The 115343-nt window shown below is 44.0% G+C and carries 102 protein-coding genes, 1 tRNA gene and 1 riboswitch (2 of these 104 cut by a window edge); of the genes, 40 read left to right on the top strand and 63 right to left on the bottom strand.

Translation table 11 applies throughout. The features are described from left to right. Together trpA and AB6D58_RS03250 are read left to right on the top strand one after the other, a co-directional pair. Positions 1-30, top strand: the 3' portion of a protein-coding gene (gene trpA / locus AB6D58_RS03255) for a tryptophan synthase subunit alpha (protein WP_017070760.1). The gene continues 777 nt to the left of window position 1, outside the view; 30 of the gene's 807 nt are visible here — the last part of the coding sequence; its start codon lies beyond the left edge, outside the window; it ends in the stop codon at positions 28-30. A gap of 310 nt (positions 31-340) precedes the next feature. Then, on the top strand, positions 341-1660 hold the full coding sequence (locus tag AB6D58_RS03250) for a dicarboxylate/amino acid:cation symporter (protein ID WP_321163247.1): 1320 nt from the start codon (positions 341-343) through the stop codon (positions 1658-1660). 102 nt (positions 1661-1762) lie between these two features. Here AB6D58_RS03250 and AB6D58_RS03245 read toward each other — a convergent pair whose 3' ends face one another. The 5 genes from AB6D58_RS03245 to hisC all read right to left on the bottom strand — a co-directional run bounded on the left by AB6D58_RS03245 (position 1763) and on the right by hisC (position 7106). Beyond that, positions 1763-3070, bottom strand: a complete 1308-nt coding sequence (locus tag AB6D58_RS03245) for a TRAP transporter large permease (RefSeq protein WP_102393388.1) — start codon at positions 3068-3070, stop codon at positions 1763-1765. A gap of 21 nt (positions 3071-3091) precedes the next feature. Continuing rightward, positions 3092-3571: a TRAP transporter small permease gene (locus tag AB6D58_RS03240; protein WP_048613908.1), complete on the bottom strand. Its 480-nt coding sequence runs from the start codon at positions 3569-3571 to the stop codon at positions 3092-3094. Between the two features lie 67 nt (positions 3572-3638). Beyond that, the gene (locus tag AB6D58_RS03235; protein WP_102393387.1) at positions 3639-4598 is read right to left on the bottom strand and encodes a TRAP transporter substrate-binding protein; all 960 of its coding nucleotides are present in this window, start codon (positions 4596-4598) and stop codon (positions 3639-3641) included. Positions 4599-5179: 581 nt separating this feature from the next. Continuing rightward, positions 5180-5953 (bottom strand): ABC transporter substrate-binding protein, encoded by a 774-nt coding sequence (locus AB6D58_RS03230; protein WP_102393430.1) that lies wholly within the window; start codon positions 5951-5953, stop codon positions 5180-5182. Between the two features lie 10 nt (positions 5954-5963). Continuing rightward, a complete protein-coding gene (gene hisC / locus AB6D58_RS03225; RefSeq protein ID WP_017067399.1) occupies positions 5964-7106 on the bottom strand; it encodes a histidinol-phosphate transaminase in 1143 nt (380 codons plus the stop codon). A gap of 181 nt (positions 7107-7287) precedes the next feature. Here hisC and AB6D58_RS03220 point away from each other — a divergent pair, with 181 nt between their 5' ends. The 6 genes from AB6D58_RS03220 to AB6D58_RS03195 all read left to right on the top strand — a co-directional run bounded on the left by AB6D58_RS03220 (position 7288) and on the right by AB6D58_RS03195 (position 10885). After that, positions 7288-8175 carry a LysR substrate-binding domain-containing protein gene (locus tag AB6D58_RS03220; RefSeq protein ID WP_102393386.1) on the top strand — a complete coding sequence of 296 codons (888 nt, stop codon included), beginning with the start codon at positions 7288-7290 and terminating at the stop codon, positions 8173-8175. Between the two features lie 285 nt (positions 8176-8460). Continuing rightward, positions 8461-8709, top strand: coding sequence for a hypothetical protein (locus AB6D58_RS03215; protein ID WP_017069991.1), 249 nt, complete (start codon positions 8461-8463; stop codon positions 8707-8709). Between the two features lie 133 nt (positions 8710-8842). After that, positions 8843-9409 carry a septation protein A gene (locus AB6D58_RS03210; RefSeq protein WP_017061509.1) on the top strand — a complete coding sequence of 189 codons (567 nt, stop codon included), beginning with the start codon at positions 8843-8845 and terminating at the stop codon, positions 9407-9409. A gap of 188 nt (positions 9410-9597) precedes the next feature. Further along, positions 9598-9996, top strand: a complete 399-nt coding sequence (gene yciA / locus AB6D58_RS03205; RefSeq protein WP_010438001.1) for an acyl-CoA thioester hydrolase YciA — start codon at positions 9598-9600, stop codon at positions 9994-9996. Positions 9997-10191: 195 nt separating this feature from the next. Next, positions 10192-10488 (top strand): YciI family protein, encoded by a 297-nt coding sequence (locus AB6D58_RS03200; protein WP_004741234.1) that lies wholly within the window; start codon positions 10192-10194, stop codon positions 10486-10488. Between the two features lies 1 nt (position 10489). Next, a complete protein-coding gene (locus AB6D58_RS03195; RefSeq protein WP_017062026.1) occupies positions 10490-10885 on the top strand; it encodes a GspS/AspS pilotin family protein in 396 nt (131 codons plus the stop codon). Between the two features lie 92 nt (positions 10886-10977). Here the strand turns inward: AB6D58_RS03195 and metE are convergent, their stop codons facing one another. Continuing rightward, positions 10978-13341 carry a 5-methyltetrahydropteroyltriglutamate--homocysteine S-methyltransferase gene (gene metE / locus AB6D58_RS03190; RefSeq protein ID WP_372103165.1) on the bottom strand — a complete coding sequence of 788 codons (2364 nt, stop codon included), beginning with the start codon at positions 13339-13341 and terminating at the stop codon, positions 10978-10980. Between the two features lie 280 nt (positions 13342-13621). On the opposite strand from metE, the gene AB6D58_RS03185 reads away from it, so the two are divergent. Then, positions 13622-14533 carry a LysR substrate-binding domain-containing protein gene (locus tag AB6D58_RS03185; protein WP_102393596.1) on the top strand — a complete coding sequence of 304 codons (912 nt, stop codon included), beginning with the start codon at positions 13622-13624 and terminating at the stop codon, positions 14531-14533. 139 nt (positions 14534-14672) lie between these two features. Here the strand turns inward: AB6D58_RS03185 and AB6D58_RS03180 are convergent, their stop codons facing one another. Continuing rightward, a complete protein-coding gene (locus AB6D58_RS03180) occupies positions 14673-14873 on the bottom strand; it encodes a DUF4250 domain-containing protein (protein ID WP_004736508.1) in 201 nt (66 codons plus the stop codon). A gap of 132 nt (positions 14874-15005) precedes the next feature. After that, the gene (locus AB6D58_RS03175; RefSeq protein ID WP_017062029.1) at positions 15006-15686 is read right to left on the bottom strand and encodes a hypothetical protein; all 681 of its coding nucleotides are present in this window, start codon (positions 15684-15686) and stop codon (positions 15006-15008) included. A 330-nt stretch (positions 15687-16016) separates the two neighbouring features. Between AB6D58_RS03175 and AB6D58_RS03170 the strand changes: the two genes are divergently transcribed. Further along, entirely contained in the window at positions 16017-18314 is a 2298-nt protein-coding gene (locus AB6D58_RS03170; RefSeq protein ID WP_408063617.1) for a YgiQ family radical SAM protein, read from the top strand. A gap of 85 nt (positions 18315-18399) precedes the next feature. Here the strand turns inward: AB6D58_RS03170 and AB6D58_RS03165 are convergent, their stop codons facing one another. From AB6D58_RS03165 to AB6D58_RS03155, 3 genes are read right to left on the bottom strand one after another with little or no spacing between them, the layout of a single operon-like run. Next, the gene (locus AB6D58_RS03165; protein WP_372156496.1) at positions 18400-18864 is read right to left on the bottom strand and encodes a GtrA family protein; all 465 of its coding nucleotides are present in this window, start codon (positions 18862-18864) and stop codon (positions 18400-18402) included. Further along, the gene (locus tag AB6D58_RS03160) at positions 18851-20338 is read right to left on the bottom strand and encodes a glycosyltransferase family 39 protein (protein ID WP_017063527.1); all 1488 of its coding nucleotides are present in this window, start codon (positions 20336-20338) and stop codon (positions 18851-18853) included. The genes AB6D58_RS03165 and AB6D58_RS03160 overlap by 14 nt, the downstream gene beginning before the upstream one ends. Beyond that, complete coding sequence (locus tag AB6D58_RS03155; RefSeq protein WP_050634924.1) at positions 20335-21354, bottom strand: glycosyltransferase family 2 protein; 1020 nt, start codon at positions 21352-21354, stop codon at positions 20335-20337. Before AB6D58_RS03155 ends, AB6D58_RS03160 begins: the two co-directional genes overlap by 4 nt. Before the next feature lie 125 nt (positions 21355-21479). On the opposite strand from AB6D58_RS03155, the gene AB6D58_RS03150 reads away from it, so the two are divergent. The 4 genes from AB6D58_RS03150 (at position 21480) to AB6D58_RS03135 (ending at position 25478) form a co-directional block, all read left to right on the top strand. After that, positions 21480-22157, top strand: a complete 678-nt coding sequence (locus AB6D58_RS03150) for a response regulator transcription factor (RefSeq protein WP_372156495.1) — start codon at positions 21480-21482, stop codon at positions 22155-22157. After that, positions 22154-23452 carry a sensor histidine kinase gene (locus AB6D58_RS03145; RefSeq protein ID WP_372152798.1) on the top strand — a complete coding sequence of 433 codons (1299 nt, stop codon included), beginning with the start codon at positions 22154-22156 and terminating at the stop codon, positions 23450-23452. Before AB6D58_RS03150 ends, AB6D58_RS03145 begins: the two co-directional genes overlap by 4 nt. Before the next feature lie 127 nt (positions 23453-23579). After that, complete coding sequence (locus AB6D58_RS03140) at positions 23580-24515, top strand: pyridoxal-phosphate dependent enzyme (protein WP_372156494.1); 936 nt, start codon at positions 23580-23582, stop codon at positions 24513-24515. A 225-nt stretch (positions 24516-24740) separates the two neighbouring features. Further along, the gene (locus tag AB6D58_RS03135) at positions 24741-25478 is read left to right on the top strand and encodes a dienelactone hydrolase family protein (RefSeq protein ID WP_372057990.1); all 738 of its coding nucleotides are present in this window, start codon (positions 24741-24743) and stop codon (positions 25476-25478) included. Between the two features lie 75 nt (positions 25479-25553). Here AB6D58_RS03135 and AB6D58_RS03130 read toward each other — a convergent pair whose 3' ends face one another. The 13 genes from AB6D58_RS03130 to AB6D58_RS03070 all read right to left on the bottom strand — a co-directional run bounded on the left by AB6D58_RS03130 (position 25554) and on the right by AB6D58_RS03070 (position 38982). Continuing rightward, positions 25554-26807 carry a D-amino acid dehydrogenase gene (locus tag AB6D58_RS03130; RefSeq protein WP_372100496.1) on the bottom strand — a complete coding sequence of 418 codons (1254 nt, stop codon included), beginning with the start codon at positions 26805-26807 and terminating at the stop codon, positions 25554-25556. Between the two features lie 225 nt (positions 26808-27032). After that, positions 27033-27959: a LysR family transcriptional regulator gene (locus AB6D58_RS03125; protein ID WP_017063521.1), complete on the bottom strand. Its 927-nt coding sequence runs from the start codon at positions 27957-27959 to the stop codon at positions 27033-27035. Positions 27960-28203: 244 nt separating this feature from the next. Next, positions 28204-29181: a bifunctional oligoribonuclease/PAP phosphatase NrnA gene (locus AB6D58_RS03120; RefSeq protein ID WP_372147903.1), complete on the bottom strand. Its 978-nt coding sequence runs from the start codon at positions 29179-29181 to the stop codon at positions 28204-28206. Positions 29182-29239: 58 nt separating this feature from the next. Further along, positions 29240-30046, bottom strand: coding sequence for an ETEC_3214 domain-containing protein (locus AB6D58_RS03115; protein WP_017062041.1), 807 nt, complete (start codon positions 30044-30046; stop codon positions 29240-29242). Between the two features lie 2 nt (positions 30047-30048). Then, on the bottom strand, positions 30049-30219 hold the full coding sequence (locus AB6D58_RS03110; protein WP_017062042.1) for a hypothetical protein: 171 nt from the start codon (positions 30217-30219) through the stop codon (positions 30049-30051). 78 nt (positions 30220-30297) lie between these two features. Then, entirely contained in the window at positions 30298-31791 is a 1494-nt protein-coding gene (locus tag AB6D58_RS03105) for a transglycosylase SLT domain-containing protein (protein WP_017062043.1), read from the bottom strand. Positions 31792-31875: 84 nt separating this feature from the next. Then, complete coding sequence (locus tag AB6D58_RS03100; RefSeq protein ID WP_065675506.1) at positions 31876-32487, bottom strand: lipoprotein; 612 nt, start codon at positions 32485-32487, stop codon at positions 31876-31878. Positions 32488-32502: 15 nt separating this feature from the next. Further along, positions 32503-33486 (bottom strand): hypothetical protein, encoded by a 984-nt coding sequence (locus AB6D58_RS03095; protein ID WP_029236521.1) that lies wholly within the window; start codon positions 33484-33486, stop codon positions 32503-32505. A 50-nt stretch (positions 33487-33536) separates the two neighbouring features. Beyond that, the gene (locus AB6D58_RS03090) at positions 33537-34520 is read right to left on the bottom strand and encodes a hypothetical protein (RefSeq protein ID WP_372156493.1); all 984 of its coding nucleotides are present in this window, start codon (positions 34518-34520) and stop codon (positions 33537-33539) included. Positions 34521-35282: 762 nt separating this feature from the next. Continuing rightward, positions 35283-36068, bottom strand: coding sequence for an HAD-IIB family hydrolase (locus AB6D58_RS03085; RefSeq protein WP_017062047.1), 786 nt, complete (start codon positions 36066-36068; stop codon positions 35283-35285). Positions 36069-36103: 35 nt separating this feature from the next. Continuing rightward, positions 36104-37387, bottom strand: a complete 1284-nt coding sequence (locus AB6D58_RS03080; protein WP_372156492.1) for a TRAP transporter large permease — start codon at positions 37385-37387, stop codon at positions 36104-36106. 9 nt (positions 37388-37396) lie between these two features. After that, complete coding sequence (locus AB6D58_RS03075) at positions 37397-37861, bottom strand: TRAP transporter small permease (RefSeq protein ID WP_017062049.1); 465 nt, start codon at positions 37859-37861, stop codon at positions 37397-37399. A gap of 107 nt (positions 37862-37968) precedes the next feature. Further along, a complete protein-coding gene (locus tag AB6D58_RS03070) occupies positions 37969-38982 on the bottom strand; it encodes a C4-dicarboxylate TRAP transporter substrate-binding protein (protein ID WP_017062050.1) in 1014 nt (337 codons plus the stop codon). Positions 38983-39255: 273 nt separating this feature from the next. Here AB6D58_RS03070 and AB6D58_RS03065 point away from each other — a divergent pair, with 273 nt between their 5' ends. Further along, complete coding sequence (locus AB6D58_RS03065; protein WP_372156491.1) at positions 39256-39960, top strand: glycerophosphodiester phosphodiesterase family protein; 705 nt, start codon at positions 39256-39258, stop codon at positions 39958-39960. Between the two features lie 9 nt (positions 39961-39969). Then, a complete protein-coding gene (locus tag AB6D58_RS03060) occupies positions 39970-40722 on the top strand; it encodes a DeoR/GlpR family DNA-binding transcription regulator (RefSeq protein ID WP_052879051.1) in 753 nt (250 codons plus the stop codon). 64 nt (positions 40723-40786) lie between these two features. On the opposite strand, the gene gltS is transcribed toward AB6D58_RS03060, so the two are convergent. From gltS to AB6D58_RS03040, 4 genes are all read right to left on the bottom strand, one after another. Further along, positions 40787-42001, bottom strand: coding sequence for a sodium/glutamate symporter (gene gltS / locus AB6D58_RS03055; protein ID WP_017062061.1), 1215 nt, complete (start codon positions 41999-42001; stop codon positions 40787-40789). Positions 42002-42255: 254 nt separating this feature from the next. Continuing rightward, positions 42256-42346: transfer RNA gene (locus tag AB6D58_RS03050), tRNA-Ser, on the bottom strand. 180 nt (positions 42347-42526) lie between these two features. Next, entirely contained in the window at positions 42527-42976 is a 450-nt protein-coding gene (locus tag AB6D58_RS03045; protein WP_017062062.1) for an L-alanine exporter AlaE, read from the bottom strand. 248 nt (positions 42977-43224) lie between these two features. Beyond that, on the bottom strand, positions 43225-45678 hold the full coding sequence (locus tag AB6D58_RS03040) for an ATP-binding protein (protein WP_372156490.1): 2454 nt from the start codon (positions 45676-45678) through the stop codon (positions 43225-43227). Positions 45679-45849: 171 nt separating this feature from the next. Here AB6D58_RS03040 and AB6D58_RS03035 point away from each other — a divergent pair, with 171 nt between their 5' ends. Further along, complete coding sequence (locus AB6D58_RS03035; RefSeq protein ID WP_017062064.1) at positions 45850-46419, top strand: UPF0149 family protein; 570 nt, start codon at positions 45850-45852, stop codon at positions 46417-46419. 75 nt (positions 46420-46494) lie between these two features. Here AB6D58_RS03035 and AB6D58_RS03030 read toward each other — a convergent pair whose 3' ends face one another. The 17 genes from AB6D58_RS03030 to aspS all read right to left on the bottom strand — a co-directional run bounded on the left by AB6D58_RS03030 (position 46495) and on the right by aspS (position 62681). Next, entirely contained in the window at positions 46495-47526 is a 1032-nt protein-coding gene (locus AB6D58_RS03030) for a potassium channel family protein (protein WP_372156489.1), read from the bottom strand. A 175-nt stretch (positions 47527-47701) separates the two neighbouring features. Beyond that, positions 47702-48763 (bottom strand): quinolinate synthase NadA, encoded by a 1062-nt coding sequence (gene nadA, locus AB6D58_RS03025; protein ID WP_017062067.1) that lies wholly within the window; start codon positions 48761-48763, stop codon positions 47702-47704. A 209-nt stretch (positions 48764-48972) separates the two neighbouring features. After that, positions 48973-49755: a tol-pal system protein YbgF gene (ybgF, locus tag AB6D58_RS03020; RefSeq protein ID WP_017072257.1), complete on the bottom strand. Its 783-nt coding sequence runs from the start codon at positions 49753-49755 to the stop codon at positions 48973-48975. Positions 49756-49788: 33 nt separating this feature from the next. Next, on the bottom strand, positions 49789-50331 hold the full coding sequence (gene pal, locus AB6D58_RS03015; RefSeq protein WP_017062069.1) for a peptidoglycan-associated lipoprotein Pal: 543 nt from the start codon (positions 50329-50331) through the stop codon (positions 49789-49791). 113 nt (positions 50332-50444) lie between these two features. Beyond that, the gene (tolB, locus tag AB6D58_RS03010) at positions 50445-51797 is read right to left on the bottom strand and encodes a Tol-Pal system beta propeller repeat protein TolB (RefSeq protein WP_017062070.1); all 1353 of its coding nucleotides are present in this window, start codon (positions 51795-51797) and stop codon (positions 50445-50447) included. Between the two features lie 12 nt (positions 51798-51809). Then, the gene (gene tolA / locus AB6D58_RS03005; protein WP_017062071.1) at positions 51810-52877 is read right to left on the bottom strand and encodes a cell envelope integrity protein TolA; all 1068 of its coding nucleotides are present in this window, start codon (positions 52875-52877) and stop codon (positions 51810-51812) included. A gap of 13 nt (positions 52878-52890) precedes the next feature. Continuing rightward, complete coding sequence (gene tolR, locus AB6D58_RS03000) at positions 52891-53334, bottom strand: protein TolR (protein WP_017062072.1); 444 nt, start codon at positions 53332-53334, stop codon at positions 52891-52893. A gap of 3 nt (positions 53335-53337) precedes the next feature. Further along, complete coding sequence (gene tolQ / locus AB6D58_RS02995; RefSeq protein WP_017062073.1) at positions 53338-54021, bottom strand: protein TolQ; 684 nt, start codon at positions 54019-54021, stop codon at positions 53338-53340. Continuing rightward, positions 54011-54448 carry a tol-pal system-associated acyl-CoA thioesterase gene (ybgC, locus tag AB6D58_RS02990; RefSeq protein WP_017062074.1) on the bottom strand — a complete coding sequence of 146 codons (438 nt, stop codon included), beginning with the start codon at positions 54446-54448 and terminating at the stop codon, positions 54011-54013. The genes tolQ and ybgC overlap by 11 nt, the downstream gene beginning before the upstream one ends. Positions 54449-54620: 172 nt before the next feature. Next, positions 54621-54923 carry a cyd operon protein YbgE gene (gene ybgE, locus AB6D58_RS02985; RefSeq protein WP_372149198.1) on the bottom strand — a complete coding sequence of 101 codons (303 nt, stop codon included), beginning with the start codon at positions 54921-54923 and terminating at the stop codon, positions 54621-54623. Continuing rightward, positions 54916-55023 carry a cytochrome bd-I oxidase subunit CydX gene (gene cydX / locus AB6D58_RS02980; protein WP_000270284.1) on the bottom strand — a complete coding sequence of 36 codons (108 nt, stop codon included), beginning with the start codon at positions 55021-55023 and terminating at the stop codon, positions 54916-54918. The genes ybgE and cydX overlap by 8 nt, the downstream gene beginning before the upstream one ends. 31 nt (positions 55024-55054) lie before the next feature. Then, positions 55055-56191: a cytochrome d ubiquinol oxidase subunit II gene (cydB, locus tag AB6D58_RS02975; RefSeq protein WP_372156488.1), complete on the bottom strand. Its 1137-nt coding sequence runs from the start codon at positions 56189-56191 to the stop codon at positions 55055-55057. Positions 56192-56204: 13 nt separating this feature from the next. Continuing rightward, complete coding sequence (gene cydA / locus AB6D58_RS02970; RefSeq protein ID WP_017062077.1) at positions 56205-57791, bottom strand: cytochrome ubiquinol oxidase subunit I; 1587 nt, start codon at positions 57789-57791, stop codon at positions 56205-56207. Between the two features lie 552 nt (positions 57792-58343). Further along, a complete protein-coding gene (gene ruvB, locus AB6D58_RS02965) occupies positions 58344-59360 on the bottom strand; it encodes a Holliday junction branch migration DNA helicase RuvB (RefSeq protein ID WP_017062078.1) in 1017 nt (338 codons plus the stop codon). A 103-nt stretch (positions 59361-59463) separates the two neighbouring features. Further along, positions 59464-60075, bottom strand: a complete 612-nt coding sequence (ruvA, locus tag AB6D58_RS02960) for a Holliday junction branch migration protein RuvA (protein WP_017062079.1) — start codon at positions 60073-60075, stop codon at positions 59464-59466. A gap of 153 nt (positions 60076-60228) precedes the next feature. Further along, on the bottom strand, positions 60229-60750 hold the full coding sequence (ruvC, locus tag AB6D58_RS02955; RefSeq protein WP_372103130.1) for a crossover junction endodeoxyribonuclease RuvC: 522 nt from the start codon (positions 60748-60750) through the stop codon (positions 60229-60231). A gap of 158 nt (positions 60751-60908) precedes the next feature. After that, positions 60909-62681 (bottom strand): aspartate--tRNA ligase, encoded by a 1773-nt coding sequence (gene aspS, locus AB6D58_RS02950; protein WP_065585130.1) that lies wholly within the window; start codon positions 62679-62681, stop codon positions 60909-60911. A gap of 314 nt (positions 62682-62995) precedes the next feature. On the opposite strand from aspS, the gene AB6D58_RS02945 reads away from it, so the two are divergent. The 6 genes from AB6D58_RS02945 to AB6D58_RS02920 all read left to right on the top strand — a co-directional run bounded on the left by AB6D58_RS02945 (position 62996) and on the right by AB6D58_RS02920 (position 69487). Then, positions 62996-63901, top strand: coding sequence for a DUF72 domain-containing protein (locus AB6D58_RS02945; protein WP_029235140.1), 906 nt, complete (start codon positions 62996-62998; stop codon positions 63899-63901). 139 nt (positions 63902-64040) lie between these two features. Continuing rightward, entirely contained in the window at positions 64041-64769 is a 729-nt protein-coding gene (gene cmoA, locus AB6D58_RS02940) for a carboxy-S-adenosyl-L-methionine synthase CmoA (protein WP_017062083.1), read from the top strand. A 186-nt stretch (positions 64770-64955) separates the two neighbouring features. Next, positions 64956-65927: a tRNA 5-methoxyuridine(34)/uridine 5-oxyacetic acid(34) synthase CmoB gene (gene cmoB / locus AB6D58_RS02935; protein ID WP_017062084.1), complete on the top strand. Its 972-nt coding sequence runs from the start codon at positions 64956-64958 to the stop codon at positions 65925-65927. Positions 65928-66239: 312 nt separating this feature from the next. Next, positions 66240-66980, top strand: coding sequence for an ATP-dependent zinc protease (locus AB6D58_RS02930; RefSeq protein WP_017062085.1), 741 nt, complete (start codon positions 66240-66242; stop codon positions 66978-66980). Between the two features lie 17 nt (positions 66981-66997). Next, positions 66998-68503, top strand: a complete 1506-nt coding sequence (locus AB6D58_RS02925) for an inactive transglutaminase family protein (protein ID WP_372156487.1) — start codon at positions 66998-67000, stop codon at positions 68501-68503. 3 nt (positions 68504-68506) lie between these two features. Further along, positions 68507-69487: an alpha-L-glutamate ligase-like protein gene (locus AB6D58_RS02920; RefSeq protein WP_029235672.1), complete on the top strand. Its 981-nt coding sequence runs from the start codon at positions 68507-68509 to the stop codon at positions 69485-69487. A gap of 124 nt (positions 69488-69611) precedes the next feature. Here AB6D58_RS02920 and fdhF read toward each other — a convergent pair whose 3' ends face one another. The 5 genes from fdhF to cmoM form a co-directional block, all read right to left on the bottom strand. Then, on the bottom strand, positions 69612-73841 hold the full coding sequence (gene fdhF / locus AB6D58_RS02915) for a formate dehydrogenase subunit alpha (RefSeq protein ID WP_372156485.1): 4230 nt from the start codon (positions 73839-73841) through the stop codon (positions 69612-69614). Positions 73842-74236: 395 nt separating this feature from the next. Continuing rightward, positions 74237-78697: a chromosome partition protein MukB gene (gene mukB, locus AB6D58_RS02910; protein WP_372156484.1), complete on the bottom strand. Its 4461-nt coding sequence runs from the start codon at positions 78695-78697 to the stop codon at positions 74237-74239. After that, positions 78694-79494 carry a chromosome partition protein MukE gene (gene mukE / locus AB6D58_RS02905; protein ID WP_372156482.1) on the bottom strand — a complete coding sequence of 267 codons (801 nt, stop codon included), beginning with the start codon at positions 79492-79494 and terminating at the stop codon, positions 78694-78696. Before mukE ends, mukB begins: the two co-directional genes overlap by 4 nt. Then, positions 79475-80812 carry a chromosome partition protein MukF gene (gene mukF / locus AB6D58_RS02900; RefSeq protein ID WP_372156480.1) on the bottom strand — a complete coding sequence of 446 codons (1338 nt, stop codon included), beginning with the start codon at positions 80810-80812 and terminating at the stop codon, positions 79475-79477. The genes mukE and mukF overlap by 20 nt, the downstream gene beginning before the upstream one ends. Before the next feature lie 125 nt (positions 80813-80937). Beyond that, positions 80938-81723, bottom strand: a complete 786-nt coding sequence (cmoM, locus tag AB6D58_RS02895; RefSeq protein WP_017063509.1) for a tRNA uridine 5-oxyacetic acid(34) methyltransferase CmoM — start codon at positions 81721-81723, stop codon at positions 80938-80940. 115 nt (positions 81724-81838) lie between these two features. Between cmoM and elyC the strand changes: the two genes are divergently transcribed. Then, positions 81839-82690 carry an envelope biogenesis factor ElyC gene (gene elyC / locus AB6D58_RS02890; RefSeq protein WP_017062093.1) on the top strand — a complete coding sequence of 284 codons (852 nt, stop codon included), beginning with the start codon at positions 81839-81841 and terminating at the stop codon, positions 82688-82690. A 166-nt stretch (positions 82691-82856) separates the two neighbouring features. Here the strand turns inward: elyC and torR are convergent, their stop codons facing one another. Then, on the bottom strand, positions 82857-83570 hold the full coding sequence (torR, locus tag AB6D58_RS02885) for a two-component system response regulator TorR (RefSeq protein ID WP_017067841.1): 714 nt from the start codon (positions 83568-83570) through the stop codon (positions 82857-82859). A gap of 285 nt (positions 83571-83855) precedes the next feature. Here torR and torD point away from each other — a divergent pair, with 285 nt between their 5' ends. The 5 genes from torD (at position 83856) to AB6D58_RS02860 (ending at position 87995) form a co-directional block, all read left to right on the top strand. Further along, on the top strand, positions 83856-84503 hold the full coding sequence (gene torD / locus AB6D58_RS02880; protein ID WP_017062095.1) for a molecular chaperone TorD: 648 nt from the start codon (positions 83856-83858) through the stop codon (positions 84501-84503). 316 nt (positions 84504-84819) lie between these two features. After that, entirely contained in the window at positions 84820-85824 is a 1005-nt protein-coding gene (gene purR, locus AB6D58_RS02875) for an HTH-type transcriptional repressor PurR (protein WP_017062096.1), read from the top strand. Positions 85825-85994: 170 nt separating this feature from the next. Beyond that, a riboswitch (cyclic di-GMP riboswitch) is annotated at positions 85995-86080 on the top strand. 127 nt (positions 86081-86207) lie between these two features. Then, a complete protein-coding gene (locus AB6D58_RS02870; RefSeq protein WP_372156478.1) occupies positions 86208-86798 on the top strand; it encodes a TfoX/Sxy family DNA transformation protein in 591 nt (196 codons plus the stop codon). Positions 86799-86932: 134 nt separating this feature from the next. After that, positions 86933-87613, top strand: a complete 681-nt coding sequence (locus AB6D58_RS02865; RefSeq protein ID WP_017072239.1) for a TVP38/TMEM64 family protein — start codon at positions 86933-86935, stop codon at positions 87611-87613. Between the two features lie 64 nt (positions 87614-87677). Beyond that, positions 87678-87995, top strand: a complete 318-nt coding sequence (locus AB6D58_RS02860) for a DUF2007 domain-containing protein (protein ID WP_017062099.1) — start codon at positions 87678-87680, stop codon at positions 87993-87995. A gap of 131 nt (positions 87996-88126) precedes the next feature. Here the strand turns inward: AB6D58_RS02860 and AB6D58_RS02855 are convergent, their stop codons facing one another. The 4 genes from AB6D58_RS02855 to topA all read right to left on the bottom strand — a co-directional run bounded on the left by AB6D58_RS02855 (position 88127) and on the right by topA (position 95037). Further along, the gene (locus AB6D58_RS02855) at positions 88127-88924 is read right to left on the bottom strand and encodes an alpha/beta fold hydrolase (RefSeq protein ID WP_017062100.1); all 798 of its coding nucleotides are present in this window, start codon (positions 88922-88924) and stop codon (positions 88127-88129) included. A 285-nt stretch (positions 88925-89209) separates the two neighbouring features. Further along, complete coding sequence (glgA, locus tag AB6D58_RS02850) at positions 89210-90664, bottom strand: glycogen synthase GlgA (protein WP_372156477.1); 1455 nt, start codon at positions 90662-90664, stop codon at positions 89210-89212. Then, a complete protein-coding gene (glgC, locus tag AB6D58_RS02845; protein WP_080582251.1) occupies positions 90654-91883 on the bottom strand; it encodes a glucose-1-phosphate adenylyltransferase in 1230 nt (409 codons plus the stop codon). Before glgC ends, glgA begins: the two co-directional genes overlap by 11 nt. Before the next feature lie 523 nt (positions 91884-92406). Then, positions 92407-95037, bottom strand: a complete 2631-nt coding sequence (gene topA / locus AB6D58_RS02840; protein WP_372156476.1) for a type I DNA topoisomerase — start codon at positions 95035-95037, stop codon at positions 92407-92409. Between the two features lie 439 nt (positions 95038-95476). On the opposite strand from topA, the gene AB6D58_RS02835 reads away from it, so the two are divergent. Then, the gene (locus tag AB6D58_RS02835; RefSeq protein ID WP_017062104.1) at positions 95477-95722 is read left to right on the top strand and encodes a YciN family protein; all 246 of its coding nucleotides are present in this window, start codon (positions 95477-95479) and stop codon (positions 95720-95722) included. A 61-nt stretch (positions 95723-95783) separates the two neighbouring features. Here the strand turns inward: AB6D58_RS02835 and aroA are convergent, their stop codons facing one another. Continuing rightward, positions 95784-97064, bottom strand: coding sequence for a 3-phosphoshikimate 1-carboxyvinyltransferase (gene aroA / locus AB6D58_RS02830; protein WP_017062105.1), 1281 nt, complete (start codon positions 97062-97064; stop codon positions 95784-95786). 162 nt (positions 97065-97226) lie between these two features. Beyond that, entirely contained in the window at positions 97227-97682 is a 456-nt protein-coding gene (locus AB6D58_RS02825; RefSeq protein WP_004736438.1) for a glycine zipper 2TM domain-containing protein, read from the bottom strand. A 53-nt stretch (positions 97683-97735) separates the two neighbouring features. On the opposite strand from AB6D58_RS02825, the gene aat reads away from it, so the two are divergent. The 3 genes from aat to infA all read left to right on the top strand — a co-directional run bounded on the left by aat (position 97736) and on the right by infA (position 99444). Further along, entirely contained in the window at positions 97736-98446 is a 711-nt protein-coding gene (aat, locus tag AB6D58_RS02820) for a leucyl/phenylalanyl-tRNA--protein transferase (protein ID WP_017063504.1), read from the top strand. Continuing rightward, positions 98446-99144 (top strand): arginyltransferase, encoded by a 699-nt coding sequence (locus AB6D58_RS02815; RefSeq protein WP_065585123.1) that lies wholly within the window; start codon positions 98446-98448, stop codon positions 99142-99144. The genes aat and AB6D58_RS02815 overlap by 1 nt, the downstream gene beginning before the upstream one ends. A gap of 81 nt (positions 99145-99225) precedes the next feature. After that, entirely contained in the window at positions 99226-99444 is a 219-nt protein-coding gene (gene infA / locus AB6D58_RS02810; RefSeq protein WP_001040192.1) for a translation initiation factor IF-1, read from the top strand. A gap of 208 nt (positions 99445-99652) precedes the next feature. On the opposite strand, the gene clpA is transcribed toward infA, so the two are convergent. Further along, positions 99653-101926 carry an ATP-dependent Clp protease ATP-binding subunit ClpA gene (gene clpA / locus AB6D58_RS02805; protein ID WP_372156475.1) on the bottom strand — a complete coding sequence of 758 codons (2274 nt, stop codon included), beginning with the start codon at positions 101924-101926 and terminating at the stop codon, positions 99653-99655. Positions 101927-101965: 39 nt separating this feature from the next. After that, a complete protein-coding gene (gene clpS, locus AB6D58_RS02800; RefSeq protein ID WP_004737430.1) occupies positions 101966-102286 on the bottom strand; it encodes an ATP-dependent Clp protease adapter ClpS in 321 nt (106 codons plus the stop codon). 585 nt (positions 102287-102871) lie between these two features. On the opposite strand from clpS, the gene cspD reads away from it, so the two are divergent. Then, the gene (cspD, locus tag AB6D58_RS02795) at positions 102872-103093 is read left to right on the top strand and encodes a cold shock domain-containing protein CspD (protein WP_004736548.1); all 222 of its coding nucleotides are present in this window, start codon (positions 102872-102874) and stop codon (positions 103091-103093) included. A 327-nt stretch (positions 103094-103420) separates the two neighbouring features. On the opposite strand, the gene AB6D58_RS02790 is transcribed toward cspD, so the two are convergent. Beyond that, positions 103421-105646 (bottom strand): NADP-dependent isocitrate dehydrogenase, encoded by a 2226-nt coding sequence (locus AB6D58_RS02790; RefSeq protein WP_372156473.1) that lies wholly within the window; start codon positions 105644-105646, stop codon positions 103421-103423. 321 nt (positions 105647-105967) lie between these two features. On the opposite strand from AB6D58_RS02790, the gene AB6D58_RS02785 reads away from it, so the two are divergent. Next, positions 105968-106696: a pseudouridine synthase gene (locus AB6D58_RS02785; protein ID WP_372156471.1), complete on the top strand. Its 729-nt coding sequence runs from the start codon at positions 105968-105970 to the stop codon at positions 106694-106696. Positions 106697-106789: 93 nt separating this feature from the next. Here AB6D58_RS02785 and AB6D58_RS02780 read toward each other — a convergent pair whose 3' ends face one another. Then, positions 106790-107464: a DUF2057 family protein gene (locus AB6D58_RS02780; protein ID WP_136982379.1), complete on the bottom strand. Its 675-nt coding sequence runs from the start codon at positions 107462-107464 to the stop codon at positions 106790-106792. An 82-nt stretch (positions 107465-107546) separates the two neighbouring features. Further along, on the bottom strand, positions 107547-108611 hold the full coding sequence (locus AB6D58_RS02775; protein ID WP_372156469.1) for a porin: 1065 nt from the start codon (positions 108609-108611) through the stop codon (positions 107547-107549). 513 nt (positions 108612-109124) lie between these two features. Here AB6D58_RS02775 and dinG point away from each other — a divergent pair. The 5 genes from dinG to AB6D58_RS02750 all read left to right on the top strand — a co-directional run bounded on the left by dinG (position 109125) and on the right by AB6D58_RS02750 (position 114030). Beyond that, on the top strand, positions 109125-111200 hold the full coding sequence (gene dinG, locus AB6D58_RS02770; RefSeq protein WP_372156467.1) for an ATP-dependent DNA helicase DinG: 2076 nt from the start codon (positions 109125-109127) through the stop codon (positions 111198-111200). 128 nt (positions 111201-111328) lie between these two features. Beyond that, a complete protein-coding gene (locus AB6D58_RS02765) occupies positions 111329-112108 on the top strand; it encodes a TSUP family transporter (protein ID WP_017062114.1) in 780 nt (259 codons plus the stop codon). A 22-nt stretch (positions 112109-112130) separates the two neighbouring features. Further along, entirely contained in the window at positions 112131-112679 is a 549-nt protein-coding gene (locus tag AB6D58_RS02760) for a primosomal replication protein (protein ID WP_017070024.1), read from the top strand. Continuing rightward, the gene (gene rsmS, locus AB6D58_RS02755; protein ID WP_017055021.1) at positions 112669-112839 is read left to right on the top strand and encodes a pleiotropic regulatory protein RsmS; all 171 of its coding nucleotides are present in this window, start codon (positions 112669-112671) and stop codon (positions 112837-112839) included. Before AB6D58_RS02760 ends, rsmS begins: the two co-directional genes overlap by 11 nt. A gap of 57 nt (positions 112840-112896) precedes the next feature. Then, positions 112897-114030, top strand: coding sequence for a cupin domain-containing protein (locus tag AB6D58_RS02750; protein ID WP_017070025.1), 1134 nt, complete (start codon positions 112897-112899; stop codon positions 114028-114030). 112 nt (positions 114031-114142) lie between these two features. Here AB6D58_RS02750 and AB6D58_RS02745 read toward each other — a convergent pair whose 3' ends face one another. After that, positions 114143-115343, bottom strand: the 3' portion of a protein-coding gene (locus AB6D58_RS02745; RefSeq protein WP_017070026.1) for a methyl-accepting chemotaxis protein. Its footprint extends 917 nt past the window's final position; only the last 1201 of its 2118 coding nucleotides appear in the window; its start codon lies off the right edge, out of view — the gene reads right to left on this strand; the stop codon is at positions 114143-114145.

Below are 115343 nucleotides of genomic sequence, written 5' to 3'. Positions count from 1 at the left end.
ACGCCAATGAAAGCGGCAACGCAAAAATAATAAATAGGCTCCCACTAGTGCGATAATTTGCGCTGTGGGAGTTTTTCTCCGAGAACACGTCCAAACCCTCTCAATTGTTAAATTTCTGATAAAAACAACACCTCATACAAACCTGTAGCACATCTATAATACCCCACCAAAACATCACTATCATTTATAAAAATAATGACAAATCAAAAAGCAATCGTTTGCTTTAGTGTGAAAAATCATCAATTGACATTTGATTACTGCTTTTTGGTGTTCTTTCATCTCTGCTCATATTGATAAATGTAAAGGATACGTGTAAAACTTCTCGCGAAATATTATTCCAATGGTACATCGTACATTGGTGAGTAGTTCTGGGATTTTTATATTTAGTAGCACAGAGGTTATGGAAGTGTTAAAAGAAAAGAGTTTACTAAGCAACATCGGCGTTCAAGTCGTTATTGCAATGATCATCGGTACCCTAGTCGGTGCGATGATGGGTGACAGCGCAACTATGTTCGCTCCACTGGGTGCTATCTTCATCAATTTGATCAAGATGCTGGTTATCCCTCTAGTCGCGGTTGCCCTAATTTCAGGTGCTGCTGGTCTAGGCAACAGCTCATCAGCAGGTAAAGTGGGCGTGACCACTCTAGGTTACTTTGCACTAACGTCTGCACTTGCTGTAGCACTAGCGCTAGTAATGGGTGAAATATTCGAACCAGGTCGTGGTATCGATGTTTCTGGCGTTGAAGGCATGTTCTCTTCTGAATACGCTGCGAAAGGTGAACTTCCAACGTTCTGGGCAACCATCACAGGCATGATCCCGACCAACGTTTTCCAATCACTGAATGAAGCAAACATTCTGCAAATTCTAGTTTTCTGCTTATTCTTCGGTATTGCGATTTCTAAACAAGCGAAAGAGAAACGTGACCCTATCATCAATGGCGTAAACGCGATTGTTGACGCTATGGTTTGGATGATCAACAAGGTTATGATCATTGCACCACTTGGCGTATTCGGCCTAATGGCAGAAGCTGTGGGTACATTCGGCTTTGGCGCACTTATGGTTGTGTTCAAACTGTTCGTTGTCTACATCGCTGCGATTCTGATCTTCGGCTTTGTTGCTTACCCGCTAATGATTCAAATCTTCACTAAGACTTCTGCTAAGAAGTTCCTAGTGGCAATGAAGAAGCCTCAAGCGGTTGCACTATCAACAGCCTCTTCAATGGCGACACTGCCAGTAACAATGGAAACGGTAGAGAAGGAACTTGGCGTTCGTAACTCTACGGCTTCATTCGTTCTGCCTCTTGGTGCGACGATCAACATGTCTGGTAACGCAATTTACTACGGCCTAGTTGCTATCTTCTTCGCACAGCTGTTCAACATCGACCTGTCTATGGGTGCTTACGTTGCTATCATCGTAACGTCTACGCTAGGCGCAGTTGGCCAAGCAGGTGTTCCTGGTCCTTCTTTCCTAGTGGTTGCAGTTCTTCTAGCGGCTGGTATCCCTATCGAAGGTCTACCTCTGTTGTTCGCTCTAGACCGTATCTTCGACATGATCCGTACTGCTCTGAACATCACTGGTGATGCAGCATGTGCAGTTATCGTTGACTCTCTAATCGAAGACGAAGCGAAAGAAGCTGAGCTACAAAAACAGCAAGCATAATATTAAGCTTCAGTTTTGATTGATAAAAAAACCGCCTTCATACAGGCGGTTTTTTATTAGGTGATGATCAATGTTGAATCGGTAAACCTTACCCTTGTTAGGCTAATTGATTAATCCAAACGCACGAGGCAGAGCCAAACTAATTTCTGGAATAAAAGTAATAGCCAACAGTGTGACGATCAGTACGGCACAAAACGGCATGATACTTCTTATAACATTCTCAATCTTAGAGCCACTGACACTACAACCCACAAATAGCGCCGTGCCAACGGGTGGCGTTGCAATACCAATACATAAGTTGAAGATAATCATCATCGCAAAGTGAATTGGATGCATGCCTAAGTGCTCAGCAATCGGCATAAAGATAGGGGTAAAGATCAATACGGCTGGCGTAAGGTCCATAAACATACCCACAATCAGTAGAATCAGGTTCATCAGAATAAAGATGATAATTGGATTGTCTGAAATAGAGAGCATCCAATCGCTGATCATGGTTGGTAGACCGGTAAACGCCATAGCCCATGACATGATGGTAGAAGCACCAATCAAAAACAGCATAATGCCAGTGACCTGAACGGTTTCTCTACAAATTATCGGGAAGTGCGCCCATTTGAGGGTTCGGTAACAGAGTGACAGTATAAAAGAGTAAAGAACCGCTATACATGCCCCTTCTGTTGCAGTGAAAACACCACCAATAATACCACCAATAACAACTACAATAAGCCCTAAGCTTGGTGTTGCTTGCCAAACAATATTCAGCACATCTTTAGTTGTGAAGCCGTCATTCGCACTTGTTTTGTAGCCCTTCTTTTTAGCGATGAAATAGGCGACGACCATACAACTTAAGCCCATTAGAATACCTGGGACATACCCTGCGATAAACAACGCCGCAACGGATGTTCCACCCGATACCACTGAAAATACGATCAGTGAATTACTCGGCGGTATTAATAAGCCTGCCGGGCAAGATGCAACGTTTACTGCTGTTGCTAAGTTTTTATCATAACCATCTTTTTCTAATTCTGGGCCTAAGGTTTTACCAACCGCAGCTGCTGCTGCAACGGCTGATCCTGAAACGGCGCCAAACATCATATTGGCGAAGATGTTCACGTGAAAAAGTGAGCCCGGGATCCAACCAACCAAGAGCTTTGCAAGGTTGATGAGTCGACTCGCGATGCCACCTACATTCATTATATTCCCCGCGAGGATAAAGAAAGGGATGGCTAATAAACTGAAACTATCAATACCGGTAATGATTTTTTGACCCGCAGTAATACTGGCGACTTCAAACGGTAAGATGAAATACATGATGGTTAAAGATGACATGGCAATTGCAATCGCAATCGGCATGCTTATCGCGATCATGAATAAGAATAGGCCTAGCAGCCAAACACCAATGGACAAATCCATAATATAGAGTCCTTTTAAAACTTATTTTTTGTTGGGTTCACAAAAAAGATCAAACGTATTCATGACCAAATAAATGAGGATAATAACGGCTGAAATCGGCAATATTGAATACACCGTCGACATCGGTAATTGCAGTGCTGGAGAGAGTTGTTGTGTGGTTCTTCCCATTAAGGCGATGCCACCTTGAAGCATTGCAAGAAATACAAATGCGCCAGAAATCACATTGATGAGTAGATGTAATGCTATGTGCGCTTTACCCTTAAGATAACCATCCAATAACGTTATAGCTAAATGCCCTTTGATACCGAATAAGTAGCTTGCTCCTAATAATCCAAGCCATACCATCGCATAACGAGCAAGTTCATCAGTCCAATTACTTGGGTCATTCAAAACATAGCGACTAAAAACCTGCCAAGTGACAGTAACGACAAGTAACATTAATGCGAAAGAAGAGACAAAAAGAATCAACCTATCAAGTAGGTTTCTGAAAGTTGCTAACATGGTGTGATACCTCAAAAAATTTTGCCTTAGCAAAGCCAAGGCAAAATTATATTTTCACTAAGACTGATTACAGAACTTCAATTTTTTCAATGAATGAAGCTAATTTAGGGTCTTTTTTCGCCTCATCAATCATAGGTTTAACAGCTGCACGGAAAGGGGCTTTATCAACTTCAACAAACGTGACACCTTCTTTCATTCCTTTCTCTTTGTTCATGTCATCTGTTGCATCCCAGATTTTGATCTGCTCTTCAAGAGACTCAGCAGCAGCTTCTTTTAAGATTTTTTGCTCGTTAGCCGTTAAAGTACCCCATTTGTATTCAGAAATGATGATCACGTCAGGCGTCATCATGTGCTGGTCCATAGAGTAAAATTTGGCAACTTCGCTGTGTTTCATTTCAACTAAGCTAGAAATATTATTTTCAGCACCGTCAATTACACCTTGTTGCAGCGCCGTGTATACCTCATTGAAAGGTACAGGCGTTGCTTTACCACCTAATAGGTTAACCATTTCCATCATGGTTGGAGAACCCGGAACTCGAACTTTCATACCAGCGAGATCAGCCGGTGAGTTAATGGCTTTTTTAGCGTAGAAGCTACGTGTGCCTGAGTCATAGAATGTAAGACCGATGAAGCCTTTACCTTCACTTGAAAGCAACATCTCTTGTGCAGCTTCACTTCGCATGAAGGTTCTCATATGTGGAACGTCACGGAATAAGAAAGGCAGTGCATTAACCTTAAACGTTGGTTCAAAAGATTCGGCTAACCCACCATTGATTTTGGCCATATCAATCGCGCCAGTAACAACTTGCTCCGCTTGGTCACGTTCAGAGCCTAATTGACCGTTTGGAAAGATCTTAATCGTAAGTTCACCATTCGATTTTTCTTTAACTTTATCAGCCATGATCACCATGCCTTGGTGAGCTGCGCTTTCTAATGACATTGCATGCCCTAACGTCAAAGTTTTTGCTTGAGCGCCAAATGCCATAAGAATTGAAGCCGCTGCAATCGTCAGTAGGTGTTTTTTCATGTTCTTCTCCAGAATCCATTTTGTAAGAGGTACAGTTTTTATATGCAACGCTATAGCTAAGTTTGAAATCTAACGTTCAATTGCACATCGCTCATAGCAGTAACGTTTCATTACAATATTCTTACCCTATGAATTTTGTATTACAATACTATATGTATATTTTGTGAACTAAGGTTTATCTATTGGCCTGAGAACCTAATTGATTGTGATACCAATCATATTTGGGACTAATTAGACCATTAATCAGTTCTACTTTGGATTTTTTGGGAATTTCGATTACTTTCAACTGCTTCTAGAACAATCTCTTAGCAAAAAAGCACCGATATATTTATGTTATTTTAAGACATTAAATTCAGTTATAGAGCACGACAAAGAAGGTTTCCTCGCTCGAAAACGCGAGTCGTGAACAGTGCTTTGTGAGGTGATGAATGCAAGGTTTTCGGCTGGATTTAGGTAACAAGAATAGATAAAGGCAATAGATAGAAGCTTAATAGGATGAATTATTTGCAACAAAAATCCGAGAGCCTTACAGCCCTCGGATTTTTGTTTTTGGTGTTCTAGTTTTTTAGGCGTTAGACGAATTACAAATCAGCGCCATAGATATCAAACGTGAAGTACTTAGCGGCGATCTTGTCGTAAGTACCGTTCGCTCTGATCTCTTCAATCGCGGCATTGAATTGTTTCGCCAGTTTTGAATCCTGCTTTCTTAGTGCTAACGCCGTACCCTCGCCAATGTAGGCTTTGTCGGTTACTGCTTTACCTTTAAATTCAAAGCCCTCACCTTCTTTTTTATCTAAGAAAGCTAATGACAGTTGATCCGAGTTGCCAAAGGTTAGATCTAGACGACCATTTTGCAGATCCAGATACACTTCATCTTGCCCTGTGTAACGCTTAATGTTGGCCACACTGCCAAACTTGTCGGTTACGTAGCGATCGTGAATCGTACCTTGTTGAACACCTATAGTTTTGCCCGCCAAGCCCGCCTCATCAACGCTGAACTCCGCGCTTTTAGCAGCAACAAACACGGCTGGAGTTTGGTAGTACTTATCAGTAAATAAGATCTTACGCTTACGCTCTTCGGTGATACGCATTGACGCCATAATCACATCTGACTTTCTTGCCAACAAACTTGGAATTAGCGAATCCCAGCTTTGTGAAACCCAAGTACAATCGAGTTTAGCTTGCTCACACAAGGCATCAGCTATCTCAATATCAAACCCGACAGGCACACCGTCGCTGTTTTTATAGTTGAATGGCGGATACGTAAAGTCCGACGCCAAACGGATTTCTTTCGCCTGTACCGTTGTACCAAGTAAAGCGACCGCACAAGCGAGTCCTAGTATTATCTTTTTCATCATTGCCATCCTAGATATGATCTTTATCGAGTTGAGATTGAGTTTCTTTATGTTGAGCTTGTTGAATGTGTTTGCCTTGTTGACTCTGTTCTAATTCGGTTTGGTAACGTGTTAGTGACGTTATCACTTCTAGCATGCTCTCTTGGCTACCAATACTGATTCGAACACAGTTACGCAAAGCCGGTTCATGGTTTTGGTTCCTTGTCACAATGCCGTCCTTCGCCAAGACACTGAACACTTGATGCCCAGCTTTTTGACGCAGCAAAATGAAGTTTGTCGATGAAGGGTAAACAGACTCGATGAAATCAAACTGCGTTAACTCACAAGCAAACCAGTTACGCAGCTCAACCAGATTCTGCGTCGCATCTTGCATCACTGAGACTCGTTCATCAGACAACGCGTCTAATACAATTTGAGATGAGCAATCTGGCATCGGATAAGGTGGAATCAGCTTCGCGACATACTGCATCACATTTTGACTCGCTAAGATAAAACCACAACGAACTGCAGCCAGTCCAAATGCCTTAGACAAAGTGCGAATCACAACCAAGTGCGGATAACGCTCAATAAGGCTAACGGCTGACGTTTGTGGTTCAAATTCGATATACGCTTCATCGACGACCACTAGAGATTTTCCAGTCGTGCCTTCCAGTACCTGAATCAAATCCGATTTAGGAATCACATTGCCCGTTGGATTGTTTGGTGAGCAAAGAAACACGATATTCGCCAGTTTTGCCTTATTCACAATATCAGCGACGTTCAGGCTAAAGTCTTCCTGCAATGGAGAGTCCAAGGTATTAATCGCCAATGCATCAGCGCAAAACTCATACATCGCATACGTTGGAGAGCAGATAAGTATGTTGTCGCACGCCGGTTTACAGAATGTTCTGATCAGCAAATCAATCGCTTCATCTGCACCACGAACAGCCACAGTCGCGGCATCGGTACTACAGTAATCTTGATAAGCCTTAGCAATATCTTGTGGTAAGAAGTCTGGGTATCGGTTGTGACTTGCTTCTCCTTGAAACAGCGAGCTTTCCAATTCATTGGCGTTTAGCCAGACACGTCCATCACCACCAATTCTTCTTGCCGATTGATAAGGTATTAATTTTTTTACAGCCTGAGGCACTAAGCTATCAATAAAAGATGTCAAGAAGCTATCCCTTTCACAAAATCACAATGTCTTCATCATTGCCTTCATATTCAAAAAATGTGACTTATACACATATTGAATCACAAATGATGATTAAGTATTTACATTCAAACAGAACACTATTGATAAATGAATCGAAATAATCACATAATAGCCATGATAAAAAGTCATAGGTAAAGATATGAATCGCACACTTCCTTCAACCAAAACCTTGCTCGCGTTTTTGTCTACGGCAAGGCACCTCAACTTTACACGCGCGGCACATGAGCTCAATGTTACGCAAGGTGCAGTGAGTCGTCAGGTATTGTCGTTTGAAGAAAGCCTTGGCTGTGATCTCTTCTATCGCCATGCTCGCGGATTGTCTTTAACGCCGAAAGGAGAAGAACTGGTTCCCCTGATACAAGGAACGATTCATCAGCTGCAATCGGCTCTAAATCAAGTGGCTAGCTCTCCGTCTAAGATCAAACTCAACGCACCGAGCTGTATTACCTCTTGGCTACTACCTAAGTTGATGTCTTTTCAGCAAGCCTATCCTGAAATTGATGTCGAACTGACGTCGACCATCAAGCACGTCTTCGAACCAAGCTTTGATCCGTTTGACGCCGTAATTATCTATGGTAAGAAGCCAAACCAACAATCGATTATCAGCCAATTATTGTTTAACGAGCAGCTAGCGCCCGTTTGCCAAGCACAAAGCATTACACAGAGCCATCTTGTCGACGACGCATCGACCATCATCAAGCCACACAAGCTTGCCCAATACACTTGGCTACACGCCAACAATGAGCAAAGTGATTGGCGACTTTGGTTAGAGCACATAGGCAGCCACGACCTTTCAAGCAAGAACAACCAACAATTCGCGACACTCGATCAAGCTATGAACGCCGCCATTCAAGGGTTTGGCATTGCCATAGGCGACATCACACTGGCCAAGCAAGATATTGATTTAGGTAGATTGGTAAAAGTGAGTGAAGGCAGTGTTTTCTCTGGAAATGGTTACTTCTTGCTGCAACCCAAGAATCGACAAAATACATCCTTATCTACGCTTGTTGATTGGCTCGTCGATTAGCGGCAATCATTGTTGGTAGGCCTCTTTATAAGCGGCAGGAGAGCGTCATAATGAGAATTTTTCCGTTCTCAAAATGAAACTATTTGATGTCTGTTTCGTATTGATTGTCAGAGAATAGAACGTACCTTCCTTTAACTATTTGAAAAGAAGTTCAATTCTATTTAGCCGGGAATTTATTCTGTTCCGTTGGAGAAAATGGCATTCGAGTTGCTTTGTCATAGATAACCCAACCAATATACAGCAGGTTGCACCAGTTTCACTGCAGCTTGTCACGGAGGATAGGCTATGACCTTACAAAGACATACGTATTACGGCTTGATTCACCATGGAATTAAAACCCTATTAATGGACAGAATTGGCCACTTCACAGAGCGTGAATATCACGAGTATCTCGACTTAACGACCGGTAAATCGACATGTTTTGCCATGAGTGAGCAAGAGCTCGAAAACACCTTAGACAGCTTAAAGAGCGAAGGTTACCTTGAAGATATCAAAAAGCTGATACCTCGCTATCAAACCTCGTCAATGCGATAACCTGCTTCAACTCTTTAAACACGATGAGTGGTTAGATTGAATTAATTGGCACCCAATTGTCTCGAGCTATTTAGCATCGAGACAGTTTTCGTTAGACTGTCAGCAACTCAACTAACTGGATAGTCAGTGTCTCATGAAACAAATTCTTGATTTCATTCCTCTCATTATTTTCTTTGCGCTTTATAAGATGTACGACATCTATACCGCGACCGGCGCTTTGATCGTTGCCTCTGCAGTTCAAATTATTTTGACTTATTTCATCTACAAGAAAGTCGAAAAAATGCAGGTCATCACCTTTCTAATGGTTGCCGTATTTGGTGGCATGACCATCTTCTTGCACGACGACAACTTCATTAAATGGAAAGTCACCATCGTTTACGCACTGTTTGCGATTGGCCTGACGGTCAGTCACATCATGGGCAAATCAGCGATTAAAGGTATGTTAGGCAAAGAGATCACACTGCCTGATTCGGTATGGGGCAAGATCAACTGGGCATGGACGCTGTTCTTTACCCTATGTGCCGTTCTCAACGTTTACGTTGCTTTCAGCCTACCGTTGGATGTTTGGGTCAACTTCAAAGTGTTTGGTCTACTCATCGCGACCTTGCTCTTCACCTTGCTCACTGGTGTTTATATCTATAAGCATCTACCAAAAGACCAGCAGAAAGAGTTAACGGATAAAAATACCGACGAGAAATAGCCCTTAGGGATGAGTCCTCATACCCTATTTGATACAATTATTATCAATATGCGATTGGCCAATGATACTCGTGATCATTGGCCGCTGATTATTTGTGTTCGGTGAAGACGTTAAAAATTAGACCACCACGAGTCTCGTAAACACATCTATTTTTATATAAAACAATCAATACCATTAAGAGTACGACAATGACTATTCAATCAACTTTGAACCCGATTGGTTCTTTACTTCTTCGCACATTAGCGATGCCTTCTGATACAAATGCAGCAGGCCAGATTTTCGGTGGTTGGATAATGTCACAGCTTGACCTTGCTGGCGGCATACTGGCAAAAGAGATATCTAACGGCAAGATAGTCACGGTTTCAGTATCGAGTATCGAGTTCAAACAGCCGGTTTCAGTGGGTGATGTTGTGTGTGTTTATGGTGACTGCACTAAGATTGGTCGCAGCTCGATGAATATCGACCTAGAAGTCTGGGTTAAGCCTGTACTTGATCACGGTATCGGCGACCGATATAAGGTTTGTGGAGCAACGTTCAACTACGTTGCTGTCGATGAGGGTGGTAAGCCTCGCCCGATCAATAAATAGTACTTTTCACCAAGCTGCTAATGTAGACGGTCTTTAGTTTCAACGAATGAAATCGCTAAAGACCATACTTCTCTCTCGCACCATTTCACAATTTCTTATCATTAGCTCTTCCAATACCAATTAGTTCGCGTAAATTAGCAAGATAGCGAATTTAAACGCCCCCAATTCAGTGAAGTAAAATAAGGATATACCAATATGTGGTACGTGATTTTTTCTCAAGACGTCGAAAATTCATTAGAAAAACGCCTAAGTGTTCGCCCACAACATCTAGAACGCCTACAAACACTTCACGATGAAGGCCGACTGTTAACAGCAGGTCCAATGCCAGCGATTGATTCAGATAACCCTGGCGAAGCAGGCTTTACAGGTTCAACTGTGATTGCTGAATTTAACTCTTTGGAAGATGCACAAGCATGGGCAGACGCTGACCCGTACATTGATGCTGGCGTTTACCAAAATGTGATTGTAAAACCATTCAAGAAAGTATTTTAACGTGAAAAAATGGATTATTGGCTCACTGGCTTTAGCTCTGCTTGCAGGCTGTGCTTCAAGTGAGCAAGACGAACAAAGACAGCTAGAGATGATGGCGCAGCACCGAGCTGGCGTTTTATCTGCAGGCCTGCCGATTGAGTATGGTCCACTGTCGGTCATGCGCGTGCTAGCAAAAAACACGGTTATCGAAATCATGATGATCTACAACCAAGATGCAAAAGGTGCTAAGCCTTTAAACCAAGTTGTAGACATGAGTGTGAATAGCTACTGCACCAACTCTGAAGTGAGAGCAAACCTTGATATGGGCTTGGCTTACAACATCAAGATTCGCAACACTCGCGGACAACTGATGGTTGAGAAGTTGATCAGCAAAGAGACGTGTCAGAGCAGCAGCTAGATTCTAGCTCGAGATTCGAACAAGTATAAAACCAGAAGGCCTCGCAAATGCGAGGCCTTTGTTTTATGAAGCAATCAAAATCCTAAGCTGAATTATGCCTCGGTTGATTCCCACTCTTTACGCAGTGCTTTAGTTGCCGAAACTAAGTTAGTCAGCGCCGCTTCCGTCTCTGCCCAGTTCCGTGTCTTCAGCCCACAATCAGGGTTTGCCCACAAACGTTCCGCTGGAATTTTCTCTGCCGCTTTCTTAAGTAAATCAACAATCCACTCTTCTGACGGGATGTTTGGTGAGTGAATGTCATAAACGCCAGGTCCAATCGCATTCGGGTAGTTGAACCCTTCAAATGCTTTCAGCAGTTCCATGTTCGAGCGAGAAGTCTCAATGGTAATCACATCGGCATCTAGCGCGGCTACTGAATCAATGATCTCGTTGAACTCGCTGTAACACATGTGGGTATGAATCTGAGTTTCTGGTTTAGCACTTGCCGCTGAGATCTTAAAGGCATCGACCGCCCACTCTAGGTATTCTGCGTGGTCGCGCTTTTTCAATGGCAGACCTTCACGAATCGCTGGTTCATCGATTTGGATAATGTTGATGCCCGCGTCTTGCAAATCAGACACTTCATCTCGCAGCGCAAATGCCAATTGATTAGTGATCTCTTTGCGTGAAATGTCTTCACGTGGGAATGTCCAACATAAGATAGTGACTGGGCCTGTCAGCATCCCTTTCATCTGCTTCGAGGTCAGAGATTGGGCATAGGTCGACCATTCTACGGTCATCGGCTTCTCACGCTCTATATCCGCGACCACAATCGCCGGCTTCACGCAGCGTGAGCCATAGCTTTGTACCCAACCAAACTTAGTGGTTTGAAAGCCTGCTAGATTTTCAGCAAAGTACTCCACCATATCATTACGTTCAGCTTCACCATGAACCAGTACATCCAAATCAAGTGCTTCTTGTCGTTTCACCGCATCCGCAATATGACCTTTCAACGCGGTGTTGTATTCCGCTTCACTCAGTTTGCCAGTGCGGTAAGCACTACGCTGAACACGGATCTCTCCGGTTTGTGGAAATGAACCAATTGTTGTGGTTGGCAATAATGGTAAACCTAACACCTCAGACTGATGTGAAGCGCGTTCGGCATAAGGAGCACTTCGCTCGGTTAGGGTTTTGGTAATGGTGTTAATACGAGCTTGAACCTGCGGCTTATTCACATTAGTCGCGCTCTTGCGTGCAACAATCGGCTGGCTGTAGGTTTCACACGCCAAGATAGCATTGTGGTTACCGTCTAGTGCCGCACCCAATATACTCACCTCGGTCACTTTCTGTTTCGCGAAAGCAAACCAACTCTTCACTTCATCGCTGAGTGAATCTTCTAACTCAAGGTCGACTGGACTATGCAAAAGTGAACATGAACTTGCTACCCAAAGTTTGTCTCCTAGCTTCTCTTTCACTGGTTGTAGTAACTCTAGTTGAGCGGCTAAGTCTGCTCGCCAAACATTGCGTCCGTTGATTGCTCCTGCAGAAAGCACCCAATCTTCAGGTAGCTTGTTCACCACTTGATCGAGTTGCTGGGGTGCGGCAGCCAAATCGATGTGTAAGCCGTTGACGGGCAGTTCCATGATTTTATCTAACGTGTCAGTCACAGAATCAAAGTACGTGGTAAGGAGTAGCTTCACATCACCTTGAATCACTTGATACGCCAACTTGAATGAATCTGCCCATTGACTCTCAAGCTCAAGAGAAAGAATTGGTTCATCGATTTGAACCCACTCAACCCCCAACTTAGCGAGTTTTGCCAAAATTGCTTGGTAAGCGGTAAGAAGGCGCGGAAGAAGAGATAAACGATCAAAACCCTCCTCCACTTCTTTACCAAGATATAAATAAGATAACGGGCCTAACAAAACTGGCTTCACCTTATGCCCGGATTTTATCGCTTCACTCACTTCGTCAAACAGTTGTGGCCAACTCACTTCAAAGGTGTCGTCTTTACTGAACTCAGGAACAATGTAGTGATAGTTAGTGTTGAACCACTTCGTCATATCTGATGCTGCTGCACCATCTTTAGCGCTTTCAGAGCCGTGCTTAGCGCCACAACAAGTTGGCTGCCTTTGAGATTGTATTTGAGTTTGAGATTGACCGCGACCAACGCGGAACAAGGTATCTAAATCTGGGAAGGCTTTTTCACCTTCTGATCCACCAGCGTGACGCTCAGGTACATGACCTAGAAGTAACGTCGTTGTTAGAACATGGTCGTACCATGCGAAGTCACCCGCAGTTGCAAAGCTTAGATTCGCCTTAGCTTGTACATTCCAGTTACGATTTCTTAGTTCGCTACCGAGTTGCTTTAAATCTGATTGGTTAATCTCACCGCGCCAGTATTTTTCTAAAGTGAATTTGAGTTCGCGTTTTTCGCCGATACGTGGGTAGCCTAAAATATGCGTTGTCGTAGTCATGAACCTGTTCCTTATTCAATAATTTTTAGTGTTCGATCAAACTGCCTAGCTTATGGTTTAAGTTCTTTACAAGGCGTCTAGATGGCTAAACTATCTCCCTAATCTGAACGATGAACAACGTCCAAATATTCATCTTGTTTATTAAAAATATTCATCTTGAATAATCTAAAGCTGAAAAATTAAATCCATCTGGACATCTAGACGTTTACAAATGAAAGAAAACCCCGTAGGGTGATTATTAAGAAATATTAAATTGGCTTAGGGAATATGAGGAAAACTCATGATAGAGCTTAAACACCTTCGAACATTGACTACCTTAAGAGACAGCGGCTCGCTAACAGCGACGGCAACTTCTCTTCACTTGACTCAGTCGGCGCTTTCTCACCAACTGAAAGACCTTGAGGCGCGTATCGGTGGTCAGCTTTTCCTACGTAAAACTAGACCAGTTAAGTTCACCTCTGAAGGTGAGATTTTGCTTAGGCTTGCCGATGAGATACAGCCAAGAATAGCTAAAGCGGAGAACGAACTCGCGAGCCTGAAAGAGGATGTGAATGGTCGTTTGCACATGGCGATTGAATGTCACTCATGCTTCCAATGGTTAATGCCTGCTTTGAAGGAATATCAAGTGGCTTGGCCAAGCGTAACGCTAGATTTCTCGTCAGGCTTTGGGTTTGAGCCGCTACCCGCGCTAATGGCAGGCGAGCTAGATTTGGTGATCACCTCTGATATACAGCCTCGCTCTGAGGTTCATTACGAGCCGCTTTTCGATTTTGAGATGCGTCTTATCACCGCGATCAACTCGCCTTTGGCCGATAAAGCGAGCATTGATCCGCAAGATCTTAGCGATCTCACCATGCTCTCCTATCCTGTTCAAAAACAACGTTTAGACGTCGTGAAACACTTTTTGCAACCAGCAGGTGTAGAACCTAAGAAGTGGAAACAAGCAGACAACACCTTAATGTTGGTGCAAATGGTATCGGCAGGATTAGGTGTCGCGGCATTACCAAATTGGGCGATCAGTGAGTTCTCAAGACAAGGTTTGATAGCCAGCAAACCGTTAGGTAAAGGGCTTTCAAGAAGACTGTTTGCCGCAGTAAGAAACTCAGAAAAAGACAAACGTTACCTACAGGCTTTCTTTAGCACAGCAAGACAGCAGAGTAAGAGTCACTTAGATGGTATTGAGGTCGTTTAAGAGGTTCATTATTGAGCTAGCTTAAGCCTGTATTAAATCGGAAAGGCAAACGCCAGAAACAAAAAAAGTCACAGATAATCTGTGACTTTTTAGTTTCAGTATCGATGATTTTCGATATCTGTTGATTCGCGAAAATAGACTATCTTGGATAAGACTTAAACTGGTTAGTCAATGGGTCGTATTGATAGCCAAGCATATCGAGCTTGCCCACGACACTTTCTATATCCATTTCATACATACTGATCAGCTCTTCAAAGCTATCGCACTCTAGGCGAAGTTTCTCATTCACGATTCCCAGCAAGATAATGCTATCGAAACCTTTGACGTTGCTTAAATCCATCTCGTACTCCTTACGAACACACCGACTAAAATTAAGTTTAGAACGCTTACCAAGGCCATGCTAAAAAACTGATCACACTTCTTAAAGAGAATGCGTGATTAATGAGCGCACGTAATTAATGAAAGTCCGCGATTAAAGTGCCCACACTGGCGTTAAACCCACAGCCGCAGCCAATAACATCAGTAACGAAACCGTCAGTTGAAGTTTTTCCGGGGTTTTAACGAACAGTAGATGCCAACACCACACCACGATAGCTGAGATTAGCAAAGCAAAGCTGAACAGTAGCGTTGAAATCACTGGTTCTAGTTGAGCTTCAGACAAAGAATAGACACTCACGACTGTTGCCAAAACCACCAACATGCCCGTCAAAACACCAACAACAGGCAGAACACGGTGAAATGCCTGTAAGCGTGTTCTTGCAATCGTCAGCAGTAAATGGCCAAACGCTGAGCCTAACAGTGCCACTAGCAATACAGTAGTGATGATACCAACGGTAGTTGCTTGTTCCGTCGCTTGGATAGCAACGTAAGACAATGCCAAACCACAAGCTAAGTACATCACCCAAATAGGGCCAGAATCGCGTGTCTTCTTAGTTTGAACTTGAGAATAGAAATAAAAGATCGCAAACACGACCAGAAAGGCTTCAATTTTTACTGAGGCAACGGCAAGCCACAGCACGCCAATCGCAGGTAACATCTTGTGGATACGACCACGCTGCCCCGGACAAATATCCCCTTTCACCAAGATGAGGGTTAAGATCAGTTGGGCTCCTAAAAGCATCGGAGCAAATTGTACTAATAACGTTTCGACCATTGTGGATCTACTTCTTCAGACTTATTTTCGCGAATAATATCAAAAACTGCTGCGAACACTAATCAAAATCACAAATTAGCGACGTTATTCAAGGCTTCAACTATGCTGTTGTATGGTTCTTTTGTCGCCATTTACCGTAAAAAGACGAAAGACACCAGAACTAACAGGGGCATGTTCTACTGGCTAGTCTAGGCTCATGCCGCTATAATTCCCGCCTCAAAAATCAGAGGTTGAAATATGTACAGCGATATCACTCCTATTCACGAACACAAAAAATACTGGGCCGAGTGCTACGGAACTGCACCCTTTTTGCCTACCAGTAGAAAGGAGATGGATGCTCTTGGATGGGATAGCTGTGACATTATTATTGTAACTGGTGACGCTTATGTCGATCACCCGAGCTTTGGTATGGCTATCATCGGCCGTCTGCTTGAAGCTCAAGGTTTCCGCGTGGGCATTATTGCTCAACCAAAGTGGGACAATAAAGATGCCTTCATGAAGCTAGGTAAACCTAACCTATTCTTCGGCATCACAGCGGGTAACATGGACTCCATGATCAACCGCTACACCTCTGATCGCAAATTACGTCACGATGATGCTTATACTCCGAACAATGAAGGTGGCAAGCGTCCTGATCGTGCAACTCTGGTTTATTCTCAACGTTGTCGTGAAGCTTACAAAAGCACGCCAATCGTGCTTGGTGGTATTGAAGCGAGCTTACGTCGTGTAGCTCACTACGACTACTGGTCAGATAAAGTTCGCCGCTCTGTATTGTTTGATGCAAAAGCTGACATTCTTCTTTTTGGTAACGCTGAGCGTGCACTGGTTGAAGTAGCACACCGCATTGCCGATGGTGAAGACATGTCTACGCTGACCAATATCCGCGGTACTGCTATCAATCTTCCTGCGGCCCCTGAAGGCTTCAAGATCATTGACTCTTCTCGTATCGAAAAGCCGAACAAAGCGTATGTTCCGGTTAACCCGTACGAAGTTGAAACTCAGTGTGATACCAAGAAAGACGAAAAAGAAGAAGTAAAAGCGCAACCTATTACTATTCGCCCTTCTCGTCACGATGCAAAAACTACAGCGGTTCGTATCCCAGGTTACGAAAAGCTAAACAATGACCGTATTCTTTACGCTCACGCTAGTCGTATTCTGCACCTTGAGACAAACCCGTACTCAGGTCGTGCTCTGATTCAACGTCACGGTGATCGCGAGCTTTGGATTAACCAAGCGCCTATTCCATTGACCACAGAAGAGATGGACTACGTGTTTGGCCTTGCGTACAAGCGTGTTCCGCACCCGATGTACGGCAAAGCGAAAATCCCAGCATACGACATGATCAAAACCTCAGTTAACATCATGCGTGGTTGTTTTGGTGGTTGTTCTTTCTGTTCAATCACAGAGCACGAAGGTCGCATCATTCAGAACCGTTCGAAAGAATCTATCTTGGATGAGATCGAAGACATTAAAGATAAAGTACCGGGCTTCACAGGTACTATTTCTGACTTGGGCGGCCCAACGGCGAACATGTACCGTTTAGGTTGTTCAGATCCAAAAGCTGAAATTAACTGTCGTCGTCCATCATGTGTGTTCCCGAAAATCTGTGAAAAGCTAAACACAGACCATCAACACACTATCGACCTGTACCGCTCTGCGAGAAAAGTACCGGGTGTTAAGAAGATCATGATCGCTTCTGGTGTACGTTACGACTTAGCGATTGAATCTCCAGAATACGTTCGTGAGCTTGTGACTCACCACGTTGGTGGTTACTTGAAGATTGCTCCAGAGCATACTGAAAAAGGCCCACTGGATCTGATGATGAAGCCGGGCATGGGCACTTACGATCGTTTCAAAGAGATGTTCGAGAAGTACAGCGCTGAAGCCGGTAAGAAACAGTACTTAATTCCTTACTTTATCTCTGCTCACCCGGGCACAGAAGATGAAGACATGCTTAACCTAGCAATGTGGCTGAAAAAGCACAACTACGAGTGTGACCAAGTACAGAACTTCTACCCATCGCCAATGTGTAATGCAACGTCGATGTACTACTCAGAGACTAACCCTCTGAAACGCGTGAAATATAAGAAGCGTGAAGATGTTCCTGTGCCGAAAGGTGATCGTCAACGTCGTCTGCATAAAGCACTGCTTCGTTACCACGATCCTGAAAACTGGAAAATCATCCGTGAAGCACTGATCAGCATGGGTAAACAGCACCTAATTGGTGACAAAGCAAACTGCCTAGTACCAGCAGAAGACTTTGATGCACAAACACCGGCACAACGTCGTAAGTCTGGTCGTCACGGTTCACAACGCTTTGCGACTAAGCACAGTAAATCTCAGCCAGGTCTTGGTGGCGAAAGCCCACGTAACCACTCTGGTAAGAAACCGGGTGGCAAGAAGCCGAATGGTAACGGCAACGGTAGCCAAGGTAATGCTAACCAAGGTGGCGGTAATGGCAATGCTCGTAAACCAGCGACTGGCTTCATTAAGAAAGGTCCTGGTGGTCAGCAATCACAAGGTAATGGCGGCGGAAATGGCAAACCAAACCGTAACAAAGCGGGCAATGGTCAAGGTGGCAAACCTGCAAGTAACGGCAAGAACCGCCAGCGCGCAGCACAACGCTAATATCGCGAACCGATTGACTTCGCTATCGTAAAAACACAAAGCGCAGCTATTTAGCTGCGCTTTTTTGTGTCTGTTACAAGATAGCCTAACGAGCAAACACCCAATACTGACTAAGCAAATAGTTACTGACCATGCCCACCAAGATGCCAACCGCCATTGCGATAAACACTGCCCCAGTAAATGCAGGCAGCAATTCAGTCATCAACTTAAAGCACAGCAAATTAGGTATCGCCGATATTGATGCAGAGAACATGAACTTTTGCCATTGAATCAGCTTTTCGGACCAATTCCCCTGCCCTTTGAATTCAAAGGTCAACACTCGATTTCCAAACCAAGTTGTCGTTGCTGCAACGATGAAAGAGCCAATTCGAGCACTCATTAACGGCAGCCCAATAACGTAATGCAGCAACGCAAACACGGCACAATCGACAACAAAGCCACCCGACCCCACCATAGCGAATTTAATCATCTTAAGATGAGGTTGTAGTTTTTGGTTTAGCACGTCGAACTTGTGGCTAAACAGTCTCGATGACGAGTTAAAATTGAACATCGCCATCACTTCGAATATGGCTCAACGATAGATTTGGTTTGATGTTTTGGCTATGACAACTAAATAGAGCGCGCTTGATCTTCACCGTCGGCTCTAAAATACAGGTCAACGCATTGTCTTTAATCTTGGTTTCCACTTCCGCTCTTTTACCAATCAGATAGAACTTGTCGATACCATCTAACTGCTTAACATCAAGTAGCTTTTTCGCTTGTCCATGACTGTAAAATTGCCCAGAGAACGGTCGTTTACCGATGTAAAAGCTCGGCGCTTCATCCGTGATCTGCTCGAAGATAATACGGTCACTTTTCTCGTTCGCTTTGCCTAGGTTGAGGTAGACCATCGCAATCATTAACAGCACAGGTAGCACCAAAGCCACACTCGAGAACCACTTCTTATCTTTTTCTACCACAAGCGTTGCCACCAGCAAGCCAAGGGCTGGAATACCCGGTAGGACGTAAGCTGGAAGAATATTACCCGCCATAGTGAAAAGAATTAGAGGAGAGACCAACCAACACACAAGGAATGAAAACAACCCACTATGTTCAGCGTTAACTTCTGCGATTTTCTTACGACGGGCGAAAGTCAAAATAGGCAACACAATCGACCACGGCGCAGCCGCTTGAATCCAGAAAATCCAAATCATGCCTCTTGCTTGGTCATGGGCAGAACCGTATAAATCGCCCTCCCAACCACTCACAACAAAACGCTTAAAGTGCTCGCCAACAATAAAGTAATCAATAAAACCCGGTGTTGCCATTTCAGCCATGATGTACCACGGCAAAGCAATCGCTAGCATCACGCCTAAGCCTGACAACAGTGGAAAGCGTTGCCATAACACTTTAAAAGCGCCAAAAAATCCATGTTGCAATACTAACCAAGGGAAAACGGCGATACCCATAATCACAATCGCTACCGGCCCTTTTGCCAGCAAGCCTAGTGCTAAGCCAATGAAACCGACATAGCCCCAAGACCGATTAGTCTTCGCGCTCCCTTCTCCCTTCGAACCCTCTCCTCCTAACCAACATAGGTAGAAACCTAACATGGCTATGGTCATCGCTAACGTTAATGCCATGTCAGTCATAACAGCACCCGCCGCGATAGAGAAAATCCCACATGTCGCCAATACCACGGCCGCCACCAAGGCACTTTGTCCGGTGCGCTTAGCCATGTACGCAACCAACAAAATCGTCGCAAAACCTGCTAACCAGTGTGGCGCACGCACAGCAAACTCACTCAAACCAAACAGCTCAATGCCAATCGCGCTCATCCAGGTAAACATCGGAGGCTTACCCCAGAAAGGGATGCCGTAATCAAATTGAGGGGTTAACCAATTGCCGGTTTCTACCATCAAGCGAGCCATCTCACCGTAGCGCGCTTCCGTAGTGTCCATTAAAGGGTATGTCGCCAGAGATAAGAGCCTTAGAACCAATGCAAAAGCCAACAAATACCATAGGTGCGTTCGGTTCAGGCTCATGCTGACTCCTCTAATTTAAAATGCGTTTTTAATGCAGGGGTATCGACCACCGATTGGATCAGATACAAAGGACGGTTCTTGGTTTCGATGAAAATACGACCTATGTATTCCCCCATTAAACCAATACTCAGAAGTTGAATACCGCCTAGGGCAAGTTGGACCACCATCATTGATGGGTAACCCGTAATAGGCTCACCAAACATCATGGTTTTGAACACGATGAAGACGCCATACACAAAAGCGGTAAGCGCCACTAATCCACCAACGGCCGTCGCAATACGCAGTGGGCGGATAGAAAATGATGTGATGCCATCCATCGCCAATCCGATGAGTTTCAGGTAGTTCCATTTCGTCTCGCCACAGAAGCGAGCATCGCGCTTAAACTGAATCGTTGCTTGTCTAAAACCTGGCCATGAAAAGATGCCTTTCATGTAACGGTTACGTTCAGGAAGTTGATTGATATGATCGACAACCTCTCGGCTTAACAGTCGGAAATCACCCACATTTTCTGGAACATCGATCTTCGCCGCCACGTTCATGACTTTGTAAAAGCTTGCGGCTGAAAACTTCTTAAACCACGTTTCACCATCACGTTGGCTACGCTGCATATTGACGACGTCATAACCTTCGCGCCATTTGGCAATCATTTGAGGAATCAGCTCGGGTGGATCTTGCAGATCGGCATCGAGCAAGATCACCGCTTGTCCCCGGCAGTGCTCGAGGCCAGCACTCATCGCTGATTCTTTACCAAAGTTACGGCTTAAACCGATCACAGAAATTGAGCTATTGATTGAAGTGAATGAACTCACCAAATCCAAGCTGTTGTCTTTGCTGCCATCATCGACATAAACAATTTCACTGGTGATGGGTAAGCTATCCAGTACCTTGGTTAAGCGAGAATGAAACTCTTCTAACACCTCTTGTTCATCGTAAAACGGCACAATGATCGATAGTGAAACGGCGGGATTGATCCGTGATGTGGAGACTTTAGGTCGGCTAATATGAAGTTCAGACATAATACGTTCTTTTATTTTTTAATCTGAATCCAATCTACCCCCTCATAAGTGAAAGTTATGTTATTGACATATTTTTCACGCTCACTCAGGATAATGTTACCGTCTATTTCTGTATGAGAATCAAAATGAAACGAGTTCTATTAGTCGAAGATAACCGTGAAATCGCAGGCGTATTATTTGATTATTTTGAGTGCATTGGGATGGAGCTCGATTACGCGGACAACGGTGAGCTTGGCTTGCAACTCGCGATGGATAACTCTTTTGATATCATCATATTAGATCTGATGCTGCCAAGAATGGACGGCCTAACGGTTTGTAACAAGCTAAGAGACCAAGGCAACACAACCCCGATCCTGATGCTTACCGCGCTTGATAGCCGCGATGATATGTTAAAAGGGTTTGAGCATGGTGCCGATGACTATCTAACCAAACCTTTTGATTTGGATATTTTGGAAGCCAGAATGAAAGCGCTTGTTCGTCGTTACCGAGGAAAAGTGGCTTCTTCTAAATTGCAGTTTGATGAACTCACCATCGACCAAAAAACGCGTAAAGCGTACCGTCAAGATAAGTTACTCGCACTCAACCCAACCACTTACACCATCCTTGAGATGTTGTGCCAAAAAGCACCAGAAGTGGTTACTCGCGAAGATATTTCCTACAAACTCTGGGAAGAAGACGAACCCAACAATGACGTGTTGCGCAGTCACATCTATCAATTACGTAACCAACTCGACAAGCCGTTTGATACTCAGATGTTGATTACCGTCCCTAAAGTTGGATTCCGTCTGGAGTCATCGAATTGATTTTAAATGTTCTCACGAGCACCAAAACCCTAACCGGCCGCTTAGCGGTTTTCTTTGGGTTAATGGCCGTGATTGTATCGGCCTTTGTCTATTTAGTCTTTGTTGCCGCACTCTACATGTCAGAAGATCGCGTCGGTGAAAGACGCATCCTGATCGACCGTAACTATGCGGTTGGTTTATTCCAAGCAGGGGAAAGCGGTACGTTAAGAATTGATGACCTGACAATCGCCTACAATGATCTTTCATTGATACCTGCCGAATACCTCAAATACATTAAAGGCAAAGAAAGCTTTGTTGGCGAGGTAGGTGAAGAACCTAACTCTCGCATGGTGTATGTTGGTGAGTATTCTGATAAAGGTCAAACCCACCCAATCGTTCTGCTTTCCGAGATCGACCGCGTCGAGTTTGAGATTTACGAACTGGTTTATGCGACCACCTTTGTACTAACATTACTCTCTATTCTGATTTTTAGCTTTGGTGCTCTGCTCTATCGATTATCTAAACGACTGATTGAACCCTTCAATTCTATTTCCGAACAATTGGAATCCAATAAGCTCAACCTCAATGAAGAATTTAGTGTCAATGACGACGCCGCAGTTGAGTTTCGTCAGCTCACAGATCAACTCAATCAGTACCGAAGAGAAATCAATTCCTTACTCAAACGTGAACAAGCCTTTGCTCGCTACTCAAGTCATGAACTAAGAACACCGTTAACGGTCGCTCGTGGCGCAAATAAATTACTGCTAAGAAGCGAAACCACCGAGTTTCAATCTCGCCAGATTGAGCGCATTGATGAAGCCATTGTTCAGATGTCAGAGATGGTCGATGCCCTACTCGGCCTCGTGCGTTACGAAAGGAACAGTGACGATGCGCCACTGCGATTGTTTAGCCAACAAGAGTTAGAGACTATCGTCTCAAAAAACTCAGCACAGGCGGATGAGAAAGACGTCGACATCTCCATGTACGTTCAATCAGAACCCACAATTCAGGCCACCAGCGCGATAATGAATATGTTGGTCGGAAACTTGTTGAGAAATGCCATTGCAGCGACCAATAGTGGCACCGTAACGGTCACTCTGTCCCAAGAGAGTGTTGTGATTGAAGATCAAGGCGAAGGCCTACAAGAACAGTACAATCCGAATGGGCATGGGTTAGGTTTATTGATTGTCGAGGACTTATGTCAACGCTTCCAATGGGGCTTTGAATTGGTCAATCGCAGTTGTGGTGGATGTACCGCTAAAATCACCTTTCAAACCGATCTATCCTCATCAATCCCAGAGCAAATGAATTCGTAGTTCACGGCTCAATATCGAACGAAAACTTGATTTAGTTGGTTTACAGCGGTCCCTAGCTACTAGATACTCGCTAGTCCTATTTGAACTATAAATGCTGGCTCTTGAGTCAGCATTTTGTCTAAGTGCGATGAAACTAAATAATAGCCCTGTAACTCAACATCAATACAACGACCAAACCTTTTTCTTAAAGCGTGACGATCAGCTTCATTCCCACTTTTGCGGCAACAAAGCCAGAAAGTTCATGAAGCTACTGGAAGACGAGCACCCAAGCACTACCACCCTAATAAGCTATGGTTCCGCTCAAGCCAACTCATTGTTCTCGCTAGCCGCACTTGCGAAAATCAAAGGCTGGACGCTTGAGTTTTACGTCGACCACCTGCCTCAATGGCTACAAGAACGCCCACTCGGCAACTACCGTGGCGCTATCGATCTCGGGGCTAAGGTTATTTCAGTCAAAGAAACAGGCTCTGAGCTTCATCCACAAGAGTATATTGAGCAAGTAAGACAACCTGACTCACAATGCATTGTGTTACCAGAAGGTGGACGCTCTCAGCTTTCTGAATACGGCGTGAAGCAACTGGCGATTGAAATACTCAGCTGGACGCGTTTCGAAAACAAACACGATTTCGTGGTAGCACTTCCAGCAGGCACAGGCAGCACAGCTCTGTATCTGCATAAGCATTTAAAAATGCACAACATCCCAGTGTTAACTTGCGCTTGTGTTGGCGGCAGTGATTACCTAACACAGCAGTTCAATGAACTCGGCGAAACCGATCACCCGCAGATATTACCACTTAAAGCCAAACACCACTTTGGTAAGCTTTACCAGCAGGACTATCAAACTTGGTTGGATCTGCAAGAACAGACGGATATTGAATTCGACCTGCTCTACGACCCATTGATGTGGCAATGCCTAGAGCAATGGCAAGAAGAGAACCCAACAAAAACCGTCATCTATATCCACCAAGGCGGCATCTTAGGTAATGAGTCGATGTTGCCGCGCTATCAACGTAAGTACCCAGAACTTCGAAGTAGTCACACCGCTGATAACGCTACTTGGTAGTAATCCGTTCTTTTCTACTCTAATACCCCCCGCGTTTCTGCGGACCTGAGAATTTCTCAGCACATCATGAACAGCCATCGCACTCCCTTTCGATGGCTGTTTATCAGTAATCGCCACCTGCTATCCCTGCCATACATTTCAAGTTAGAGACATAAATCTGGCGAGAATCATCGCGTTATCTATACTTTCGATTGGAACGTCAATTGTCATCGAAAGGAATTACGCATGCGAAAACTCACTACGCTCGGCCTGTTTTCAGTTTTACTGCCCTTCTCTGCGATTTCAGGAGAAAACGTCACTTATCAAGTCGATGGGATGGATTACGAAGGTTATTGGAGTGAAGCCAGTGACCAAGCGCCTTTGGTACTGCTAATACACGATTGGGATGGCTTAACCGATTACGAAAAGAAACGTTCTGAGATGCTCAACGAACTCGGTTACAACGTGTTCGCCATCGATCTATTTGGTAAAGGCATTCGCCCGACCGAAGTGAAAGATAAAAAGCAACACACAGGCGAGCTGTATAAAGACAGAGAAAAAATGCGTGCGCTACTTAGCGCGGGAGCAATGGAAGCGAAAAGGCTTGGTGGTAACTTAGATAACAACGTGATGATGGGTTACTGTTTTGGTGGCGCAGCCGTTTTAGAAGCCGCTCGTGCGGGTATCCCATCGAAAGCTTATGTTACCTTCCATGGCGGTTTATCGACACCAAAAGGGCAAGACTACTCGCAGACTAAAGCTCCCGTAGTCGTGTTCCACGGCACGGCTGATGCCATGATTTCAATGCACGACTTTGGAAGCCTCGCCGCTCAACTTGAATCAACCAAGGTTCCGCATGAAATGATCACCTACAGTGGTGCGCCACATGCCTTTACTGTATTCGGCTCAAACAACTATCAACAAGAAGCTGACCAAAAATCGTGGGATAGATTTACCCATGTGCTAGAAACCACCACCAGATAATCTTCTCCCTCAGAACCCATAACCCCATTCTAAGGCTTAAGAATGGGGTTGTTTAATTATCACTGCATCATCTCACTACAAATAGCGGTGGATACTTAAGTCATCAGTTTTAATATCACTAGCTGAGCCACTGACCACGCTTGCCAAGATCTTTCCTGAGCCACATGCCATTGTCCAACCTAATGTCCCATGTCCAGTATTTGTAAATAGGTTCTTGATAGGCGTCTTTCCTATGATAGGCGTGCCGTCTGGCGTCATTGGTCTTAACCCAGTCCAGTATTCGGCTTTAGAAAAGTCCCCCGCTTGTGGGAAAAGATCTTTAATCACCATATCAATCGTGGCTTTGCGTTTTTCTGGAATCAGGTAATTAAAACCCGCAAGCTCGGCCGTACCCGCGATACGAATACGGTCATCAAATCGCGTCATCGCTACCTTGTAGGTTTCATCCATCACAGTCGAGGTTGGTGACTTATCTGCATTCACGATCGGTAGTGTTAACGAATACCCTTTCACTGGATAAACCGGGATAGACAAGTCGACTTGTTTCAACAGTTCTCGAGAATAGCTTCCTGAAGCAACCACATAAGCATCCGCTTTGAACTCGCCTTGAGTCGTTGTAATACTCTCAATGGTTTGATTCTGATGATTCAAACTTACCACTTCGGTATCAAACACGAACTGAACGCCGAGTTGCTTGGCTTTCTCAGTCAGGATTAAACAGAACTGATGACAATCACCGGTTTCATCGTGTGGTAAATACAGACCGCCCACCAGCTTGTCTTTAACGTCTGCTAAGCCCGACTCCACTGACAGACACTGTTCAACATCAAACAACGAGTGTTCGATTCCACTCTCTGTTAACAGCTTCATATCCTGCTGAATAGCATCGAGTTGCTTCTCGCTTCGAAACACTTGTAGTGTCCCTTTTTGCCTACCTTCGTAAGCCAGTTGTTCACTGGTTCTTAGATGAGTGAGACACTCTCGGCTGTAGTTAGCGACTCGCAACATGCGCGATTTATTCTGTGCGTACTTGGCTTCATTACAGTTGGCGAGCATCTTAGTCGCCCAAGACATTAACTCTGGAGAAAGAGAAGGCTTCACTTTAAGTGGCGCATGTTCTTGGGTAAGCCATTTCATCGCTTTCAAAGGGATGCCCGGTGCCGCCCATGGTGATGAATAACCGTAAGAAATTTGCCCGGCATTCGCAAAGCTGGTTTCTTTACCACTGCTATCTTGACGATCAATAACCGTGACCGAGTGACCTTCTTTTGCCAAATACCATGCGCTGGTCAATCCAATAACACCACTGCCAATTACAATAACTTCCATTCTCTTCCCCTAATGCCTGACAAAGCCAAATCTGTCGAACACAGCTGTCAGTCTAAAACTCGTTTCGTTAATAATTTGTAACTTATTCCGCATGTGTTGACTTAACAATAGAGGTGGCATTGACAAAACATCAATTCGACTCGAAAACAAATCCAGCAGTTTGGAAGTGTGATATTGGCGGTATTTGAAAGCTTAGGTAGGAGTCGCTAAGTAAACTGATTAAGCCTAGATATTGTAAGCGTCATGACTCAAGAAAGTGGCGTTCTCGAGTAAGAAATCCAACAAGGTTTCGGCTTGTAGCGTAAGTGCACGGCCTTTCAAAGATTGAACCTTAACCGTCGCCTTCGATAGCATCTCCAACTCGGTCGCAACCACTTCAATCTGCCCTGACTTTATTTCATCGATCACAGTGAGCTTAGGCATAAAGGTGACGCCCAACCCTGCTGAAACGAAGTTAGTCAGTGCCGTGACTGAGTTAGTTTGAAGTTTTGGCTGCAAGGTAAGATGGGAAATTTGTTCAGCCTGCTTTACCAGCCTCCCCATGCCGGTCGAGTTATCGATCAAGGCGAGAGAAGCGTCTTGAATATCTTGCATTACCACTGGTGCTTCTTTCATCGTAAGGAAGTGCCCCTTCGGAGCAATCAATTCGAGCGGATGGCTGCGTTCAACGTGAGAGTGCAGTTTAGGATGTGGTGCAGACGCATAGGTTATCGCAAAGTCTATCTGTTGATCTTCCAACATCTTGACTGCATCCAATGCCCCTGCGATCTCAATAGAAAGATTGATATCAGGATAACGAGTCATGAAGGTTTGCATCGGTTTAGAGACCAAGTTAGTAATAAATCCTTCTCCAATCGCGATGCTAACATTACCGCCCTTGAGGTTTTTAAGCTTGGTTAGTCGAGCAAGCACTGCCGCCTCTCCACGAACAATGGAGCGATAGTAGTTCAACAGTTCGTTCCCCGCCTCAGTCAGCAGAGATTGGCGGTTGTTGCGCTCCCATACTTTCATTTCCGCTTGCGCTTCTAACTGTGTCAGCATTCGACTCATCGCGGCAGGGTCAACGTTCATCATCTTAGATGCCTTACGTAACGACCTGTATTTTGATAACGCGTTTAAGTACTCGAGAGCACGGATATTAAAGTGGTGCATTCAACTTCCTTGTAATTCAACTGACACTTAATCAAGCGTCTCACAAATTTGCTGCGAACATATATCCCAATTTATCAAGATCGTAATTGCTCTTACTAACTTGTGCACCGAGTCACTTCAAGGCATTACATCAAAGGTTGATATACGTGTATTTTTTGCTGTAGATAACACAAAGGCGACAACTTTCGTCATCGCCTTTGAGTTGTTACTTCTTGTAGAGCAACAATCATTTTCAAGGATGGACTTAGGCATCAAGTAAAAGGTTCGGTCGAATCAAGTCATAAACACAAGCAAGTTCACTGCTGAATTCAAACTGTTTGTTGATAATGCCGCCAGCCATATGAGGGTGCCCGCCGCCAAAACCAATCCCTTTTTCATCAAGGGCCCTTCTAACTATCTTCGCGACATTGTTTTTTGAACACTCTGAACGGAGAGAGATAAAGGTCTTCTCTCTATTTCTAGCAGTGAGAACAACAATATCGAGCTCATCAACACTCAGCAAGAAATCACCTAACACGCCAAGCATATTTTTAGGGCAACCTTCAGGAAGCACAGCAAATGCTGCGTTTTTTTCACGACGTAAGCTATCGAGCATGGAATAGAAAAGTTTTAATTCATGGAACTCTACTTGATTACGACAAATTTTGTTAACCATATCATTATTGGCCTTCGCTTGAAGATACAACAATGCTTTTAGATCTGCAGTCCCTACCCCTCGGGTAAAGTTTGCGGTATCAAAACTCAGACCAACCAATAGTGCTGTCGCAATATTTTGGGGCATCTGCAGAGAAAAATAACGATAATACTCAACCATTATGGTTGCTGTTGAACCATAGTTTGAACGTATATCGGAATACCATACAAAATCAGGTGCTTTCACTTGATGGTGGTCGATCACTCCGACCTCAAGCCCCGGAAAATCGATGACATTTTTCTCACCAATACAGCCATCAACAACAATAACCTTGTCATCCGGTTGTAGTTTCAAATCTTTTGGCTGATAGATTGGAATATCTAACCAATCTATTAAGTTCCTGAGTGACACTCGATCTATATAACCATGAAACGTAATATATGGGCGCAACCCTTTGCTTTTTAATAAGTATGCTAAAGCGTATGCGGAAGAAATCGCATCATGGTCAGGGAAGTCATGAGCTTGAATAATGATTCTGTCATCACCCTTAAGCCGTTCTAGAAAGCTTTCGAACTTTAAATTTGCCATAATCCCACTGCTAATAAAGTTCTAGCTTGATCATAAGCTAGAACTGATGTGTTAATGGTTAACTCTTATGAATTAAACGATATTCGGTGTTAGACAAAATAGCTTCTTCTAAAGCCCCCACACCTAACGTACTGTAACCATAGAAATTAGGTTTCGCATTCAAACGTAAAGACTGTACGCTTTCTACAACGTTCTCGTCCATTGTTAAAGCGTCTACCACTTCCGAAAGCAACTTCCTGTTCTCTTGTGACATCGGCGAAATAAACTCACTCGCACCACTGATTGATGAGTACAAGTAGCCAAATTCGCCACCATTATTCTCTTCAATGTAGTAGTTACCTGTTCTTGCAAACGATGCACGGATCTCATTGACACTTTCAATAGAACTAAACGTCTGTGCAAAAAACTCAGAACCACCTGCATGCTCGAATGTTTCTGGAGCAAAGTCTTCATTTGGGAAGACCAGATAAGCGACGATCGCATTATCTCGAGTAATCGCAGAAAGGATGAAGTTGTCGTCCTGGTAGTACTTAATCACATCATCCGTTGTAGCGCGCTTAATATAAACAGGCGCACCAAATGTTTGGTCTAAGGTTTCGGCAGATGAACGAATATAGATTTTGTCCAACTTTCTATGCGATGGAATGTCTGTCATTTGAGAAAGACCAAAATCGAACATCTTTTCTAGCGCGTCAAAGCTGTCATTAAAGCCGCCCAAAGCAATGGAAATAACCGACACTAAGCCGATAGTGCGTGCCATACCGCCCTTCTTCTGCTCTTCCAACAGAGACTCTTGAGTGTCTTGAAGTTCTTGTAACTCTTCCTGTATATCTTTTTGAATATCCTTGTTTTGCTCTTCAGACATTTTTAACCTTTGATCTCGTCGATTTTATCCATTAGCGCATCTGTACCATCTTCAGCCTTCTCTTGAACTCGCTCAAAAGCATCCGTGTCCATGGTGCTTTCAATTTCATCGCTGTAATTAAGACCAAGATAAATGCCGATACCGATAAATACTAAAGCGAAAATTTTAAACATTGCTACTCTCAATTCATTAACTGGTAATCCAAGTACATGCCAATGACATGTACTTGTTTGTTTTGCTTAACTAATTTATTACTTATACAAAGCGATACGACTGTTTACTTTCTTCAAGTAATTTTTGGTTTCGTCGTACGGCAGATTAACCACTAGCTGATCATAGACTTGTTGAGGCGTCAGCTGGTTGATAATCTTCGATGCTTTGCCAATACTGGTGGAGCGATCTTTATTGAACGCTCTAGCCACATTACCCGCACCAGTGTTATATGCGGCAATGACACAGTACAAACGGCTTTCGTCATTCTTTATCTTGCGAAGATACTTACTGTTTAGGATGTCTAAATAGGCCGTACCTGTTTCTACGTTGATAACTGGTTGATACAGATCCGCCACTTTCATTGGCGCGTCGATATTACGGACTTGTTTGTTAACGTCATGACCCGCACTGGTTGGTACCACTTGCATCAAACCAAACGCAGGCACGTGTGATTTCGCATCCGGACGGAACGCCGATTCCGAGTGCATGATTGCCATAATCAGTGCAGCATCAACTTCCCAGTTTTTACTCTCGTTTTCAGCCAACGCACTGTACTTGCTCGCGCGCGCTTTTAAGCTGTTCTCAGGAAGCTTAACTTTGTAACTGATCACTTTTTTCGGCTTAGCCGGGGCCGCCGCAACGTCAACGGCTGGCTTAGGCTTTACCACTTGTGGCTGTGGCGCTTTTTCGACGACTTTTTCCACAACTTTTGGCGGCTGCTTTTTTGTTGGCGCGGGCTCTAGCTTGGCAACCTCTTTTGATACTTCAACCTTTTCAGCTGGCTTTACGATCTCAACTTCTGGCTCTGGTCGTTTAACCTCAATACCATGTTTGGCACGCATTTCGTCATACAGCTTGGTTTGCGCCGCAATACGTTCCTGAGCTTTTGCCAGTAGTGCCATTTTCTTGTTATGAGCACGCTGGTAAATGAAAGAGTCTGGAATACCAGTATCAGATAAAATCAATCGCTCGGCTTGCACATCCAACTCATTCATCTGGCTTTGCGTCTGCTGGATAACGAAGTTTTTCTCTTCTTGCTCTTTCTCCAAAGAGTAAAGCACCGCGTGGTCTTCTGCTTTTAGCTCCGCTAGCTCAACGTTTTGACCAGCAACCTCAACCGGAATGTTTTTAACAAGCGCTTTGATCTCTTCTGGGCTGCTATCTTCATCCACCAATACAGATACTGTTGCAGTATTGGTTTCGTAATCGACTGAAGTTTTCACCTGATCGTCTTGAGAGTAATCCACCTGCTTGGTTTGAGATGAAACCTCACCCTCGCCCCATGTCTTGATTAGATCGGTTCTGCGCTCATCGAGGTTGTTAGTATATTCATCACGCCAAGCTTCGTACTCATCCAAATAAGCATTAACGTAAGCATGAAACTCTTTGACTTTGTCTTCTTGAGACTGGCTTGCTTTGGCAACAGCATTGTTTAGCTGCTGCTTTTGTTCTTCTGACACAGCAAATGCCTGAGAACTAATAGCTGCCGAAATAACTACAGCTAACACGGTCTTATTGATCATTTTGTACATAGTTCACTCCCAGAGTGTATAGAGACAAAAGGCCACTCAAATGGCGGCCTTTTTCACTAATACTAATCGCGGTTCCGTTCGCGGTTATTTTTTCAATGCATCGAACGCCGCCGCAAGGTCTGCTGCCGCTTTCTCATTGTTGAATTGATCCCACAAAGCAGAATCTTCACCACCAACTTCATCAATTACTTTGTTCATATTCGCATCGTATGCAGCTTGGTCCATACCGACTAGAACGTACAAGCCGCCCGTTGGGCTTGCTTGGCTTACGATAATGCGGCTGCTAGTAAGCGTTTTATTCACGACTGTCTTAGTGATGTTCTCGAATGTCTCTTGAACATCTTCAGTCACTAGCGTTACACCCTCTGCTGCCGATGTAGAAGTCACACCTTCAGTAGCCGCTTGGAATAGGTTGCTCACGTCAGTTTCAAACTCAGCTGCAAGGTTTACACGAGCATCATTGACTGCAACTTTTCGCATAACGCTCATACCAGCTGCACTCTTCTTGGAGTAGCCTTTTGCCGCTGCAGCGATATCGCTTGGTATCACATCACAAATCCAACCCGGCGCAGATACGGTAGGTGCATCTGGGAAAGTACATGGAGCGAAGTTTTGCGCTTCCTTAACCGTCGCGTTGTTGCTCTGACAGCCAGCTAGAACTGCTACTAGTGAAGTTGCAATAAGTAGTTTTTTCATTTTTTAATTACCTGACTATTTAAGCGTGCATTCTATATCTGCCCAGTGACAGCCTTCTGGCACCATTTTGCCTAAAGAGCCTTTTTGAACTTTAAGAGCTGTTTCTTCGTCAATCGACACCCAAGAATAATTTGGTGTCACTGCGTTGTGTTCATTGTTTACAACATGGCCGGTACCAATAGGGAATATTTCCGTATCGCCTTCCATTGACTTCATTGCTTTTGAAAACAATACCTCAGCCCCTGGTGTGACCTTTTTATTCTTACCCATATTTAACTTCACCATGCTGCCGTGTTGGCACTGACGAAGCTCGGATACATGAGCACTTGCTGCCAACATTTGCTTTAAGTCATAGGTATGTTCAACCGCTTCCATAGCCGCTTTGCTAGCTAGGCTTTGATATTGTCCAATTGTGATTGGACAATCAGAACTGCGCTCTTCTACTGTAATTTGCTCATCACCTTCCATTTCAAAGCGTTTAAGCAATGTCATACTTGGGACTGAAACCACTTTCGTGACTGCTTTAACATCAACCTCGAATCTACATTCAGCTGGGTAATATTTCACTTCACCATCATCCTTAGTTTTCTTACGAGCTTCTTTGTACTTGTAAGTAAGGTCTGATGCCGTTATTTCAGTAATGATTGCAATATCTGCTACCGACGCTCCTTTGGTGTTGTATCGGCCACTTTGCTCGGCGAACATTAGCTCTTTCTTAAGCTTATTAGCTAAAGTACGATCGACCAATTCTGCACCGGAGCTGGAAATCTGACTTTCAAGCTCATTTCGCATTGAAGAAATCAGCTTTGTTCGCGCTTCATCTTGAAAAGAAATATCTGGCGAAAGTACGATAACTTTAACGTCTTCTGTTGATGGGATAGTTACGTCAGCTTGCTCAATTTCGACGCGAGTATCAGGTGTGCAAACCTCTACAGGCGTACTCGAACAACCAGTCAAGATAGTAAGTACCGCACTAGCCATTAACGTTTTCTTTAACATATATTCTCTCCCGAATATGTTTATTTTATTTTTCTAGGACTAGAGGTTCGCTATTTAATTAAGCCCAGCGCAGTCCAAATCCCTTTCTCTTTTATTTGCTCATCAAAGTGGCGAGCAGCCCCTTCGTCGGCATATTTGTAGCTAGTTACAGAGTTTCCTGTAGAGATGATTTCACTACGAGACACTGTTTTAGATTTGTTATTTACAATTTTAACATTAGAGACCAAGGTTGAAATATACGCGTCTCCGACTTTGTTTCTTCGACGCTCAGAATCCACTTTCAACACATGAGTTTGGTTTTTGTTCTTTGAAGTTGAGGTCGCGATATTGAACTCTGATAACTGGTTCCCCAGCAGTTCAATTGCTTTTCTTGACTCTCTATCTGAAGAGAGACGGATGTTAATTTGGCTGCTTAGTTTTTGGTGTGTAATAGTCAGCAGTTCGATTGCGCTGATGTCAGCTTTATAACTAGGCTTCAGAGATGAAAGCATTGCGATACGCACAGAAGCATCGTGTTCAGTTTGATAAACACTGCGATTGTCTAACCACCAAAGTAATTTATCTTCGTGAGAAAGCGCATCAAGTTCGATTTGAGATTTACGGTTTAGATCTTTTATTTCGCGAATCAACTGTTGAGTCACGAGTGACTTTTTCACTCTTACTTCGACAAACGCACCAAGATCATTCTCTTCCATTTGTACATATTCGATACCATTTAAGGTCAAGGATTCAGTCTTAGTATTAACTTTGTTATCAACTAGACTATTTGAAAAACCCTTACCATTGGTTTCTCGAACGGTGTCTCTCATGTAAAAAGACGACTCGACTTGAGTCCATAACTTTTCGTTGATGTTGTTTACAGCAATTTTTTTAGCATGAGACAGAGTTAGCGCTTGAGAAACTGCATAAATGTACTCGTCACTGTCTACTTTAGGCTTTAGATACCATTCAGGTTTTGTAGATTGACAGCCAGAAAGAACAAGCAACGCGAATAGCGCTATGAAAAAGCGAACTATTTTTTTATTTGAAGACATTTGGAACCAACATCGAAAAAGTTTGTCGCAATCTTATATCCTCAAAATTAAACATTCAAACGACCAAATTTATAGTTTGATTCATTTTTGAGCCAAATATATTTATTTTCTATTGATCTCACACATCAAATTCATACAAAACCTCCGTTAATTAACAAAAAAGACAATACAAATCCTTGATTTTTAGGCAATTGATGTAAATTATAAATTACACAATAACTCTTTATTTTCCATTGATAAAAACGTGAACAAAGTCTTAAAAAAACCGAATTTCGGTTCAAAAAATACACATAACTTTGATTAAAAAAGTGATATTCATTCAATAAAAGTGAGATACTGATCTCAATGACAAATTTGATATTAACAGCAGATTTTAGTCTCTACCCTAAATAAAGATACCAGACAGACACTCGAAAAAATTAAATTCCGTTAATCACAACAATGTTAATAAATCACTATCGCGCGGGATTTACAGAAATGAGCTGTCTATTTCTCATGCCAATACTGATAAAAATGAAAATAAGGTCTAATTAAATGGATATCAGAAATATAGGCCATTAGCGGATAAATAAAGATGGGAAGTAGATCTTGTGGGAAGATAAATTATTTTTAGTTTCTATTTAAATCGAACCAAGAAACCAAATAAAACACCAACAGACAATGAATCCTTATTAAAAATAACCTTCATAGACAGAAAGTACAGATACCACCTTAAGGGTAGTTTCACTTTTATCTATGAAGGGTTTGAGCATGTCTTTCTGACTATTTTAGCGCGAGTAACTTGTCCGTAAACTCGGCAAAACCATATCCGCCAGGTTGAGTCATCACAACGACTGGATGGTGTTCAAGGCGTTGCCAATAGTGCTGAATGTTAGATACCCCAACGCTATTTGATAAGGCTTCAAACATATATTGGTCGTTCATCGAGTCACCGACATAGCAACTACGCTCAAGTATCTCTTGGTCAGATAACCCCTTCTCTTTAAGAAAAGCGGTCGATGTCGCTTTCTTAGAGTGCTCACCATACCAAGCATTGATGTGAATAGAGCTTGCTGTCGCATGTGCACCTAACGCGTGAATCTTAGAGACTATCTCTTCGATAATGGCATCGTCGACTTTAGGACGGTTTTGACCGATATCGATTGCCACCTCACACAGGCGGTAAGACTGATCCAGCGTTAAACTGAGCTCTGGGTAATCGCCCAAAATAGCCAATACTTGTTCTTTCAGCTTACTCTGATTGGCACTGACTTCTGGCAAAGGGATATCAGAGCGCAATGTCAGATAACCGTTTTTCTTTTCCATAATGAACGCGCCGTTCTCGCCGAGAACCGCATCAACAGGCCACAACTGAGCAATGTGATCACACCAACCTGCACAAGCGCCCGTTACCGCAACCACTTTTTTCCCTGAATCACGCAGTTTGCTTAACGCGATCAAGGTTTCAGGTGGCAATTGACCTTGCCACGTTAAGGTGTCATCCACATCGGTTAACACCCAATCTATCTTTTTCCAATTTTGGTTCAATTCATTCGATACCGAATTCATTTCTACACCTCTAAATAATCAATCACTAAACAGTGTTAAAGCAAATTCGGCAAAAACATCACCAAGCTTTCAGAGAAAGTCAGCAACATCAGAACCGTGAGTAGTGCTAGCAACAAAGGAGCCACTTCTTTCACGAAGTCGACCATACGAACTTTTAAAATCGAGCAAACCGTAAACATCATCGAGCCAAATGGCGGAGTCACACCACCAATCATGATATTCACTATCACGATGATGCCGAAGTGAACCGGGTTAACGCCTAGGTTAAGCACAGCAGACAGCAGCAATGGCGTGAGTATGATCATTGCAGCGCCGCCTTCGATGAACATACCTACCACTAACAGCAGTACGTTAATCAACAACAGCAAGACTAACTTGTTGTCGGTAAGTTCAATCAAAGCAGACGCAACATTGTGTGGGATCTGTTCTAGCGTCATGTAGTAACCAAAGACCATGGCACCGATAATGATGAACATGACACTACTGGTGCCTTGCACTGTTTCACGCATGATGAGCGGGATATGACGTAAGCCCAGTTGACGATAAACGAAAATGCCAATAATCGCACAAAGCAATACGGCGATAGCCCCAGCTTCTGTCGGAGTAAACAAACCAAAGCGCATGCCCAGAATAATACCGAACGGGATCAGCAGTGCCGGAATCGCTTTTAGGAAGTAATGAAAACGCTCTTTGGCAGACGCAGGCTCCGAACGAGAAGGTTTGTAACGACGTTTACGCGCGATAAACGCAATAGTGACCATCAGCGACAACGCCATCAAAAATGCAGGGACGTAGCCCGCAATAAACATTTGATGAACCGACACGTTCGCTAACAACGCAAAAATGATTAAGTTAATACCCGGTGGAATCACTGGACTGATACTTGATGACGCAGCGGTCACAGCGGCCGTGAATGGCAAGTCATAACCACGCTTGGTCATCTCAGGAGCAAGAATCTTCGACTGCATCGCCGCATCCGCATTTGCAGAACCAGAGATACCGCCCATCAGTGTACTCAGTGCGACATTCACTTGAGCAAGACCACCAGTTTTATGGCCAATCATAGAATCAGCAAAGGCGAGTAAGCTCTTACTGATCCCCGCATAGTTCATCACCGAACCCACCATGATAAAGAACGGAATAGCCAACAACGGAAAAGACTCAGCAGAGCTAATAAAGCGCTGCATCACCAAGCTCACCGGAATAGAGTCATTGATAAAAAGAAAGTAAACCATCGCCGATGCAATCAGAGAAAACGCGATGGGGATGTTCAAAAGAAATAGAACAAACAGAATAAGGATTGGAAGATAGCTTTCCATGAATCGTACCTACTTAGAAGAGCGCTTTAGAGAAGCGACATCGTTCGCAATAAATCGAACGGTGTGGATCGCCATCAATGAGAAACAAAGCAACAACACGCCATTGATAACAAAATATGATACGCCCATGACTGGCGTTACCTTGTTAGATAACATGAGATATTGATAACTCAGAACTGCCATTAAGAGGTTCAGAGCCAGTAGGAAAACGGAAACACATAGCCTAAATGGGATTTTTGCTTTTTCTGGCAACATGGCAACCACCACGTCCACACCCATGTGAAGCTTGTGTTTGTAACAGGAGCTAATCCCTAAGTAGACAGCCCAAATGAAGCAAATAACCGACAACTCTTCGCTCCACGGGACAACAAAGCCAAATCCATAACGCAGGACGACGTTAACGATAACAACCAAAACGGTGATCGATATAGCGATAGAAGCGAGGATTTCTTCAATATTTTTCAATAAAAACAAAAGACTTCTCCAGCGAAATACCGAATACAACGTGGGTATTTCAGGAATAAAACGGCCTAAGAATAGTTAGGCCGTAATCATTAACTAATTAATTGACGTATGCAGGATTACTGTGCAGCTCGGATCGTTTCTAGCTCTTTCATGATCGTCGCGTGTATACCTTCACTCCAGCTTGGGAACTGGTTGTACACATCTGCCGTCAACTGGTTGAACTCTTCAGAATTCACTTCATTGAAGGTAACGCCTAGCTCTTCAAGTTTCTGAGTGTATTCAACATCCAATTTAACTAGCTCAGCAGTGTTAGATTCAGCGCCAGCCTCTAGCTCTTCGTTGATGATCTGTTGTTGCTCTGGCGTAAATTTGTCCCAAAGCGTTGGTGAAATGTAGATACCCACTGTGCCAAGGAAGTGCTTAGTCAAAGACATGTTCTTAGCCACTTCGTAGATCTTGGTTGAGTACATTGTCAGGATAGAACCTTCAAGACCGTCAACAACGCCTTGTTGAACACCTGCATAGGTCTCAGGGAATGGAAGAGAAGCTGGAGCTGCGCCCATTGCTGAAAGTGTGCTAATGAACAGCTGACTTTGTGGAACACGAATACGCATGCCTTTCATGTCATCAGAGTTAACGATCTCTTTATTGGTGATCATGTGGCGGAATCCAAACATGTAGTCTGCATTCAGTACTTTGATGCCTTTCTCTTCCGCTTTAGTCTTAAGGCCAGCGACGAAATCAGTGTCCATCATCGCTAAGTATTCATTGTAGGTGTTGTACAGCATTGGACCTGCAAGTGCAGCAAAGTCAGGCACGTAATCACCTAGATAAGTCAAATCCTCTACGGCAATCCAGTTGGCACCGTTAACCACTTGTTCCAAGTTATCTTTGTAAACAGGCAATTGGCCACCAGGGAAAACTTTAATGTTTACCGAGCCATCGGTTCTTTCTCGAATTTTGTCGGTCGCTTTGATTAGCTCTTGTGTAAGCAGCTCATTTTGAGTGAACACAAGGCTCATGTTGATATTGATCGGCTCGTCTTTAGCTTCAGAACCAGCCTTGTCAGCTTCACCACAACCAACAAGCAGCGTTGCCGCCATAATTACTGTACCTAATAGCTTTTTCATTTTTTATCACCTTTATGTGGCTATCGTTTTCTAAATATAGAGGGGGTTATTAAGTTTTCGTAGAGTATGTGAGTGAATTATTACATTCATATGAACATTAATCTTACCGACTTGAACATTGTGAGTATAAGGTCTCACTATTGTATAAACTCTGTACAACACCTTTTAGCTAGCTCTCATTTAAAATAAGTAGATATAGCGGATAGATAATAAATCTGTAATAAAGTAGAGCTACTGTTTCCTGAGTTTTCAAATGAACATCGAGATTGAATTATGATCACAGGCCACCGCGGTGCCGCGTCTTTAGCACCTGAAAATACGTTAGTGAGTATTGAACAAGCAGCGAAAGCTGGTGCTAAATGGATTGAAATTGATACCCAGTTGAGCGCTGATGGCATCCCTATGCTTTTTCATGACAAGACAGTCAATCGTTGTACTAACGGAACGGGCAATATCGCCGATTTAGACTTAACCACACTCAAGACCTTAGATGCTGGTAGTTGGTTTGGTAGCGAATTCGCGGGGACAACGATTCCTACTTTGAGTGAAGCGTTCGACAAATGCCTAGAACTTGATGTAACTCTGAACCTTGAGATCAAAATTTACGACGATAAGGCTATTCAGCCTCTAGTTGAAACAGTGATCGCACTGATTGAGCAAAAGCAGTTCCCTATTGAAAAACTGCTCATCTCAAGCTTCAAAAAAGAGGCGCTAAGTCTTTGCCAACAGATGATGCCAGAGGTTAAACGTGGTTTTATCTGCGAAGTGTGGAACGATTTCAGCCTAGAATCCCTTCAATCACTTGATCTTTACAGCATTCATATCGATCACCGCATTCTTGACGAGAAAAAGGCCAAAGCGATCAAAGCTTCAGGCGCAGTTCTTAAAATATGGACTCTGAACGATCCACAATTGGCGGCTAAATATTTTAACCTTGGCGTCGATAACATCATCACTGACGTACCAAACCAATTTTAGTGGGCTTCTATGGAACTGAACCATCGCCAGAAAGAAATACTCGCAACGCTTAAAGCAAACCAAGATATTCAGATTGACCACTTAGCCGAGTTGTTTTCTGTCACTACTCAAACCATTCGCCGTGACGTAAACCACCTGTGTGAGCAAGGTCTAGCGCGTAGAGTGCACGGAGGCGTGAGCCTACCTACTACGCTCACGAACACGAGTTATCGATTCCGCGCTGGCGTTGAGTCAGAAACAAAAGACAGTATTGCGATGGCGGTTGCCGATGCGATACCTGAAGGCTCAACGGTTATGATGGGCATTGGTACCACCGTCACTCGAATTGCGCAGTATTTGTTGGCAAAGCCCGCGTTACGAGTGATCACCAATAACCTACAAGTGGCCCGTATCTTAGAAGCAAACGAGCAAATTGAAGTGTATTTGGCCGGTGGTTTGTTCAGACGAGAACACCAAGACATGGTGGGCAGTAGCGTGGTCCACTTCTTTTCCGATTTTGAAGCTGACATTGGCATCTGTGGGTGTGGCTCAGTAACAGACAGTCATTTCGCTATGGAACATGAGCAAGTTGAGGCTGACCTATCCAAATCAATCATAAAGAACAGCCGTGAAAGCTGGCTTGTCGCGGATGCCAGTAAATGGGGACGCTTTGCCGCTCTAAAGGTAGCGTCACTGAATGACTTTGACCGCATATACACCAATAGCAGCCAATTACCTTCGGAGCTAAACATACACTTAGTAGAAGAGAATGCTCATACTTGAATACAACAAAGCCTAGCATCACAGCTAGGCTTTTTTTGCTTAAGACAATTGCTCTTAATTAGCGCTACAGACCAACAAAGAAACTGATCACCAATGCGTTGATCAAATCAACAAAGAAACCACATACTAATGGCACCACAATGAATGCTTGTGGGCTTGCGCCATATCGATGAGTTACTGCGGTCATGTTCACAATTGCTGTTGCGGTCGAGCCTAGAGTGATACCACCGAAGCCTGAACATATCACCACAGAATCGTAGTTTCTTCCCATCAAGTAATAAACGACAAACACAGTAAACAACAGGGAAAGCAAGATCTGGATACTCATGACAACAGAGATATAGCCAAACAGTCCATCGAGATCCCAGATACGCAACCCCATCAATGCCATGGTCAAGAACATGCCTAAACAAATATCAGAGATCATCGCTAAGCCTTTGCGGCCTTGAGCGATTTTCTCTTGTGTACGACGTTTCTTAAACAGTGCGCGACCAACGTTTCCGATTAGGATACCTGCGATCAAACAGCTAACGAATAACGGCAGTTTTAGGCCCATCGAGTCGATAACTTCACTCAAGCTGTAACCCAGCATTAGTGTTAAGTTAAGAATCAACCACGCCCACAGAACGCCGTAGTGGCTAAGCTCTGTTTTTGTTTCACTCTCTTGGAATGCACCAACCGTAACCTCTTCTTCATTAGAAGGGCTTACTTTGTGTTTATTGAGCAGGTAGTTCGCAATCGGACCACCAATCACACACGCTGCAATTAAACCAACCGTGTTTGAAGCGACACCAAGTTCGAGCGCGTTAGCAATACCAAACTCTTCCACAAACATTGGCGCCCAAGCTAACGTTGTGCCTACGCCGCCTATCAAGCTAACAGACCCAGATAGCAAGCCTGCTTTCGCATCCATTCCAAAGCCAGAAGCGACTGCCATTCCGACTACGTTTTGCAACACGATAAAAATGGCAGCAAGACACAGTAGGATGAACAACGGTCGCCCGCCTTTAATCAGTGTTTTAATATCCGCTTGGAGCCCGATGCCAGCAAAAAAGTAGAGAAGCAAAAAGTCTCTGACATCTAGGCTAAAAGTGATTTGGATTTCAAAAATATAGTAAAGCGCCGCTACGGTCGCTGCGCAGACAAAGCCACCAATCACAGGCTCTGGCAGTGAATACTTTCTTAATACTTCAGATCGCTCGATCAAACCTTTACCGATAAACAGTAATGAAATCGCGATCGTAAAAGAGAGCATTGGAGAAACTAGGGTTTCTGTCATGAGGTTATGGATTCCTAATAGTTAGATTATTCATAATATTGCGTACTATTAATAATCTAGGTTCACGCCAAAAAATCAAGCGATTATCTATGATAAAAACACCTAATATGGTTAATTCTGCGACGGTATTAATAGAGATTATAACTATAAAGCAATGATTAAAGGAACGGATATTAGGGAGGTATACAGATGAGGTGGGATATAGAGGCTCTAAAACGAGAAAACCCCAGCATTTCTGCTAGGGTTTTGAATAGTGGTGGAAGGATGGGGATTTGAACCCCAGATACGCTATAAACGTATACTCGCTTTCCAGGCGAGCGCCTTAAGCCACTCAGCCATCCTTCCACAAATTGTGTGTTGAGCATGTCACTCAACGAGGCGCTACTTTATTGATTCTGCTTGCTTTGGTCAAGGGGCATTCTCAAAAAAAGTGCCTTTTTCGGTTTGTTCGATTACAAATTAACTCATTAGATCAAAAACAAACCAAATTTCATTCTTTCGCTGCACTTACGCTTGTTGCTTTTCTTAAGCTTGTTGATAGTAGCCAGGAACTCGAAACCATTTACGACACATATCGAGGAAGTAGCCGTAAAGTACGCCCATACCGCACGAGATAACTGCATTACTGGTGACAGCCGTAACGATCTGGTCGCCTGAAGCACCCACTGCCAACAAAATACCCGCATACACTGGAGACTGGAATAACACGTATGCCATCAAATCAGACAAGTTTTTCATCAATGAGCTTTCTGAAAGTTTTGCACCATTGCGTAAGAACCAATCACGAAAAACGCCATAAGGCCAAGCGATAGCAATGTTTACAGGAATAGATAACGTTCGAGAAGCAAGAGATTGCTCAAACGTCATACCAGAAATAAACACTTCTACGATCATGCCAGAAATAAAACAGAAAACGACCATAGCAAATGTATCCGCAGCTGCGTTTCGAATACAAAATGGACCACGAGACTTCATTGACGACAAACCTAAAATATATCACTGCTTAATTAGTGATTTAGTAACATATAAACAAGGCACATTTGCACCTCACCAGATAATGTCGCTATTAAATCACAAGATTAGTAGTCATACACTCCAAATTAAAAATCAAGTTGTAAATTAACAACCAAAAACCACTTTAAAAGCAGTCACTTTCACCAAAAAATCCAACCAAGGTCAAATATTGGACAGTTCGTCATTTACTTACCGTAATTAAACAACATTTAAGCCATAGGTAGATTTACAGTAATGATATTAATGACATCTTGTGTAGGTGGTGATCCTAAAGCAACCTGCTCTAACGCTTTATCGACTTGTTCAGTAAGTTCCGCGTTGTTCATAGCTTCAACGTGGACACGTAGGCTCTCTAGTGCAAATTGAATCAGTTCTAGGTTGTTGTCTTCTAGCGCCACATACAACGTCACTAACAGCTCTTCAGTGTTATCTTTGTTGCGAAGATCAGGTTTAGGCAGTGACTCGCTTTTACTTTTCGAATCGTGTGGTTTTACGTCTTGGCTTTCGAGCTCATCCGCTTTTACTTCATGGTATTGATAAAGCTTATTTGAATAGCGGAACAAGGCATCATCCAGTTCACGCTCGTCAATCGGCTTAGCAATAATATAATCCACACCTGCCCCCAACATACGCTCACGAGTCTCTTTAAAGACATCAGCCGTACAACCAAACACCAATACCGATGACACATCGCCTATCAAAGCACGAATAGCAGTGGTTGATTCAACGCCATCCATCACAGGCATATGGTTATCCATGAGCACCAAATCAAAGCGCTCAGCAACCACGGCTTGTATCGCAAGTTCACCGTTTTCGACGCTCTTACAGGTAAAGCCTTTACTGCTCATGAAGGCTTCAATGATCACCGTGTTAGTTCGGTTGTCCTCGACGATCAGTACCTTTAAGCCAGAGTAGTCCAACTTCTTATGTGGCAAACTCTCGATTTCTCCTGGCTGACATGGCTGAATCTTCAAGCGAACATCAAAACTCGTGCCTATCCCTTCTTCACTGGTGACGGTAATACTGCCATCCATCAACTGGGCAATTTTCTTCACAATCGCGAGGCCAAGGCCAGTACCGCCAAAACGCCTTGTGGTCGAAGACTCCGCTTGTTCAAACGGTTTAAAAATACGCTTCTGAGCTTCTTTAGAAATACCAATTCCGGTATCACGAACTCGAATGCTCAGATAGGTGTCACTCCCCTCTACAACTTCTTTCAGGTACACCTCAACAAAGCCTCTGGAGGTGAACTTCACCGCGTTGTTCAATAGATTAAACAAAATTTGGCGAAGGCGAGCTTTATCTGAGAAGTACCAACGACCCGAAGTCACCTCAGAGTACACTTTGAATTGAAGCCCTTTCTCGGAAGACAATGTGTAGTAAACACTGTTAATACTGCCGATGATCGAATCAAGCGGGAAACGCGTTTCATCAAGATCCAACCTGCCCTGCTCGATCTTCGAGAAGTCTAAGATCTCGTTGAGTAGAGTCATCATATGATCGCCGGACTCATACAAGCTCTTAAGATGCTTCTCTTGTTCAGAATTTAGAGGCGTTTTTAATAGGATTTGAGCGGTACCCAATACCCCATTCATCGGAGTGCGAATTTCATGTGACAAGGTCGCAAGGAAAGCGGTTTTTGCATTGGTGGATGCCTGAGCTTTAACCTTTTCCGCTTCGAGATAAATGGTCTTTTCGTTGAAGGTTTTAATCAAATGGCCGATTTCGTCATCACTCGAGTAATCCACATCAATGATTTCGCCGGCTTTCGAACTATCAACCTGTGCTGCAATCCTTGTGATTGGACTAATCAAATAACGGTTCAATAAGTAATCCCCCGCCATGACACAAAGTAGCAATAGCGGAACAATACCGCCTTCAATGCTCATCACCTGACGAAACACTTCGTCTTCTACTCGTGATTTGGAGTTCACCACATCCACTTGCCAGCCGAAATCACCAAATTGATTGCTACTGATGTAAATGCCTTCAACGAGATTAAAGTTATGCGAAACCAACACTTGGTTAAGCTTATCTCTGAGAGTAATGCCAAGGTTGTATTCTTCGGCGTGGTTCTTGATAAAACCAAGCAGCTCTTCGAGCGAGAGATCCACCGTGGCAACACCGGCAAAAGTACCGTCGTAATAATAAGGGGAAGACGCCGTAATCATTCGAACGTGTGTGTATGGGTCGATATACACATCGCTCCAAGAGATCGTTCCTTGTTTTTTGTTGACGACAGAGGTGTACCAATACTCTTCTTGATAAGGGGCATTTTTGGGGTTGTTGTAAGAATATATCTGATCGATTCTTCCATCGTCGGCTTTATTAAAAAAGTAACTGTTGAGAAGCTTTTTAGAATCGAGCGCATAAGGTTCAGGCCAAATACCGGCACTGACAATTGTATCGTCGCTCGCCGCCAACATGGACTTAAATAGCGGAATAACATCATCACCATTGCGATGTGCTTGAGCAAACCCAACGAGACTGTCTACAAAGCCTTGAGAGCTGCTGAGTGGCTCTGTAATCAATGCGGATAACAATTGCGTACGCAAGTCGAGATTTTGTTGTAATTTGACGCGCACAGGGGATTCTACGACGTAATACGTCACACTACCGACAATGGCAATAAACATCGCAAGGTATAATCCAAGCGCTACCATGCTTTTTTTCTTTAAAGACGACCGTATCTGCATAATTCTTTTATTGTTTTCTTTTCTGTTAAACCTAGTGTTTATCATCCATGACATCAAGCCTTTTTAGATTGAAGCTTGATTGGCACAAGTTCATTGGTACTATAAGCGCAAATATGTTCCCTTTTACGGTACCTCACTTTGACTTTACAAGATATTCTTGCGCTTCCAGAGTTGGAAGGAAAGCTAATCACAGAACACAAAACAATGGGCTTTGTCACTGCAATGGCAGCGGCACCGAATGTGTTAACCCCGCATGAGTGGCTACCGTTCTTATGGGGTGGCGAAGAAGTCGCACCTTTTACGGATGGTGAACAGCTAGAAAGCTACATTGAAGTTATCATCGAGCTTTGGAATAAAACCCGCCCAGAACTGATTGAAGGGACTTGGGTTTGGCCTGAAGCTTGTCAATTAGACGACGAAGAAGTGGTGAACACTGCCGCTCGTGATTTTTGTGAAGGCTTGCTTCAAGGCTGGCAGATTGCTCGCGACGATTGGGAAACACTAATGCCTGAAGAGAGCGAAGATAACGCACTCGTTGGCGGTGTCCTGCTGTCACTGAGCATGCTTTACGATCCAGAAACGTCAATTGCTACGCTTGCAGAGCAAGGCATCGAAGGCCTAGAGCAGTTCGAAGAGATCTTTAACGCTGTTCCTGTGATGCTTTGCGGACTAACGCAGCGTGGCATTGCACTGGCTGAAGCTCAATAACAGTTAGCTTTATACAAGCCAAAAGGCCTCATTATGAGGCCTTTTTTAGTTTTCAGACGAAATAAAATAGTCGCTTTAGAAGCCTTTCCAATCGAAGTCATCAATTCGCTCATCAGCAATATAAAACAGCTTAGTGCCACTGCTGACCACTTGATCTAACTCTGGGTTGAGTTCAATACCGCTCCCCGTATCAATGGCGATCAGAGTTGCTTGATACTTCTCTTTAAACACTGAGAAAATAGGCGCGACGGTGACAGACTCAGCGTCTTCAGGGAAATACGTTGAATACTGTGTCATGCCTCTTGTTGAGCTCAATAATTCTTGGTGAAGCGCACTGGAACCTGGGTCTACCGCAGCCTTTGCTAGCATCTCAGCACCCACCGCTGGAATACATTCTGAGTTAGGGCAATGCTTGTGTAACAAATCGCTCAGCGCTTCATCTTTAAAGTAAACAAGAAGGTGCGCTTTAGGGTTTCGGTTGGCACAGTAAAGCGCCGCAGATAACGTAATGTCGTCTTCTGGGTTATCAATCAGGATGCAACTTGCAGACTCAATGCCCGTTTTCTCCATCTCTTTGCCATCGGTGTAGCTGTTTACTTTGACGAAATTGATTTCACCGGGTAACGGGTTCTCGATATCTGAACGCGTACATAGCACGATTGGTCGTTTACCCGTTTCTTCGTGTTGTAGCATGCGGATGAGATGAATGGTTCTTTGCTCATTCCACCCCAACATCAAAATGTGGTTGTCCACTCTAACTCTCCTTTTTCCTAGCAAGCCCGCTCGCCAATATTCAACACCTTCTGTCGCCACTTTACCGAGCAACGCGGCAAAAAGGCTCAACCCGCCTGGAATCACAAATAGAATAACGATCCACTGCCCCGCTACCGTGGTCGGTGATAAATCACCATAACCAACCGTAGAAGCCGTCACCACCAAGTAGTAAGCGAATACGGTAATCGAACTGGTTAAATCTGTTTCACCCGCCAAATACAGCATCGACCACGATAAAGCGATGTAGCCAAGAAAAGTGAACAGTAAGTTTTTGCCATTCAAAACAAAGATGTTTGCTTTGATCCAGCGTTTGAGTTGTAACCAGATTATCATTCGAGCCTCTAATCTTTTCCTCTTACTTACATGCTAGAAAAAATACGCGATATCAACAAGATGTATCATCAGAAAAAGATACATGACCACAAGATTGATATTGGCGGCCTATACGCAGATACAAAAAAACCAGCACTATTGGCTGGTTTTTTTATTGGTTAGATAAAAGAACGACTTACGCGTTACCTTTTACCTGCACATTTAACTGCTCTGCAAAATCTAGCATGCGGTTCAATGGAATAAGAGACTTCACGCGTAATTCGTCAGAAACGAAGATTTCGTGTTGCTCACCACCATTCTCAAGCGCGTTTTCAATCGCTTCAAGGCCGTTCATTGCCATCCAAGGACAGTGTGCGCAGCTACGACACGTTGCACCAGCACCCGCTGTCGGCGCTTCAATCAGCTCTTTTTCAGGAACCAATTGCTGCATCTTGAAGAAGATGCCTTTGTCTGTCGCAACAATCATCTGTGGATGAGGCAGCTCTTTTGCTTTCTTGATCAGTTGGCTTGTTGAGCCTACAGCATCAGCCAGTTCAACCACGCTTGCTGGTGATTCTGGGTGAACCAAGATAGCCGCTTCTGGGTATACCGATTTCATTTTCTTCAAAGCATCAGCTGAGAACTCATCATGAACGATACACTCACCTTGCCAAAGCAACATGTCAGCGCCAGTTTGATTTGCGATGTAAGAACCTAGGTGACGGTCTGGCCCCCAAATAATGGGTTTGCCTTCAGCGTCTAGGCTTTCAACGATTTCTAAAGCGATGCTCGACGTAACTACCCAGTCTGCACGAGCTTTAACAGCTGCAGAGGTGTTCGCGTATACAACCACAGTGTGGTCAGGGTGAGCATCACAAAATTCTGTAAATTTGTCAGCTGGGCAGCCAAGATCAAGCGAACATTCAGCTTCAAGTGTTGGCATTAAAATGCGTTTTTCAGGAGTAAGAATCTTTGCAGACTCACCCATGAAACGAACACCAGCGATGATCAAAGTGCTTGCTGAGTGACGGTTACCGAACTTAGCCATCTCTAATGAATCGCCAACGAAACCACCAGTTTCTTCTGCCAGAGCCTGAATTTCAGGATCGGTGTAGTAGTGTGCAATTAGAACTGCATCTTTTTCTTGAAGTAGTTTTTTGATGTTTGCGATGTGGGCCTGTTTCTGAGCGTCGCTCAATGGAACTGGCTTAGGCGGAAACGGGTAAACTGTATCGATTTTATCTAGTATATGACTCATTGCTCTTGCTCTACGCAACTTCTTCCGAGAATCCGAGTATTCTACACAGGACAGCGATTGGGATCAAAAAGGATTGGTTGCAAGCGGTGACTAGCTAATGCTTAAAACGCATAAACAAGGCGATGTGTTGTCATCACTAGCAAGAGAAGTAAACACTAAACGGAAGTGAACAGGTATAAAAAAGAGGCGCCTAAGCACCCCTATTTTGGTTATAAGTGGGTTTTGGCCACTTTAGCCGAAGCACTGTTTGGGTGCTCGGTTACGACTTGTTGGTAATATTTCTTAGCTTGCGTCGCGTTGTTGTTGCGCGCTGCTATGTCACCAAGCTTAACCAGTGCATCTGCTCGCTTGTTTGAGTCTTTGTACGACACAACAGCAGCGAAGCTCTTCACGGCTTCTTTATCTTGCTTCTTAGCGAAATAAAGCTGACCTAACCAGTAATGTGAGTTAGGTGTGAAGGTAGAATCTGGGAAGTCTTTTTGAAACTTTTGGAATGCAGCGATAGCACCCGTGTAGTCTCGTTGCTTTAGAATCATATCTACAGCATTTTGATAAGCAGTTTGCTCATCCACATCAGTACTGAACGTACCAGAAGCGTCTTTAGAGCCTTCGCTCGCCGCCACTGCTACCGTTGCTGTTCCTGCTGCTTTCACCTCGCCTCTTACGCGATCCAGTTCAATGAACAGTTCACGCTGACGCTCTAGCATTTGCTTCATATCGTAGCTGTTTCGTTCCAGCTCACCACGAAGTTCACTGATCTCCAGTGCCATGTCGTCGATTTGCTGTTGCATTTGAAGCTGAACGAGATTGCGATTTTGAAGCAGGCGCTCTAAACGCTCAATATCTGATTCGTTAGATGCTGATCGAGAGGAAGATGATGAATTGGTTGCGGTGCTATTGAGATCGGATACTGGAGCTGGTGCAGCGAACGCGGTGTTCGCTGCACTTGCCAGTAACGAAAGCAAAATGACTCGCTTTGTGTTACTGAACATGAGGCAATTCCTCAATTATATAGTCTACTAAAATTAGTAAACTAGTACTGCGCGACGGTTTTTAGCGTACACATCTTCAGATTGACCTAGAAGAAGTGGCTTCTCTTCACCGTAGCTTACGATAGAGATTTGGTCAGCTTGAACACCTAGAGCTTGTAGGTATTTCGCTACAGCTTGTGCACGACGCTCGCCAAGTGCGATGTTGTACTCAGGAGTACCGCGCTCATCAGCGTGACCTTCGATAGTAACGTTCATGTCAACGTTCTTAACTAGGTATGCTGCGTGAGCTGCTAGCATTTCTTCGTAATCGCCAGCGATAGTAGAGTTATCGAATGCGAAGTAGATTGTTTGAGTTTCACGTAGCGCTTGCTCTTTAAGCTCTTGCTCAGACAGTTGACCGTTAGCGTCAATTGGCGTTACAACAGTTGTGTCTACATTGCCTTCTGAACCTGAAGTTGTTTGGTTGCTTTCAGTACCAGATGTTGCAGATGTTGCTTCATCAGTTGAGCTACATGCCGTTACTGCCATCACTGGTAGTGCAATCATCAAGCCTTTAAGAACTTTGTTAAGTTGCATCTTTTTTTCCTTACGTTATCAAACTTAGTTTCTACAGCGACTAAGAGTGCTATAGATAGTTAAATGCCACAATAGTTAACACTATCAATAGCTAAAAGAATATGTAATTTTCCCTAGAGGAACGGTGACCATGCAGGCGCTCTTACGCGTCCGTTAGTTGCCGGTAATCTAGCTTTAAAACGTCCATCGATAGAAACCATCGATAGTACATTTGTTTTGTTGTAAATAGAGCTATAGATAACCATACCTCCATTCGGTGCAATACTTGGAGACTCATCTAACAATGTTTTTGTTAGTACCTGAACCGCACCGGTTTCCAAATCTTGCTTAGCCAAGTTAAAACCTGAGTTGCTGCGATTCACCATGATCATGAATCGACCATCAGGAGTGATCTGGCCACCTAAGTTTTGGCTACCTTGCCAAGTAATACGAGAAGTCGAATTATTGGACAAATTTACATTATAAATCTGTGGTTTACCACCACGATCCGATGTGAAAATAAGAGACTTGCCATCTGGGTGCCAGAATGGTTCAGTATTATTCGAACGGCCGCGGGTAATTTGAGTCAGCTTACGGCTAGCAAGGTCAAGTGTGTACACCTGAAGGCTGCCCGTTTTCGACAATACCAATGCCAATGTTTTACCATCTGGCGAGAATCTTGGCGCACCATTGTGACGAGGGTATGACGTCACTTTCTCACGTTCACCCGTGTAAATATTCATGATGAATATTTCAGCTTGGCCATTCTGGAAGCTCACATAAGCTAGCTTTTTGCCGTCTGGTGACCATGCTGGAGACATGAGAGGCTGCTTAGAACGAAGTACTAAACGCTCGTTAAAGCCATCGTAGTCAGCAACACGAAGTTGATACGGGTACTTGTCTTTATCGTTCACTACCACGTAAGAGATACGAGTTAAGAACGCGCCTTTCTCACCAGTTAGCTCTTCATACACTAGGTCTGAGATACGGTGTGCGTACTCTCTCAAGCGATTACCAGGAACCGTAGCCTTCTTATTGAATAGAACGTGATCTTTAGAAAGCACTAATTGGCCTTCATCACTCAGCGCACGACTTTGTCCTTTGGTCAGTTGACCACGAACAATGTCGATCAATTGGTAATTCACCACATACTGCCCTTCGGCATTTTTAGTGATACTGCCGGTAAGCAATGAGTCAACACCTAGGTTAGTCCAAGCATCAAAGTTAACCTCAGTTTCGCTGTAAGGCGTTTGAGGCATTTTGCTTGTCGCAACTGGGCTGAATTTACCACTGCGCTGTAAGTCAGAAGCGATAACCGCTGATACATCGTGTGGCAATGGCTCTGAGCCTTCCCAACGGAAAGGTACAATAGCTATAGGTCTTGCAGAGTTAATACCGTCTGTAATAACCAGCTCCAGCGCTGCATGTGCAAACTGGCTGCTTGTAGCTATTAAGAAAACAAAACTCAGTAATAGTTTCTTTAACACAAGTTCGTCCTTTTACTCTGGTGATACAGTTAAGTTAATGTCTTTCAGTGAGTTCACAATGTCTGGGTCTTTAGGCAACGGGTAAGATTGTACTTGTGCCACCGCACGCTTGGTTGCTGCACATAAACGGCTATCGCCATCTAAGATACTCAAACTACCCAATATCGCGTTAGAGCCCGTTGGAATCAGCTTAAGGTTCACTCGACATGAGCGTCCTCGATAGCTGTCTTCTAACAACAGGTTCTGTTGAATCAGTTGGGTATAGATAGCCCCGTAACGTTGCGCTTCATCAGTGATAAATTGTTGTCTTGCTGAAGAGTTTTGAGTCGCTTCCGTTTCAAGCCCAGCAAAGATATCGTTCAATGCGGCTTCTTGTTGTTTACGCTCTTTTTCTGCTTTTGCTGCAGCTTCTTTTGCCTTACGGGCTTTCTCTGCTGCGGCTGCCGCTTCTTTCTCTTTCGCTATGCGTTGCTTTTCCGCGAGTTCAGCGGCTTCTTTCTCTTTACGAGCTTTGTCTGCTGCCTCTTTCGCTGCTTTTTCTTTTGCCACGCGTTCTTGTTCAGCTTTTGCGATTGCCGCTTCTTTGGCTTTACGCTCGTTCTCGGCTTTCACTAACGCAGCTTCTTTTAGCTTACGGTCAGCTTCGGCTTTAGCGGCTTTCTTTTGCTCTTGCTGTAAACGCGCTTCTTCAGCTTTGCGTTGTTTCTCTTTCTCAACTCGACGCTTTTCAGCTTCACGAGTTGCTTTAGCTTCTTTCGCTTGCTGTTCTTTTAGCTTGCGAATATTTTCTTCTTCAGCTTTACGATTCTTTTCAAGTCGTTCGCTTTCACGTCTTAGTTTGTCAAGACGCTCTTGCTCTTTCTTGCTTGCCGCTTCTCTTTGTTGACGAATCTGTTGAGCTTGCTGGCGAACCAACTGAGGATCAATCACCACTGCTTGAACCATCTGCCCTGTAGGCTTTGGCTCTGACATCGTGAAATCCGCCCCCCAAATGAGCGCAACGAATAAAATGACGTGCAGCCCAAGAGAAATAAGAAGCGGTGATCTGAAATTATTGGATTTTTTATTATTCGCTTTCATGAATGCTACGGAGCTATTCCCTTATATCCGTTAAAAGGCCAACCTTTGGCACACCTGCACGGCTTAATTCATCAAGTAATAAAACCACTTCAGCGTATGGCGTTGCGGCATCACCACCAACCGCCACTGGAGAGTTTGGCTTCAGAGACAACTCGGCTTTCACACGGACGATAATATCTTCCATTGATAAGCCACGCTGTACTTCTTCGTCATTAACGCTCAAGCCAAGTTCACCGTCTTTGTTCACTTCAACGATGATGAAACTTGCATTGTCGTCACCCAGTAGGTCTTGTGCCGATTTAGCCGTTGAAGCCTGAGGCAATTCAACGTCAACGCCTTGAGTAACAAACGGCGAAGTCACCATAAAAATGATCAGCAAAACAAGCATAACGTCGATGTAAGGTACAACGTTAATCTCTGCTGTCATTTTGCGTTTTTTAGGTTGGTATCCAGCCATCTATTATTCCCTGCCAGCCATCGCTTGACGGTGAAGAATACTGTGAAACTCTTCAGAGAAAGTCGCGTAGTTGTGTTCTAGCTTGCCTACTCGGCTGCTGAAGCGGTTGTACGCCATTACCGCTGGAATCGCAGCGAATAGACCCATTGCTGTTGCGATCAGTGCTTCTGCAATACCAGGAGCAACCATTGCGAGCGTCGCTTGCTTCACTTCACCTAATGCGATGAATGAGTGCATGATGCCCCAAACCGTACCAAATAGGCCGATGTATGGGCTGATAGAGCCAACGGTCGCCAAGAAAGGTAAGTTAGTTTCTAGTTCATCAACCTCACGAGCAACGGCAACGCGCATCGCACGGCCAGTGCCTTCCATAATGAAGTCAGGTGATGTTGCATTCGATTTACGAAGGCGAGCGAACTCAGTAAAGCCTGCGTAGAAAATTTCTTCAGTACCAGAAAGCTCGTCTTTGCGTTTGTTGCTCTCTTGGTACAGTTTTGCAAGATCAACGCCTGACCAAAATTTGTCTTCAAACACTTCTGTTTGTTTAGAAGCTTGAGATAACACTTTACTTCTTTTTATGATCATCGCCCAAGAAACAACAGACATGCCCATAAGAGTCAGCATGACCATCTTAACTAGTAAACTAGCTTCTAAAATTAGGCCTAAGATTGAGATTTCAGCAGTCACTATTCGTTAGCTCCGTGAGAATAAATGTTGGCATTGCTTTGGGTTTCATTTTTTGATTATCGATACATGCTACCTTAACCATTGCTTTACACAATGCCTTGCCATCAGGATTTACGATCTCTTGACAGAAGACCAAGGTAGCTCGCTTCAACTCGTAAATATTTGTAATGACTTGTAAAGAATCATCAAGACGCGCGCCTTGAATAAAATCAATGTCCATATGTCGGACTACAAAACCGATGTTTTGTTCTAACAATACTTGCTGAGAAACGCCAATTGAGCGCAACATCTCAGTTCGAGCGCGTTCGAAAAACTTAAGATAGTTTGAATGGTATACAACGCCACCCGCATCGGTGTCTTCGTAATACACAGTCACTGGCCACGTAAATAGCTTAGATAATCCCTGCAATTTGCTACCACAATCCAAAACGATAAAGATCTCACTATAACCTAACTCCTTATCATTAATAGTATATCGCTGTGAATTTTTTGATTTGAGAGACGAAAAAAAAGGCCATCTGTATAAGATGACCTCTTTTTGGCTAAAAACCCAACAAGTATAAAGGCTCACGTTGTTATGAACCTAAATCCTTTGCCTTTTATAGAAGGCGCAGCACCGTTAGGTAGAGCAAAATTGTGAGTGAAACATATGGGCTAAACAGTAGCTGCCACATCCAAGCTCTTGGCTTAAATCCGATACCGTAAACCATGCTTGAGCATACTGCCCAAATAAACATTGGTCCGATGATCGCGTTAAAGCCACCGATGCTTGTCGCATACGCTTCAGGATCCCACATCACTAAACCCACATGCATGAAACCCAATGCTAGGGCTAAGGCTCTAAGCAGAGTCTTATCCATTGGTTGATGCAGCTTAGCGATTTGCTCTGCGAGATTACTCACTGTCTTTGTCCATCATTTCTGAATGCTCTAGCCATAGAGCATTAATGATGCCGAATGCACATGCTAGAAGTACACCCAAAATCCATGCGAAATACCACATAAAATTTCTCCTAAGTTATTTCACTTCTAGCTTAGTAAGCTGAAACGTCGTTATCTTCGATGTGTTTCTTATCTAGACGACCGAACATTTTGTAGTATGTCCAAGTTGTGTAGCCAAGAATCACAGGAACCATTACCGCCGCAACTGCGGTCATAAGACCAAGCGTTAGCTCACTAGCTGTTGAATCCCACATAGTCAAACTATGGCTAGGGTTCAGGCTAGATGGCATTACAAATGGGAACATTGCAAAACCAGCCGTTAAAATAACACCAGCGTTAGATAGACTTGAGAACAAGAATGCGAAACCACCACGCTCAAAGCGAGATGCAATCACAGCAAGCAGTGGCATTGCTACACCAAGGATCGGCGCCGCCCACATTGCTGGATAAGTTTCGAAGTTTGTCATCCAAGCACCCACTTGAAGTGATACTTCTTTGTTTAGTGGGTTTGAGTCTGCAAACGTATCGATAGTGCTCGTGATTACATAGCCTTCGATAGATTGAACCCAGAAGCCACCAATAACGAACAGAACAATTGCAATTAGACCAGTGATCTGAGCAACGTTACGAGCACGAGCGTGCAGCGCTTCTGTTGTCTTCATTTGAAGCCATGTTGCACCTTGCATCACGAACAACATCAGAGCCAACACACCACAAAGCAATGCAAATGGGTTAAGCAGAGCGAAGAACGTACCATGGTACTTAGACATCATAAATTCGTTCAGTTCAAATGGAACACCTTGTAGTAGGTTACCAAATGCCACACCGAAAATGATTGGTGGTACTGCGCCACTAAAGCAAAGTGCGTAGTCCCAAGTTTTGCGCCATTTTGGATCTTCGATCTTTGAACGGTAGTCAAGAGCAAGTGGACGTAACCAAAGTGCAGCTAGCGTTACGTACATTGCGAAGTAAAAACCAGAGAAAGACGTCGCGTAAACCAGTGGCCATGCAGCAAACAATGCACCACCCGCAGTGATAAGCCAAACTTGGTTACCATCCCAGTGAGGGGCAATCGTGTTTAGCATAATACGACGTTCAGTGTCGCTCTTACCGATAACAGGTGACAGAGCGGCAACACCCATATCAAAGCCATCAGTTACGGCGAAACCAACCAGTAGAACACCGATCAATACCCACCAAATAAGTCGTAAGCTTTCGTAATCAAACATAATATTCCCTCACTTATACTTCAACTGAACGGCTAACTTTGTCTTCAACAGAGTTATCGTTTTGTTCGAAGTGGTAACGGCCTGTCTTCAAGCTACTTGGACCTTTACGTGCGAATTTCAGCATTAGGTAAACTTCAGCAATCAAGAACACTGTGTAAAGTGCCAGGATAGCGAATAGAGAAGTCCAAAGCTGTTCAATAGTCAGTGCTGATGCAGCAACGTTAACCGGTAGGATTTCACCAACCGCCCATGGTTGACGACCAAACTCAGCAACGAACCAACCTGCTTCAATCGCAATCCAAGGAAGTGGGATTGAGAATAGCGCAGCTTTAAGTACCCATGGTTTCTGTTCGATTTTCTGACGACACGTTTGAACAAACGCAGCACCGAATACAAACAGCATGATGAAGCCACAAGCAACCATCAGACGGAATGACCAGAATAGAGGCCAAACTGTTGGGATAGAATCATCCGCAGCCATTTGGATTTGGTCTTCAGTTGCATCAACAACGTCGTCTGTGTAGCGCTTAAGAAGCAAGCCGTAACCTAGGTCACCTTTCACTTCGTCGAACGCAGCCATGTTTTCTTCAGACTTATCGCCTGCACGTAGCTTTTCAAGCAGCTCGTACGCGTACATACCAGTACGGATACGATCAACGTGGTCATCACGTAGGTCACGTAGGCCCGTTACTTCAGTATCAAGCGAACGCGTTGCGATGATACCCATTACGTAAGGAATTTTAATTGCGTAGTCAGTATTCATTGTCTCTTGGTTCGGAATACCAAAAACAGTAAATGCTGCTGGTGCTTCTTCAGTGTGCCATTCCGCTTCTACAGCAGCGAGCTTCACTTTTTGAACTTCACCAAGCTCGTAACCAGATTCATCACCTAGTACGATTACTGACAAGATCGCCGCCATACCGAAAGACGCTGCAATCGCGAAAGAACGACGAGCAAAGGCAAGGTCACGACCTTTAAGAATGTAGTATGAGCTGATACCAAGGATGAACATTGCACCCGTTGTGTAACCAGACGCTACTGTGTGTACGAATTTAACTTGTGCTACTGGGTTTAGTACAACTTCAGCGAAGCTCACCATTTCCATACGCATAGTTTCAAAGTTAAATTCCGCACCCACTGGGTTTTGCATCCAGCCGTTTGCTACCAAGATCCAAAGCGCAGAGAAGTTAGAGCCAAGTGCTACTAACCAAGTTACCGCTAAGTGCTGACGCTTTGACAGTCTGTCCCAACCGAAGAAGAATAGGCCAACAAAAGTAGACTCTAGGAAGAATGCAACAAGCGCTTCGATAGCTAGCGGAGCACCAAAAATGTCGCCAACATAGTGAGAATAGTAAGACCAGTTAGTACCAAACTGGAACTCCATGGTTAAGCCTGTCGCTACACCAAGAGCAAAGTTAATACCAAACAATTTACCCCAGAACTTAGTCATGTCCTTGTAAATTTGCTTGCCAGTCATTACATAAACTGACTCCATAATGGCAAGTAGAAATGCCATACCTAAAGTCAGTGGAACAAATAGGAAGTGATACATCGCTGTAAATGCAAATTGCAATCGCGACAGATCAACAACATCAATCATGGTAACTCCTTTGTGTCGGCTGAATGACACTTGTGTGATTATTCACCGCAAAAATCCATGCTAAAACAATTTATGTAATTGTTATTACAAGTTGAAATTTGTAGCAAAAACGTACCGTTATAGTTAGATTATTGTTAAGCATGAGCTAATATAGCTGGCGCTAATATTACTGGTAAAATCAGTATGTTTCAAAAGGTTTATGGGAGAACCCTGCGTTGATTTGTATCAAATTTATTCGAGCAAATTAGAGTTATTTTTGTACAATTATGATTAAAATCACACCAATTATGCTTGTCTTAATAACAGCGCATAATATCTGTGACAAATGCTCAGCACCGCCTCAACATCCGAATTACAACTACCCACAAAGTATTAACAAAAAATATGGCAACTTATTTCATTTCCTGTTATCTAAATCAAACCTGAAATCAAAGTTTCCATTTTTGAAGCTCCCTTTTCGATCTTTTTATCGACTCGCTCAAAGAGTTGTTATTCAGTAAAAAGCAAAAAAAACCAGCGCTTATGCAACTGGGATCTTTAAAAATGAATAATTTAACGATTGGAGGGTTTATCTATTCCAAAGTGTAAATACGCTCTGTCGGTCGCGATTCGACCTCTTGGCGTCCTTTGTAGGTAACCTTGTTGAATCAAGTAAGGTTCTAACACATCTTCAATAGTGTCTCTCTCTTCACCAATCGCGGCAGCCATGTTGTCGATACCTACCGGACCACCACCAAACTTCTCCATAATCGCCAGCAGAAGCTTTCTATCCATGTAGTCGAAACCTTTAGCATCGACATCCAACATGTTTAGCGCTTTGTCAGCAACCTCCGGACAAATATGCCCGTCGCCTTTTACTTCCGCATAATCACGAACACGGCGCAGTAGACGGTTAGCAATACGTGGCGTACCACGAGCTCGGCGAGCAACTTCTAGCGCCCCTTCGGACTCCATAGAAAGACCAAGGCAATCTGCACTGCGCTGAACGATGTTTTGTAGATCTTCAACCTTGTAGTACTCAAGACGCTGAGTAATACCAAAACGGTCACGTAACGGCGATGTCAGTGAGCCAGCACGAGTGGTTGCGCCAATCAAAGTAAAAGGAGGAAGGTCAATCTTGATAGAGCGTGCCGCTGGGCCTTCACCAATCATGATATCTAATTGGTAGTCTTCCATTGCAGGGTACAACACCTCTTCAACCACAGGGCTTAAACGGTGAATCTCATCAATGAACAGGACATCATTTTCTTCGAGATTGGTCAGTAACGCCGCTAGGTCGCCTGCTTTTTCTAGAACAGGGCCTGAAGTCGTACGAATGTTGACATCCATCTCATTGGCAACAATGTTCGCCAACGTGGTTTTACCCAAGCCTGGAGGGCCAAATATCAACAGATGGTCGAGCGCCTCGTTACGCAGTTGTGCCGCTTTGATGAAAATCTCCATCTGGCCACGAACGTGATCCTGACCTTGATAGTCAGCCAGTGCTTTAGGGCGTATTGCACGATCAATGACATCTTCATCTTTGAATACTGGGTTATCCGGTGCAATAAGGCGATCGGCTTCAATCATAAATTCTGCTATTCCTAACTATGCTCTTGTTGACTCTGCGCTTCTTGACTCTGTGTAAAGGCAAAGTGAATGAGTCTATTTTGTCGAACAAGTATATTGGGTATTAAACCATCGATTTCAGAGCTTCGCGAATCAACTGTTCGCTGGTCATGCCATCTTTAGCCACTTGAGAAACCACCTTGGAAGCTTGAGTCGGCTTGTAGCCTAATGCAAGTAGCGCACTTACCGCTTCTTCTTCCGCGTCGTGAACGGTTGGCATAGAATCAATCGGAGCTGCATCTGTCGCTGGAGTAAACAAGTCACCCGCGCCCCACCCTTTCAGGCGGTCTTTCATTTCAACAACCAGACGTTCAGCGGTTTTCTTACCCACACCCGGAAGTTTAACCAGCGTCGAGATGTCTTCACGTTCAACACTTTGAACAAACTGGCTAGCCGTCATGCCTGAAAGAATGCCAAGGCCTAGCTTAGGGCCCACACCGTTCGCTTTGATCACTTCACGGAACAGCGCACGCTCTTTAACCGTGTTAAAACCATAAAGTAGCTGCGCATCTTCACGTACAACAAAGTGCGTGTAGATGATTGCCTCTTCGCCCACGTTTGGTAATTCGTAAAAACAGCTCATTGGCATTTGAACTTCATAGCCAACGCCACTCACTTCGATTAGTAATTCTGGTGGCTGTTTTTCTATTAATGTACCGCGTAGACGTCCGATCACAATTCACTCTCTTGATGGAATATAATTTGAGGGACAGAATATAAAAGAACTGGATGCTTATCCAGTTCTTTGTGTTTATTAAGATGATTTATTTAAGCTTGCTTAGCTTAAGAAACCGAATGATTCTGTCTTCAGAAACGCCATAGCCTATGGTTATCGGTAACGCCCTTTTCTTGCTCCTGTTGCTTTACCCGCAAGCGCTATCAAAGTTTTATTGGTGTTGGCGTGAGTGATCGCTACGCCTAGAGCATCGGCAGCATCGGCCTGTGGTTTAGCGGGTAACTTAAGCATGCTCATCACCATGTTCTGAACCATAGACTTGTCCGCACCACCATTACCCGTCACCGCTTGCTTAATTAAACGAGCCGCGTATTCATGAACAGGCAAATCCGCATTTACAGCCGCTACGATCGCGCTGCCCCTAGCTTGCCCAAGCTTAAGCGCTGAGTCTGCATTCTTAGCCATGAAGACCTGCTCTATCGCAAACACATCCGGTTGGAACTGAGTAATAATTTCGCTCACACCGGCGTAGATTTGTTTGAGTCGGCCCGGCAGGTCTTTTTCAGAGGTGCGAATACAACCGCTACCTAAGTAATATAGATGGCGACCATTTTGACGAATCACGCCATAGCCGGTAATACGCGAGCCAGGGTCAATTCCTAAGATAATAGACATAACTTCAATACTGATTATTTATACATGCTTTATGAGCTTAGTATATCGAACGCAAAAAAAAATGCCCGTCAAATTAACGGGCATTTTATTGTTCTACTACAAAATTTAGCTCTATCGAAAACTCAAAGCTTCAGTAGAAAGTTAGGCTAATCGCTTGATTAGTCTTCTTTCTTCGCTAGTTTAACTGCGATTGCTAGCTCTTCCAGTGATGCTGGGTTCGCTAGGCTTGGCGCGTCTGTTAGTAGACATGCTGCAGCTGTTGTTTTCGGAAATGCGATAACGTCACGGATGTTCTCAGTACCACAAAGCAGCATTGCTAGACGGTCAAGACCGAATGCTAGACCAGCGTGCGGTGGCGTGCCGTACTTAAGCGCTTCAAGTAGGAAGCCGAACTTCTCTTGTTGCTCTTGTGCTTCGATACCTAGGATACCAAATACCGCTGTTTGCATTTCTGCGTTGTGGATACGTACAGAACCGCCGCCTACTTCGTAGCCGTTGATTACCATGTCGTATGCATCAGAATTTGCTGCTGCTGGGTTCGCTTTTAGCTCTTCTGCGTTCACACCTAGTGGTGATGTGAATGGGTGGTGCATTGCGTGTAGGTTACCTTCGCCGTCTTCTTCGAACATTGGGAAGTCAACAACCCACAGTGGAGCCCATGCAGATGTGTCTGTTAGCTCTAGATCCGTACCTAGTTTAAGACGAAGTGCGCCCATTGCTTCAGCAACGATGCCCGCTTTGTCTGCGCCGAACAGAATGATATCGCCAGATTCAGCTTGAGTACGATCTAGAATACCGTTGATTACGTCTTCGCTTAGGAATTTAGCAACTGGAGATTGAATACCTTCCATGCCTGCAGCACGGTCGTTAACCTTCATCCAAGCTAGGCCTTTCGCGCCGTAGATGTTTACGTGTTCAGCGTAGCCGTCGATTTGCTTACGAGTTAGCTTAGCACCACCTGGAACACGGATAACTGCTACGCGACCTTTTTCGTCGTTAGCTGGGCCAGAGAATACCTTGAATTCAACATCTTTAACCAAGTCAGCAACGTCCACTAGCTCTAGTGGGTTACGTAGATCTGGCTTATCAGAACCGAAACGACGAATCGCTTCAGAGAAAGGCATTACTGGGAATTGACCTAGTTCAACATCTAGAAGTTCTTTCCACATATCGTGAACAAGCTTCTCAGTCACGTTACGTACTTCTTGAGAAGTCATGAAAGATGTTTCGATATCGATTTGAGTAAATTCAGGCTGACGGTCAGCACGTAAATCTTCATCACGGAAACATTTAACGATTTGGTAGTAACGGTCAAAACCAGACATCATCAGCAGTTGCTTGAAAAGCTGAGGAGATTGAGGAAGTGCGTAGAAGCTACCTTTGTGAACACGGCTTGGTACTAGGTAGTCACGAGCACCTTCTGGTGTCGCTTTCGTTAGTACTGGCGTTTCGATGTCTAGGAATAAGTTCTCATCTAGGAAACGACGAACGAAGCTAGAAGCACGTGCACGAAGCTTAATACGGTCGCTCATTTCTGGACGACGAAGATCGATGTAACGGTACTTAAGACGCTGCTCTTCAGAGTTCGTTTGGTTGAAGTCTAGTGGAAGCGCTTCTGAACGGTTAATGATCTCTAGACCCGTCGCGTAAAGTTCTACTTCACCAGTAGCCATGTCTTTATTTACTTGGCTGTCCGGACGAACTCGTACTTCACCAGTAAACTTGATACAGAATTCATTACGCAGTTGGTTAGCGATCGGGAAGATATCTTTCATATCTGGATCGACAACAACCTGAACGATGCCTTCACGATCACGCATATCAATAAAGATAAGACCGCCTAAATCACGGCGACGGTTTACCCAGCCGCACAATTCTACAGTTTGTCCCGCCAGGGACTTGTTCAGGTTACCACAGTAATGGGTACGCATAATGAATTTCCCAATCTCTTAATTATTTACTAATTTCCAAGCTGTCAGTGGTCATTCCACACAACAGAGCAAAGGAACATTTATACGCGGAAACTCGCTTAAAATCGACCTTCCACATTCGAATTTATTGTGTTTTATCTGGCTTTGCTGCTTTTTAGCCCATCAAGTGCGCAAAGATTCATCAAAACCGAAAAAATTGCGATAATTATATCTCGAAAGTACCTTAATCAGCAAAACTCTCGTAAAGTAGATTTTCGTTTCAACCCAAAAACTTTTTGTAATGACTGATGGCGTGATGGATAACGGTGTAATAGATGGATAATCGTGTAATAACAACAGAAACTTTACCTCTAAGACTTGGATTAACTATGTGGTCTCATTCTGAGTGGCAAAGTCAGTTCTACGGTAAAGGCACCAAGCCTGCCGAACGCTTGGAAAAATACACCCAAGTTTTCCATACCGTTGAGGGCAACACCACCTTTTACGCTACGCCAAGTATGTCTACCGTTCACAATTGGAAAGCCGCCAGTCACGATGATTTCAAGTTCACCTTCAAATTGCCCAAATTCATCACCCACCAGCAACAACTGAGACACTGCCAAGCCGAACTCAAAGAGTTCTTGATGACGATGTCGCCACTGCATGACCGTATTGGTCAATGGACGATTCAGCTGCCGCACAGTTTTGAGCCCAGCATGCTGCCTGCCCTACAAAAGTTTTGCACCTTATTCCCAAAAGATATGCAGCTTGGCGTCGAAGTTCGACACTTAGGTTTCTTTGATAAGGGCGATGCGGAAAAACGCTTCAACCAATGGCTGGTTGAGGAAGGCATCAATCGCATCATTATGGACAGCCGCCCCGTTTTCTCTGCGCCACCCACCACAGAAGCGGTGATCGATGCGCATCAGAAAAAACCGCGTGTTCCTGTTCATGCAATTGCTACCGCCAATAACCCGATGATTCGATTTATTGGTCACCCAGACCAAGAACCTAATATTGAGTTTTTTAAGCCTTGGTTTGCCAAAATCCCAAACTGGCTTAATGAAGGCAAGCAGCCCTATTTAATGATCCACACCCCAGACAATAACCACGCACCTGAACTTGCGATTGCTATTTATAAGAGGCTACAAAAGCAAGTCTCTGAAAATACATCATTATTACTGCCCGAACTGGCTCAGTTTCCAGCTCAAAAAGGCAATCACCAAATCTCGATGTTTTAACCTCTCACTTGTAAGTAGCTTCGAACCTTGAGCTAAATCTCAGTTTTCGTGACAGTGGCGTTTTTTTTACGTAAAATACGCCCCCTTTTATTTGGTACGAATTTTGTGCCAATTACGCTGACTGTCGAGAGAAAATGCTATGAGCAACACAGACAATATCTTTTCCGCTCCTATTGATAAAATTGGAGACTTCACCTTTGATGCAAGGGTTGCTGAAGTATTTCCGGATATGATTCAACGTTCGGTGCCTGGCTATAGCAATATCATCTCTGCAATCGGCATGCTGGCTGAGCGCTTTGTAAAGCCACACTCAAATATTTACGACCTTGGCTGCTCGCTTGGTGCTGCGACACTTTCTATGCGTCGTCACATTCAGCAAGAAGGCTGCACGATTTTCGCGATCGATAATTCCGAAGCCATGGTTGAGCGCTGCAAATTGCACGTTAATGCTTACCGCAGTGACACACCGGTAGAAGTGATTGAAGCCGACATCCGTGAAGTGGAAATCAAAGACGCTTCTGTTGTGGTGCTTAACTTTACGCTGCAATTTCTTTCTCCAGACGATCGATACGCTCTGCTTGAGAAAATTCATGCTGGCTTGCGCCCAGGCGGGATCTTAATCCTGTCAGAAAAATACGTATTCGAAGATGAAAGCTCAAATGAACTGCTTATCGACCTGCACCATGATTTCAAACGTGCTAACGGGTACAGCGAGCTAGAAGTAAGTCAGAAACGTAGCGCAATTGAAAACGTGATGCGCCCGGATTCGATCCCTGTTCACAGAGAGCGATTTGATAAGATTGGCTTCTCAAGCAGCGAAGTCTGGTTCCAATGTTTCAACTTTGGTTCAATGTTCGCGATAAAGTAAACATTTTAGATTACGTAACCGTCGCGACACCGTTAGCACGTACTAAAATGTCATCCTCAAGAGCGAGGAACAAACGAATTGGGGATCTCTTATCAAACACGATAAACGAGATTCCCTAGCATGTTTGTCCACACTCTTAATGGAGTGACAAATTTAATTTCTACACCACCAACTCAGTGAAAACCTATGTTTAATTTTGCCAATTTTTATCAACTTATTGCCCAAGATACTCGCCTTCAGCCGTGGCTAAATGTCCTGCCACAGCAACTGACCGATTGGCAAAATGCAGAGCACGGTGACTTTGACCGCTGGCTACGTGCACTAAACAAGATTCCACAAGACGTGCCAGATCAAGTTGACCTGAAAAATTCAGTGACGATTGGTAGTTCTACGCCATACCACACAGGCGAACTGAAAAAGCTAGAAAGCTTATTGAAGACTTTCCACCCGTGGAGAAAAGGTCCTTATACGGTTCACGACATCCATATCGATACAGAGTGGCGCAGTGACTGGAAATGGGATCGTGTGCTTCCACATATATCTCCATTAAAAAACCGTTCGGTTCTCGATGTAGGTTGTGGCAATGGTTACCACATGTGGCGCATGCTGGGTGAAGGTGCTCGCTTAACGGTTGGTATCGATCCTTCCCACCTATTCTTGGTTCAGTTTGAAGCAATTCGTAAGTTGATGGGCGATGACCAACGAGCTCACCTATTACCTCTAGGTATTGAGCAGCTCCCAAAGCTAGAAGCCTACGACACGGTATTCAGCATGGGCGTGCTTTACCATCGTCGTTCACCACTGGACCACTTGATTCAACTGAAAGACCAATTGGTGTCTGGCGGTGAACTGGTTCTTGAAACCTTGGTGATTGAAGGCGATGAGAACGCAGTATTAGTTCCGGTTGACCGTTACGCGCAAATGAGAAACGTCTACTTCTTCCCTTCAGCTCGCGCACTGAAACGCTGGCTAGAACAAGTTGGTTTTGAAGACGTACGAATCGTTGACGAAAATGTCACGACAATTGGTGAACAACGCACCACAGAATGGATGACACACAACTCTCTTCCAGATTACCTCGATCCGAACGATCCAAGTAAAACGGTTGAAGGTCACCCTGCACCGAGACGTGCGATTCTGGTAGCAACAAAGCCATAGATTTACTGCCCACAAAGCAGTGGCATATTGAGTAAATAAAGCACAAGCCTATTAAGGCAGCAAAACAATTGCTTGCATGGTCAAAAAGCCACTGTTAATTTCGCGGTGAACCTTGCTTCCTTAGCTTAAGAATTGAACAAAAATTGACTTATGTTTAATAAGTGAGCTATTCCAAATAGCAATAATTGGCGTAGCGCTCACATTGCGATTCAATATGACCAGACTCTTACAATAGGATGCTTCACGCATCCTTTTTTGTGGGCTAAACTTCTAAATAGTCTGAACTATTCTCTAATTCTCAAAGGTTTTTTTATGTTTAAGCGATTATCGCCTATTGTGGCGGTTGGTTTGCTCTCTGGTTGTACTCTTACAAATGGTGCTACCTACCACCAAGAAACTCTCGACGCTATTTCCCGCTCAGAGACAAACATCGCAAATAAGGTTCAAAATCTTGAACTGCAACTAAGCAATCAAAGTGACTATATTGAAAGCTTAGAAGACGAAATTACTACCCTTTCTAGTCAATTAGATACCCATCTAACGAGCATGGAACACAAGGTTATTGAAGAGCTAGAGGAAGAGGAACCGGTCGCTATTGCCGTTGCTCCTATCGCTCCTATATCACAACCGACTATCCTTGGCGGCATCGAAAAAGTGTTTATCGACTCTATCAAGCAAAGCTTTGATGCTCGTGTTGATACAGGTGCAACCACCTCTTCTTTAAACGCTGTCGATATCAAAGAATTCGAACGTAACGGCAAGAACTGGGTTAAATTTCACCTAGACGACAAAGCCCAAGCTAAAGAAGACCAGAAATGGATTGAAGCGCCTGTTGTACGTTATGTAAAAATCCGTCAATCAACCAATGATCAAGCAGAACGTCGAGCTGTGATCGAATTATGGGTGAAAGTTGGAAAAATCCATGAAAAAGCGCAATTTACATTGGCGGATCGCTCTCAAATGAGTCACCCTGTGTTACTAGGGCGCGAATTTATCAAAGACATAGCGCTAGTAGATGTAAGTAAAAAGTACGTACAAACGGAAGTTAAATAACAATAGTAGGGTAAGCTATGACGTCAAGAATTCCATTTTATATCTCTATATTCCTGCTTATTGTGGCAGGGATAACACTGAGTATGTTCAGACATACGACCTACGGTGTACCTTGGACTCCAGGGGAAACCAGACAGGTTTGGGACGTTGAAGCTCGCATCGAGTTCAACGCAGTAGGCAAAGAAGCAAAAGTTTCACTAGCAGCTCCTCACACTCAGTCTAATTACACACTTATTGGTGAATCAGCTTCGTCACCAGGTTACGGTATCTCTTACTTGAACACAGAATCAGGTCGCCGTGCAGAGTGGTCTATTCGCCATGCTGATGGCCCTCAAACTATCTACTATAAGACTCAATTCCTAGTCGATAACCAAGCGAAAGTTGATGGTATACCACCAGAAGGCGAAATCACACAACCAAGCTTTGATGGTCCTGAAGAAGCTGCTGCGTTGGCATTGATTGACAGAGCAACTAAACGCTCAGCAGACAACATCACTTTCACTCGCGAACTTATCAAAACGCTTAATGACCCAGACAGCCAAAACTCAGCGCTGATTCTGAATAACATGAGCAAAGTTGAAGCGACACATAAGCTACTTTCAGCAGCAAACATCCACAATAAAGTCGTTGGCGTTATCGAGCTAGAAGATGGACGTCGTCGTCAATCTATTCAGCAAATGAACCAGATCTGGGATCACGACCAATGGGTTCTATTCTCTCCAGAATCAAGTGAACAACAAGTTCAGCCAAATCTGCTTATTTGGGATGAATCAAACGTTTCTCTACTGGATGTGGTTGGCGGTCAGAACAGTAAAGTTCACTTCTCTATGATTGCGCAGGAGGTTACTCCTACTGAAGCAACTAATAGCAAAGTCTCTGCTGATCAACTGTTAAACCTTTCCATTCATAGTCTGCCGCTAGAAGAGCAAGCGATGTTTAAAACCATCATGCTGATTCCTATCGGTGCTCTGATTGTTGTGTTCCTTCGTGTCATCATAGGTCTGAAAACGTCCGGTACCTTCATGCCAGTACTGATTGCGGTAGCCTTTGTGCAAACACAATTGGTAACGGGTATTGTCGGTTTCCTACTTATCGTAGGTACGGGTCTGATTATTCGAAGTTACTTGTCCAAACTCAACTTACTACTGGTCGCCAGGATATCCGCCGTAATCATTACGGTAATCATGATTATCTCCGTGTTTACCGTGGTCGCGTTTAAAGTCGGTCTGACTGAAGGTCTATCGATTACGTTCTTCCCAATGATCATCCTATCTTGGACTATCGAACGTATGTCTATCCTATGGGAAGAAGAAGGCGCGAAAGAAGTAATGCTGCAAGGTGGTGGTTCTCTATTCACTGCGGTTCTTGTTTACTTAGGCATGACTAACCCGTTCATTCAGCACTTAACGTTTAACTTTATTGGTTTACAACTTGTTATTCTAGCGACCATCTTGCTACTAGGTAACTACACAGGATACCGTCTAACCGAGCTTCGTCGCTTTAAACCGCTAGCGGAGGACTAAGTTATGTTTGATCAGTTTACTTCACCGTTTAGGTTGAAAGACAAAGGCATAATGGGAATGAACAAGCGTAACCATAGTTATATTGGTCGCTACAATGATCGTTCCAAGTATCCACTCGTTGATGACAAGCTTAAGACGAAGATCATTGCTGAACAGGCTGGTGCTACTGTACCAAAACTGATTGGCGTGATTGGTCATCAAGCTGAAGTAAAAACAATCCACAAGATGGTAAAAGAGTGGCCGGGTTTCGTAATCAAGCCAGCTCAAGGCAGTGGTGGTAAAGGTATCCTTGTTGTGACTTCTCACAAGGACGGCGTTTACACTAAGCCATCGGGTTCTACTATCAATGAAGAAGACGTAGAGCGCCACATCAGTAACGCTCTCGCCGGTCTTTTCTCACTCGGTGGTAAGAACGATGTTGCTGTAGTTGAAAACCTCATCAAGTTTGACGAGTGTTTTGACGGCTTCAGTTACGAGGGTGTACCAGATGTACGAATCATTGTATTCAAGGGCTACCCTGTAATGGCGATGATGCGTCTATCGACTTCGGCTTCTGATGGTAAAGCTAACTTGCACCAAGGTGCTGTGGGCGTAGGTATTTGTATCGCTACGGGTAAAGCCGTTCGTGCGGTTCAATTTGACCACCCAGTGACTCACCACCCAGATACGGGTAAAGAGTTGGCGCTACTACAAGTACCCCATTGGGAAAAGCTGCTGACACTTGCATCAAGTGCTTGGGAAATGACAGGCCTTGGTTACATGGGTACGGACATGGTTTTAGACCAAGAAGAAGGCCCGATGGTACTGGAGCTAAACGCTCGCCCTGGATTAGCAATACAGATTGCAAACGGCGCAGGTTTATTACCTCGCTTGCATCATATTGAAAACCTGGGCACACCGGCTGAATACCCAAAACCAGCAGAGCGCGTTGCCTACGCTGCTAAGCAATTTGGTGTTCACGGTAGCGAAATTGTTCAAAACTAAGCTCATCTAAATTAAAGCGAAACGACTCAGTTATTGATACTGAATCTAGCTCGATAAAAAGGCCGCATAACTCTGAGAGTTACGCGGCTTTTTAATGCCAGCCGTCTTCACCGAGCTAATATGATTAAGCCTCTGTTACTTCACACTCAGGCTCACGAATAGGATCAATACGCACAGCCGCCACCTTAAATTCAGGGATCTTCGCGTGTGGATCAGTCGCTGTGGTAGTCAAACGGTTAACTGGTGATTCAACAAAATGGAATGGAATAAATACCACACCCTTTTGCATTCGTTTAGTCACAAAGGCCGCGATTTCGATTTCACCACGACGTGTTGAGACCTTAAGCATCTGACCATTCGAGATACCTAGCGCTTCAGCATCATGAACACTCACCATGGCACGCGGCCCTGCTAAGTTATCCAACCCTTTTGTTTTACGTGTCATGGTTCCGGTGTGGAACTGTTCTAGAATACGGCCTGTCGTTAATACTAACGGGTATTCCGCATCCGGTAGCTCAGCAGCGTATCTAAACGGAATCGCCTCCATTTGACCACGCCCACGCGTAAATTGGGTCTGGTGCATGATACGTGTGCCATCAGGGTTGTTCTTATTACTTGGCCATTGCACGCCGTTCACCGTAATGTTCTCCCAACGTAAACCACCATACTGTGGCGTGACACGCGCTATCTCATTGGTGATATCAGCAACCGAGTCATATTCCCAATTGCCGCCCATCGCATTAGCCAACATTTGGATAATCACCCAATCTTCTTTCGCTTCACCTGGAGGCAATACCGCCGGGTTAATACGCTGAACACGACGCTCGGTATTAGTAAAATGACCAGACTTCTCAGCAAACGAGCAAGACGGTAGCACCACATCGGCATATTGAGCGGTTTCGGTTAAGAAAATATCTTGAACCACGAGGAAATCTAACGCTTCAAGACCTTCAATCACATGCGCTTGGTTCGGGTCACTCAGCACTGGGTTCTCGCCCATTACGTACAGACCACGAACATCTCGATGACACGCTCCATCAATAATTTCGGTCAACGTTAAGCCTGTTTCAGCCGGTAGGTCAGAAACACCCCACTCCATCGCGAATTTTTGACGAACCATTGGGTTGTACACTTTCTGATAACCCGGAAGGTTATTTGGCAATGCGCCCATGTCACACGCACCCTGAACATTGGATTGACCACGTAATGGGTTGATACCGCCGCCTTCAATTCCGATATTGCCACACAAGAGCTGTAGGTTAGCGATTGATCGAACGTTATCGTGACCAGTGGTATGTTGCGTAATGCCCATCGAGTAGTACACCGCTGTACGCTCTGCAGTACCAATCAATCGCGCCATTGCGAAGATGTCTTCCGCTTTAACGCCAGTTACCAGCTCCACTTTGTCTAGTGAATAACTTGGTGACATTACCTCTTGAAGCAAGGTATCAAAGCCATCCACACGGTCTTCGATATACTCTTGGTCGTACCAACCGTGTTTGATGATTTGCTGCATCACACCATTGATCAACATTACATCAGTACCCGGTCGGTGCGCTAAATAAAGTTCAGCATGGTCAGCAATATCGATTCGTTTTGGATCGGCAACGATCAATCTCGCTCCACCATGTCTCACAGCTTGCTTGATATGCGAGCCAATAATTGGGTGTGCTGACGTGGTGTCGGAGCCAATAATAAAGATCACATCTGAGTGCTTGATGCTTGGAATATCATTGGTCATCGCCCCGCTACCTAGCGAAGCCTCTAAACCAGTAACAGTAGATGCGTGACAAAGGCGCGCACAGTGATCGACGTTATTGGTACCGAGTTCACGACGTATGAATTTTTGGAAGGCATAGTTATCTTCATTGGTGGTTTTCGCCGACGAGAACCCCGCTAAAGCGTTACTGCCAAAGCCTTGCTTAATCGCAGTAAACTTCTCGGCAATAAGCTTAACTGCCTCATCCCAACTTGCAGGTTGCAACCAGCCATCTTTACGAATTAATGGTGTGGTTAAACGCGCATCGCTGCCCACAAAATCGAAGCCAAATCGTCCCTTAACACACAACATGCCTTCATTAACCGGAGAGTCTCCGCCTTCGATATAGCGAATTTTGTTTTTCTGCTCATCGATATGCATGGTTAACTTACAACCCACACCGCAATAAGTGCAGATGGTATCGACTTTCTTGAGTACGTCTGTGTCTCCCTGCTTTCTGTCGCGAGCATCGACCATTGCACCGGTTGGACACGCCTGAATACACGATCCGCATTGAACGCAGTTTGAGTCGCCCATTAAGGTCTTGTCCGCCCCAAAGTTAGGACGACATTCTGGTCTTGATGCAGGTTTGCCATCCGATTGGTTCATGAAGCTTAGAACGCCATGAACATTCTGTTCTCGACACGCTTGGATACACTGGCCACAACTAATACAGCGGTTAGCGTCAAAGATAATGAACTCAGAACTGTCATCGACCGAAAATTTTTGTCTTGTTAACCCGACCTTCGCTTCTTCAGCACGAATCGCCTGCCAACTCTCATTCGAAGCCACATCGATTTTGTATTCAGGATGGGTTTGCGTTGCTTTGTATTCAGTCGAGTAGTCTCGTAGGTCGCAATCTGTATTAGCTTGGCAGCCACACTCTAGACATCTTGCAGCTTCAGCGATTGCATCGGCATTATCAAACCCTGTTTCTACTTCATCGAAGCTTTGTTCACGCTGTTCGGGCGTTAGCTCAGGCATGATCTTGCGCGCCATGCGTTGTATAGATTTGTATTGCTCAGGATCCACCGCTTTGAGCTGTTTGTGCTTTCTTGAGTTAAACGGTTTAGCCGGAATATTTTCCATATCACCATGGAAGAAGCGATCGATCGCTTGTGCAGCAATACGCCCATCCCCAACCGCTTCGACTGCAGTTGCAGGGCCGCGTCGGAAATCACCAATACTGAAAATATTTCCGGTTCCGGTATGCATGGTTTGTGGATCAGCATCTGCGGTATTCCAACGAGTAAGAGGAATATCAATTGCTTCATTGTCCATAAAACTCAGATCAGGCTTTTGTGACACAGCAGCAATAACCGTATCAAACGCTTCAACAAAGAACTCGCCCGTTGGTTTAGGGCTGCGACGACCTGAAGCATCAGCCGGACCCAAAGCCATACGCTCTAATCGTATTTCTGATACATGACCATTTTCATCGGCTATGTTTGCTGCCGGGTTGGTTAAGAAATGGAACTTCACACCTTCATGCTCAGCTTCTTCGATTTCGTAATCTTCTGCAGGCATCTCATCTCGAGTACGACGATAAATCAGCGTAGTATCCGCGCCATCACGAACTGCGGTTCGAGCGCAGTCAATCGCGGTATTACCGCCACCAATTACTGCGACCTTTTTACCTGTGACATACTGCTGATCGGTCACGTAATCTTTCAGATAATCGACACCCAAATAACAACCGCCGAGTTCACTACCCGGGTAATTCATTTCAACCGCTTGTGATGCGCCAACGGCTAAACAAACCGCATCAAAATCGTTACTTAAATCAGACAGTGTAAAATCAACACCGAGTTTTTTACCGCACTCAACCACCATTCCGTTGCGACACATCAACTCGATTTCTTTATCTAGAATCGACTTAGGTAAGCGATATTCAGGGATACCGTAACGCAGCCAACCACCCGCTTGCGGCATCGACTCATAGACACTGACATCATAGCCTTCGTTAGATAGGTAATAACCCGCCGTAAGCCCACCGGGGCCACTACCGACAATTGCAATACTCTTGCCTTTATTCGGTTTCTTAGCTGGCATGTAGCTCTCTTGAGCCGCTAAATCCGCGTCGGCAGCGTGTCGTTTGAGTTGGCGAATCGCGATGGATTCATCAACCAAGTTACGACGACATTCGGTTTCACAGAAAGCAGGACACACACGACCAATTGAAAGCGGCATTGGTAATGTCTTTTTGATGACCTCAATCGCTTTGATGTGATCATTTTGAGCAATATGGTGCAGGTAAGATTGGATGTCGACCCCAGCAGGACAGGCTGTTTGGCATGGCGCCTCACAGTCAGCGTAGTGATCGGTCATAATGCGATTCAACGCTTCTTGTCGATGATTCGTTAACTGTTTTGACTGAGTGGTAATATTCAACCCATTAGACACTTCAAGCTCACAAGAGCGAGTAACACCAACGCCATCAACTTCAACGACACACAAATCACACGGCACTTTATCCGCTGTTTTGTTCAAACCACATAAAGATGGGATTTCCAAACCACATGTTTTTGCCGCTTCAAGAACGGTTTGTCCTTGCTCGACGATTCGATATTTCCCATCAATCACGATTTGAATCATACCTAAGTCCTACCTTTACCTTTCGCACACGCGAGTTATCAATAATTAAAATTTAAGTAATACAATATTATTAATATTATTAAATCTATGTCATTACCATACATTATTTGTGGTTTTGTGCGTGTGACCTCAAACAAGTTCCATTGATAATAACCATAATGTATAAGTGGTCTTATCAGTGTCGACGAAAGGATTAAGCGGGAGGGGTTCTGCTGTAGAAGTAAGAAGTAAGAAGTAAGAAGTAAGAAGTAAGAAGTAAGAAATTAGATTCAAGGTACAAAAAAGCCCCTAATGATTAGGGGCTTTGAACAAATATCATTGAGTCGCTTTCGAGCTTATAGCTAAGCTATCAAGGTTATTGCTCGGCTATCAAGATTATAATTCGGCTATCAAAGTTATTGCTCAGTTTCTTCGATAAGCTCTTGCACCGGAGATGCTGGTTTGTTTTGAGCAAAACCGCGCAGGCCAACAACATGTACGTGTTCGTGGTCTTTGAAGACCTTACGAACCAGTTTGTAGGTTGTACCTTTCTCTGGGCTAATGTTCTCTGGTGCTGCAATCAGAAGCTGCATACCTAGACGGTCACACAGTTCAAACAGTGTAGAGATAGATTTCGCATCCAGACGTGCTGCTTCATCAAGGAACAACAAGCGACATGGAACGATGTCTTTGCTACGAAGTCGACGAGACTCTTCTTCCCAGCTCTGAACAACCATCAATAGGATAGATTGACCAGTACCGATCGCTTCACCGGTAGAAAGTGCGCCCGATTCAGCTTGTAACCAACCATCAGAACCACGGTTAACTTCAACACTTAGCTCTAGGTAGTTACGGTAATCCAGTAGCTCTTCACCTAGAACTTGTGGAGAACGTTGACCCATATCGATATGTGGGTTAACACGTTGGAACAACTTCGCCATCGCTTCTGAGAAGGTAAAGCGCGTTGATTCAAACAAGTCTTTGTGTTGCTCTTGCTGAGTCGCTAGACCTGATAGCAAGATCTCGTGACTTTCACGAATCTTAACATTCAGACGTACGCCCTTAACCTGACCAAAGTAGATGTTCGACAAACCTTGGTTCAGCATACGAATACGGTTCTGCTCGCGCTGAATCGTTTTCTTGATGATGCTTGCTACCGACTCAGAGCTGATCGCCAAGCGGTTTTCACGCTGCGTCAGTTCTTCTGTTAGTCGGGCTAGCTCAACTTCCATCTCTTCGATTGCTTCTACCGGATCATCCGTATGAATGATGTCTTGGCGAATACGCTCGCGAAGATGTTGGTAAACTGCAATATAGAACAGAACCTTACGCTCTGGATGTGCGTTGTCTTCAGATAGACGCAGCGAATCACGTAGATCTTCATTGTCAGCTACAGCTAGACGTAGCGCACCCAGTGATTTATCCGACATAGAGCGAAGCTCGCCCGCCGTTAGGTAAGCCAGTTCACGCTTGTGCAAACGACGTTCAACATCATTTTCACGAGCTAAGCGAAGTACTGAACACCAGCCTGCTTTTGCTGCAACAACGAAAGTACGAAGTTCTGTGTACTCTTTCTGAACTTTCTTAAGACGCTTAGCTAGGGCTTTCATCTCAAGTTCTGTTGACGTAATCGTACGCTCGTATTCGCTCTTACGGCTGCGAGATGTGTGCAGACGCTCTTGAAGCTCGTCACGACGACGTACAGCACGCTCTTCAGCGCCTTCATCAGCGTTTACGCCAAACTCTTGTAGCTCTTGTTTGAACTCTTGAACCGTTTCTTGCTTCGCTTGATGTGAGCTCTTCAGTGCCGTCAATACTTGGTTGTATTGGTTCATCTGTTCGCGAGCTTGCTTCAAACCATCGCGGCCTTTGGTTCTTGCTTGTTCAGCTTGAACCAGTTTCGCTTTTAATTGCTCGCTCAGTTCACTGCTCTTGTTAAGCAAATCAACAGAATCTGCGTAAGCAAAGTAGTGACGACGCTCAATCAGATCAGACAGTGCGAACACTTTGCCTTTTAGCGTTTGTAGCGCGTTATCAGCTTGACGATATTCGGCTTCCAAAGCTTCGAACTGCTCTGGGTCAGCGTCTAGTGCAGATACGATCTGTTCTAGAGAAGCAAGCGCCTTGCCGTGCGTATTCAAGTAAGACTTAGCTTCACTCAGACGTTCTAGTTGTGCTTCTAATTCAGCTAAGCGCTCAGCCAATGTTTCGTCTTCTAAAATACGAACCATTGGAGCTAATTTATCTAGCGCACCGAGTGCCTGCTTGCTTTGTAGAAGCTGGCTACGTTGCTGCTGCTCTTTAGAGTTAAGCTCAGCCAGAGAACGAACAATTTGATTACGCTTATCACGAATCGCAGCAAGTGCTTGTTCTGGGTCTGCGTTAAACGCAACGTGCAGGTGCTTCGCAACAAAGCTGTTGAATGCTTGATATAGACGATTCAGCTTTTGAGAGTCAAACGCGGCTTTCGCGTGGTTCTCAACAACAACGTCACGCTCTTCGCGCAATTTCTCTAGACGTTGTTCACGAGCCGCACGGCCAAACAGTGGGATCTCAGGGAAACGTGAGTAACGCATTTGGCGATCGTTCAGCTGAACACATACTGCGCCTTCAAGCTCATCGGCATTAAATGAACTGTCATCAAACGCGTCGACATCGCCTTCTAGGATGTAAAGGTCTTCTGGACAATCATCAAGATCCACCAGCTTCTCTTTAATACCATCAAGATCAGAAACCACAATTGCGTGACGAGCTGGGCCGTACATCGCACTGAAGTACGGCGCATCACCAATCGTGATGTCATCGTAGATCTCAGAAAGCAACACGCCACCAAGCGTATCCGCCAGACCTTTCAAACGAGGATCGTTAGAGCCACCTGGCGAAGCTAAACGCTCAATCTCTTGCTCAAGTTCAGCTCGGCGCGTAGCCAACTGATCTTTTGCTGCCGCTTGCGATTTCTCATCTTCAAGCACTTGCTGCATTTGAGTCATCACCGCTTGGCTATCTTCTAGCTCAGCGTCGGTTTGATCTCTCAATGCTTCAAGCGCATCGTTTGCTGTGATCCAAGCAGGAGCAATAGACTCTAGTTTTTGAATCTCTTGGTCGTGGTTTTGTTGTACACGACGCTGTTCACTTTTCGCTTCACGTAACTCTTCTTGAGCGTACTCAAGCGTTTCGATCTGCATTGCATGACGTTCGCGCTCTTCGTCGAAAACCGCTTCGTCAGTCAGTGAAATGTTGTGTTGCTTTTGGTATTCAGTCGCAAGCTCTTTTACTTGACGCTGCTGAGCCACATCACGAGCCATATCACGGTGCTGAGCACGCCACTGCTGTTCATTTTCAACAACGTGTTTTGCGTTACGACCTTTCTCTAACGCTTGTTTAGCGCTGCTAGACGCTTCTTTACGTTCAACGTCATCCACAATACTTTTAACAAGAGCGAGTGCTTTGTCGAACTGTGCAGAAGCAGCAGAAGACATGTCTAGTTTATGCTTCGTCGACAGTAGCGTTTGAGTGCTTGATTCTTCTTGTGCTTTTAGCTCTGAAACCAGAGTTAGTGCGCTTTCTGCCGTAATAGATTCATCACCAAGCAACTGCTTAGTTTTCTCTAATGCTTGAACCGCTTGCTGGTATTGAAGTGCACGCGTTTGCTGAACATCCAACGCTTGTTGGTAGTCAGCAAGCTGAGTTTTCAGGCTATCCACTTCTTCTTCAGTGATGGTTGCCTGCTCTTCAGCAAGAAGTACTCGCTCTTGAGCTTCTTCAACCACCATCATTTGCTCTTCTAGACGCTCGTTAAGCTCTTCTAGATCTTCGCTGTAGCGGGCAATTTTCTCTTGCTGACGAAGTGCAGTTTGAACTAATTGCAGATGATCCGAAGCCGCTTGGTAATCTTGCTCTAGTGCTGATTCTTGATCGACAAGTAACTCTAGTTCTTCTTGAACGCGGTTCAACAAGTTGTTTTGATCAAGCAAGGTTTCACGAGAACCAAACAGCTCACCACGGAACTTCATGGTTTGATCAAGCTTGTTGCGACGATCGTTAGCATGGCGCATGTAATCTGCTGCCACGTAGTTCGTAGATTCAGTGATCAAGTGCTTAAACAAATCACGATCCGACTGAGTCGTTTTGATCGCTTCTAGCGTCATACGGTTTTCGCGTAGTGCTGATTCCATGTCTTGGAACGCTTTCTTCACACCACCATTTTGCGGTAACAGGTAATCACGCAGAGAACGCGTAATCGCACTTGAGATACCACCGTAAAGTGATGCTTCAATTAGGCGGTAGAACTTAGAACGGTCGCTGCTGTTACGTAGTTTCTTCGGTACCACACCGTATTCAAACATTTGCGAGTGGTAATCAACAATCGAAGAGAAGGCCTTAAAATGCGTGCCTTCGTATTGTGCAACCGCCGCTTTCACGTCGTTCAACTGACATACGCGAGCGTGGCTGTCTGAAACGTTCTGAATCAACACATCCGTTGGTTTCACATGACTTGGAAGGCCTTGGATAACGAACGGTTTAATGTCGACTTTCTTATCACGACCCGCGACTTGCTGCAGTTTTACTGCAAACAATAGACGCTGATTACGAGAGTTCACAACATCTAGTGCGGCATAACATGCGCCTGGCTGAAGCTTACCGTAAAGGCCTTTATCACGAGATGACTGTGAGCTACCCGCTTCCGTTGTGTTACGGAAATGCAGAAGGCTTTGGTCAGGGATCAGTGCTGTGATGAATGCCGCCATTGTGGTCGACTTACCCGCACCGTTACCGCCAGAAAGCGTTGTAACCAATCCATCAATATCAAAAGTACGCGCAAAGAAGCCGTTCCAGTTGACCATGGTTAATGATTGATACTTACCTCTTTCAATCATGCTTCACCTTCTACTTTTGTTTGTTCGCCATCGTTTGACTCAAGGTCAAAGCCGGCTTGATCGTTAAAAATGTCTTGTTGACCGTTTTCATCTACGTCTAGTTCTGATGCAGCTTCCGCTTGTTCTTCATTCAACAAGCTACCTTGGTTAGGCTCTTGGGTATGCACCACAGCTTCACCATCACGGATAAGACGTAACTGCGCTTCTTTCATATCATCGCCAACACGAACGTCAGCGCCAAAACGGAATACCGCTTCGCTGATACGGAACTTGCCGGTTTCACCAATCGCAATCAACATACCGATACGGCGTAAGCGACGTAAAGAAGTACGTACTTTTTCGAACAGCTTTTCTTTATCTAGGTCAGAACCAGACGCACGGTTGGTTGCTAGCTTCATGAGTTTTTTCTCATCCGCTAACGACATCAACTCATCAAACAGTTCTTGGTTGGTGAAGATACCTTCATGAGCAAGACGTTCTGGGCTTAGGTATAAGAAACACAACACCTTTCCAACCAACATGTCGAGCTCAGACAACACACTACGACCAATCAGAGACGTAGAACGCGGACGCAGGTAATAGAAACCTTCCGGCGCTTTTACCAGTTCCGTATTGTAGCGTTGATAGAAATGCTGAAGCTCAACTTCAAAATCAGACAGCAACGCGTGGTTATCTAGGTCTTCTGTTGAAACATGCTTACCTGAACGCAGCATGCTATCTAGCACAGGGAACAGTGGGTTCGCTATCGCTTTTACCAGTTTCTCTGGCATGTAATCATCAGTACTTGTTAATGACATTTGCTTGTACCTTTGCACCGAAATCGTTAATTGCCTGCCAATCTGGCTGAATAGCCTGATAGTCAGACTCTGAGTAACCTAAGCGCACGGCTTGGTCGACAACAATTCTGGCTAAATCAAAATGGTGTGTGCGAGGGTGTGCAGCGAGGTAATCGCGTAACACAAGGCCAAGATCAATTGGCGCGCCTTGCTGTTTGTGAGCTTTTAACATCTCTGCAATTCGATCTGAAAGCAGGTCATTTACTTGCTCAAATTCTTCGTACTCTACGTCGATTGGCGCTTGTCCCATCACTTCGTCATCACGAAGCACGAGCGCTTCATCACGAAGATCCGTCAGCTTCTCAGCATCGGCGTAGGTCAATAACCAAGGCGCATCAAAGTAGTCAGTGACTGACTGACGCAAGCGTTGGCTAAAGGCGCGGTTTTTATCCATATCAATCGCGGTACGGATGAACTTGTGAACATGGCGGTCGTAGCCGATCCATAAATCGATGGCTTGTTGGCCCCAACTGGTGATTCGGTCTAGCTTCATCTGCAACCCGAACAGGGTTTCGCCAACGAACTCGAGTTCATCGTCACCGTAAACAATTTCTTGAATATCGAGGATCTGTGTTTGCAGTTCACCCCCCGCCGCTTGCAAGGTGTCTTGCAATTCTTTTAGTGTGGACGAGGTTTCTGAAAGCAAGGTTTCACAGTTGTTAATCGCCTCTCGCCAATCCTTGTTTAAAAGGTCGGCAATTTGCTGTTTAACGGTTTGCTGCTGCTCATCCATAACACGTTGGTTAAGATCAATCTGATCGAAAATTTCACCAACAGAATACTTGAGCACGCCGTAAACATTCTTTCTCCAATGTCCTGGAGTTCCGCCTTTTTGTGCTGCTTCAATGGCTTTTGCCATCTCATCTGCAACCATAGAAAGCTGGATAGACAGTTTCAACTTAGAGAACTGACGGTGGCGTAAATAATAATCTGAAATACCAATCGCCAATGGTGATAAGCGATAAATACTCGCACCATCGGTGATTTCGCTGGTAAAGCGGCTAATCAACTTCTGTTTAACTAACTCGTTGATGGCATTGTTGGCACGAAACGCGGACGCTTCGCCAGTATCTTCAAACAGTCGAGTGACGATGGTAAATGCATCGTGCAGTTCACCCTCGCCCAACTCTTCATCGAACCTTTCATTGCTTAGTACTGCGATAGCAATCAAAAATGCTAAGCGCTCTGGTGGCAAGTTTAATGAAAAATCATGCTGCTTGACCCAGCCCACCAACTCATCAATTGGCTGCTCTTCGGCAGTTTGAGTCATTTCACTCATTGTGGTTCCTGTTACTGTTCTTCGTCATATCGAATGTATTAGATATGACGCCTATTTCTTTATGACGCGGGCTTCTTACGATTGCATAGCGCATGTTGTGGCTTCTTTTACCACATTCACCGCTGTTATTGCGCAGGTTTTTGAGCCCAAACGTGAATATAACGGCCTAGTGACAGATATGGCTCTTGGCGACATAGCTGTTTTTCCAGTTCCAATACATCTTCAAATTGGTAATCGCCCATGTACTCCATATTACCTATGTAGTCACTGAAAGAGCGAATGCCTGATTTACCACAGATTTCTAGACCAGCGTCTTCTATCCATTGATAAACCTCTTCCGGCTTCAAGCCTTTTTGTGGTTGCAGCTTAAACCGTTTTCGATGTGGCATCCCATTCAATACATGAGGAATGTTGCCACAAATCACATTTTTCAGGACTAATCCGTGGTGGTTGTAAAACATTATCGAGGCAACGCCACCCGGTTTAACTTGTTCAAGCAATAAATCAAGCGCCTCTTTAGGATCGGCTAACCATTCCATTACGGCATGAAACATCACAAAATCGACTTTCTCATCTAGATGTTCTGCGACTTTTTGTACTGGTGAATGAATAAATCGATATTGCTCTAGCAAACCCGCTTCGCTGATACTTTCTTCTGCGAGCTTCAGCATTTCAGAAGAGAGATCACACAGAGAAACGTTATGCCCAAGCGACGCAATTTTTTGCGACATCTGTGCAAGGCCGCCTCCAGCATCAAGCACATGCAGCGGAGAAGCTGATTGCTCAAACTTGCTCAAAGCTTGTTCTAAATCTTCCCATACGATGATCTGACGGATCTCTCCTTTGTCAGAGCCGTAAATATTTTTTGCAAATTTGTGGGCAATATCGTCGAAATTACGGTCTTCAGTCACGGCTACTTGAGTTATTATGTCCTATCGTGCCTGCTATTCTGTCACAGGAATTTCAGGAATAAAGAGGCGATGTCTCTTTTTACTACTAAGTGATGTTTTTTCGGACTATTCGGATATGTTTGAGCTGAAAAAAGTAGTGTCTTCGCTATTGATGCCACTGCCAGCAATGTTAATTCTCGCTTTTCTGGGTTTAGCCCTAGTGATGTTTACTACCAAAAGGAAGACTGGTTGCCTAATCACCCTCTCAGCCCTATGTGGTATTTTCCTAATCGCTTTCCAGCCAGTTTCTAGTCAACTTTTAATGCCAATGGAAAGGCAACACACCGCATTTTTACCTGTCGATGAAACCGTCGATTACGTGATGGTTCTTGGAAGTGGTCACGTCGTAGACGACCAAATTCCACCGACATCAGAACTTAGCCGCACCGGCCTGATGCGTTTAAGTGAAGGGATTCGTATTCTACGCCTTTACCCTGGTGCAAAACTCATTTTGTCTGGCTATGGCGCAGGCACTGAAGTCAGTAACGCAAGAATGATGGCTAAAGTTGCATTAGCACTAGGCGTAGCAAAGCCCGACATCATTCTGCTTGAAACCGCAAAAGACACCTGGGAAGAAGCTCGCCAAGCCGCTGCGTTCGTTAAGAATAAAAAAATGGTTCTAGTGACTTCAGCGAGCCATATGACTCGTGCACTCAATGAATTCCATGCAGCTGGTATGAAACCACTGCCTGCACCAACCAACTACCTTGCACAAGAAGGCGTTGTTGAGCCTTGGAATAAGTACATGCCAAAAGCGCTATACCTTGAGCAGACTGAGCGTTACTGGCACGAAACCATGGGATTAGTTTGGCAAGATTTACGTGATTGGCTTGATACAAGCAATGACATTGTTGAAGAGCCGGTGATTCCAGAAGCTTCCAGCTTAGTTGAAGATGACGGTGAAGTTTCTGCGGCTCAGCCTCAATAAGCCCATTGAATCTTTAAACTCATCTTAAGCATACAGAGTCGCCAAGTATTTGTAGATTCTCTGGTCGTTAACAATAAAAGCTAAGTAATAAAAAAGCCGAGACATCAATGATGTCTCGGCTTTTTACGTTTAAATGTCGTTGTTAATTAATCACTCCCGAAGGAAATCAATCACCAGCGAACATGTAACCTTCACCGTGAACCGTCACAAAGATTTGTGGGTTCTTAGGATCGAACTCCATTTTTGCACGCATACGACGAATCAGCACGTCGATAGTACGGTCATTAGGCGCGTCCACTCGGTGGCTAATCATATTCAAAATACGTTCGCGGCTTAATACTTGATTAGGGTAAGAAGACAAAGCCACTAGCAGTTCGTATTCTGCTTTGGTCAGTTTCACTGGTTCGCCGTTCTTGCTTAACGCACGACGAGGGATATCAAATGTCCACTCACCAAAACGAACCACAGACTCATCTGATGTTTCTTCTACAGCGCCCGCTGCTGTTTTACGAGCAGCAGAGATACGCCAAAGTAGGTTTTTAACTCGAACTAATAACTCGCGAAGTTCGAAGGGTTTAGTAACGTAATCGTCAGCGCCCATTTCAAGGCCTACGATCTTGTCGATGCTATCCGTGCGTCCAGTAACTAAAATAATTCCAATGTCTGATTGACTGCGTAATTCGCGAGTTAGCATCAATCCATCTTCGCCTGGTAAGTTGATGTCCAGCATAATGAGGTCAACGTTGTTTTCTTCTAACACGTTTCTCATTTGAGCGCCGCTTTCTGCTTCGCTCACTGTGTAACCCTCGTTCTGGAAGTATCCAACCAGTTTACTGCGGGTTACCACATCATCTTCTACGACTAATACGTGATAGCTCATCTACACCACTTTTCTTATTTAATAGTTTCAGTGACTATTCTATTCATAACTAGTAACAATTCTAGTGGTACAGAAGATAAAAGCCAGAAACATGGATTTTTTTTGATACAAGACAATCTTAAACCTTGCTATTTATCGTCCATCGCAATTCAATATAGGCATTACTACTAACGAGTAACTTTGCGTTTCGCAAATAACCTTGTTATTCAGCCTTGGTGTGCTTATGCCCAAGTGACTTCAAGATGCATATAAGCAACATCACAAGACTAAGTCAGGATCTAACAAATGAAAGATACGAAAGCGTTCAACGAGCAAAGAGCAGAAATATACTGGTGGCTATCAAGCTTATTTGCCAAAGAGCTCACTCAAGAAGAACTCGATCACTACCACTCTGTTGAAATTCGTTCTTTCCTAACTGGTTTAGGCGAAAATGAGACACTAAAGCCAGCGATTGATAAGTTAGTGGATGCGCTGAACCGCCTACAAACTCGTGAAGATGCTCAGCTAGAACTGTCTGCAGACTTTTGCGATCTTTTCTTAAAGACAGATAAGCACGGCGCTCTTCCTTACGCTTCAATGTATATCGGCGAAACTGGCCTTTTGAATGATAAGCCAGCAAAAGATATGGAAGAGATCATGGCTAAGCACAACTTAGTTGTGAACCAAGATCTAAAAGAGCCAGCAGACCACATTGCTATCGAACTCGATTTCCTTGGTAACTTGATCATTCGTTCAAACGAAACGAATATTGAAGAAGAACTAGAGAATTCATTTGCCGCTCAACAGCAGTTTATCGAACAACAACTGCTGACTTGGTTACCAAAGTTCAACGTGAAATGTCATGACGTTGATGAATTCGGTTTCTACGCCTCCGTCTCATCGTTGCTACTCGCATTCTGTCAATTAGACACTCAATATTTAGCTGGTGAATAGCTTATTGGATGACTCGTTAAATAAATTCAGAAGAATGTGACAATTCACCCGGATTTCCGGGTGAATTTTATTGCGAGTAATTTCTAGTCAGTCTAAAATTGTGACCGCAAACGATAAAATATGAAACATTCACGAAATGCTATGCTTATTATAGTTTTGAGCATTTCGGTGTTAAGACAAGCCGCTCAATAGCGGTTTTTTGTTTTTTAGCACTTTTAGTACCCAAAGAGCCCTACAAATTTAAGCTCTTAGTTAGGTAGCTTAACGGCTACTTTATTCCGTACTTTGGGAAAGTAGCTTCTAATAGGATAAAACCATGGCCACTATAAAAGATGTCGCTCGCTTAGCCGGCGTATCAACAACAACCGTTTCTCACGTAATCAATAAAACTCGCTTTGTTGCAGAAGCAACGCAAGAAAAAGTAAACAAAGCCGTAGATGAACTGAACTATGCACCAAGTGCTGTTGCTCGTAGCTTGAAGTGTAATACAACACGCACCATCGGCATGCTAGTGACTCAATCAACTAATCTATTCTTCTCTGAAGTTATCGATGGTGTTGAGAGCTACTGCTACCGTCAAGGTTACACTTTGATCCTGTGTAATACGGGCGGCATCTATGAGAAGCAACGTGACTACATTCGAATGCTTGCAGAGAAACGTGTAGATGGCATCTTAGTTATGTGTTCTGACCTAACTGAAGAACTAAGAGAGATGTTAGACCGTCACGCTGACATCCCTAAAGTTATCATGGACTGGGGCCCTGAGAGCTCTCAGGCTGATAAGATCATCGATAACTCAGAAGAAGGTGGCTACCTAGCGACCAAATACCTTATTGAACGCGGTCACTCTAAGATTGCATGTTTAAGTGGCCACTTAGACAAAGCAGCATGTGTTGAACGTATTGCCGGTTACAAGCGCGCACTGAACGAAGCAAAGATTTCTGCTGATGAAAATATGATCATCGAAGGCAACTTTGAGTGTGATACGGCTGTTCTTGCTGCAGAACAAATCGTTGAGATGGAAGATCGTCCAACGGCGGTATTCTGCTTTAACGACACAATGGCACTCGGCTTAATGAGCCGACTGCAAGAAAAAGGCATCCGCATTCCTGAAGATATCTCAGTGATCGGTTACGACAACATCGAACTCGCTGAATACTTCTCTCCGCCGTTAACGACAGTTCACCAACCAAAACGTCGTGTTGGTAAGAATGCATTCGAAATTCTATTGGAGCGCATCAAAGACAAAGACCACGAAAAACGCGTCTTCGAAATGCACCCTGAAATTGTTGAACGAAGTACAGTTAAGACGTTAAATTAATTGATAATTCGAGTTTAATTTCATCAAGCGCACCTTTAGGTGCGCTTTTTTTATCAGCAACTATAATGAACCCTTATGCACAAATGAAAGATCATTAATTGAAGCAGTATCACATTTTGAAATATCAAGTGTGAGCTTCATTCAACAAAAACTTTATTCTATTCAATCAGTCACGCACAGGGCAAACCACTCGAAAGAGTGAGACGCAAAGCTTCCGGCCTAAACCACTCGTTGGTATGGTAGCGGGGTTACCGATGGCAAAATGCAGTAACTACTAATAATTTAGTAATTTACGGCTTATTGACAATTTAATTGCAACATTTTGCTAATCTCTCGGACCTGCTTATTTGGTGGCGTAGTTCAAATACACCGAGATAAATAACATGGATAAACCGATACTAAAGGACTCGATGAAGTTATTTGAGTCCCTAGGAAAAATAAAATCACGCTCAATGTTTGGTGGCTTCGGTCTTTTTGCTGATGACACTATGTTTGCTCTGGTTGTAAATGACCAGTTGCACATACGCGCAGACAAAGGCACAACTAAACAATTCGAACAACAAGGGTTTCAACCGTACGTCTACAAAAAACGTGGTTTCCCTGTCGTTACTAAATATTTCGCTTTACCTGAAGGCCTCTGGCAAGACCAAGAGAAAATCTTGCAGCTTGCAACCACGTCTCTAGGTTTTGCTAAAGAAGAAAAAGCTGAGCAGTCTTCTGCTAAGCCGACCCGACTCAAAGATCTGCCTAATCTTCGACTCGCTACCGAGCGTATGTTGAAAAAGGCAGGGATCGATTCTGTAGAACGTTTATATGAATCTGGCTCTGTAAACGCATTTAACGCCATCAAAGAATCGCATGCGTCTTCTGTCAGTATTGAACTACTTTGGGCGCTAGAAGGCGCGATTAATGGTACACATTGGTCTGTTATACCGCAGCAGCGTCGCGAAGAGCTTATCAAGCGCGTCAATTAACATTGTCAGTGCAATCTATATACATAACTAAGCCGCATTTACTGCGGCTTTTTTTATATCTGGTGAAAGTTAATCTATGCTTTGCCTGTCTATCTATACTATCGGTATGCATTGAAAATTTAGAGGAAGTATCAATGAGTAAGAAAATGATATTGGGTATTGTGTTGGTCGTAACCATCGTCTTGTTAGGCATCAATTTCGGCCAGTACTTAACGCTTGAAAATGCTAAGGCCCAACAAGCTGTGTTAAATGACTACATTGACAGCAACTTTATTGCGGCTGCCGCTATCTATTTTGTCGCGTATGTCATGATTACGGCTTTCTCCATTCCTGGTGCCGCTGTTGTAACCTTATTAGGGGCCGCGCTATTTGGCTTCTGGAACAGCTTGCTACTGGTATCTTTCGCAAGTGCGATCGGTGCGACCTTAGCTTTCTTAAGTAGCCGTTACCTGTTGCGTGACTGGATTCAAACCAAGTTTGGTGACAAATTGGCGACGATTAACAAGGGGGTTGAAAAAGACGGCGCATTTTACCTGTTTTCTCTGCGTCTGATTCCTGTATTCCCATTTTTCCTTATCAACCTATTGATGGGTCTAACACCGATGTCAGTGAGTCGTTACTACATTACGAGTCAAATCGGGATGTTACCGGGGACGGCGGTTTTCTTGAATGCTGGTACTCAGCTCGCAGAAATTGATTCACTTTCGGGCATCGTCTCCCCTTCAGTACTATTGTCATTTGCGTTATTGGGTATATTCCCAATAGTGGCTAAATGGTTGATGGGTAAGTTTCGCTCAGCACCCGTAGCTGAATAACGTATATAGCTGAATAATTTATAATAGCTAAATAACACAGATAGCCGAATAAGGTTCTATTTCAATGAAAATCTTCAGTGCATCGAATCCGACAGAAGCTCATATCATCTGTGGATTATTAGAAAGCGAGAATATTGCCTGTGAAGTCCGTGGTGAGGGGTTGTTCGGATTAAAGGGGGAAATCCCATTCACCGAAGAAACTGACCCTTACGTATGGTTATATGAGCCAGAATTGGCCAGTAAAGCTCGCATGCTCGTCAATGACTACCAAAAGCAGCAAGATTCGATCATCTATGAAGAGTGGCGTTGTGGTGAGTGTCATGAAGTCAACGAAGCGCAATTCGGCTCTTGCTGGCAGTGCGGTGCTGCCTCACCTGAATAGCAGGGTTTCAGTGACCTGATAGAACGATTCGGTCAGATACCTCCTCCAATTAAAAACGGGAAGCTAAAGTTAGCTTCCCGTTTTTATTTCAATTCGATTAACTCATCATCTTTGATTTCACGCCTAGAAAATCACTGAATTTGTTTTTGAATAAACGCAATCGAACGCTGATTAAACTCTTCAGGGTTTTCCACGTTACACACGTGTCCACAATTCGGGATTTCTACTAACTCACTCGATTCATGCGCTGCAACCATTTCTTTTACAGGCTTAATAAACATGTAGTCACGTTCACCCATCAAATAAAGAGTCGGTATTGGTAGCTCTCTATCTTTAAAATATTTCATCAAGGGGTTTACATCAGCCGTTAAGATAAACCAGCGTTTAAATTCTTTCTGGCACAGTTTTTTGGCTTCGCGGATAAAAAGGTGACGAGACTCTTTTTGGCTTTTTTGTGGCATCACAACATAAGCAAAAAGGCTGTATAACCACATGTAAGGAATGATGTGCTTGCTGAGGTTACCCAACTTGATTAACACTTGAGAGCGAGTGTTTAGCTTGGTGACAGCGCCACCCAGTACCATTGAACGTACACGGCCAGCCGCCAGTTCGGCAACGTTACGCACAATAATCGTGCCCAAAGACATGCCAACGAAATGTGCAGAACGGATCTTAAGATGGTCTAACACTTTAAGAATATCAAGCGTCACCGATTTGAACGTATAACGATTCGAAATCAGCCCTTTAAGTATATTGTCTGATTTACCGTGCCCTCTCAGATCAATGAGAAGTAAGTTGAAATGCTGTTTATACGCTTTGATCTGCTTGAACCAGATGGAGGAACTGCCTCCTGCGCCATGCACAAATACAACCCACTCATCGCTCGTAGGGTGAGTAAATGTTTTATGAAATAGTAAACTCTCAGACATACCTATCGCTTTAATTATTGGAATGGAGCTATGCCTCATCACGAGGCGATGACTAAGGATACCACGCTATTAAGAACTTTAAGTGATAATAGTGTCAAACCTATCATTAGTCATGTGAATACCTACCTCACCTTTTCTACCTGACTAAAATGAGTTTGCAAGCTTTGTCTTCGTAAACGTGATGTGCTCTGACCAGGAAACCAAAAGGCACTCTACAATTAGAGCGCCTTCATTTAGTACGAGCGGCAGTTGCTCGCCAGCTAACTTTAAAGCTAAGTCAACAAGTTAAAATGCTGAATGATACATAGCTAGGTATTCTTTAGCCGCATCTTCCCAACTAAAATCTTGCTGCATCGCATAAAGCTGAACACGCTTAATTTCAGATGGGTTTTGTGCGTAAAGCAGTAATGAACGATGTAACACAGCCAATAACGCTTGCGGTGTTGGCTCTTCAAAAGCAAACCCAGTCGCGACTTCAGGATCTTCATCGTAATCATTCACGCTGTCTTTTAAACCTCCCACAGAACGAACAATCGGCAAAGTACCGTAAGCCATGCTGTAGATTTGGTTTAAGCCACACGGTTCAAATTCCGAAGGCATCAAGAAGAAATCAGAGCCTGCTTCAACCAAGTGCGCAAGTTCATTATTGTACGCTTCTACGAACGAGAACTTATCTGAGTGAAGCGCTGATAGCTCTTTCAATTGACTCGCCAAAACCGGATCGCCAGTACCGACAATCACGATCTGAAGATCATTTTTCAAAAACTGTTCGATGATAGGCAGTAAGTAATGAACACCTTTTTGATTCGTCAAGCGACAAACCATGCCATAAACCGCGCAATCGGCAACGGGTAAACCTACATCTTGTTGCAGTTTTTGCTTACAAGCTGATTTTCCGCGAGCCATGCTGTGCTTGGTCGCTTTGTATTTACGAGGAAGGAAAGCATCAGTTTCCGGATTCCAAGCCCCATAATCACACCCATTCAAAATGCCGAACAGATCAGCAGATCTGTGTTGGAATTCTGCAGCCATACCGTGGCTACCTAATTCCGTTTTCAACTCTTCTGCATAGGTAGGACTTACTGCGTTCACTTTATCCGCACACATCACTCCAGCTCTTAGCATAGTGACATGAGTGTCACTCACTGAAGCTTCAGGCGCATGGTAACGGTGCATCTCTGGCAGGAATTGAAGTTCATCGTAGGCGAACACACCTTTGAAAACCGCATTGTGAATCGAAATAACACTGCGCGTATTTTCAAAGAAATCGTGTTGTTGATAACGCGATTTAAGCAAGAAAGGAACGAAACCAGTATGCCAGTCATTTGCATGAATGATATCCGGTTGGAAACCAAGCTTAGGAAGCATATCAAGACAGGCTGCACTAAAGAACGAGAAGCGCTCTCCGTTATCAGCATAAGCTTGATTGTTTTCTGCGTACATTTCCGGGCGGTCGAAATACTTGGCACATTCAATACTAAAAACTGGAACGCCTTCTACGCTCAGTTTTTTAACTTGATAAGCCGTATGAGGCCAATGATCGAGTTCAGTCGATAAAATAACTTCTGCTGAATCAATGTTTGGAATGTTTCTATATGCGGGGATAGTCACTCGAACGTCCTGTTCGAGTGTTTGCAACGCTTTCGGCAGTGCCTTGGCTACATCAGCCAAGCCACCACTTTTAATCAAGCCTTCAACTTCAGACGCTACAAAAAGTACCGAGAGAGTCTTAGTAACCAACTCGTGCTCCTTTAGAAATCACTACGACACCATCGTCAGATACGTGGTAATGCTTTTTGTCTTCTGTCAGATTTACACCAATCTGTGTACCCGGTGCGATATCTGCGTCTTTATCAATGATAACGCGGCGCAAGATACAACCCTCACCCACTTTTACATCACCGAGTAAGATGCTTTCGCTGATATCACACGCTGATGCGATATTGCTGCGGAAGCCCAATACACTCTTTTCAATACGCGAACCACGTACATAACTACCGCTACACACAAGGCTATCAATGATCTGAATTCGACCATTTGCCGAATCAGTAAACGTAGCTGGTGGTAGTGGCGGGTAATAAGTGTGTAGAGGCCATTTACGGTTGTATAGCGAGAATGGCGCATCTTTCTTAAGAAGGTCCATGTGCGCTTGCCAGTACGCGTCAATCGTACCTACATCGCGCCAGTAAACTTCTTCTTTCTCACCAGTAATACGGTTGGTGCTGAAATCATAAACAAACACGTCACCACGTGGGAACATGTTTGGAATAATGTCTTTGCCGAAATCGTGTGTCGAACCTTCTCTATCAGCATCTTCCGTTAGTTCAGCAAAAAGCTCTTTCGCTTCGAACACGTAGTTGCCCATTGAAACGAGCGCTGATTCTGGATCGCCCGGGATCGACTTCGGATTTGCAGGTTTCTCTTCAAAGCCAATCATACGGCCGTCAGCATCAACCTCAATAACACCGAATTCTGATGCTTCAGCAAGCGGCATGCGCAATGCTGATACTGTTAGAGCCGCTTTCTTCTCTTTATGGAAATCAAGCATCTGTTTGATGTCCATCTTATAAATATGGTCTGAACCAAAAATACATACTTGATCAGGTTCTTCCAACTCCATAAAGCCCATGTTTTGGTAGATAGCATCTGCTGTGCCTTCATACCAACGCTTTCCTTTACGCATTTGCGCAGGAATTGGGTCGATAAAACGGTCTGTTATACCACTGATATTCCAGCCTTTTTTCATATGGTGGAACAGTGACTGTGACTTAAATTGTGTTAATACGTAGATCTTCATTAGATCAGCATTAACGAAGTTGTTCAAAGCGAAATCAATTAAGCGGTAACTACCACCGAAAGGAACCGAGGGTTTGCTGCGAGATTCAGTTAAAGGTCTTAAGCGAGAGCCTTCACCACCAGCAAGAATCATTCCCAATACACCAGCCATTTTATTCTCCATATATCTATAGCTTGTCGATGTTAGTACTCGTAGAGGTATCTTCCTCTGGGGGATGAGCACCAACACTTATTTCGGTATTTAGCGAATATCCATTCACATACAGTGACAATATCCTAAGCCAAACGTTGTTATGTGTGCACTATTCTTTGCACTTGGTTTTATATACGTTATCGACTTTTCGGCCGAATTCAATTTTTAATACGCCATTCTGTGGTACGTAAGCTGATTGCTTTCCTAAGACTTAAAGCAGCTCACACTACACCGTCCAGACGAAACATTACATTAACACCCGACACACATCAGGTATACAACTAAACGCTGATCTGTGAGTTACAATATTTTAATTAAGTTACATTTTCGTTAAAGTTGCATAAGAAGATATGATTAATTGCCACCATTAATTTCGCGGTGTGAATTTAATAAATCCCCACCGACGAAACACCAGGTCAACAAGTTGCATATTTAGTCATATTGAGATCAAAAAAAGCAGCCATTAGGCTGCTTTTTCATCAATAACGTTCAGTTATTTCTCTTTAGGCTTTTTACGCTTATCCGTAACTACCCACTTACCGTCGATGTACAACGCAGTCCAACCGGACGGTTTTCCATCTACTTCAGTACGCACGTAGTTTTCTTTGGTCTTACGACTAAAACGAACCACTGTCGGCTTACCATCAGGGTCAGCAACTGGCGCTGATGCTAGGTATTGGAACTTAGGTGAGATACGGTCTTTAAAACGAACCAGCTCTTCCACTAATGGTGCACGTGTTTCACGTGATTTAGGGAAGTTGCTCGCAGCCATAAATAGACCAGAAGCACCATCACGAAGAACAAAGTACGCGTCTGAATTTTCACACGGAAGTTCAGGGAAATGCACCGGGTCTTCTTTTGGTGGCGCAACTTCGCCATTTTTCAGAATCTTACGAGTGTTCTTACAATCTTCACTCGTACAGTCCATGTATTTACCAAAACGACCGTTCTTCAGAACCATGTCAGAACCACACTTGTCACACTCAACAAGTGGACCATCGTAGCCTTTCACTTTAAATTCGCCGTGCTCAACCACATAACCTTCACAGTTCGGGTTGTTACCACATACGTGCATCTTACGCTTATCATCGATTAGATAGGCATCCATTGCCGTTTCACAAATAGGACAACGCTTTTTAGCTCGAAGTGCTGCTGTTTCAACGTCTTCTTCAAGCACGTTGATAATGCCTTCTTCATCACCAAGGTTGATTGTTGTCTTACAACGCTCTTTTGGTGGAAGTGCATAGCCAGAACAACCAAGGAATACGCCTGTCGAAGCAGTACGAATACCCATTTTACGGCTACAAGTCGGACACTCAATATCGGTTTCCACGATATGATTTGGCTTCATGCCACCAGCGTCTTCGTCTAAGTCTGCTTTTTCCAAATCGCCAGTAAAGTCTTCGAAGAAGTTATCTAGCACGCCTTTCCAGCTTGCTTCGCCTTCTGCGATTTGGTCCAACTTCTGCTCCATACGAGCAGTGAAGTCGTAGTTCATTAGGTCATTGAAGCTGCCATCTAGACGGTCAGTAACAATTTCACCCATCTTCTCAGCATAGAAACGACGCTGTTCAACTTTTACATAACCGCGATCTTGAATCGTTGAGATGATTGATGCGTATGTTGAAGGACGACCAATACCACGCTTCTCAAGCTCTTTAACTAGCGCCGCTTCAGTGAAACGAGCCGGTGGCTTAGTGAAGTGCTGTTTAGGGTCTAGCGCAATCAGATCAAGCTTATCGCCGATCTGTACTGCTGGAAGGATCGTATCTTCGTTCTTGCCCATTGGACGCTGAACACGAGTCCAACCATCAAATTTAAGGATACGACCTTTCGCTTTCAACGTGTACTCATCTGCTTTAACGCTTACTGTCGTTGAATCGTATTGAGCTGGCGTCATTTGACACGCTACGAATTGATTCCAAATTAGCGAGTAAAGCTTGTGTGCGTCTGCGTCTACGCCGTTTAGATCTTCCGACTTAACATCTACACTTGAAGGACGAATCGCTTCGTGGGCCTCTTGAGCGCCCTCTTTGCTGCCGTATGCAAGAGCTTTAGGTGGAAGGTATTGCGCGCCGTACTCAGAACCAATGTATTCACGAGCGGCTTCTACAGCTTCTGAACTCAAGTTGGTTGAATCAGTACGCATATAAGTGATGTAACCCGCTTCATACAGGCGTTGAGCCAGCATCATGGTTTTCTTTACGCCATAACCAAGACGCGTACTCGCCGCTTGTTGCAGCGTCGACGTGATGTAAGGTGCAGACGGCTTACTCTTTGTTGGGCGGTCTTCACGTTTACATACTTCGTATTGCGCTTTTTCTAAAACGCTAACAGCAGCTTGTGTTTGCGCTTCATTTTCAGGTTTAAACGCAACACCGCCTTTCTGTGCAACTTGCAGTCTAAAGTCGGTTTTCTCTGCTGTTTTAGTATCAGCATGCACATCCCAGAACTCTTCAGGGATAAAGGCGTTGATCTCGCGCTCACGCTCTACCAGTAGTTTTACCGCTACTGATTGAACACGGCCAGCGGACAGGCCTCGTGCTACTTTTTTCCAAAGCAGAGGTGACACCATAAAGCCAACAACACGGTCCATAAAACGTCGTGCTTGTTGTGCGTTTACGCCATCAATATTTAGCTCACCTGGCGTTTCGAAAGCTTGTTGAATAGCATTCTTGGTGATTTCGTTAAAAACCACTCGCTTGTATCGCGTTTCATCGCCGCCGATGATCTCACGAAGGTGCCATGCGATAGCTTCTCCTTCGCGGTCCAAATCGGTTGCGAGATAAACATGGTCTGCGTTCTCAGCCAGTTTTTGCAATTCAGCGACGACTTTCTCTTTACCAGGTAGGATTTGGTAGTTCGCTTCCCACTCTTTATACGGGTTGATACCCATCTTTTTGATAAGAGCTTTGCGATCTTTTTCTTTCTTGATACGAGCTTTGTCTTCTGGGCTCATACCCTTGGTTGAAACTGCAGCAGCCTTTTGACCAGTACTTTGACCTGCCGTTGGTAAATCACGTACGTGACCTACACTCGACTTAACGACAAAGTCTTTGCCAAGATATTTATTGATAGTTTTAGCCTTGGCTGGCGACTCCACTATAACGAGCGATTTACCCATATTGACTCTAACGTCCTTAATCACGATGCTTCAGCACCAACAATTTAGCTTGTGGGCTTTTACGCATGATATTCTAAATTCATTGCTTCTTTTTTTACTATTGTGCGAGATTACTAGAAGATCAACCGCTTTTTTCAAAATTGGATCTGATCGCTCGACAATTCGACGACTCATAGATAAAAGGGTCACAATATAAAGAAGCTATAAAGTACTCACTAAGAATACTTGCAAGAGCCTATTCATCAGGCATTACGTCTAAACGGGCTCATACTAAGCTTGTCCGCGAATCTAACGCGAGCCCCATTCAATTATTTTTGCCGTAAATCACAAAATAAATTGTGGATGTTTGAAAAGACTCTCTTAATCGGTTGTGAAATCATTGAATTTCTAGTTCGACACCATAAACTCAACGTTATATTCAGTTATCAGAGATAAACTCATGACAAAGAAAGTAATAGCAGAATTTGATTTACTGCTTATCGCAAACCAAATTATCCAATCACATGATGACTACATTGAAGGCATGCGCGCAAACAGCGTAGTAGAAAAAGACGATGTACTCGTCTTCAAAGGTGAATACTTCTTAGACAGCAATGGAATGCCGACAGAGAATACAACCGCGGTATTTAACATGTTTAAATACTTAGCGCACCACCTTTCGAAAGAATTTACAATTCAGCAATAATTAAAAAGCTTGCCACTTAGGCAAGCTTTTTTGTTCCTAAACCTTTACATACTAAGCATTTTTATAGACTTAGCATTTTCAGCTTGTCGAAATAATCAGGGAATGTCTTTGACGTACAACCTGGATCATTAATCGTCACAGGCGTATCGCTCAAAGCAACCAGCGAGAAACACATCGCCATACGGTGATCATCGTAAGTATCAATCGCCGCATGAGTCAGTTCAGCCACAGGGTTAACAATAATGTAATCTTCACCCTCTTCCACTTCAGCGCCGACTTTGCGTAGCTCTGTTGCCATTGCAGCCAAGCGGTCTGTCTCTTTCACACGCCAGTTGTAGACATTACGGATTGCCGTTGTGCCTTTCGCAAACAATGCGGTTGTCGCGATAGTCATCGCAGCATCTGGGATATGGTTATAGTCCATATCAATGCCTTTCAGCTCGCCACAACGAGAAATAACGTAGTCGTCACCCCATTCGATTTCCGCACCCATTTTCTCAAGCGCATCAGCGAATTGGATATCACCTTGGATACTGTTTTTACCAATACCAGTGACCTTAATCTCACCACCTTTGATAGCAGCGGCTGCAAGGAAATATGACGCAGATGATGCATCACCTTCAACCAAGAAATCACCCGGTGCCGAGTAAGATTGCCCGGTAGGAATCACAAACTCTTGGTAATCATTATTGATCACGTCCACACCAAATTGCTTCATGATGTGCAGCGTAATATCGATGTAAGGTTTAGAAACCAATTCACCGTCAATTTTAATGGTCACTTCACCTTCAGCTAAAGGCGCAGCCATCAAAAATGCCGTCAAAAATTGACTAGAGATCGAACCGTCGATAGAAACCGTACCGCTCTTCAAACCGGTACCTGTGATCTTCAATGGCGGGTAGTTTTCGTTCTCTAAATATTCAACGTCGGCACCGGCTTCTCGTAGTGCTGTTACTAAGTGGCCAATTGGGCGCTCTTTCATGCGAGGCTCACCAGTAAGAACGTATTCACCGCGACCTAAACATAGTGCAGCCGCCAACGGACGCATCGCCGTACCCGCGTTACCTAAGAAAAGCTCTAGGGCTTTGTCACTTGAGAATGCACCACCAACACCTGTCACTTCACAAACGGTTTTGTCTGCAGACAGCTGATAATCAACACCTAACTGAGTCAATGCATTCAACATATGACGAATATCATCACTGTCTAGCAAGTTTGTTAGGCGAGTGGTTCCCGTAGAAAGTGCAGCCAAAAGAAGTGCACGGTTGGAAACGCTTTTTGAACCAGGTAGGTTAACTTCCCCGTTCACTTTTTGAATTGGTTGTAACGTAAGGCTTTCCATTAAATCTTATAGTCCTTGTACCACCCGAAGTCACTGGTGCGTATTTATTTTCGGGTGATGAATAATTCTTCGTACTTGCAGACTAACGAACTTTTCCAACGAACTCCAGAGCTAATCCGGCCCAAACCGGTGATTAATTAGCCAATCAATCGTATTTATATACTAGTACACGAGATCAACTCGAACACCATCTGAAAAATAGAGAATTCGTACATCATCGCCTCGGTTGAACAGCATCGAGTTATCGACATCTTGGATAATGTTGACCAACTTGTCGTCTTTGGTTTTGACCAATAACTCGACCAGCTTGTACTCTACTTTATATTGTGTGTTACCTCGGTTACGAGCAATACCCGCACCTGCTACTGCACCTACAGCTGTCGCCACTTCTTTACCAGTGCCGCCGCCAAACTGGTTACCAATCAAGCCACCAATCGCCGCACCTAACAAGGTTTCCCAACCATTCGCTTTCGACTCAACGATCTCTTGCTGAGTGATGTATCTGACCGTATCAATCTCACCATAAACCACCTCGTTTACTGGTCGAGCTTGGTTTCTGTTGTAAGCTGCATTTGCCAACATGGGCAAAACAAGTAAAATCCAAAGCAACTTCTTCATGGTAAAACTCCTAAAGACCTCTTGGTCAGTGATTAATCTGTAATGCGGTACTTATGACTATATACCTAACCGAACTTGATACTACTAGTATAGAGTTTCCTTCGCCTTTCGACGCGCTTGATGACCCCAACGGTCTGCTCGCCTTCGGTGGTGATTTATCACCAATGCGAATTTTAAACGCTTATAGCCAAGGTATATTTCCATGGTATGGCCCAGGTGAGCCTATACTTTGGTGGAGCCCTGCACCGCGAGCGGTATTTAATCCTAAGACATTCGAACCGTCAAAAAGTCTTAAAAAGTTTCAAAGAAAGCACAATTACCGAGTCAGCATCAACCAAGCGACGGACAGAGTAATTGGTTATTGCTCTTCACTAAGACCCGAAGAAGAAACCTGGCTAAACAGCGACATGCAGTCAGCCTACCGCAAACTCGCTTCATTAGGTTTCTGCCACTCGGTTGAGGTTTGGCAAGATGATGAACTGATCGGTGGACTTTACGGCTTACAAAGAGGCCAAGTCTTTTGCGGTGAATCGATGTTCAGCCTAAAGACCAATGCCTCTAAAATTGCGCTGTGGTACTTTTGTAAACACTTTACCCGATTCGGCGGACAACTGATTGATTGCCAAGTCATGAACCCTCACTTGGAATCCTTGGGCGCTATCGAGGTTGATAGGGATGAATTCCTAGGCTCTCTGCAATTACTCAAAGAGTTCTCCGTTGACGATGCATGCTTTAAAACCCAATGGCTAAAGGAAATGCCTTAATGAATCCAGATTTACAACAAATCAGAATTGGATTAACAGACAATCACGCTTGCAGCTACTTACCTCACTTCGAAGAGAGAGTGGCGGTCACGCTTGACGAACACATGCACACCTCAGATAACTATGAAGTTCTGCTTGCGAATGGATTTCGCCGCAGTGGTTCAACCATTTATAAGCCACATTGCGATAATTGCTCAGCATGCCAAGCGATTCGGCTTTCAATTCCTGAGGTTAAGCTTTCCAAAAGCCAACGACGGATCCTTAACAAAGGAAAATCACTACGTTGGGAACTGAAAGATGAGATGGATGACAACTGGTTTGACTTATACAGTCGCTATATCACCGCTCGTCACCGTTCGGGAACCATGTACCCACCCAAGAAAGAAGAGTTTCTACAATTCTCTAAAAATGAGTGGCTTACTACAAAGTTCATGCACATCTATGATGAGAACAAGTTGGTTGGTATCGCCGTAACCGACATCATGGCTCACTGTACGAGCGCGTTTTATACCTTCTTCGATCCTGATATAGACATTTCGATGGGAACACTTGGCGTTCTATTTCAGATCCAACATGCCCAGAAAGAACAAAAACAATGGTTATATTTGGGTTATCAAATCGATGAATGCCCTGCGATGAACTATAAAGTACGATTTCAACGTCATCAAAGGCTAGTAAATCAGCGGTGGCAAGGGTAGAATACGCGACAACTTTACATATTTTGATTTTAACGGCACAATCAAGCCGTTGAAAACCGCCAAATTTCGAAAGAGGATTAGATGGCTAAAGAAGACGTAATCGAGATGCAAGGCACTGTCCTTGATACTCTACCAAACACAATGTTCCGTGTTGAGCTTGAAAACGGTCACGTAGTGACAGCACACATCTCTGGTAAAATGCGTAAGAACTACATCCGTATTCTTACTGGTGATAAAGTAACTGTTGAGATGACTCCATACGACCTTTCTAAAGGCCGCATCGTCTTCCGTGCTCGTTAATTTTTAATTAGCGAATACAATAAGAAGCGGAGCTTAAGGCTCCGTTTTTTATTGCCTGAGCTTTTTACTACACAAGCACATCAATCTCGCATCTCGCATCTCGCATCTCGCATCTCGCATCTCGCATCTCGCATCTCGCAAGCATAAAAAAACGCACAACCTAAGTCATGCGTTTTATATTTAAGCCTTTGATTTATCAATCACTTCGTTAGTGCATGACCTCTTCTTTAGCACCAACATAGATGAAATCCAATTCGTCTTTTTTCAGGGATACTTTAACCGTACCGCCATCAACCAAGCTACCGAACAGTAACTCGTTAGCAAGTGGTTTCTTAAGCTTCTCTTGAATAACACGTCCCATTGGACGAGCACCCATGGTCTTGTCATAGCCTTTATCAGCTAACCAGTGACGAGCATCCTCAGAAACCTCTAAAGACACGCCACGAGCGTCCAGTTGAACCTGAAGCTCGACAATGAACTTATCAACTACTTGGCTAATCACCCTTGGGTCAAGGCTGTTGAACCAAATGATATTATCAAGACGGTTACGGAACTCAGGAGTAAATACCTTCTTGATTTCGCCCATCGCATCTGGCGCATGATCTTGTTGGATCAGGCCGATCGATTTCTTCTCGGTTTCAGCCACACCTGCGTTGGTCGTCATCACTAGAATCACATTACGGAAGTCCGCTTTGCGACCATTGTTGTCAGTTAGCGTGCCGTTATCCATTACCTGCAGTAGCAAGTTAAAGATATCTGGGTGAGCTTTCTCGATTTCATCCAGTAACACAACAGAGTGCGGGTTCTTGATTACGGCATCCGTTAGCAAACCACCTTGGTCGTAACCAACATAACCAGGAGGCGCACCAATCAAGCGGCTCACTGAGTGTCGCTCACCGTACTCAGACATATCAAAGCGCAGAAGCTCAATACCCATCAACTTAGACAGCTGAACAGTCACCTCTGTTTTACCTACACCAGTAGGACCAGCAAACAAGAATGAACCAACAGGTTTATTGTCTGCACCCAATCCAGCACGGGTCAGCTTAATCGCTTCACTCAATACATCGATTGCAGGGTCTTGTCCGAATACCAACATTTTCATGCGCTCATCCAGTTTCTGGAGTGTATCTTTGTCTGAAGACGATACTGACTTTTCAGGAATACGCGCCATTTTCGCAACCATTGACTCAATATCAGCCACGCTTACCGTTTTCTTACGACGGCTTGCAGGTGCCAAACGACTACGAGCGCCCGCTTCATCGATTACGTCAATGGCCTTATCAGGAAGGTGGCGTTCATTAATGTATTTAGCTGACAGTTCCACAGCGGCACGCAACGCTTTGTTGGTGTAGCGCACTTCGTGGTGAGCTTCGTATTTTGGCTTCAAGCCAATCAGGATCTTGGTCGTATCGTCTAGCGATGGTTCAATAATATCTATTTTCTGGAAGCGACGAGCTAAAGCACGCTCCTTCTCAAAAATACTGCTGTACTCTTGGTACGTTGTTGAACCGATGCAACGTAATTTGCCACTGCTTAGTAGTGGTTTAATTAAGTTTGCCGCATCAACCTGACCACCCGATGCAGCCCCGGCACCGATAATGGTGTGGATCTCATCGATGAACAGAATCGCGTCTTCTTCTTTCTCCAGTTGCTTAAGAATCGCTTTAAAACGTTTCTCAAAGTCACCACGATATTTGGTTCCGGCTAACAGTGAACCGATATCTAGAGAATAAATTACGCTGCTCTGAATGATTTCAGGCACTTGTCCTTCAACGATGCGCCATGCAAGACCTTCCGCGATGGCAGTTTTACCTACCCCCGCTTCACCCACTAACAGAGGGTTGTTCTTACGACGACGACACAGAACTTGGATAGTGCGTTCTAGCTCTTTGTCACGACCGATTAGTGGGTCAATATTGCCCTGCTTTGCGACTTCGTTAAGGTTAGTAGCAAAATTTTCTAAACGGTCTTCAGAGTTAGCTTCTTCAGCATTTTCTGCACCACCAAATGAATCGGATGATGAAGGACTGTCGCCTTCGTTGCTCGCTTTGGTAATACCGTGTGAGATGAAGTTAACAATATCTAAGCGACTAATGTCGTTTTTCTTAAGAAGATATGCCGCGTGAGATTCTTGCTCACTAAAAATAGCCACAAGTACGTTAGCACCTGTTACTTCGCTGCGACCTGAAGATTGAACATGAAAAACAGCGCGTTGAAGTACTCGTTGGAAGCTCAACGTAGGCTGAGTTTCGCGAGTTTCGTCGCTTTCAGGGATAAGTGGGGTCGTTTGATCGATAAAAATATCGAGCTCATTGCGAAGAGCATCGAGATCAGCCTGACAAGCTTGGAGCGCTTCCTTGGCCGCATCATTTTCTAATAATGCTAGTAGGAGGTGTTCGACAGTCATGAATTCATGTCGCTTGTCTCGCGCACGAGCAAATGCGCCATTTAAACTCGTCTCTAATTCTTTATTTAGCATAAGTACCTCCTAAGGGAACAACAGTGTTGTTCGAGCAATTTATACTTGCTCCATTGTACATAGTAGCGGATGCTCATTTTCCTTTGAGTACATCGTGACCTGCGCTACCTTTGTTTCCGCTATTTCAGCACTGTATGTGCCGCATATAGCTTTACCTTCATAATGAACCTTGAGCATCACTTCCGTTGCTTTTTCGATATCTAGTGAGAAGAATCGCTCTAGGATCTCGATTACAAAGTCCATGGGCGTGTAGTCATCGTTATTCAACACAACGTTATACATCGCCGGTGGCTTTACTTTTGTTGCTTCTTTCTCCAGTAAATCTGAGCCTGGAGATGCCCATTCAAAGTTTCTGCTCATATCGCTTTGCTAAGGGTTATTTTTCGGAAGTCGTGAGTGTTTACCTAACTCAAATTTACCACATTCACGCTTTACCGTGTACTAAGAAACTGCACCTAGAAACAGTACCAAAAAATATTCCTCTATACTGAGCCTAATCCACCATTTCCATCGCTGCAAATAAAAGATCTCGATTAACAAGATTAACATATGTGATTGATTAAAAAGACGCCATAACTATTGATACTAACGATAAGATTACCGCTAAGTTACTATTTGGTTAATAGATTGCGGTTAATCTCGAGTGTGATTTGTTATTAAAATTGATCACTTTTATACCAATTTACTATTGACTGTGCTCAATCATTAGCTACATTTGAGCTAAAAGGTTTTTTAATACACTTTTGCAACATGAATTAAAATCAGTAACACGCATCAAAAATTAACAATAAGGAATAATTACGCAGGGTAGCGTTAATTTCCGTAAGCAATGTACGAGATTCAAGCTATTAGCTGAAATTCTTTAGCTGGTAGGAATGATATCAATCGCACTTACAACAATTGATATAACAACGTTAGTAACAAAATGCATGAGGGATGTATAGCATGGCTACAGGTACAGTAAAATGGTTTAACAATGCCAAAGGGTTTGGCTTTATTTGTCCAGAAGGTGAAGACGGCGATATTTTCGCGCACTACTCCACAATACAAATGGAAGGTTATCGAACCTTAAAGGCTGGTCAGCAGGTCGACTATGAAGTAGAAAGTGGACCTAAAGGCTCGCATGCTAGCTCCGTTGTTCCTGTAGAAGGCAGCGCCGCAAAATAGGCGAATGCAAACTCATGTTAACCTCCATCAGTCGTCATTAACGGCTGACAGGTAAACAGAATATTGAAACCGCTCATTTAATACCTGTAACACAGGATTACGTGAGCGGTTTTTTTCGTTTTGGGGGCTCTAAAGTTGCTCACTGGACAATGAGCTCGAAGAGCTACTCCCCTTAAGCTAGGTCTTAAGAAGTATTAGACAGAAAAAAGACGCTTTAACATTATCGTTAAAGCGTCTTTCGTTTTGACTTTATCTATAACTTAGCTATCAGCCTAAGCAACTCGTTAGCAAATCACGTTCATGACTGACTAACGATGAGTCCAATCACTATGCATCAATAAACGCGTTGAGCGTTGAGCTTGAGCGCATTAGTGTTGAAACCAATGCATCGTCAAGTAGGTAGTAACCACCTAAGTCGCCAGCCACACCTTGAGCGTTGTTCAGCTCTGCAACGATCGCTTCTTCACTTTCAGCCAGTTGACTTGCCACACCTGCAAACTCAGCAGCAAGATCAGCGTCAGCCGTTTGCTCAGCAAGCGCCTTAGCCCAGTATGCCGCTAGATAGTAGTGGCTACCACGGTTATCAAGCTCACCTACTCGACGTGAAGGAGACTTGTTGTTATCAAGGAACTCACCCGTCGCTTTATCAAGCGCATCAGCTAGAACTTGTGCTTTAGCGTTACCTGTTACTACGCTCAGGTGCTCTAGAGATGCCGCTAGTGCCAAGAATTCACCTAGAGAATCCCAACGCAGGTGGTTTTCTTTCTCTACTTGTTGAACATGTTTAGGAGCAGAGCCGCCAGCACCTGTTTCAAACAGACCACCACCGTTCATTAGTGGAACAATCGATAGCATCTTAGCTGATGTACCAAGCTCTAAAATCGGGAACAAGTCAGTTAGGTAATCACGTAATACGTTACCAGTAACCGAAATAGTATCTAGGCCTTCTTTGATACGAACCAGTGAGTATTGAGTCGCTTCAAGTGGAGCAAGGATCTTAATTTCAAGACCATCGGTATCGTATTCAGGAAGGTATGCTTCAACTTTCTTGATAAGCTGAGCATCATGTGCGCGTGACGCATCTAGCCAAAATACCGCTGGAACACCCGATGCACGAGCACGCGTTACCGCAAGCTTAACCCAGTCTTGGATTGGTGCATCTTTAACCTGACACATACGGAAGATATCGCCTTCCTCTACGTCTTGCTCAAGAAGCACAGCGCCTGAAGCGTCAACAACTTGAACCTGACCAGCAGCTTCAAGGATGAAAGTCTTATCATGAGAACCGTACTCTTCCGCTTTTTGAGCCATCAAGCCAACGTTTGGTACGCTACCCATCGTTGTTGGATCGAACGCGCCGTTCTCTTTACAGAAATCAATAACCGCTTGGTAAATGCTCGCGTAGCTACGATCTGGGATCATTGCTTTGGTATCTTTTTGCTTACCTTCTGGATCCCACATTTGACCAGAAGAACGCAGCATTGCAGGCATAGATGCATCCACAATGATATCGCTTGGTACGTGTAGGTTAGTAATGCCACGGTCCGAATCAACCATCGCTAGTGGTGGCTGAGTCTCGTATACCGCTTGCAGGTCAGCTTCGATTGCTTCTTTCTGCTCTTGAGGAAGCGCATCAATCTTCGCGTAGACATCACCGATGCCGTTATTTACATCAACGCCTAGCTCTTCAAACAGCTGACCGTGTTTAGCAAATACGTCTTTGTAGTAAACCTTAACCGCGTGACCAAAGATCACTGGGTCAGATACTTTCATCATCGTCGCTTTCAAGTGAAGAGAAAGCAGTACACCTTGCTCTTTAGCCGATGCGATTTCTTTTTCGAAGAATGCAACCAAAGCGGCCTTATTCATCACTGACGCATCAATGATCTCTTTATCTTGCAGTGCAAAAGCTGGCTTCAATGTTTTCTTCGCACCATCTTTGCCAACGAATTCAATGCTAACTTCTGTAGCACCTTCAATGGTTACTGACTTTTCACTACCGAAGAAGTCTTTGTCGTCCATACTTGAAACGTGCGACTTAGAATCTGCAGACCAAGCACCCATTGAGTGTGGGTTCTTCTTCGCGTAGTTTTTAACTGAAAGTGGAGCACGGCGATCCGAGTTACCTTCACGCAATACTGGATTTACTGCACTGCCTTTGATTTTGTCGTAAGTCGCTTTTACTGCTTTCTCTTCGTCAGTGTTTGCTTCTTCTGGGTAATTAGGAAGTGCGTAACCTTTTGACTGTAGCTCTTTGATTGTTGCTTGAAGCTGAGGTACAGATGCAGAGATGTTTGGAAGCTTGATAATGTTTGCTTCTGGTGTCTTAGCCAATTCACCTAGTTCTGCTAATGCATCACCAATACGTTGCTCTTCGTTCAAATAGTCAGGGAAGTTGGCAATAATACGCCCTGCAAGTGAAATGTCGCGAGTATCAACGTTAATACCAGAAGAAGCTGTAAAAGATTGAATGATAGGCAGCAGAGAGTATGTTGCTAGCGCCGGAGCTTCGTCTGTAATGGTATAGATGATCGTTGGTTTTTCAGTAGGCATGAAATTTCCCTATAGTTCTTACAAGCTCATTTAAAGTAGTGAGCGTGTTATAAATTGACCAGTAAGCCACTCTAAGAGTGAAAACTGCTTACTCGATAGTCGTACTCTATCTTATTTTTCATACAATCTTGATGACAGCATGAACCAAATCCGTGAGTGCGTTGTTATAATAAAACACGAAGGTATAATTAAACAAATCAGGCTTAAGAGTCCATCAACTTGTTCTATTTTGTGTCTTTTAGGCGCGCAAATGATAGCTCAATTCCGTTTCAGTGAAAACTTTTCAGCACACTTCGTTTACATTTTTGCAAGGTAGTTAACATGTCTACTCGCTCACGCAGCGCATCTCGTTCAGACAAACCGGCTCGTTCTGGTGCAACATTAAAACAAAGCGGTAATAGACAAAGCCGAAGCAGTGATAAGAATAACACTGGCAATTCGCACAACAAATCTCACTCAAGCAAGCACCGATATAAAGGCAAGCCTGCCAATGCAAAACCTAAGGTTGCGCTCGAAGATCGCAAAGTAATTCTGTTCAACAAGCCTTTCGATACTCTAAGCCAATTTACAGATGGCGAAGGGAGAAAAACGCTAGCGGACTTTATTCCAGTGAAAGACGTTTATGCTGCAGGTCGCCTTGACCGCGACAGCGAAGGGTTAATGGTCTTGACCAACGATGGTATTTTTCAAGCTAAGCTAACTCAACCAAACTCAAAATCCCCAAAGACTTACTGGGTACAGGTTGAAGGCGCACCTTCTGAGGAAGATTTAGATAAATTGAGAAAAGGTGTCGAACTAAAAGACGGTATGACACTACCGGCTAAAGTAGAAGTGATGCAAGAACCTGAAGTGTGGGATAGAAACCCTCCAGTACGCTTCAGAGCCGCGATACCGACAATATGGTTAGCTATTACAATCATCGAAGGACGTAACCGTCAGGTAAGACGAATGACAGCAAATATCGGCTTCCCTACCCTACGTCTTATCCGCTATTCAATGGGCAACATGAATGTGGGGCAGCTTCAGCCTGGTGAGTGGAAAGAGATCTGATTCTGCCGGAATCAAACTCTTAAATTAAAGAGTAAAAAAGCGAGGTCTTCTAAAACAGACGCTCGCTTTTCTCATCAATTTTGTGCAACTTCATTAATCTTGATCGATCATCCACTTGCGGAATTCTTTACGATCTTCTTTTGAAGTCTTCAGGTACCAAGCTTGAAGCTGTTCTAGTTCTTCTGATTGAACCTTATCCATACTCTCAACAGGAAGAGCTACAGCCTCAATTATTTTTTCAGGCTGCGCTACTGCTTGATTATCAATGGCAACATAAGAAACAGCGACAGCCGCCACCCCACCATTAATATTATACTCTCGAATCTCTTCAATATAGTTCCGACCTAATTGAACTCCATTTGATTTAAGCTCATCAACAACCTTATCTACCTCAACACCATGTTGATCAACAATCTTAAACTCCAGATCTTTTAAACCTTTCTCAGCAGAGCGAACTGAACGATAAGTAGGCATTAAAAATTCAACATCTTGATCAGCATTTATATTGAACGTAACAATCTGGTTTTTGCCATAAACTTTTTTACGATCACCTGATTTTTCTATTACAGGTTCGTATTGAAATACGACTTGGTTCTGACCTGTATTTAAAGTGACAACAGTAGATGCTTTGAAGGCCTGACCTGAGGTTTCAGGCTTTTTCATATTAACAGCTAAAAGGTCTACTGTATCTTTGACAGTTAGAGATGCCGAGATTCCAGGCATACTAACTAACATGGCAGACATTAATGTAATTGCTTGTATTTTCATAATAATCCATCAAGTACAAAAAAGCCCAGCTTACGCTGGGCTCTATAATTTAGTCAAACTAATATGTTATTAGTCTAATATATTACCAGTAAACACGTACGCCAGTTGCGAATGCTAGAGCACCGTCTGCGATAGTTGGCTCATTAACAAAAGAATCAGATTCTTTGTTTGTGAAACCTAGAGTACGACCGTCTAGGTAAGCAGCTTCAACATAGATACGAGACCAGCTGTTAAAGTGGTAATCAGTACCTACATAAATAACTGTAGAAGTGTCTTCTTCACCAAACTCACCAACTACGCTGATGTTACCAGTATCTTGATCTGTGTATTCGTAACCCGCGTAAGCTGTTGCGTTGTCAGCCCATGCATATGTACCTGCCAATGAGATACCATCGATAGTTACTTTATGCTCTGAGTTTTTGATTTCTGTATTGTAGTATGTGAAACCAATACCAGCTTTACCAAATGAGTACTCAACAGTTGCTTGGTAGTAAGTATCTTCTACTTTATCAGCACCAGTTTCATCTGTCGTTTGACCGAAACCAACGTGACCACTTAGATCACCAGCAGAACCACCGACAAAAATTTCAGCAAGCTCTTGATTGCTATCATTTTCATCTAGACCGTAGTTAGCAGCAACAAAAAAGTTATCTGAATTGTAGTTATACTTAATCAATGAGTCATGTAAAGCACCATTAAGCTGAGAATAACCTAGAGCAGAACCACCGTAGAAGTAAGAGTAATCAGCACCGTAGATATCATCGGCAACAGTCCATTGCTGACCGATTTTAATTGAACCAAAGTCACCAGCGAAGCCTAGGATATGTTGACGAATTTTCATTTCACCTGAGCTTGTAGAGAATTCTACTTTACCGATAATATCTAAATCATCGTTAAGTGCATATTTAGCATCAACACCTGCACGTGAAGAACCAGCACCAATAGTTGTTTTACCTTCCTTAACTGTACCAACGAACATGTCAGTACCTTGGTCGTAAGCATATTCTTTTGTGTCATCAGAAATTTTCAGCTCAGTACGTAGTTGACCGTAAAAGTCTACTGAACCTTCATCCGTTTTAAAAATTTCTGCTGCGCTTACTGAACCAGCTGCTGTCATAACCGCTAGTGCTAATAGAGTCTTTTTCATAATAAATCCACTGCCTTTTCTAAGAATGGGAGATCCTTGCCCGGTTCCCTTTTATTTTTATGACTGGTCATTACCACTCTTTGTTGGTTAATCACCGTCACTAAATTTCGAGGTCTAGATTGCAAAAGATTATCCTGCGTGTCAAATAAACTAAAAACAAACCTAAAAAAAACACAAAGCAATCAAAATCAACTACTTACATTTTTTTTCATAGTTTTACGAGCAGCTTATCCTTAGTTTTATCAGGAAATATAATAATCCAAAAAAAGAACAAAACAGCATTTAACACCACAAACAACTTGTAAAAGCGCCACATCTCAGGATTTAACACCTACAAGCAAGTCTTTTTTAATATTTATATTTCGCAACATAAATAAAATAGTTAAGTTCCTGATGGTTCAGTTTTTTTTTGTGAACAAGATCTACCTTTGATTCAAAAGCAAGCTATTTCACCGTAAATGTACCGACTAGTGATATGTGCTACTATCCTCGCTCCGTTACGTAGGTCACAGTATGCTAACTACTAAAATTCAAAAATCTATTCGCACCAGTTATCAAAACCTCCAAGATCAGTTGGACAACTTTGTACCTAGACGTGCTCAAAATTACCTTGTTGCAGAAATAGCGAAGACACTTTGTGGTCAATACCACAAAAGTAATCGCATGATTGTTGCAGAAGCGGGAACCGGGATCGGGAAATCACTGGCTTATTTAATGGCAACTATTCCTGTCGCTGTGCTCAATAACCGAAAAATAGTCATATCAACGGCGACGGTTGCGCTACAAGAACAGCTCGTCAATAAAGATCTCCCTCTATATAGAAGACTGACTGATCGAGAGTTTTCTTTCATATTAGCGAAGGGCAGACAGCGTTATTGTTGTTCCGAAAAGCTAGCCGCTGCCTGCGGGGTTGATGGCGGACAAATGGCCATGTTCGAATCTAAGCCAAAGAAGAAGGATATCGACCAACTTCAAACCATGTATCGTAGCCTAACCCAAGGTAAATGGGATGGTGACCGTGATTCGTGGCCAAAACCCATCGACAACATGATTTGGCAGATGATTGTCAGCGATAAGCACAGCTGTAACAACAGTATGCCTACGCATAGAGACTGCCCTTTCCAGAAAGCTCGCTCAGAGCTAGATAAAGCAGACGTGATTATCGCCAATCACAGTTTAGTGATGGCTGATGCAGACTTAGGCGGCGGCGTGATACTGCCTGAACCAGAAAATAGCATCTATATATTCGATGAAGCTCACCATTTACCGCATGTAGCCAGAGATCACTCTTCTGCGGCTGCGAGCTTAAAAGGCGCAGCATCGTGGTTGGAGCGTTTGAATCAATCAATCACTAAGCTTTCAGGCCTCGCTGACGAGAAACGTGTCCATCGATTTCGAAATGAGCTGCAAGACTCAGTGCAACAGCTGATCCCTACCCTGACTCAAATGAGTAAACAGTTTGACGCTAACCACTTTGAAGACGGCTTGTATCGCTTCGAACATGGCGACTTACCTGAGTGGCTTGAGAATGAATCAAAAGACCTCAAGCAACTCACACAAAAGGCGAGCCAAGCAGTTGCGAAGATTGCCGACCTGATTGCGGAACGAGTTAAAGACGGCGAGCTTTCAGCAAAACTTGCAGAGCCGTCACTGGCAGAAATTGGCTTCTATATACAAAGAACAGAGAACCTTGCTCAAGTTTGGCGCTTAATGGCTGAACCGAAGAGAGAAAAAGGCGCTCCTTTAGCTCGTTGGCTCGAACTGAATAAAGAAAGCGAAGGTGATTTCGTTGTGAATGTTTCACCACTCGAGGTGGGTTGGCAACTGGATCAACAAATCTGGAGCCGTTGTGTTGGTGCGGTATTAGTATCTGCGACCATGAGAGCGCTCAACTCTTTTAGCTTTTTCTGTCATCAAGCAGGTATCAGCCAAAAAGCAGAAGATGGCGTACAGTTTTTGGCTTTGGCATCACCGTTTGATTACCAGAATCAAGCTGAGCTGATCGTTCCGGCAATGAAGTACGAACCACAAGCACCTCAGTTTACCGAATATCTTATTGAAATTTTGCCTAAGGTAATAGAAGACAAAAAAGCCAATCTCGTTCTATTCTCTTCTTACTGGCAAATGAACAAAGTTGCAGAGGCTTTAACAACAGATTTCGTTAAAAAGTCGTGGGCATTGCAGGTTCAAGGCGATACTTCACGAACTGAAATTCTAAAAAAACATAAAAAGCTAATAGACCAAGGTAAAACCAGCGTTCTTTTTGGAACTGGCAGCTTTTCTGAAGGTCTTGATCTACCAGGTGAGCTTCTTGAAAACCTCGTTATTACCAAGATTCCTTTTGGTGTTCCTACCTCTCCCGTAGAGCAAGCACATTCAGAATATATTGAATCACGCGGTGGTAACCCTTTTATGCAGATTACTGTTCCAGATGCGAGTAAAAAGCTTATTCAATCTGTGGGTAGACTACTGCGTAAGGAAAGAGATTCTGGTAAAGTCACGATCCTTGATAGACGCATAGTAACGAAGCGATACGGAAAGTCCCTACTCGATTCACTACCGCCTTTTAAAAGAACAATAAAATACTAATATCCCCTGCCCTTGAGGTAGTTATGGGCCTTCCTCGCTAGGCCCTTGCATTCACAACCCAACATGACTAATCCATAGATTTTTCATGTGGCTGCCCTATCAGCCGATAACGAGAACACTAGCTATTTATGGAAATGATTGAGCCAACCATGTTGGTCATACTTGCTCTGGTTGCATTTGCAGCAGGCTTTATTGATGCTGTCGCAGGTGGCGGAGGGATGTTAACCGTTCCAGCTTTGCTATCGCTTGGTTTACCGCCACACATCGCATTGGGTACTAACAAGCTTGCAGCGACTTTCGCTTCATCTACAGCTGCATTCACTTACTACCGTAAAAAGCTGTTCAAGCCTGAGTGTTGGGTCAATGCATTCATATCTACTTTAATAGGTGCGACAATCGGCACACTCACTGTTGATGCCATTAGCACCGAGTGGTTAGAGAAGGTATTGCCGTTAGTCATTCTTGCCGCAGCGGTCTATACCATTTTTCATAAGACTCCAGATGTGAGCCATAATGTGTCTCCTAAGCCATGCCCTGTGCTTAAGAGAAAACAAAAGTACCAAGGATTCATTCTTGGCTTTTATGATGGGGTTGCTGGCCCAGGAACTGGCGCGTTTTGGACGGTAAGCTCTATGGCGCTTTATCGCTTAAACATCTTACTTGCCTCTGGTCTATCCAAAGCCATGAACTTTACCAGTAACTTTACCTCTTTGGTGACCTTCGCGATTCTTGGTCATATTGATTGGGTTCTAGGTTTAACCATGGGCCTTTGTTTGATGGCCGGTGCATTTGTTGGCGCTCACTCTGCTATTCGGTTCGGTGCTACATTTATAAGACCTGTGTTTGTTACAGTTGTAAGCGTACTTGCAATTAAACTGGCATACGAAGCTTGGTTTGTGAACTTATAGGCAGTAGCCAACGGGAAGTGAAATGAATCAATTTTCAAAGCTAAAAAGTGTTATTGATACCTTGATTGGCCATTGCTCGCAGGTTGACAAATCTCGAGGGGCTTATCATCAAGCCTTGTTTGACCGAGCCTTATTTAAATGCGGCGCCTCTGTTTTGCTTCCCTATGCACTTGAAACTCAGGCAACGTACCGCACCATTGTACGTGAACAAACCTCAAATCAACTGACCGCGTCCAGAGCCAACTACCTGACAGAAAAGCTGACCAATCAGATTGCAGCAATCCAAAGAGAGTTAGCCAACCACGATTTACGCTTGGACCGAAAAAGCAAGTCAGGGAAAACCCTGAACGACCTATACAACGAACTCGCCCAGCACCAAGACTGGCAAAAGCGATTGGTCGATTTAGTACGAGTACGAAAGTTAGCGTTTGATTCTGCGCCTCGCCACAGTAAGAAAAAAGCGGAAGAGGCTTGGCAGTTAGCAAAAGAGCGATTAGAACGCTGTGAAGACTCAATGAAAAATATTGAGAGACTGATTAACTTAGAGAACCCTAAGCGAAATGAACACTGATAACACACCATCACCACTGGATAACGCACCAGAAGAAGTTAAGTTAGCTGTCGACCTGATCTATCTGCTCGAAAGCAACGAAATCGATCCAAAAGTCGCGTTAGAAGCAATCAAAATTGTCCAGCAAGATTTACAAGCCAAACTAGCATCTAGCATCTAGCATCTAGCATCTAGCATCTAGCATCTAGCATCTAGCATAAAAATATACAGGATTCACATGTACCAACTCAGCTTTTCTATGCCCGAGTTTCTTGAAAACTACTGGCATAAAAAACCAACCATCTTAAAGGGTGGCTTCCAAAACTTCGTCGACCCAATTTCGCCGGAAGAACTTGCTGGTTTATCGATGGAAGAAGAAGTGGATTCTCGCTTTGTCTCTAACCTCGACAATCAGTGGACTGCAGAACACGGCCCATTCTCTGAAGAAAAGTTTGGCGAATTAACCGAAACTCATTGGCAACTGATCGTTCAAGCAGCGAACCACTGGCACCAAGGCGCAAATCAGCTGACTGAGGCGTTCCAAGCGTTACCAAACTGGTTATTCGACGATCTCATGATCTGCTACTCAGCACCTGAAGGCGGCGTAGGCCCACATATTGATCAATACGATGTCTTCATCATTCAAGGTCAAGGCAAACGTCAATGGAAGGTTGGCGCTAAAGATGTTGGCCAATACAAAGAGACTGTTCAAGCGTCTGCACTTCGTCAAATTGAAGGTTTTGACCCAATCATTGATGAAACTTTAGAGCCGGGCGATATCCTTTATATCCCACCAGGTTTCCCACATGAAGGGAGCACGTTAGAGCCGTCAATGAGCTACTCTATTGGCTACCGCTCGCCTAAAGAACAAGAACTGATCAGCAACTTTGCCGATTTTGTGCTTGCTCATGATATGGGTGACGTACACCTGCACGATCCAGAATTCAAAATGCAAGAAGGCTACGGAAAAATTCGTTCATCGGATTTAAGCAATCTCACAGACATGTTGAAATCTGCACTAGAGCAACCTGAAACCATCAGTGAATTCATGGGTTGTCTGCTAAGCCAATCACGCCACCAGCTTGATATCGTTGCTCCAGAGCCACTATGGACTCAAGAAGAGATCGCTCAACACTTAGAGTCTGAAGGTGAGATTCACCGAGTATCAGGCTTAAAGGCGCTCTACCACGAAAATGAAAGCAACACTGCTTACATCAATGGCGAAGTGGTTAAGGTTGATGAAGCGGATTCTTCGTTACTCAACATACTTTGCGATGAGACCATGATTACCTCGGCTACTGCCCTATCTCCTTCGGGCATAACTGTCGTGACTGAATTGGTCAACAAAGGCTACTGGTTTATCGAAGAGTAAGCAGCGTCAACCGCTGGTTATTGCATAGCCTCTAAATAAACAATTAAAAAAGGGACAAATGAAATCTTCATTTGTCCCTTTTTCTATTCAAGAACTGGTTAAGGCTTAATGCTTATACCTTGAACTGATTGACCAACTTCTGTTGTTGTTGAGACAGTTGGTCAATTTCATTGCCGACTTGCTCAGAAGCCGCGGCTTGCTCCAAGATCTTCGCACTCAAATCGCGAATATTAACCACGCTTTGATTTACTTCACCGGAAACCGATTGTTGCTCTTCGGCTGCTCGAACGATCTGACTGTTCATATCACTGATCGCCTCAATAGAAGTAAAGATCGACCCCAGATCTTCAACTGCTTTCTGAACGTGTAGTGCTGTATCGTTAGCTAGGATATTGCCTTCTTGTATTGCTTCAACGACATCTTGAGTTCCAGCATGAACCTTGTCGATCACCGCTCTGATCTCACCAACCGATGACTGGGTGCGACTTGCGAGGTTTCTTACCTCATCCGCAACAACAGCAAAACCTCGACCTTGTTCGCCAGCACGAGCCGCTTCAATCGCCGCGTTCAATGCCAGTAAGTTAGTTTGCTCAGAGATCCCTTCAATCACACTTAAGATCTCGGTGATGTTTCCGTTATTTTTTGCCAATTCTTCAACAATAGGAACAGCACTCGACATACGCTCCACCAGCTTTCTCATTTCACCTGCTGAAAGTTCGATGACTTGTTGCCCTTGTTGAGCAGAACGATTCGCTTCGCACGCTGCATCAACGGCCACTTCTGCATTTTGTACCACTAAGCCCGCAGTTTGAGTCATCTCTTCGGCCGCTGTCGCGACTAGATCCACTTCTTTAAATTGAGACTCGCTGCTTTCACGAGTACTTGATGCTGATGCTTTCGCTTGGCTGGTAGTATTTGCCACTTGTTCTGTGGTGTGAATGACTTCTTTGATTGTGTGTTGCAGCTTATCTAGGAACAGGTTAAATCCTTTTGACAACTGACCGATTTCATCTTGAGACTTCACTTCCAAGCGCTGCGTCAAATCACCTTCACCTGAAGCGATGTCATTCAACCTTTCCACAACCTGACGAATCGGCTTCACAATAGACAACGAGGCAAACGCGATAATGGCTAAGCCAAAGATAATAAACACTGTACCGGCGATCACTTCTGTTTTGATGCCTTCACTTAGCTTAGTGCTAATGATGGAATCCAATTTATTTGCGTCAGCGACGACACTGTCTCTTGGGATCTCAAACAACACCCCCCAAGTTTGGTTAGCTGCAACAACAGGTGCAAAGGCAAGTAACCAC

It is taken from the genome of Vibrio sp. 10N.239.312.D08 (genome assembly GCF_041466145.1).
Classification (GTDB): Bacteria; Pseudomonadota; Gammaproteobacteria; order Enterobacterales; family Vibrionaceae; genus Vibrio; species Vibrio crassostreae_C.
The sequence above is the reverse complement of the archived record's forward strand: the minus strand, read 5'-3'. Positions and strand labels throughout refer to the sequence as shown.

Bases quoted from the DNA above. Each gene is read 5' to 3' on its own strand.
- AB6D58_RS03250 (WP_321163247.1), top strand. From the start codon at position 341: ATGGTACATCGTACATTGGTGAGTAGTTCTGGGATTTTTATATTTAGT.
- AB6D58_RS03245 (WP_102393388.1), bottom strand. From the start codon at position 3,070: ATGGATTTGTCCATTGGTGTTTGGCTGCTAGGCCTATTCTTATTCATG.
- AB6D58_RS03240 (WP_048613908.1), bottom strand. From the start codon at position 3,571: ATGTTAGCAACTTTCAGAAACCTACTTGATAGGTTGATTCTTTTTGTC.
- AB6D58_RS03235 (WP_102393387.1), bottom strand. From the start codon at position 4,598: ATGAAAAAACACCTACTGACGATTGCAGCGGCTTCAATTCTTATGGCA.
- AB6D58_RS03230 (WP_102393430.1), bottom strand. From the start codon at position 5,953: ATGAAAAAGATAATACTAGGACTCGCTTGTGCGGTCGCTTTACTTGGT.
- AB6D58_RS03220 (WP_102393386.1), top strand. From the start codon at position 7,288: ATGAATCGCACACTTCCTTCAACCAAAACCTTGCTCGCGTTTTTGTCT.
- AB6D58_RS03215 (WP_017069991.1), top strand. From the start codon at position 8,461: ATGACCTTACAAAGACATACGTATTACGGCTTGATTCACCATGGAATT.
- AB6D58_RS03210 (WP_017061509.1), top strand. From the start codon at position 8,843: ATGAAACAAATTCTTGATTTCATTCCTCTCATTATTTTCTTTGCGCTT.
- yciA (WP_010438001.1), top strand. From the start codon at position 9,598: ATGACTATTCAATCAACTTTGAACCCGATTGGTTCTTTACTTCTTCGC.
- AB6D58_RS03200 (WP_004741234.1), top strand. From the start codon at position 10,192: ATGTGGTACGTGATTTTTTCTCAAGACGTCGAAAATTCATTAGAAAAA.
- metE (WP_372103165.1), bottom strand. From the start codon at position 13,341: ATGACTACGACAACGCATATTTTAGGCTACCCACGTATCGGCGAAAAA.
- AB6D58_RS03185 (WP_102393596.1), top strand. From the start codon at position 13,622: ATGATAGAGCTTAAACACCTTCGAACATTGACTACCTTAAGAGACAGC.
- AB6D58_RS03180 (WP_004736508.1), bottom strand. From the start codon at position 14,873: ATGGATTTAAGCAACGTCAAAGGTTTCGATAGCATTATCTTGCTGGGA.
- AB6D58_RS03175 (WP_017062029.1), bottom strand. From the start codon at position 15,686: ATGGTCGAAACGTTATTAGTACAATTTGCTCCGATGCTTTTAGGAGCC.
- AB6D58_RS03170 (WP_408063617.1), top strand. From the start codon at position 16,017: ATGGATGCTCTTGGATGGGATAGCTGTGACATTATTATTGTAACTGGT.
- AB6D58_RS03165 (WP_372156496.1), bottom strand. From the start codon at position 18,864: ATGTTCAATTTTAACTCGTCATCGAGACTGTTTAGCCACAAGTTCGAC.
- AB6D58_RS03160 (WP_017063527.1), bottom strand. From the start codon at position 20,338: ATGAGCCTGAACCGAACGCACCTATGGTATTTGTTGGCTTTTGCATTG.
- AB6D58_RS03155 (WP_050634924.1), bottom strand. From the start codon at position 21,354: ATGTCTGAACTTCATATTAGCCGACCTAAAGTCTCCACATCACGGATC.
- AB6D58_RS03150 (WP_372156495.1), top strand. From the start codon at position 21,480: ATGAAACGAGTTCTATTAGTCGAAGATAACCGTGAAATCGCAGGCGTA.
- AB6D58_RS03140 (WP_372156494.1), top strand. From the start codon at position 23,580: ATGAAACTAAATAATAGCCCTGTAACTCAACATCAATACAACGACCAA.
- AB6D58_RS03135 (WP_372057990.1), top strand. From the start codon at position 24,741: ATGCGAAAACTCACTACGCTCGGCCTGTTTTCAGTTTTACTGCCCTTC.
- AB6D58_RS03130 (WP_372100496.1), bottom strand. From the start codon at position 26,807: ATGGAAGTTATTGTAATTGGCAGTGGTGTTATTGGATTGACCAGCGCA.
- AB6D58_RS03125 (WP_017063521.1), bottom strand. From the start codon at position 27,959: ATGCACCACTTTAATATCCGTGCTCTCGAGTACTTAAACGCGTTATCA.
- AB6D58_RS03120 (WP_372147903.1), bottom strand. From the start codon at position 29,181: ATGGCAAATTTAAAGTTCGAAAGCTTTCTAGAACGGCTTAAGGGTGAT.
- AB6D58_RS03115 (WP_017062041.1), bottom strand. From the start codon at position 30,046: ATGTCTGAAGAGCAAAACAAGGATATTCAAAAAGATATACAGGAAGAG.
- AB6D58_RS03110 (WP_017062042.1), bottom strand. From the start codon at position 30,219: ATGTTTAAAATTTTCGCTTTAGTATTTATCGGTATCGGCATTTATCTT.
- AB6D58_RS03105 (WP_017062043.1), bottom strand. From the start codon at position 31,791: ATGTACAAAATGATCAATAAGACCGTGTTAGCTGTAGTTATTTCGGCA.
- AB6D58_RS03100 (WP_065675506.1), bottom strand. From the start codon at position 32,487: ATGAAAAAACTACTTATTGCAACTTCACTAGTAGCAGTTCTAGCTGGC.
- AB6D58_RS03095 (WP_029236521.1), bottom strand. From the start codon at position 33,486: ATGTTAAAGAAAACGTTAATGGCTAGTGCGGTACTTACTATCTTGACT.
- AB6D58_RS03090 (WP_372156493.1), bottom strand. From the start codon at position 34,520: ATGTCTTCAAATAAAAAAATAGTTCGCTTTTTCATAGCGCTATTCGCG.
- AB6D58_RS03085 (WP_017062047.1), bottom strand. From the start codon at position 36,068: ATGAATTCGGTATCGAATGAATTGAACCAAAATTGGAAAAAGATAGAT.
- AB6D58_RS03080 (WP_372156492.1), bottom strand. From the start codon at position 37,387: ATGGAAAGCTATCTTCCAATCCTTATTCTGTTTGTTCTATTTCTTTTG.
- AB6D58_RS03070 (WP_017062050.1), bottom strand. From the start codon at position 38,982: ATGAAAAAGCTATTAGGTACAGTAATTATGGCGGCAACGCTGCTTGTT.
- AB6D58_RS03065 (WP_372156491.1), top strand. From the start codon at position 39,256: ATGATCACAGGCCACCGCGGTGCCGCGTCTTTAGCACCTGAAAATACG.
- AB6D58_RS03060 (WP_052879051.1), top strand. From the start codon at position 39,970: ATGGAACTGAACCATCGCCAGAAAGAAATACTCGCAACGCTTAAAGCA.
- gltS (WP_017062061.1), bottom strand. From the start codon at position 42,001: ATGACAGAAACCCTAGTTTCTCCAATGCTCTCTTTTACGATCGCGATT.
- AB6D58_RS03045 (WP_017062062.1), bottom strand. From the start codon at position 42,976: ATGAAGTCTCGTGGTCCATTTTGTATTCGAAACGCAGCTGCGGATACA.
- AB6D58_RS03040 (WP_372156490.1), bottom strand. From the start codon at position 45,678: ATGGTAGCGCTTGGATTATACCTTGCGATGTTTATTGCCATTGTCGGT.
- AB6D58_RS03030 (WP_372156489.1), bottom strand. From the start codon at position 47,526: ATGATAATCTGGTTACAACTCAAACGCTGGATCAAAGCAAACATCTTT.
- nadA (WP_017062067.1), bottom strand. From the start codon at position 48,763: ATGAGTCATATACTAGATAAAATCGATACAGTTTACCCGTTTCCGCCT.
- ybgF (WP_017072257.1), bottom strand. From the start codon at position 49,755: ATGTTCAGTAACACAAAGCGAGTCATTTTGCTTTCGTTACTGGCAAGT.
- pal (WP_017062069.1), bottom strand. From the start codon at position 50,331: ATGCAACTTAACAAAGTTCTTAAAGGCTTGATGATTGCACTACCAGTG.
- tolA (WP_017062071.1), bottom strand. From the start codon at position 52,877: ATGAAAGCGAATAATAAAAAATCCAATAATTTCAGATCACCGCTTCTT.
- tolR (WP_017062072.1), bottom strand. From the start codon at position 53,334: ATGGCTGGATACCAACCTAAAAAACGCAAAATGACAGCAGAGATTAAC.
- cydX (WP_000270284.1), bottom strand. From the start codon at position 55,023: ATGTGGTATTTCGCATGGATTTTGGGTGTACTTCTAGCATGTGCATTC.
- cydB (WP_372156488.1), bottom strand. From the start codon at position 56,191: ATGTTTGATTACGAAAGCTTACGACTTATTTGGTGGGTATTGATCGGT.
- cydA (WP_017062077.1), bottom strand. From the start codon at position 57,791: ATGATTGATGTTGTTGATCTGTCGCGATTGCAATTTGCATTTACAGCG.
- ruvB (WP_017062078.1), bottom strand. From the start codon at position 59,360: ATGATTGAAGCCGATCGCCTTATTGCACCGGATAACCCAGTATTCAAA.
- ruvC (WP_372103130.1), bottom strand. From the start codon at position 60,750: ATGTCTATTATCTTAGGAATTGACCCTGGCTCGCGTATTACCGGCTAT.
- aspS (WP_065585130.1), bottom strand. From the start codon at position 62,681: ATGCGTACCCATTACTGTGGTAACCTGAACAAGTCCCTGGCGGGACAA.
- AB6D58_RS02945 (WP_029235140.1), top strand. From the start codon at position 62,996: ATGGATAATCGTGTAATAACAACAGAAACTTTACCTCTAAGACTTGGA.
- cmoA (WP_017062083.1), top strand. From the start codon at position 64,041: ATGAGCAACACAGACAATATCTTTTCCGCTCCTATTGATAAAATTGGA.
- cmoB (WP_017062084.1), top strand. From the start codon at position 64,956: ATGTTTAATTTTGCCAATTTTTATCAACTTATTGCCCAAGATACTCGC.
- AB6D58_RS02930 (WP_017062085.1), top strand. From the start codon at position 66,240: ATGTTTAAGCGATTATCGCCTATTGTGGCGGTTGGTTTGCTCTCTGGT.
- AB6D58_RS02925 (WP_372156487.1), top strand. From the start codon at position 66,998: ATGACGTCAAGAATTCCATTTTATATCTCTATATTCCTGCTTATTGTG.
- AB6D58_RS02920 (WP_029235672.1), top strand. From the start codon at position 68,507: ATGTTTGATCAGTTTACTTCACCGTTTAGGTTGAAAGACAAAGGCATA.
- fdhF (WP_372156485.1), bottom strand. From the start codon at position 73,841: ATGATTCAAATCGTGATTGATGGGAAATATCGAATCGTCGAGCAAGGA.
- mukB (WP_372156484.1), bottom strand. From the start codon at position 78,697: ATGATTGAAAGAGGTAAGTATCAATCATTAACCATGGTCAACTGGAAC.
- mukE (WP_372156482.1), bottom strand. From the start codon at position 79,494: ATGTCATTAACAAGTACTGATGATTACATGCCAGAGAAACTGGTAAAA.
- mukF (WP_372156480.1), bottom strand. From the start codon at position 80,812: ATGAGTGAAATGACTCAAACTGCCGAAGAGCAGCCAATTGATGAGTTG.
- elyC (WP_017062093.1), top strand. From the start codon at position 81,839: ATGTTTGAGCTGAAAAAAGTAGTGTCTTCGCTATTGATGCCACTGCCA.
- torR (WP_017067841.1), bottom strand. From the start codon at position 83,570: ATGAGCTATCACGTATTAGTCGTAGAAGATGATGTGGTAACCCGCAGT.
- torD (WP_017062095.1), top strand. From the start codon at position 83,856: ATGAAAGATACGAAAGCGTTCAACGAGCAAAGAGCAGAAATATACTGG.
- purR (WP_017062096.1), top strand. From the start codon at position 84,820: ATGGCCACTATAAAAGATGTCGCTCGCTTAGCCGGCGTATCAACAACA.
- AB6D58_RS02870 (WP_372156478.1), top strand. From the start codon at position 86,208: ATGGATAAACCGATACTAAAGGACTCGATGAAGTTATTTGAGTCCCTA.
- AB6D58_RS02865 (WP_017072239.1), top strand. From the start codon at position 86,933: ATGAGTAAGAAAATGATATTGGGTATTGTGTTGGTCGTAACCATCGTC.
- AB6D58_RS02860 (WP_017062099.1), top strand. From the start codon at position 87,678: ATGAAAATCTTCAGTGCATCGAATCCGACAGAAGCTCATATCATCTGT.
- AB6D58_RS02855 (WP_017062100.1), bottom strand. From the start codon at position 88,924: ATGTCTGAGAGTTTACTATTTCATAAAACATTTACTCACCCTACGAGC.
- glgC (WP_080582251.1), bottom strand. From the start codon at position 91,883: ATGGAGAATAAAATGGCTGGTGTATTGGGAATGATTCTTGCTGGTGGT.
- topA (WP_372156476.1), bottom strand. From the start codon at position 95,037: ATGGGTAAATCGCTCGTTATAGTGGAGTCGCCAGCCAAGGCTAAAACT.
- AB6D58_RS02835 (WP_017062104.1), top strand. From the start codon at position 95,477: ATGACAAAGAAAGTAATAGCAGAATTTGATTTACTGCTTATCGCAAAC.
- aroA (WP_017062105.1), bottom strand. From the start codon at position 97,064: ATGGAAAGCCTTACGTTACAACCAATTCAAAAAGTGAACGGGGAAGTT.
- AB6D58_RS02825 (WP_004736438.1), bottom strand. From the start codon at position 97,682: ATGAAGAAGTTGCTTTGGATTTTACTTGTTTTGCCCATGTTGGCAAAT.
- aat (WP_017063504.1), top strand. From the start codon at position 97,736: ATGACTATATACCTAACCGAACTTGATACTACTAGTATAGAGTTTCCT.
- AB6D58_RS02815 (WP_065585123.1), top strand. From the start codon at position 98,446: ATGAATCCAGATTTACAACAAATCAGAATTGGATTAACAGACAATCAC.
- infA (WP_001040192.1), top strand. From the start codon at position 99,226: ATGGCTAAAGAAGACGTAATCGAGATGCAAGGCACTGTCCTTGATACT.
- clpA (WP_372156475.1), bottom strand. From the start codon at position 101,926: ATGCTAAATAAAGAATTAGAGACGAGTTTAAATGGCGCATTTGCTCGT.
- clpS (WP_004737430.1), bottom strand. From the start codon at position 102,286: ATGAGCAGAAACTTTGAATGGGCATCTCCAGGCTCAGATTTACTGGAG.
- cspD (WP_004736548.1), top strand. From the start codon at position 102,872: ATGGCTACAGGTACAGTAAAATGGTTTAACAATGCCAAAGGGTTTGGC.
- AB6D58_RS02790 (WP_372156473.1), bottom strand. From the start codon at position 105,646: ATGCCTACTGAAAAACCAACGATCATCTATACCATTACAGACGAAGCT.
- AB6D58_RS02785 (WP_372156471.1), top strand. From the start codon at position 105,968: ATGTCTACTCGCTCACGCAGCGCATCTCGTTCAGACAAACCGGCTCGT.
- AB6D58_RS02780 (WP_136982379.1), bottom strand. From the start codon at position 107,464: ATGAAAATACAAGCAATTACATTAATGTCTGCCATGTTAGTTAGTATG.
- AB6D58_RS02775 (WP_372156469.1), bottom strand. From the start codon at position 108,611: ATGAAAAAGACTCTATTAGCACTAGCGGTTATGACAGCAGCTGGTTCA.
- dinG (WP_372156467.1), top strand. From the start codon at position 109,125: ATGCTAACTACTAAAATTCAAAAATCTATTCGCACCAGTTATCAAAAC.
- AB6D58_RS02765 (WP_017062114.1), top strand. From the start codon at position 111,329: ATGGAAATGATTGAGCCAACCATGTTGGTCATACTTGCTCTGGTTGCA.
- AB6D58_RS02760 (WP_017070024.1), top strand. From the start codon at position 112,131: ATGAATCAATTTTCAAAGCTAAAAAGTGTTATTGATACCTTGATTGGC.
- rsmS (WP_017055021.1), top strand. From the start codon at position 112,669: ATGAACACTGATAACACACCATCACCACTGGATAACGCACCAGAAGAA.
- AB6D58_RS02750 (WP_017070025.1), top strand. From the start codon at position 112,897: ATGTACCAACTCAGCTTTTCTATGCCCGAGTTTCTTGAAAACTACTGG.